This window comes from Cytobacillus oceanisediminis 2691, assembly GCF_000294775.2.
GTDB classification, from domain to species: Bacteria; Bacillota; Bacilli; order Bacillales; family Cytobacillaceae; genus Cytobacillus; species Cytobacillus pseudoceanisediminis.
The window spans coordinates 2,628,667-2,744,009 of record NZ_CP015506.1 but is presented as its reverse complement, the minus strand read 5'-3'; the positions used below and the strand labels follow the sequence as shown (position 1 = coordinate 2,744,009).

The 115,343-nt window shown below is 42.3% G+C and carries 115 protein-coding genes, 1 pseudogene and 1 riboswitch (1 of these 117 running past the window's edge); of the genes and pseudogenes, 95 read left to right on the top strand and 21 right to left on the bottom strand.

Translation table 11 applies throughout. From position 1 onward, the window contains the following. Nucleotides 1-27: 27 nt before the first annotated feature. From A361_RS13925 to A361_RS13870, 12 genes and pseudogenes are all read left to right on the top strand, one after another. Nucleotides 28-1,236 carry an acyl-CoA dehydrogenase gene (locus tag A361_RS13925; protein ID WP_019383129.1) on the top strand — a complete coding sequence of 403 codons (1,209 nt, stop codon included), beginning with the start codon at nt 28-30 and terminating at the stop codon, nt 1,234-1,236. Between the two features lie 17 nt (nt 1,237-1,253). Beyond that, nucleotides 1,254-2,027, top strand: coding sequence for an SDR family oxidoreductase (locus A361_RS13920; protein ID WP_009334362.1), 774 nt, complete (start codon nt 1,254-1,256; stop codon nt 2,025-2,027). Nucleotides 2,028-2,054: 27 nt separating this feature from the next. Next, the gene (locus A361_RS13915) at nt 2,055-3,668 is read left to right on the top strand and encodes a long-chain-fatty-acid--CoA ligase (RefSeq protein ID WP_009334363.1); all 1,614 of its coding nucleotides are present in this window, start codon (nt 2,055-2,057) and stop codon (nt 3,666-3,668) included. Between the two features lie 51 nt (nt 3,669-3,719). After that, a complete protein-coding gene (locus A361_RS13910; RefSeq protein ID WP_009334364.1) occupies nt 3,720-4,283 on the top strand; it encodes a TetR/AcrR family transcriptional regulator in 564 nt (187 codons plus the stop codon). Nucleotides 4,284-4,378: 95 nt separating this feature from the next. Beyond that, entirely contained in the window at nt 4,379-5,263 is an 885-nt protein-coding gene (locus tag A361_RS13905) for a 3-hydroxyacyl-CoA dehydrogenase family protein (RefSeq protein ID WP_009334365.1), read from the top strand. Between the two features lie 11 nt (nt 5,264-5,274). Continuing rightward, nucleotides 5,275-5,652 (top strand): annotated as a pseudogene (locus A361_RS13900) (acyl-CoA thioesterase); the annotation flags it as partial. A 61-nt stretch (nt 5,653-5,713) separates the two neighbouring features. Next, on the top strand, nt 5,714-6,787 hold the full coding sequence (locus A361_RS13895) for a phosphotransferase family protein (protein WP_009334366.1): 1,074 nt from the start codon (nt 5,714-5,716) through the stop codon (nt 6,785-6,787). A gap of 1 nt (nt 6,788) precedes the next feature. Continuing rightward, the gene (locus A361_RS13890) at nt 6,789-7,535 is read left to right on the top strand and encodes a 2-phosphosulfolactate phosphatase (RefSeq protein WP_009334367.1); all 747 of its coding nucleotides are present in this window, start codon (nt 6,789-6,791) and stop codon (nt 7,533-7,535) included. Next, a complete protein-coding gene (locus A361_RS13885) occupies nt 7,536-9,311 on the top strand; it encodes an acyl-CoA dehydrogenase family protein (protein WP_009334368.1) in 1,776 nt (591 codons plus the stop codon). A 25-nt stretch (nt 9,312-9,336) separates the two neighbouring features. Then, nucleotides 9,337-10,314: a quinone oxidoreductase family protein gene (locus A361_RS13880; RefSeq protein WP_009334369.1), complete on the top strand. Its 978-nt coding sequence runs from the start codon at nt 9,337-9,339 to the stop codon at nt 10,312-10,314. Between the two features lie 119 nt (nt 10,315-10,433). Continuing rightward, the gene (locus A361_RS13875; protein ID WP_009334370.1) at nt 10,434-11,207 is read left to right on the top strand and encodes a class I SAM-dependent methyltransferase; all 774 of its coding nucleotides are present in this window, start codon (nt 10,434-10,436) and stop codon (nt 11,205-11,207) included. Between the two features lie 12 nt (nt 11,208-11,219). Beyond that, nucleotides 11,220-12,005 (top strand): SDR family oxidoreductase, encoded by a 786-nt coding sequence (locus A361_RS13870; protein WP_019383126.1) that lies wholly within the window; start codon nt 11,220-11,222, stop codon nt 12,003-12,005. Nucleotides 12,006-12,484: 479 nt separating this feature from the next. Here A361_RS13870 and A361_RS13865 read toward each other — a convergent pair whose 3' ends face one another. Further along, nucleotides 12,485-13,660, bottom strand: a complete 1,176-nt coding sequence (locus tag A361_RS13865) for an MFS transporter (protein WP_009334372.1) — start codon at nt 13,658-13,660, stop codon at nt 12,485-12,487. Between the two features lie 109 nt (nt 13,661-13,769). Here A361_RS13865 and A361_RS13860 point away from each other — a divergent pair, with 109 nt between their 5' ends. The 48 genes from A361_RS13860 (at nt 13,770) to A361_RS13625 (ending at nt 62,709) form a co-directional block, all read left to right on the top strand. Beyond that, a complete protein-coding gene (locus A361_RS13860; protein WP_019383125.1) occupies nt 13,770-14,810 on the top strand; it encodes a P1 family peptidase in 1,041 nt (346 codons plus the stop codon). A 214-nt stretch (nt 14,811-15,024) separates the two neighbouring features. Continuing rightward, nucleotides 15,025-16,383 carry an ethanolamine ammonia-lyase subunit EutB gene (locus A361_RS13855; RefSeq protein WP_009334374.1) on the top strand — a complete coding sequence of 453 codons (1,359 nt, stop codon included), beginning with the start codon at nt 15,025-15,027 and terminating at the stop codon, nt 16,381-16,383. A 16-nt stretch (nt 16,384-16,399) separates the two neighbouring features. Beyond that, nucleotides 16,400-17,266, top strand: a complete 867-nt coding sequence (eutC, locus tag A361_RS13850) for an ethanolamine ammonia-lyase subunit EutC (RefSeq protein ID WP_009334375.1) — start codon at nt 16,400-16,402, stop codon at nt 17,264-17,266. A gap of 180 nt (nt 17,267-17,446) precedes the next feature. After that, nucleotides 17,447-18,871, top strand: a complete 1,425-nt coding sequence (locus tag A361_RS13845; RefSeq protein WP_019383124.1) for a sensor histidine kinase — start codon at nt 17,447-17,449, stop codon at nt 18,869-18,871. A gap of 2 nt (nt 18,872-18,873) precedes the next feature. After that, nucleotides 18,874-19,446 (top strand): ANTAR domain-containing response regulator, encoded by a 573-nt coding sequence (locus A361_RS13840; RefSeq protein ID WP_009334377.1) that lies wholly within the window; start codon nt 18,874-18,876, stop codon nt 19,444-19,446. Between the two features lie 178 nt (nt 19,447-19,624). After that, nucleotides 19,625-20,884 (top strand): ethanolamine utilization protein EutH, encoded by a 1,260-nt coding sequence (gene eutH, locus A361_RS13835; protein WP_019383123.1) that lies wholly within the window; start codon nt 19,625-19,627, stop codon nt 20,882-20,884. A 28-nt stretch (nt 20,885-20,912) separates the two neighbouring features. After that, nucleotides 20,913-21,254: an ethanolamine utilization microcompartment protein EutS gene (gene eutS / locus A361_RS13830; protein ID WP_009334379.1), complete on the top strand. Its 342-nt coding sequence runs from the start codon at nt 20,913-20,915 to the stop codon at nt 21,252-21,254. 15 nt (nt 21,255-21,269) lie between these two features. Further along, a complete protein-coding gene (locus A361_RS13825; RefSeq protein WP_009334380.1) occupies nt 21,270-21,770 on the top strand; it encodes a EutP/PduV family microcompartment system protein in 501 nt (166 codons plus the stop codon). A 161-nt stretch (nt 21,771-21,931) separates the two neighbouring features. After that, nucleotides 21,932-23,380, top strand: coding sequence for an ethanolamine ammonia-lyase reactivating factor EutA (locus A361_RS13820; protein ID WP_019383122.1), 1,449 nt, complete (start codon nt 21,932-21,934; stop codon nt 23,378-23,380). A gap of 17 nt (nt 23,381-23,397) precedes the next feature. Beyond that, nucleotides 23,398-24,762: an ethanolamine ammonia-lyase subunit EutB gene (locus A361_RS13815; protein ID WP_019383121.1), complete on the top strand. Its 1,365-nt coding sequence runs from the start codon at nt 23,398-23,400 to the stop codon at nt 24,760-24,762. Between the two features lie 12 nt (nt 24,763-24,774). After that, a complete protein-coding gene (gene eutC, locus A361_RS13810) occupies nt 24,775-25,791 on the top strand; it encodes an ethanolamine ammonia-lyase subunit EutC (protein ID WP_019383120.1) in 1,017 nt (338 codons plus the stop codon). A 12-nt stretch (nt 25,792-25,803) separates the two neighbouring features. Then, complete coding sequence (gene eutL / locus A361_RS13805; RefSeq protein WP_019383119.1) at nt 25,804-26,457, top strand: ethanolamine utilization microcompartment protein EutL; 654 nt, start codon at nt 25,804-25,806, stop codon at nt 26,455-26,457. Nucleotides 26,458-26,491: 34 nt separating this feature from the next. Further along, nucleotides 26,492-28,021 carry an acetaldehyde dehydrogenase (acetylating) gene (locus A361_RS13800; RefSeq protein ID WP_019383118.1) on the top strand — a complete coding sequence of 510 codons (1,530 nt, stop codon included), beginning with the start codon at nt 26,492-26,494 and terminating at the stop codon, nt 28,019-28,021. 16 nt (nt 28,022-28,037) lie between these two features. Next, nucleotides 28,038-28,331, top strand: a complete 294-nt coding sequence (locus A361_RS13795; RefSeq protein ID WP_009334386.1) for a BMC domain-containing protein — start codon at nt 28,038-28,040, stop codon at nt 28,329-28,331. A gap of 31 nt (nt 28,332-28,362) precedes the next feature. Then, nucleotides 28,363-29,016 carry a phosphate propanoyltransferase gene (locus A361_RS13790; protein ID WP_019383117.1) on the top strand — a complete coding sequence of 218 codons (654 nt, stop codon included), beginning with the start codon at nt 28,363-28,365 and terminating at the stop codon, nt 29,014-29,016. Further along, nucleotides 29,013-29,687: a hypothetical protein gene (locus A361_RS13785; RefSeq protein ID WP_019383116.1), complete on the top strand. Its 675-nt coding sequence runs from the start codon at nt 29,013-29,015 to the stop codon at nt 29,685-29,687. Before A361_RS13790 ends, A361_RS13785 begins: the two co-directional genes overlap by 4 nt. After that, a complete protein-coding gene (locus A361_RS13780) occupies nt 29,669-29,941 on the top strand; it encodes a EutN/CcmL family microcompartment protein (protein WP_019383115.1) in 273 nt (90 codons plus the stop codon). Before A361_RS13785 ends, A361_RS13780 begins: the two co-directional genes overlap by 19 nt. A gap of 1 nt (nt 29,942) precedes the next feature. Beyond that, the gene (locus A361_RS13775; protein WP_009334390.1) at nt 29,943-30,329 is read left to right on the top strand and encodes a BMC domain-containing protein; all 387 of its coding nucleotides are present in this window, start codon (nt 29,943-29,945) and stop codon (nt 30,327-30,329) included. Between the two features lie 36 nt (nt 30,330-30,365). Then, complete coding sequence (mdh, locus tag A361_RS13770; RefSeq protein WP_019383114.1) at nt 30,366-31,316, top strand: malate dehydrogenase; 951 nt, start codon at nt 30,366-30,368, stop codon at nt 31,314-31,316. A 192-nt stretch (nt 31,317-31,508) separates the two neighbouring features. Continuing rightward, on the top strand, nt 31,509-31,700 hold the full coding sequence (locus A361_RS13765; RefSeq protein WP_009334392.1) for an IDEAL domain-containing protein: 192 nt from the start codon (nt 31,509-31,511) through the stop codon (nt 31,698-31,700). A 792-nt stretch (nt 31,701-32,492) separates the two neighbouring features. Further along, nucleotides 32,493-33,659 carry a pyridoxal-phosphate-dependent aminotransferase family protein gene (locus A361_RS13760; protein ID WP_019383112.1) on the top strand — a complete coding sequence of 389 codons (1,167 nt, stop codon included), beginning with the start codon at nt 32,493-32,495 and terminating at the stop codon, nt 33,657-33,659. Nucleotides 33,660-33,688: 29 nt separating this feature from the next. Next, nucleotides 33,689-34,354 carry a hypothetical protein gene (locus A361_RS13755; RefSeq protein WP_019383111.1) on the top strand — a complete coding sequence of 222 codons (666 nt, stop codon included), beginning with the start codon at nt 33,689-33,691 and terminating at the stop codon, nt 34,352-34,354. Between the two features lie 154 nt (nt 34,355-34,508). Beyond that, nucleotides 34,509-36,404 (top strand): sigma-54-dependent Fis family transcriptional regulator, encoded by a 1,896-nt coding sequence (locus A361_RS13750; protein WP_019383110.1) that lies wholly within the window; start codon nt 34,509-34,511, stop codon nt 36,402-36,404. A gap of 12 nt (nt 36,405-36,416) precedes the next feature. After that, nucleotides 36,417-37,853 (top strand): FAD-binding oxidoreductase, encoded by a 1,437-nt coding sequence (locus A361_RS13745; RefSeq protein ID WP_019383109.1) that lies wholly within the window; start codon nt 36,417-36,419, stop codon nt 37,851-37,853. 16 nt (nt 37,854-37,869) lie between these two features. Continuing rightward, complete coding sequence (locus tag A361_RS13740) at nt 37,870-39,204, top strand: (Fe-S)-binding protein (protein WP_019383108.1); 1,335 nt, start codon at nt 37,870-37,872, stop codon at nt 39,202-39,204. A 360-nt stretch (nt 39,205-39,564) separates the two neighbouring features. After that, nucleotides 39,565-40,554 carry a tripartite tricarboxylate transporter substrate binding protein gene (locus A361_RS13735; RefSeq protein WP_019383107.1) on the top strand — a complete coding sequence of 330 codons (990 nt, stop codon included), beginning with the start codon at nt 39,565-39,567 and terminating at the stop codon, nt 40,552-40,554. A 264-nt stretch (nt 40,555-40,818) separates the two neighbouring features. Continuing rightward, nucleotides 40,819-41,472, top strand: a complete 654-nt coding sequence (locus A361_RS13730) for a GntR family transcriptional regulator (RefSeq protein ID WP_019383106.1) — start codon at nt 40,819-40,821, stop codon at nt 41,470-41,472. Between the two features lie 157 nt (nt 41,473-41,629). Further along, nucleotides 41,630-42,850, top strand: a complete 1,221-nt coding sequence (locus A361_RS13725) for a CaiB/BaiF CoA transferase family protein (protein WP_019383105.1) — start codon at nt 41,630-41,632, stop codon at nt 42,848-42,850. Between the two features lie 19 nt (nt 42,851-42,869). Further along, entirely contained in the window at nt 42,870-43,691 is an 822-nt protein-coding gene (locus tag A361_RS13720) for an enoyl-CoA hydratase-related protein (RefSeq protein WP_019383104.1), read from the top strand. An 86-nt stretch (nt 43,692-43,777) separates the two neighbouring features. Then, the gene (locus tag A361_RS13715) at nt 43,778-44,284 is read left to right on the top strand and encodes a tripartite tricarboxylate transporter TctB family protein (RefSeq protein WP_009334402.1); all 507 of its coding nucleotides are present in this window, start codon (nt 43,778-43,780) and stop codon (nt 44,282-44,284) included. Between the two features lie 30 nt (nt 44,285-44,314). Next, a complete protein-coding gene (locus A361_RS13710; protein ID WP_019383103.1) occupies nt 44,315-45,826 on the top strand; it encodes a tripartite tricarboxylate transporter permease in 1,512 nt (503 codons plus the stop codon). 18 nt (nt 45,827-45,844) lie between these two features. Continuing rightward, nucleotides 45,845-46,387, top strand: coding sequence for a gamma carbonic anhydrase family protein (locus A361_RS13705; protein ID WP_019383102.1), 543 nt, complete (start codon nt 45,845-45,847; stop codon nt 46,385-46,387). A 121-nt stretch (nt 46,388-46,508) separates the two neighbouring features. Then, nucleotides 46,509-47,342 carry an ABC transporter ATP-binding protein gene (locus A361_RS13700; RefSeq protein WP_019383101.1) on the top strand — a complete coding sequence of 278 codons (834 nt, stop codon included), beginning with the start codon at nt 46,509-46,511 and terminating at the stop codon, nt 47,340-47,342. Nucleotides 47,343-47,438: 96 nt separating this feature from the next. Next, nucleotides 47,439-48,425: a Gfo/Idh/MocA family protein gene (locus A361_RS13695; protein WP_019383100.1), complete on the top strand. Its 987-nt coding sequence runs from the start codon at nt 47,439-47,441 to the stop codon at nt 48,423-48,425. Between the two features lie 261 nt (nt 48,426-48,686). After that, nucleotides 48,687-49,751, top strand: a complete 1,065-nt coding sequence (locus A361_RS13690) for a M14 family zinc carboxypeptidase (RefSeq protein WP_009334407.1) — start codon at nt 48,687-48,689, stop codon at nt 49,749-49,751. A 107-nt stretch (nt 49,752-49,858) separates the two neighbouring features. Further along, nucleotides 49,859-51,021, top strand: a protein-coding gene (locus A361_RS13680) for an IS3 family transposase (protein ID WP_099049166.1) whose coding sequence is annotated in 2 segments (ribosomal slippage) — nt 49,859-50,117 and nt 50,117-51,021 — 1,164 coding nt in all. Because the reading frame shifts where the segments join, the coding sequence is not laid out codon by codon here. Between the two features lie 688 nt (nt 51,022-51,709). Then, the gene (locus tag A361_RS29135) at nt 51,710-51,832 is read left to right on the top strand and encodes a YezD family protein (protein WP_372675480.1); all 123 of its coding nucleotides are present in this window, start codon (nt 51,710-51,712) and stop codon (nt 51,830-51,832) included. Nucleotides 51,833-51,936: 104 nt separating this feature from the next. Beyond that, complete coding sequence (locus tag A361_RS13675; protein ID WP_019382734.1) at nt 51,937-52,653, top strand: phosphoadenylyl-sulfate reductase; 717 nt, start codon at nt 51,937-51,939, stop codon at nt 52,651-52,653. A gap of 15 nt (nt 52,654-52,668) precedes the next feature. Next, nucleotides 52,669-53,733, top strand: a complete 1,065-nt coding sequence (locus A361_RS13670) for an inorganic phosphate transporter (RefSeq protein ID WP_019382735.1) — start codon at nt 52,669-52,671, stop codon at nt 53,731-53,733. A 26-nt stretch (nt 53,734-53,759) separates the two neighbouring features. Further along, nucleotides 53,760-54,905, top strand: a complete 1,146-nt coding sequence (gene sat, locus A361_RS13665; protein ID WP_019382736.1) for a sulfate adenylyltransferase — start codon at nt 53,760-53,762, stop codon at nt 54,903-54,905. 12 nt (nt 54,906-54,917) lie between these two features. After that, nucleotides 54,918-55,517 (top strand): adenylyl-sulfate kinase, encoded by a 600-nt coding sequence (cysC, locus tag A361_RS13660; RefSeq protein WP_009334411.1) that lies wholly within the window; start codon nt 54,918-54,920, stop codon nt 55,515-55,517. 162 nt (nt 55,518-55,679) lie between these two features. After that, nucleotides 55,680-56,456, top strand: coding sequence for a uroporphyrinogen-III C-methyltransferase (cobA, locus tag A361_RS13655; protein ID WP_019382737.1), 777 nt, complete (start codon nt 55,680-55,682; stop codon nt 56,454-56,456). Nucleotides 56,457-56,485: 29 nt separating this feature from the next. Beyond that, nucleotides 56,486-57,259 (top strand): sirohydrochlorin chelatase, encoded by a 774-nt coding sequence (locus A361_RS13650; protein WP_257781400.1) that lies wholly within the window; start codon nt 56,486-56,488, stop codon nt 57,257-57,259. Then, the gene (locus A361_RS13645; RefSeq protein ID WP_019382739.1) at nt 57,240-57,848 is read left to right on the top strand and encodes a precorrin-2 dehydrogenase/sirohydrochlorin ferrochelatase family protein; all 609 of its coding nucleotides are present in this window, start codon (nt 57,240-57,242) and stop codon (nt 57,846-57,848) included. Before A361_RS13650 ends, A361_RS13645 begins: the two co-directional genes overlap by 20 nt. Nucleotides 57,849-57,953: 105 nt before the next feature. Then, nucleotides 57,954-59,054, top strand: a complete 1,101-nt coding sequence (locus A361_RS13640) for a CdaR family transcriptional regulator (protein ID WP_019382740.1) — start codon at nt 57,954-57,956, stop codon at nt 59,052-59,054. 106 nt (nt 59,055-59,160) lie between these two features. After that, complete coding sequence (locus tag A361_RS13635) at nt 59,161-60,444, top strand: GntP family permease (RefSeq protein ID WP_180321090.1); 1,284 nt, start codon at nt 59,161-59,163, stop codon at nt 60,442-60,444. Nucleotides 60,445-60,465: 21 nt separating this feature from the next. Then, nucleotides 60,466-61,605, top strand: coding sequence for a glycerate kinase (locus A361_RS13630; RefSeq protein ID WP_019382741.1), 1,140 nt, complete (start codon nt 60,466-60,468; stop codon nt 61,603-61,605). A 126-nt stretch (nt 61,606-61,731) separates the two neighbouring features. Next, complete coding sequence (locus tag A361_RS13625) at nt 61,732-62,709, top strand: quinone oxidoreductase family protein (RefSeq protein WP_019382742.1); 978 nt, start codon at nt 61,732-61,734, stop codon at nt 62,707-62,709. Nucleotides 62,710-62,764: 55 nt separating this feature from the next. Here the strand turns inward: A361_RS13625 and A361_RS13620 are convergent, their stop codons facing one another. Both A361_RS13620 and A361_RS30500 read right to left on the bottom strand, forming a co-directional pair. Continuing rightward, nucleotides 62,765-63,787, bottom strand: coding sequence for a DUF1646 family protein (locus A361_RS13620; protein WP_019382743.1), 1,023 nt, complete (start codon nt 63,785-63,787; stop codon nt 62,765-62,767). Nucleotides 63,788-64,106: 319 nt separating this feature from the next. Further along, nucleotides 64,107-64,271 carry a hypothetical protein gene (locus A361_RS30500; protein ID WP_009334420.1) on the bottom strand — a complete coding sequence of 55 codons (165 nt, stop codon included), beginning with the start codon at nt 64,269-64,271 and terminating at the stop codon, nt 64,107-64,109. A 245-nt stretch (nt 64,272-64,516) separates the two neighbouring features. On the opposite strand from A361_RS30500, the gene A361_RS13615 reads away from it, so the two are divergent. The 4 genes from A361_RS13615 (at nt 64,517) to A361_RS13600 (ending at nt 68,163) form a co-directional block, all read left to right on the top strand. After that, nucleotides 64,517-65,677 (top strand): MFS transporter, encoded by a 1,161-nt coding sequence (locus A361_RS13615; protein WP_019383165.1) that lies wholly within the window; start codon nt 64,517-64,519, stop codon nt 65,675-65,677. Nucleotides 65,678-65,898: 221 nt separating this feature from the next. Next, entirely contained in the window at nt 65,899-67,152 is a 1,254-nt protein-coding gene (locus tag A361_RS13610) for a methyl-accepting chemotaxis protein (RefSeq protein WP_009334422.1), read from the top strand. 58 nt (nt 67,153-67,210) lie between these two features. Beyond that, on the top strand, nt 67,211-67,831 hold the full coding sequence (locus A361_RS13605) for a nuclease-related domain-containing protein (RefSeq protein ID WP_019383163.1): 621 nt from the start codon (nt 67,211-67,213) through the stop codon (nt 67,829-67,831). A gap of 101 nt (nt 67,832-67,932) precedes the next feature. Next, nucleotides 67,933-68,163, top strand: a complete 231-nt coding sequence (locus A361_RS13600) for a hypothetical protein (RefSeq protein WP_033196625.1) — start codon at nt 67,933-67,935, stop codon at nt 68,161-68,163. A 196-nt stretch (nt 68,164-68,359) separates the two neighbouring features. On the opposite strand, the gene A361_RS13595 is transcribed toward A361_RS13600, so the two are convergent. Together A361_RS13595 and A361_RS13590 are read right to left on the bottom strand one after the other, a co-directional pair. Continuing rightward, nucleotides 68,360-69,244, bottom strand: a complete 885-nt coding sequence (locus A361_RS13595; RefSeq protein WP_019383161.1) for a hydroxymethylglutaryl-CoA lyase — start codon at nt 69,242-69,244, stop codon at nt 68,360-68,362. Beyond that, on the bottom strand, nt 69,241-69,912 hold the full coding sequence (locus A361_RS13590) for a GntR family transcriptional regulator (protein WP_009334426.1): 672 nt from the start codon (nt 69,910-69,912) through the stop codon (nt 69,241-69,243). The genes A361_RS13595 and A361_RS13590 overlap by 4 nt, the downstream gene beginning before the upstream one ends. A 220-nt stretch (nt 69,913-70,132) precedes the next feature. On the opposite strand from A361_RS13590, the gene A361_RS13585 reads away from it, so the two are divergent. The 8 genes from A361_RS13585 (at nt 70,133) to A361_RS13550 (ending at nt 78,552) form a co-directional block, all read left to right on the top strand. Continuing rightward, nucleotides 70,133-71,335, top strand: coding sequence for a CaiB/BaiF CoA transferase family protein (locus A361_RS13585; RefSeq protein WP_019383160.1), 1,203 nt, complete (start codon nt 70,133-70,135; stop codon nt 71,333-71,335). A gap of 12 nt (nt 71,336-71,347) precedes the next feature. Continuing rightward, nucleotides 71,348-72,775: a 3-isopropylmalate dehydratase large subunit gene (leuC, locus tag A361_RS13580; protein WP_019383159.1), complete on the top strand. Its 1,428-nt coding sequence runs from the start codon at nt 71,348-71,350 to the stop codon at nt 72,773-72,775. Then, the gene (leuD, locus tag A361_RS13575; RefSeq protein ID WP_009334429.1) at nt 72,772-73,377 is read left to right on the top strand and encodes a 3-isopropylmalate dehydratase small subunit; all 606 of its coding nucleotides are present in this window, start codon (nt 72,772-72,774) and stop codon (nt 73,375-73,377) included. Before leuC ends, leuD begins: the two co-directional genes overlap by 4 nt. A gap of 26 nt (nt 73,378-73,403) precedes the next feature. Continuing rightward, nucleotides 73,404-73,664, top strand: a complete 261-nt coding sequence (locus A361_RS13570; protein WP_019383158.1) for a hypothetical protein — start codon at nt 73,404-73,406, stop codon at nt 73,662-73,664. Next, nucleotides 73,661-75,169 (top strand): sodium:solute symporter family protein, encoded by a 1,509-nt coding sequence (locus tag A361_RS13565; protein WP_019383157.1) that lies wholly within the window; start codon nt 73,661-73,663, stop codon nt 75,167-75,169. The genes A361_RS13570 and A361_RS13565 overlap by 4 nt, the downstream gene beginning before the upstream one ends. Before the next feature lie 24 nt (nt 75,170-75,193). Beyond that, entirely contained in the window at nt 75,194-76,441 is a 1,248-nt protein-coding gene (locus tag A361_RS13560) for an MFS transporter (RefSeq protein WP_019383156.1), read from the top strand. Between the two features lie 20 nt (nt 76,442-76,461). Next, nucleotides 76,462-77,058, top strand: a complete 597-nt coding sequence (locus tag A361_RS13555; protein WP_019383155.1) for a flavin reductase family protein — start codon at nt 76,462-76,464, stop codon at nt 77,056-77,058. Between the two features lie 123 nt (nt 77,059-77,181). Further along, entirely contained in the window at nt 77,182-78,552 is a 1,371-nt protein-coding gene (locus tag A361_RS13550) for an aldehyde dehydrogenase (protein ID WP_019383154.1), read from the top strand. Between the two features lie 263 nt (nt 78,553-78,815). Here the strand turns inward: A361_RS13550 and A361_RS13545 are convergent, their stop codons facing one another. Both A361_RS13545 and A361_RS13540 read right to left on the bottom strand, forming a co-directional pair. Further along, entirely contained in the window at nt 78,816-78,995 is a 180-nt protein-coding gene (locus A361_RS13545; RefSeq protein ID WP_009334435.1) for a type II toxin-antitoxin system SpoIISB family antitoxin, read from the bottom strand. Next, complete coding sequence (locus A361_RS13540) at nt 78,976-79,740, bottom strand: type II toxin-antitoxin system SpoIISA family toxin (protein WP_009334436.1); 765 nt, start codon at nt 79,738-79,740, stop codon at nt 78,976-78,978. Before A361_RS13540 ends, A361_RS13545 begins: the two co-directional genes overlap by 20 nt. 393 nt (nt 79,741-80,133) lie before the next feature. Between A361_RS13540 and A361_RS13535 the strand changes: the two genes are divergently transcribed. After that, nucleotides 80,134-80,838, top strand: a complete 705-nt coding sequence (locus tag A361_RS13535) for a CsxC family protein (protein ID WP_009334437.1) — start codon at nt 80,134-80,136, stop codon at nt 80,836-80,838. Between the two features lie 377 nt (nt 80,839-81,215). Here the strand turns inward: A361_RS13535 and A361_RS13530 are convergent, their stop codons facing one another. Continuing rightward, on the bottom strand, nt 81,216-81,437 hold the full coding sequence (locus tag A361_RS13530; protein WP_019381059.1) for a hypothetical protein: 222 nt from the start codon (nt 81,435-81,437) through the stop codon (nt 81,216-81,218). A 114-nt stretch (nt 81,438-81,551) separates the two neighbouring features. Here A361_RS13530 and A361_RS13525 point away from each other — a divergent pair, with 114 nt between their 5' ends. Next, complete coding sequence (locus tag A361_RS13525; protein WP_009334438.1) at nt 81,552-82,274, top strand: CsxC family protein; 723 nt, start codon at nt 81,552-81,554, stop codon at nt 82,272-82,274. A 132-nt stretch (nt 82,275-82,406) separates the two neighbouring features. Here A361_RS13525 and A361_RS13520 read toward each other — a convergent pair whose 3' ends face one another. Continuing rightward, on the bottom strand, nt 82,407-84,452 hold the full coding sequence (locus A361_RS13520; RefSeq protein ID WP_236888039.1) for a hypothetical protein: 2,046 nt from the start codon (nt 84,450-84,452) through the stop codon (nt 82,407-82,409). A 213-nt stretch (nt 84,453-84,665) separates the two neighbouring features. Next, complete coding sequence (locus A361_RS13515) at nt 84,666-85,442, bottom strand: CsxC family protein (protein WP_019381057.1); 777 nt, start codon at nt 85,440-85,442, stop codon at nt 84,666-84,668. Between the two features lie 333 nt (nt 85,443-85,775). Between A361_RS13515 and A361_RS13510 the strand changes: the two genes are divergently transcribed. After that, a complete protein-coding gene (locus A361_RS13510) occupies nt 85,776-86,963 on the top strand; it encodes a ParM/StbA family protein (RefSeq protein ID WP_019381056.1) in 1,188 nt (395 codons plus the stop codon). 11 nt (nt 86,964-86,974) lie between these two features. Then, nucleotides 86,975-87,340, top strand: a complete 366-nt coding sequence (locus A361_RS13505; protein WP_019381055.1) for a hypothetical protein — start codon at nt 86,975-86,977, stop codon at nt 87,338-87,340. 125 nt (nt 87,341-87,465) lie between these two features. Here the strand turns inward: A361_RS13505 and A361_RS13500 are convergent, their stop codons facing one another. Next, nucleotides 87,466-88,071 (bottom strand): CotY/CotZ family spore coat protein, encoded by a 606-nt coding sequence (locus tag A361_RS13500; RefSeq protein ID WP_009334444.1) that lies wholly within the window; start codon nt 88,069-88,071, stop codon nt 87,466-87,468. Nucleotides 88,072-88,335: 264 nt separating this feature from the next. Here A361_RS13500 and A361_RS13495 point away from each other — a divergent pair, with 264 nt between their 5' ends. Continuing rightward, nucleotides 88,336-89,709: an N-acetylmuramoyl-L-alanine amidase gene (locus A361_RS13495; RefSeq protein WP_019381054.1), complete on the top strand. Its 1,374-nt coding sequence runs from the start codon at nt 88,336-88,338 to the stop codon at nt 89,707-89,709. A 44-nt stretch (nt 89,710-89,753) separates the two neighbouring features. On the opposite strand, the gene trhA is transcribed toward A361_RS13495, so the two are convergent. Further along, on the bottom strand, nt 89,754-90,401 hold the full coding sequence (trhA, locus tag A361_RS13490; protein WP_009334446.1) for a PAQR family membrane homeostasis protein TrhA: 648 nt from the start codon (nt 90,399-90,401) through the stop codon (nt 89,754-89,756). A 143-nt stretch (nt 90,402-90,544) separates the two neighbouring features. Here trhA and A361_RS13485 point away from each other — a divergent pair, with 143 nt between their 5' ends. Then, nucleotides 90,545-91,105, top strand: coding sequence for a DUF1836 domain-containing protein (locus A361_RS13485; protein WP_009334447.1), 561 nt, complete (start codon nt 90,545-90,547; stop codon nt 91,103-91,105). A gap of 753 nt (nt 91,106-91,858) precedes the next feature. Here A361_RS13485 and A361_RS13475 read toward each other — a convergent pair. After that, nucleotides 91,859-92,689, bottom strand: coding sequence for an undecaprenyl-diphosphate phosphatase (locus tag A361_RS13475; protein ID WP_019379772.1), 831 nt, complete (start codon nt 92,687-92,689; stop codon nt 91,859-91,861). A gap of 336 nt (nt 92,690-93,025) precedes the next feature. On the opposite strand from A361_RS13475, the gene A361_RS13470 reads away from it, so the two are divergent. From A361_RS13470 to A361_RS13450, 5 genes are all read left to right on the top strand, one after another. Then, entirely contained in the window at nt 93,026-94,087 is a 1,062-nt protein-coding gene (locus A361_RS13470) for a multicopper oxidase domain-containing protein (protein ID WP_019379773.1), read from the top strand. Between the two features lie 131 nt (nt 94,088-94,218). Then, nucleotides 94,219-95,571 carry a right-handed parallel beta-helix repeat-containing protein gene (locus A361_RS13465; RefSeq protein WP_019379774.1) on the top strand — a complete coding sequence of 451 codons (1,353 nt, stop codon included), beginning with the start codon at nt 94,219-94,221 and terminating at the stop codon, nt 95,569-95,571. After that, nucleotides 95,561-96,034: a nitrous oxide reductase accessory protein NosL gene (locus A361_RS13460; protein WP_019379775.1), complete on the top strand. Its 474-nt coding sequence runs from the start codon at nt 95,561-95,563 to the stop codon at nt 96,032-96,034. Before A361_RS13465 ends, A361_RS13460 begins: the two co-directional genes overlap by 11 nt. A gap of 35 nt (nt 96,035-96,069) precedes the next feature. Beyond that, the gene (locus A361_RS13455; RefSeq protein ID WP_019379776.1) at nt 96,070-97,023 is read left to right on the top strand and encodes an ABC transporter permease; all 954 of its coding nucleotides are present in this window, start codon (nt 96,070-96,072) and stop codon (nt 97,021-97,023) included. A 1-nt stretch (nt 97,024) separates the two neighbouring features. Then, nucleotides 97,025-97,723 (top strand): ABC transporter ATP-binding protein, encoded by a 699-nt coding sequence (locus A361_RS13450; RefSeq protein WP_019379777.1) that lies wholly within the window; start codon nt 97,025-97,027, stop codon nt 97,721-97,723. Between the two features lie 45 nt (nt 97,724-97,768). Here A361_RS13450 and A361_RS13445 read toward each other — a convergent pair whose 3' ends face one another. Continuing rightward, a complete protein-coding gene (locus A361_RS13445) occupies nt 97,769-99,013 on the bottom strand; it encodes a TolB family protein (protein WP_019379778.1) in 1,245 nt (414 codons plus the stop codon). Nucleotides 99,014-99,245: 232 nt separating this feature from the next. On the opposite strand from A361_RS13445, the gene A361_RS13440 reads away from it, so the two are divergent. From A361_RS13440 to A361_RS13430, 4 genes are all read left to right on the top strand, one after another. Further along, the gene (locus tag A361_RS13440) at nt 99,246-100,475 is read left to right on the top strand and encodes a CNNM domain-containing protein (protein WP_009334455.1); all 1,230 of its coding nucleotides are present in this window, start codon (nt 99,246-99,248) and stop codon (nt 100,473-100,475) included. 189 nt (nt 100,476-100,664) lie between these two features. Further along, the gene (locus A361_RS30495; protein WP_009334457.1) at nt 100,665-100,814 is read left to right on the top strand and encodes a hypothetical protein; all 150 of its coding nucleotides are present in this window, start codon (nt 100,665-100,667) and stop codon (nt 100,812-100,814) included. Nucleotides 100,815-101,002: 188 nt separating this feature from the next. Continuing rightward, the gene (locus A361_RS13435; protein WP_009334459.1) at nt 101,003-101,638 is read left to right on the top strand and encodes an FMN-dependent NADH-azoreductase; all 636 of its coding nucleotides are present in this window, start codon (nt 101,003-101,005) and stop codon (nt 101,636-101,638) included. Between the two features lie 121 nt (nt 101,639-101,759). Further along, nucleotides 101,760-102,359 carry a YdcF family protein gene (locus tag A361_RS13430; RefSeq protein ID WP_019379781.1) on the top strand — a complete coding sequence of 200 codons (600 nt, stop codon included), beginning with the start codon at nt 101,760-101,762 and terminating at the stop codon, nt 102,357-102,359. A 181-nt stretch (nt 102,360-102,540) separates the two neighbouring features. Here A361_RS13430 and A361_RS13425 read toward each other — a convergent pair whose 3' ends face one another. After that, nucleotides 102,541-102,969: a cell wall hydrolase gene (locus tag A361_RS13425; protein ID WP_019379782.1), complete on the bottom strand. Its 429-nt coding sequence runs from the start codon at nt 102,967-102,969 to the stop codon at nt 102,541-102,543. A gap of 166 nt (nt 102,970-103,135) precedes the next feature. Further along, entirely contained in the window at nt 103,136-104,278 is a 1,143-nt protein-coding gene (locus tag A361_RS13420; RefSeq protein WP_335582813.1) for a CAP domain-containing protein, read from the bottom strand. Between the two features lie 235 nt (nt 104,279-104,513). On the opposite strand from A361_RS13420, the gene speD reads away from it, so the two are divergent. Further along, the gene (gene speD, locus A361_RS13415) at nt 104,514-105,338 is read left to right on the top strand and encodes an adenosylmethionine decarboxylase (protein ID WP_019379784.1); all 825 of its coding nucleotides are present in this window, start codon (nt 104,514-104,516) and stop codon (nt 105,336-105,338) included. Between the two features lie 157 nt (nt 105,339-105,495). On the opposite strand, the gene A361_RS13410 is transcribed toward speD, so the two are convergent. After that, nucleotides 105,496-106,449 carry a MerR family transcriptional regulator gene (locus A361_RS13410; protein WP_082919378.1) on the bottom strand — a complete coding sequence of 318 codons (954 nt, stop codon included), beginning with the start codon at nt 106,447-106,449 and terminating at the stop codon, nt 105,496-105,498. Between the two features lie 279 nt (nt 106,450-106,728). Between A361_RS13410 and A361_RS13405 the strand changes: the two genes are divergently transcribed. Then, nucleotides 106,729-107,481, top strand: coding sequence for a C39 family peptidase (locus tag A361_RS13405; protein ID WP_019379786.1), 753 nt, complete (start codon nt 106,729-106,731; stop codon nt 107,479-107,481). Nucleotides 107,482-107,524: 43 nt separating this feature from the next. Here the strand turns inward: A361_RS13405 and A361_RS13400 are convergent, their stop codons facing one another. After that, nucleotides 107,525-108,586, bottom strand: a complete 1,062-nt coding sequence (locus A361_RS13400; RefSeq protein WP_019379787.1) for an AbrB family transcriptional regulator — start codon at nt 108,584-108,586, stop codon at nt 107,525-107,527. A gap of 141 nt (nt 108,587-108,727) precedes the next feature. Between A361_RS13400 and A361_RS13395 the strand changes: the two genes are divergently transcribed. After that, a complete protein-coding gene (locus A361_RS13395; RefSeq protein ID WP_009334472.1) occupies nt 108,728-109,018 on the top strand; it encodes a hypothetical protein in 291 nt (96 codons plus the stop codon). A 42-nt stretch (nt 109,019-109,060) separates the two neighbouring features. On the opposite strand, the gene A361_RS13390 is transcribed toward A361_RS13395, so the two are convergent. Together A361_RS13390 and A361_RS13385 are read right to left on the bottom strand one after the other, a co-directional pair. Further along, entirely contained in the window at nt 109,061-110,140 is a 1,080-nt protein-coding gene (locus tag A361_RS13390) for a hypothetical protein (protein WP_019379788.1), read from the bottom strand. Continuing rightward, the gene (locus A361_RS13385) at nt 110,133-110,699 is read right to left on the bottom strand and encodes a sigma-70 family RNA polymerase sigma factor (RefSeq protein ID WP_009334474.1); all 567 of its coding nucleotides are present in this window, start codon (nt 110,697-110,699) and stop codon (nt 110,133-110,135) included. Before A361_RS13385 ends, A361_RS13390 begins: the two co-directional genes overlap by 8 nt. A 378-nt stretch (nt 110,700-111,077) precedes the next feature. Here A361_RS13385 and A361_RS13380 point away from each other — a divergent pair, with 378 nt between their 5' ends. After that, nucleotides 111,078-111,827 (top strand): Cof-type HAD-IIB family hydrolase, encoded by a 750-nt coding sequence (locus A361_RS13380; protein WP_019379789.1) that lies wholly within the window; start codon nt 111,078-111,080, stop codon nt 111,825-111,827. Nucleotides 111,828-111,860: 33 nt separating this feature from the next. Here A361_RS13380 and A361_RS13375 read toward each other — a convergent pair whose 3' ends face one another. Beyond that, the gene (locus tag A361_RS13375) at nt 111,861-112,322 is read right to left on the bottom strand and encodes an OsmC family protein (protein WP_019379790.1); all 462 of its coding nucleotides are present in this window, start codon (nt 112,320-112,322) and stop codon (nt 111,861-111,863) included. A gap of 116 nt (nt 112,323-112,438) precedes the next feature. Further along, a riboswitch (TPP riboswitch) is annotated at nt 112,439-112,549 on the top strand. 103 nt (nt 112,550-112,652) lie between these two features. Here A361_RS13375 and A361_RS13370 point away from each other — a divergent pair. The 4 genes in view from A361_RS13370 to thiE are tightly spaced (at most 13 nt apart) and all read left to right on the top strand, a layout consistent with a single transcriptional unit that may run on beyond the window. After that, nucleotides 112,653-113,414 (top strand): 3-oxoacyl-ACP reductase, encoded by a 762-nt coding sequence (locus A361_RS13370; RefSeq protein ID WP_009334478.1) that lies wholly within the window; start codon nt 112,653-112,655, stop codon nt 113,412-113,414. A 13-nt stretch (nt 113,415-113,427) separates the two neighbouring features. Beyond that, a complete protein-coding gene (gene thiM, locus A361_RS13365) occupies nt 113,428-114,255 on the top strand; it encodes a hydroxyethylthiazole kinase (protein WP_019379792.1) in 828 nt (275 codons plus the stop codon). Next, nucleotides 114,252-115,076, top strand: a complete 825-nt coding sequence (thiD, locus tag A361_RS13360; RefSeq protein ID WP_019379793.1) for a bifunctional hydroxymethylpyrimidine kinase/phosphomethylpyrimidine kinase — start codon at nt 114,252-114,254, stop codon at nt 115,074-115,076. The genes thiM and thiD overlap by 4 nt, the downstream gene beginning before the upstream one ends. After that, a protein-coding gene (gene thiE, locus A361_RS13355; protein ID WP_019379794.1) for a thiamine phosphate synthase crosses the window boundary here: on the top strand, nt 115,066-115,343 show its beginning. The gene runs 391 nt beyond the window's last position; the window shows 278 of its 669 coding nt (coding positions 1-278); the start codon lies at nt 115,066-115,068; the stop codon falls past the right edge of the window. The genes thiD and thiE overlap by 11 nt, the downstream gene beginning before the upstream one ends.

Below are 115,343 nucleotides of genomic sequence, written 5' to 3'. Positions count from 1 at the left end.
GGTCAGTAAGTGAAGGAGGGATGGAATTTGGATTATTCTTACTCATCAAAAGTACAGGAGCTCATAAGGAAATTAAATGTGTTTATGGAAGAAAACGTTTATCCGAACGAAACTCTGTATGAACAGCAATTGAATGAACAGAAAAGCCGCTGGAATGCTATTCCGCCCATTATGGAAGAGTTGAAACGCAAGGCGAAAGATGCTGGGCTATGGAACCTATTTTTACCGGAAAGCGAGTATGGGGCTGGTCTCACGAACGTGGACTATGCTCCACTTTGCGAAATTATGGGGCGTTCCATGATTGCACCGGAGATTTTCAATTGCAATGCACCTGATACCGGAAACATGGAAGTGCTCGCAAGATATGGCACCGATCAGCAAAAGAGTGATTGGCTGCAGCCTCTTTTAGAAGGGGAAATACGATCTTGTTTTTCAATGACAGAGCCGGATGTTGCCTCTTCTGATGCTACAAATATTGAAGCACGGATTGAAAGGCAAGGTACGGAGTATGTCATTAATGGTCGGAAGTGGTGGTCCTCAGGGGCGGGAGATCCGAGATGCAGGATAGCGATCGTCATGGGAAAAACCGATCCAGCAGCCAGCCGTCATGAACAGCAATCTATGATTCTTGTTCCACTTGATACGCCAGGAGTAAAAATAGAGAGGATGCTTCCGGTGTTTGGCTATGATCACGCTCCCCATGGTCATGCTGAAATTACATACGACAATGTCAGAGTTCCCGCTGAAAATATGATTTGGGGTGAAGGGAAAGGATTTGCCATTGCGCAGGGAAGGCTTGGCCCAGGACGCATCCATCATTGCATGAGGCTAATAGGGGCAGCAGAGCGTGCTCTTGAAGAACTATGTAAGCGTGTACAAAATCGCGTCGCCTTTGGAAAACCGCTCTCTAATCAGGGAGTCATCCAGGAATGGATTGCGGATTCCCGAATTGAAATTGAGCAGGCAAGACTATTAACGCTTAAAGCGGCCCATATGATGGATACAGCCGGAAATAAAGCGGCGAAAACAGAGATTGCTATGATCAAAGTCGTGGCTCCATCCATGGCACTTAAGGTAATTGACCGGGCGATTCAGGCTTTTGGCGCAGCAGGAGTCTCTGACGATGTTCCGCTTGCGGCCTTGTGGGCAAATGCCAGGACGTTGAGGCTGGCAGACGGGCCAGATGAGGTCCATCGGGCACAGATTGCTAAGCTTGAGTTGAAAAAATACCAATAGGGAAAGCGGGGAGCCATATGAACGTAATGGATTTATTTGACCTAACCGGGAAAACGGCACTGATTACTGGAGGAGGCCGAGGGCTCGGTGCCCAGATTGCGGAAGGCTTTGCCGAGGCAGGGGCGAATATCGTTCTTTGTTCAAGAAAGGTGGAGGCATGTCAGGAAACAGCTGATCGTCTCGCCAAACTTGGCGTGAAAACTTTAGCTCTATCCTGCGACATAAGCAAACCCGAGGACGTCCATAAAGTGGTCGAAGGAACGGTTAAGGAATTTGGAAGCATTGATATTCTTGTCAATAACAGCGGTGCCACCTGGGGAGCACCTGCCGAAGAAATGCCGCTTGAAGCCTGGCATAAAGTTATCAATGTGAATGTGACAGGGACGTTTTTAATGAGCCAGGCTGCAGGTAAGATCATGATTGAGCAAAAGTCCGGAAAAATCATTAATATTGCCTCTGTTGCCGGACTTGGCGGTACTGATCCCCGGGTGATGGATACGATCGGATATAACACAAGCAAAGGCGCTGTTATTACGATGACAAAGGATCTGGCTGTAAAATGGGGCAGGTATGGCATCAATGTGAATGCCATAGCCCCAGGGTTTTTCCCTACTAAAATGTCAGCAGCGATTATTGAGCATGGGAAAAATCCAATTCTGGAGGCGACACCTCTCAGACGCTTTGGTTCTGCTGACGATTTGAAAGGCGCCGCTTTGTTCCTGGCTTCCAATGCTTCAAATTATGTGACGGGAGACGTATTAATTGTCGATGGCGGAACACATGCAATGTAAAAACGGCAAATTTTGGAGGGATTAATAATGAGCGAGAAGAAAACCTGGCATGCCCACTATCCTGAATCAATTGCAGCCGATGTTAGCATTCCCAGCAAGTCGATGCCTGAGATGCTGCAGGAAGTGACAGCGATGTATCCGCAGAATACAGCTTTATCTTTTTATGGCCGAAAAATGATTTATGCGGAACTTCAAAAAGCCGTCTATGGATTTGCTGCATCACTGCAGAAAAATGGTGTCCAAAAAGGCGGCCGTGTTGCCATCATGCTGCCCAATTGCCCGCAATATGTAATTGCGTATTATGGCACCCTTGCAGCGGGAGCGATCGTTACTCAAGTAAACCCGATGCTGGTTGAGCGCGAGATAGAGTATATTATGAATGATTCGGGTGCTGAGACACTTATCGTCTTTGATGCGTTATATCCACGCGTAAAAGGAGTACAGAGCAAAACGAAATTAAGTAATATAATTGTTGTCAGTCTCCAGCAATCAAATGCAGATTTTTCTCCTGATAAAACCTTTGATGGTTTTTTACATGAAGGCAAAGGACAATTCACCCCGGTAAACATTGAGCCTGAACAGGAAATAGCCGTCCTTCAATATACGGGCGGTACAACCGGCCGATCTAAAGGAGCCATGCTGACACATTACAATGTTCTCGCAAATGTGGTTCAGTCCTATGAATTTTTTAAAGAAAGAACCAAAATAGGCGGGGAAAAATTCTTAACCGTCATTCCGCTGTTCCACGTTTTTGGAATGACTGCCTGCATGAACTTTGCCATTTATACCGCCAATGAATCTATTTTATTGCCTCGCTTTGATTTGGAGGAAGTGCTTAATACGATTAAAAATGAGCAGCCTTCTGTATTTCCGGGTGTTCCAACCATGTATGTGGCTATCACCAATCATCCGCGTGCAGAGGAATATGGCATTGACAGCATTGAAACCTGCAATAGCGGAAGCGCGCCAATGCCTGTCGAACTGCTTCGCGATTTTGAACAAAAGACAGGAGCCAAAATACTCGAAGGCTATGGTTTATCCGAAGCTTCCCCAGTAACCCACTGCAATCCTCCTTTTTCAGAACGAAAGCCTGGAAGTGTCGGAATTGGTTTTCCTTCAACTGATTATAAAGTAGTCGATTTGGCCACAGGAACAGAAGAAGTTCCGAATGGAGAACTCGGAGAGGTCATCATCAAGGGACCGCAGATCATGAGAGGATATTGGAATATGCCTGAGGAGACGGCCGTCACATTACGGGATGGATGGCTCTACACAGGTGATATTGCAAGAATGGATGATGACGGTTTCCTTTATATTGTCGACCGTAAAAAAGACCTGATTATTGCAAGCGGATATAATATATATCCTCGCGATATCGAAGAAGTGCTCTATGAGCATCCTGCAGTTCAGGAGGCAGTAGTCATTGGTGTCCCGGATGCGTACCGGGGTGAAACAGTAAAAGCTTTCATCGTACTGAAAGCTGGCAAATCGTCAAGCGAAAAAGATATCATTTCATATTGCAAGCAGAACCTGGCTGCCTATAAAATTCCATCGGCCGTAGAATTCCGCCAGGAGCTTCCAAAGACAAATGTCGGAAAAATCCTTCGCCGGGCTTTGCGGGATGAGGTCCGGAGCCACTGATTTTTATGATATAATTCTGTCGATATTTTCTAACAGAAGCGGGGACTAACATTGAAAGAAAAAATTACTGAAAAGAGCATCCGGCTATTTGATCAGAAAGGCTTCAGCGAGACATCAATTCAGGATATTGTCGACAGTATTGGTGTGACGAAAGGGACGTTTTATTACTATTTTTCCAGCAAAGAAGAACTTTTGATGGACATCCATCTTCGCTACATTGATGACATGCTGGACAATCAGCACGAAATCCTCGGGGATGATTCAAAATCCAGCAAAGAAAAACTCTTTGCGATTGTCCAAATGCTGCTCAGCAATATCAAAACACAGGGAGCCAGCGCGAAAGTCTTTTTTAGAGAAATGCGCAACCTCAGTGACGAAAGTTTATCGGAAATCATTCCGAAAAGAGATCAGTTCAGGCTGAATATCGAAAAATTAATAGAAGAAGGCAAACAGAACGGAGAGTTCCGTGCGAATCTCAACTCTCCGATTATTGCCTTTGGCATCCTGGGCGTCACTAACTGGAGCTATCAGTGGTTCAATCCGGATGGATCTATTTCTGACCGGGAAGTGGCGGAGATATTTACGGAAATGATTTTAAAAGGAATTGAGATATAGATATCCGCGAATTCCATTTTTCATCGTAAGAGAGGCAGTCTTACAGCCTCTCTTACTGTCAACATACCTACTGGTCAGTATGAGGAGGAGAAAAGATGAATGTAAATGATATTAAGCAAATTACGGTTATCGGTGCCGGGCAGATGGGCCACCAGATCGGAATGCTTTGTGCGCTTGGAGGATTTGAAACAATTATCCAGGATTTGAACGAAAACGCATTGCAGGATGCTGAGGCAAAGCTTCAAACGATTATGTCTAAATGGGTCTCCAAGGGGAAACTTGCCGAAGATGCTAAAGCTTCTGCATTTAATAAGCTGCGCTTTTCCACCAGCCTTGAAGAAAGTGTAAGGAATTCCGGCTTGATTATTGAAGCAGTAACCGAAAAACTTGATGTAAAAAAGGAGGTCTTCAGCAAGCTGGAGCAGTATGCTGATCCACATGCCATTTTTGCGACCAATAGTTCAACAATCGTGAATAGTCTAATAGCTGGTAAAACGGAGCGGCCAGAAAAAGTTGTTAATATGCATTTCTTCTTCCCGCCTCTCGTTATGGATTGTGTGGAAGTAGTAATGAGTGAACAGACATCTGAAGAAACCGCCCAAATAGCTATGGAAGTCTGTAAAAAAATCAATAGGACAGCCGTCCTTTTGAAAAAGGAAATTTCCGGATTCGTAGCAAACCGCATTCTCGGTGCGCTCCAAAAAGAGGCAGTGGCTCTGTTTGAACAGGGAATTGCAGACTATAAAGATATTGATGTCATCTGCCGGAAAGCATTGAATCACCCAATTGGCCCTTTTGAGCTTATGGATTTATCCGGACTCGATGTCGCCTATTATGTAATGGATCAGCGTTATCGGGAGACGGGAGATCCTGCCGATAAACCGTTTGCCTGTGTTGCTGAAAAAGTGGAAAAGGGAGAATTAGGCAGAAAGACAGGCAAGGGGTGGTACGAATATCATTCGAGTAAGATTAAGAGTTAAGGGGTGGCACCATGCACGAAATGCAGGTAACAGTGAGGTTTTGCGAGACTGATGCACTTGGCCATATCAACAATACCAGTTATTTTATATATCTTGAAGAAGCGCGTGTAAAGTATTTCGAGACACTCGGCTACAGCATGGATGTGAAAAATTGGAGCTTTATCCTGGCCTCCACTAAGTGCGACTTTCTAAGCCAGGGGTATTTTAACCAAATCCTTACGGTAAAAACGTGGGTATCAAGAATCGGCAGGAAAAGCTTTCAGCTGAACCATGAAATTGTCTGTAGCCAGACGGGCGGTCTCATTGCCAAAGGGAGCGCCATCATCGTCTATTTTGATTTCAGCAAACAGGAGAGTGCTGTCATACCTGATCTTCTTCGCGAAGGTCTTAACCAAAATTCGGAACTTAAACTTAAAGAAACTGAATTTTCGTTTAAAAAGGAGGAGTTACATGCCCCAGCAAATGAGCCAGGATACCATTCCTGTGAGAAAAGGGGAACAATTAAATACAGCTGCACTGGAAAAATTCCTGCGGAGCGAGATTGGGAACCTTCCAAATGAACCACTCGAGATTCTGCAGTTTTCCACTGGCCACTCCAACCTGACATATCAGCTGAAAATGGGAGAATGGAAAGCTGTGCTCCGCAGGCCTCCGCTTGGACCTGTTGCACCGAAAGCTCACGACATGGAGAGGGAATTCAGAGTGATTTCTGAGATCAGCCCCTTTTTCAAGGAAGCTCCGAAGCCGCTTCTTTTCACAGATAATAAAGAAATTGCCGGTGCAGCTTTTTTCATTATGGAAAGAAGGCATGGAATTGTTTTAGATACCTCATTCCCTGAAGGAGTTGCACCAGACGAGGGAGTTTGCAGAGGGCTGTCTCAAATTATGGTTGATAAACTTGCCGAACTTCATTCCATTAACTATAAAAGGACAGGTTTAGCTGAAATCAGCAATCCTGATGGATTTATGGAAAGGCAGGTGCATGGCTGGATTGGCCGGTATGAACGGGCCAAGACGGAGGAAGTTTCTGAGGCGGATACATTGAAAAAGTGGCTGACCAATCATATCCCAGTAAGTCCGGAACCTTCCATCATCCATTATGATTACAAACTGAACAATGCAATGTTTAATGAAAATTTGACAGAAATGGCAGGCCTGTTTGACTGGGAGATGGCAACTGTTGGCGATCCGCTGGCAGACCTTGGTGCAGCGATGAGCTATTGGATTCAGGGGGATGATCCAGATCTGCTGAAGTTTGGCTTAGGCAAACCGCCAGTAACTGTTCTAAACGGCTTTTACTCGCGCAGAGAATTTATGGAGGCATATGCTAAAAAGACTGGCCGAGATCTCAGCAGCATGAATTTTTATTTAACATTTGCTTACTTCAAGCTCGCCGTCATTTGCCAGCAAATCTATTATCGCTACAAGAAAGGCCAAACAGGCGATGCTCGTTTTTCACAATTCCATACATTTGTTAAAGTGCTCCTGAAACATGCTGTAAAGGCTGCAAACGAGAAAAACTGAGATGAAAAAAGTTCATGTGATTTTAAAGAAAGAGGATATTTCAGAAGAGAAATTAAGAGAAAGCAGTAAAGTGGCTGTCGTTTTGGATATTCTTCTCGCGACCACGACGATTACTGCAGCTCTTTCAGAAGGAGCTGCAGAAGTCATCCCTGTATTGGATGTTACGGAAGGGATGACTGTTACAGCAGGCATGAAGCCGGAGACATTTGTCCTTGCCGGCGAGATTCATGGGAAGCCGATTGAAGGATGCGTGTATCCCATTCCGAGCCGCATCCGTGAAGTGATAGATGGCAGGAAACTGATCCTGACAACAACAAATGGAACGGTAGCTTTAAGAAAATCAGCCTGTGCCTCAAAAGTCTATATCAGCTCGCTATTAAACAATCGGGCAGTTGCAGAATCCGTAAAGGGAGAAGCTGAGACAGTCATCGTTGTATGCTCAGGAAATTCGGGGGAACTCAGTTTGGAGGACTTTTACGGTGCAGGGCACTTTATCGATTGCTTAACCGATCATGATCAATGGAATATGACTGATTCTGCAAAAGCTGCTTTGCATTTTTACCGGGGTGCATCAGGAAGCGCATTTGACATTCTGTCATCATCCAGGGTAGGCAGGCTTTTTGCCCGGCACGGGCTGGCAGAAGATTTAGAGTTCGCATCACAGATTGACATGGAAGCGATTGTTCCCATTCTGAAAAATGGCAGAGCGGTTCCATCAGACCGCTTTAGAAGGAGAGTGAATCCGTAAATGGAAGAAGTAAAAACAGCTAATCGCGGTGCGGGTTTTTTGTTCACAAAGCTTAATCCTGAAACACTTTACACACCAGAAGATTTTACAGATGAGCATATCTTGATTGGCAGAACCGCTAAACAATTTGCTGAAAAAATGGTACAGCCTGAAAAGGACCGGATTGAAAACCAGGACTTTGAGCTGGTTACGGATTTGCTGAGGAAGGCGGGGGGACTTGGCTTGCTTGCACATAGCATCCCTGAAAAATACGGCGGTCTGGGCCTGGATAAAATCAGTAAGGGGATTGTCGGTGAAAGCATTGCCTCAACAGGCGGTTATGGGGTAGCCCACTCCAACCATACCTGTATTGCGACCCTCCCTATTACTTACTTTGGGACACCGGAGCAGAAAGAAAAATATTTGCCGAAGCTTGCTTCTGGGGAGTACATTGGGGCTTACTGCCTGACAGAACCGAACGCAGGTTCAGATGCCCTTTCCTCCCAGACAACAGCTGTTCTGAATCAGGAAGGAACACATTATATCTTAAATGGCACCAAAATTTATATTACTAACGCTGTATTTTCAGATACGTTTATTGTTTACGCTAAAGTGGATGGCCAGTATTTTACCGCGTTTATCGTTGAGCGCGATACACCAGGGCTTTCCCTTGGTCCGGAAGAAAATAAGATGGGCATCAAAGGATCTTCAACAAGATCGGTCATTTTTGAAGATTGTCCTGTGCCAGCCAATCAGTTGCTTGGCGAAGTGGGCAAAGGCCATATTATTGCTCTGAACGTCCTGAATCTGGGCCGCTTCAATTTAGGTTCTGCCTGCATGGGGGCATCCAAAACCGGATTGAAGAAAGCTATACAATTCACAGGGGAAAGAAAGCAATTTGGAAAATCCATTGCTGATTTTCCAGCTACCAAGGAAAAAATCGCAAAAATGGCAGGTAGAATTTACGCTGCTGAATCACTGCAGTATCGTACTGCAAACCTGCTGGAAGAATCATTAGCAGACTTATACGATTCATCTGATTTAAAACTTATTGGAAAAAGAATGAGCGAATATGCCACAGAATGTGCGATCTGCAAGGTGTTTGGATCGGAAACGCTCGACTATGCGGCAGATGAAGTACTGCAGCTTCATGGCGGAGCAGGATTCATCAAGGAATACGGAGTGGAACAAATGTATCGTGATTCCCGCATTAACCGTATTTTTGAGGGAACAAATGAGATTAATAGACTGCTGATTCCTACACACCTTTTCCGTAAAGCATTGAAGGGTGATATCGATTTAGCCGCAAGAGTGGAGGAGGCTGTTGTTCAGTTGAGCAAACCTGAACCAATCGGCCAGGGCATTTTTGAGAAAGAAAGAGCAGCGGTTAATACGATGAGAAACCTATTCCTGTTAAACGCCGGACTCGCTTACGAAGCATTTGGCAGCTCACTTGCTCATGAACAGGAAGCACTTATGAAGCTCGCCGATCTGGCCATTGCCCTTTATGCTTCAGAATCGGCTGTCTATCGTACTTATAAAGCTATTCAGGAAAATGGTGAAGAAAAAGAAGAATTGAAGATTCTTCAGACAAGAACGTTTATCGAAGGTGCGATATGGGATGCAGAAAGACTATCCCGTCAGCTTGTGTCAGAATTGGCTTCTGAAGGGAAAAGAGATCAGTTGATCGGATTAGTCATCCGAGAATGCGGCAGGTTCAGTTCCTTTGGGAAGGAAAGTGCGAGAAACAGAAGGATCGCTGAGCTTGTATATGATAAAGGCGAGTATTGCTGCTAGATATATAGAGAAGGAGTGTTTTTAAATGAAAGCCATCCAATTCAAAGAGTATGGAGGACCTGAAGTCCTTAACTTAATCGAGGTTGACCCGCCTCAGCCGACAGGACGTGAAGTATTAATCGAGGTTCATGCCATTGGGGTGAACTATGCAGATACCGCAAGAAGAGAAGGGCAATACGTCGTGCCGACACCTCTGCCGTTCATTCCTGGTGCTGAAGTGGCAGGTGTTGTCGCTGCTGCAGGTGAAGATGCGAAAATTCCTGTTGGCACAAGAGTGGTTACGTTAATTGAATCAGGCGGCTACTCGGAGTATGTATTAGCAGATGAAAGAGGGCTGATTCCCCTGCCGGAAGGATTGGATTTCAACCTGGCTGCTGCTTTGCCTCTGCAGGGCTTGAGTGCCTATCATATACTAAAAACGATGGGCAGACTTGAAGCGGGTGAAAGCGTCCTTGTCCATGCAGCAGCAGGCGGTGTAGGAACACTTGCTGTTCAGCTCGCAAAATTATTCGGTGCAGGGACCATCATTGCCACAGCCAGCAGCGATGAAAAACTTCAGCTTGCGAAAGAAATGGGTGCGGATGTTCTCGTAAACTACACAAAAGAAGGCTGGGAAAATGAAGTGCTGGAAGCAACAGGCGGAAAAGGTGTGAATGTTGCACTCGAAATGGCAGGCGGGGAAATTTTTAATAAAACGCTGAAATGCCTTGCCACCTTTGGCCGCCTTGTCATATATGGTGTGGCAAGCGGGGAGCAAAGCCGGTTTTATCCTTCATCCCTAATGGGTCGGAACCAATCAGTCATCGGATTTTTCCTTCCGCAGATTATGAGAAAACCGGAACTGCTGCAGCCGAGCATGAAGGAATTATTGACATATGCAGCTGCAGGAAAGCTGAAGCTGACAATTGGGGAAATCCATCCTCTTGAGGATGCTGCTAAGGTACATGAGCGGATGCAGTCGAGGCAAACAAAAGGAAAGCTTATTCTTGTACCTGCAAGATAATCGGAAGCCTGCCATTTACCATGTGGCAGGCTCTTTTTCTATTAAACTGACAGGAATATAGGGATTTATATAGAACATAAATAGTAGTGCTGATCCTATTTTTGATGAGGGTGATTTATATGGAAAAAGAAGAGGTAAAGAAAAAGGTACAAAATACTTTCGGTAAAAATGCAGAAAAATATGTGACAAGCAAAATTCATGGAGATGCGGCTGAGCTTAATCAGCTCGTTCAAACTCTGAATCCGCAGAAAGATTGGGTGGTGCTGGATATCGCCACCGGAGGAGGGCATGTGGCCAAAAGTCTGGCACCTTTTGTTTCCCAGGTCTTCGCTGCTGATTTGACAAAAGAAATGCTGGCCAATACCGCACGCCATCTGGAAAGCTTTAAAAATATCTGGTATGTCCTCGCGGATGCTGAAGATTTGCCATTTCTGGATAAGTACTTTGATGCCGTAACCTGCCGGATAGCCCCCCATCATTTTCCCAATCCGGAAAAGTTCATTTTGGAAGCTGGAAGGGTATTAAAACCAGGCGGTCATTTCCTGTTGATCGATAACGTATCACCTGAAGAAAAAGAGCTGGCTGGCTTTATGAACACTGTTGAGAAATTGCGGGATGACAGTCATTGTCGGTGTTTGTCGACAGGAGAGTGGAGAAAGCTATTTGCTGCTTCAGGGCTGCATGAAACGAACTCGAAGAGCAGAAAGAAAATATTTGAATTCCCGTCCTGGGTAAGGCGGACAGCCGAAAGTGACGAACAGATTAAGTCAGTCGAAGATTATATTTTGCAGGCTGATCGAACTGCTGCAGATTACTTTCAAATCGAATTTCATGATGGCAAGGTGCAATCCTTTAAAGTGGATGAATGGATGGCACTTTGCGTGAAACAATAGGAGGAAATGGTGATGGATTTAAACCTGAAAAATAAAAAAGCGCTAGTAGTGGCTTCAAGCCAGGGACTAGGTAAAGCAATTGCGGCACAGCTTGCACAGGAAGGCGCCAATGTGATGATTACAAGCAGGGATGAAGCAAAACTGCAAGCTGTTCAAAAGGATTTCCGTGACCAATACAATGTTGATGTTGAGTATCACCGTGCAGATGTTACCAATCCGGAAGATATCAAACAGTTAGTCAAATATACAGCTGAAACACTTGGCGGAATCGATATTTTGATCAATAATGCCGGGGGACCTCCCGGGGGAACGTTTGAATCCCTGACAGATGAAGATTGGGAAAAAGCGTTTCAATTAAATCTATTAAGCCATGTAAGGCTGATCCGGGAGGCGCTTCCCGAATTAAAGAAATATGGCGGCAGGATTATTAATATTGCTTCTTCAAGCATTAAACAGCCGATACCAGGCCTTCTGCTTTCGAATACATTCCGTTTGGGCATTGTCGGAATGACCAAAACACTCTCTGAGGAATTGGCAGCTTATAATATCTTAATCAATACAGTAGCTCCGGGAAGGATTGCGACAGACAGGGTTGATTATCTGGATCAGCATAACGCGGACCGGCAAAACATCTCCAAAGAAGAAGTTACAGAAAGAGCCAAAAGCAATATCCCGCTGCGCAGATATGGAACCCCGGCAGAGTTTGCGAACGTCGTAACTTTCCTGGCTTCCGACGCAAGCAGCTATGTGACGGGAAGCTCCATTTTGGTCGATGGCGGGATGGTGAAAGCATTATAGCAGGTTTTTTTGTTCGTGCAGCTAGTGTGAGAGTCCGAACCCGGACTAACTTCGGACAGAGAAATCGAAAAACCTGTTGTGGGAGTCCAAACCTGGGCCAACTTCGGACAGAGAAGTCGAAAAACCCGGTGTGGGAGTCCAAACCTGGGCCAACTTCGGACAGAGAAGTCGAAAAACCCGGTGTGAAAGTCCGAACCTGGGCCAACTTCGGACAGAGAAATCGAAAAAGCCGGAGAGAGAGTCCGAACCTGGGCCAACTTCGGACAGAGAAATCGAAAAAGCCGGAGAGAGAGTCCGAACCCGGGCCAACTTCGGACAGAGAAATCGAAAAACCTGGTGTGAGAGTCCGAACCCGGCACACCTTCGGACAGAGAAATCGAAAAACCTGGTGTGAGAGTCCAAACCCGGTGCACCTGCTGGAAAACTCAGCATAATAAAAAGACGATTTTCCGCATCTCTTAGGAAAATCGTCTTTCTCATTAACCTCGTTTTGTAATCAGTATCCAGATATATAATAGTATGGAGATCCCTACCGAACCGGCTGCTGTCATATAAATGCTGCTGTAGCCGAACAAATGGGCGATTTGGCCAAAGACCATTGCACCTATCCCAACTCCAAGATCAAAAAAGGAGAAGAATGTTGCATTAGCCATCCCGCGCCGATTGGCAGGCGCTTCTTTTACAGACCAGGCCTGAAGGGCAGGCTGGACTGATCCGAACCCTAGACCATAAAAAATGGCCGCTATATACATGATCATGCTGTTAGGCAGCCATGCCAGCAGGAACATGGCTGCTAAAATCAGCACCGCACCAGGTAAAAACACAGCCTGATGCCCCCGTTGATCATATAATCTGCCGGCAAACGTCCGGGAAATCATTAAGGCAATCGCAAACAGCAGGAAATACCAGTGTATTCCGCCTATGCCTTTTTGGGCAGAGTATATTGGAAGAAACGAAGCGATGCCGCCGAAGGTAACGGTAATGAAAAATAAAAGAAATGATGGCCTTAAGGCACTTTTTTCATAGATATCCCATCGCTTAAGGGGAACACTTTGTTTTTCAGCCTGCTTGTAGTTGATTCTAGATGACAATACCAGTGCGGCTAAACCCAGCAGGGCACAAATTAAAAATAAGAGCTTGAAAGATATAACTCCGGCAAGCGCCAGTCCCAGGGTGGGGCCGAAAGCCAGGGCTATGTTCCCGGAAAGACCGAAGTAGCCCATCCCTTCCCCGCGCCGCTTAGCAGGTATCAAATCGGTGGCAATCGTTCCGGAGGCTGTAGTTGAAAAACCCCATCCAAATCCCTGGACAATCCTTAAGACAAATAAGAAGATTAAACTATTAACAAATCCAAATGAACCAACCGAAAGAACAAAAATCGCAAGACCCGTTAAATAGACAAAACGCCTTCCCTTTGTCTCCAGCATATGTCCTGCATAAGGACGCAATAGCAGAGCAGAGAATGTAAAGATGCCGACTACAATCCCGATCAGCTGGTCATTCCCTCCCAATTTTTCAACAAAAAGAGGGATCGTGGGCAATGTCATTTGAAATCCGAGAAAAATAAAAAAGTTGGACATCAATATGAGCACAAAATCTCTAGACCAAATCTTCTCAGAGCCTGCATTCTGTTTTTTTGCTATAGTTTGAGCCATATAAATCCTCCCAAAAACGATGTAAAATGATTAGGAAATCTAAATATTTTTCTATTATAAATGAAAACAAATGGAAATTCTAATGAATGCCACTTTAAGGAGGAGTCAAATGAAGATTAGAGAAAGAGGAGTAACGATTGGAAAACTGCAGCCTGGCAAAAAGAATTGCATTACAGATGTAGAAGGGGTCATGGTAGGCCAAATCACTCTGGACTATCCTCTCAATGATAATGACCAATATGTCTGTACTGGTGTAACCGCAGTTTTGCCTCATGGCAGAAATTTATTCCGTGAAAAGGTCCCGGCAGCGAGCTATGTCATCAATGGCTTTGGAAAAACGACTGGTCTGGTTCAGGTTGAAGAATTGGGCATGATTGAATCTCCCATTATGCTGACAAATACATTTGGAGTTCCGGCGGTTACACATGGAACCCTGGAACACATGTTACGAACCACTCCTGAAATTGGAGACACAACTGGAACGGTCAATATTGTCGTTGGTGAATGCAATGATGGGTATCTAAATTCCATTCGTGCACTTCCTGTGAAACCGGAACATGCAATAGCAGCCATTGAAAATGCCAATTCGGAAAGAGCGGAGGAAGGTGCGGTCGGAGCAGGAAAAGGCATGGTATGTTTCGGATATAAAGGCGGAGTAGGAGCGTCATCGCGGGTCATAAGCGAAGAACAAAGCTCAAAAGACTACATAATCGGGTGCCTGGTGGTCACCAATTTTGGCAATAAAGATGAATTTCCATTCAGGAAATACGGCCTGTCAGAAATTCCGCAGGAAACCAAGGAAACGCCCGATGGCTCGATTATGATCATCCTTGCCACGGACGCACCAGTCAGTGACAGGCAGCTGAAAAGGCTTGCCAAGAGATGCGGTATTGGCCTCGGCCGGACAGGAAGTCATTACAGCAACGGCAGCGGGGATATTGTCATTGCTTTTTCAACTGCCAGAACCATTTCTCACCAGAGCACTGAACACGTTGAATTTGCCCATTTGATCAGAGACGACCATCCGCTTATGAACAAGCTTTTCCAAGGTGCTGCCGAATCCGCGGAGGAAGCAATTCTCAATTCCTTATCCCAGGCAGAAACGACGAAAGGGAGGCAGGAAAGAGTGGTCGAGGGTATGTTTTCATAAGACATTTATCTACATTCTAAAAAGTCTATCTTTTCAGTTAATTACTTGATATAATGATGGATAAGTGAAAATACCAGGTGAGGGCGCCTTAATAGGTAAGCTGTTTTATGGCTTATTCTGTTAAGGCGCCTTTTTGTATGGAGTGAATGTAACCGCTTACTGTAATAAGCTGAGTTGGTGCATACCACTCCCTATAATCGAAGGGAGGCAATTTATGTTTACTTGTACACTAAAGAATGAAACCTATCAATTCCGTTCAATTTCAGATGTTTTGGCAAAAGCCGGTGAGGAGAAATCAGGGGATAAAATGGCAGGCATTGCTGCCAGATCTTCTCTTGAACGAATGGCAGCCAAAGTGGTGTTAAGTGAAATAACACTAAAGGAAATATATGAAAATCCGGTTATTGCATATGAAAAGGATGAAGTAACCCGCATCATATATGATGATCTTAATCTTTTTATTTATAAGGATATCGCAAACTGGTCTGTTGGAGAATTAAGGAATTATATTTTATCCCACCATACCAGTACGTCGGATTTGTTCAGAATCAGCAGGGGTCTGACGAGCGAAATGATTTCTGCTGCAGCAAAGCTGATGTCGAGCATTGACCTTGTAATGGCATCGCAGAAAATCAGGCCAACTGCGCATTGCAACACAACAATTGGCGAGTCTGGACGCCTGGCATTCCGCTGCCAGCCTAATCATCCCATTGATAATCCCGAGGGTATTCTTGCATCAATGAAAGAAGGTCTGTCCTATGGTTCGGGTGATGCTGTCATAGGTGTGAACCCCAACAATGACTCTATCGAATCAGTCTCGAGAATTTTACATATGACTCATGATTTTATTCAAAAGTGGGATATCCCGACGCAGAACTGTGTTCTTGCCCATATTACAACCCAAATGCATGCCCTCAAAAAAGGTGCCCCTATAGCTCTTATGTTCCAAAGCCTTGCTGGTACACAGGCGGCAAATGATGATTTTGGAGTTTCAAAGGAAATTCTTGATGAAGCCTTTCAGCTGATGGCCACACAAGGGACATCAACTGGTCCGAATCAGCTATACTTCGAAACTGGCCAGGGATCGGAGGTATCGCTTGATGCCCATCTTGGCATAGATATGCAGACACTCGAAGCCCGTACCTATGGATACGCCCGGCATTGGAAACCGTTCATGGTTAATAATGTATCCGGTTTTATCGGGCCTGAGACGATTTATGACGGCAAACAAGTGATTCGTGCAGATCTCGAGGACCTTTTTATGGGGAAAATGCATGGACTTCCAATGGGGATAGCCCCTACATATACAAACCATATGCAGGCAGATCAAAATGATCAGGAAATCGCTGGTATGCTGACTGCTCTTGCCGGTGCGAATTTTTATATGGGCGTGCCTGGCGGAGACGACGTTATGCTAAGCTATCAGGATACCAGCTATCATGATGATGCAAGCTTAAGAGAAATGCTTGGGCTCCGCCCTCTTCGCGAATTTGAGATATGGCTTGAGAAAATGGGAATTATGGAAAATGGCAAACTAACCGAACGAGCGGGAGATTTATCAATTTTTAAGTAGGAAGGGGGAATCAGTAATGGATATTCAGACAATCGTGAAGCAGGTAATGGAAGAACTCCAAAAAGGAGGGCAAATAAAAAACAGTCCTATTGTAAAAGAACCTGCAGAAACAAAGGAATCAAAGGGCCGCAATATAAATTATGAAAAGAGTAGCCAAGTAGGTGTAGAACAGCCAGCCAATCGGGAAGAGATCGAGAGGGTGCAATCCATTACGCCTGCCAGGATTGGGATTGGACATACTGGAACACGAATGAAAACAAAGAATTACCTGGAATTCAGGATAGATCACGCAGCAGCCCAGGACGCAGTGTTTAAAGACGTTTCTGAGGATTTGCTGAAGGAGTTAAAGCTGCCTGTGCTCTTTTCAAAATCTGAAACGATGGACCAATACTTAATGGACCTGGACAGCGGGAGGCAACTCAATGAAACATCCAGAAAATGGGCTGCAGAAAATCTTCCGAAAAATAAACAGGTGCAAATCATTGTATCCGATGGACTGAGTTCAACAGGTGTTGAGGCAAATATAAGAGATCTGCTGCCAGCGCTTGTCCAGGGGTTAACATCGAAAAAGATTACCATTGGAGATCCTGTTTTTATAAAGCGGAGCAGAGTTTGGATTCAGGATGATTTAGCTTCTATTGTCAATTGTGATTGCATTATTTCACTCATAGGAGAAAGGCCAGGATTGGCAACTGCTAAAAGCATTAGTGCCTACCTGATATACCAGCCCAATGAGGATACTGTCGAAGCAGATCGCACTGTTATCAGCAATATTCATGAGGGAGGGGTCCCCCCTGTTGAGGCGGGTGCCCATCTGGCTGATTTAATAGAGGTTATATTAAAGCATAAAGCGAGCGGTGTAAAATTAGCACAGCTTAAGTAGTATAGGAAGGCAGCAGGATTACATTTTTTCCAGCTGCCTTTTCCATTATCCAGGATAATTCCATAACTGTACCAAATTTCCTATTAAACAATTGAAAACGATGTTGACATTCTTCGGCATTCCCTTTAATATTTTTATATATTCTGACATTTTTAAATACTTATTGGGAGATCTCCGTCTATGCCAAACTTCTCAGTCGAAGAGCTATGCACTCTTCATACAAGTCTTTCAAAAATGGATGTCGAAAGAATTAAAGAGGTCTCTGCCAATCTCTCATTAATCGCCGATCTGAACCAGGCAAACGTTTTTGTTGATTGTCCTACTAAAGAAGGTAAACATGCGATAGTAGTAGCTGAAGCCGCCCCAAATACTGCTAAATCCGTTTATCAGAAGCCTGTCGCAGGAAAGTTCGCCTATGAAGCTTTTGAACCCGCCGTTTTATATACCCTGAGGACAGGGAAAAATATGTTTCTCAATCGCGCCTTGACACAGGAGGGCAAGACGGTGGAACAAAGCGTGGTGCCGATTAAAGGCTCAGAGGACCGTGTCATCGGGGCACTGATTATGGAGAAGGACATCAGTGAGAAGCTGCAGCGGCAGCTCAAATTGGAAGCGTTATCAGAAGCGACTGAAACCTTGAGCGGTATACTCATTGGAATGGCAGAAGACCGGCCGATCATCCCAGAGGTAATTGAGGAATCACTATTCTTTATTGACCATGAAAATAAGGTTGTTTATAACAATCCTTCAGCAACTAATCTCATACACGAAATTGGCAAGGAAAATTGCAGGCCCGGCGTCCCGCTGATTGATTGTTTTCCCTGTATTCAAGAAATTCTTAACGAGCCGGAAGAGCTCCTTGTAAAAGAAATGAAAATGATGAATAAGGTATTCCGTGTTAAGAAAATAAGTCTTGATCTTGCCGGTAAGTCGGATGGAACCTTCATCATACTTAAAGACCTGACAGAGCTCAGGGAAAAGGAACGGGAGATTGCTGTTAAATCTGTGGCCATACGGGAAATCCATCACCGTGTTAAAAATAACCTGCAGACTGTTGCCAGCCTTTTGAGGCTCCAGATGAGAAGGGGTGTGCCGGAAGAAAGCAAGGTGCATTTCGTGGAAAGTCTGAACCGCATCTCGAGTATTGCTTCGGTGTATGAAATTATTCTCTCGAGCTCAAGTGTAGATGAAGTAGATATATACAGCCTAATAGAGAAAGTTGGCAATATGCTGGTCCATGAAGCAAAACACGAGCAGAAAAAGATACATATTCAGTATAGGGGACCAAAGCTTTTAATCGACTCTGAAAAAGCTGTATCCCTGTCTCTGGTCATCAATGAACTTATACAGAATTGTGTAAAGCACGCATTTAAACATATGCATGAAGGAATAGTCGAGGTCTGTTTCGAGTATTCGAATGATGAAATTAAGGTTGAAGTCATCGATAACGGTGAAGGGTATTCCCCGGAAGCAAAACCCTCTCTAGGCTTAGATATTGTGAAAATGATGATCGAGCACGACTTATCCGGTCATTTTTTAATCGAACGGGCTGAAACAGGGACTATTGCAGCTGTGCAATTTCCCTTTGAAAGGAAGGCGGAATAGCTGTGAAAAAAAGAATAATGGTTGTGGAGGATGAATCGATTGTCCGCATGGACTTAAGCTTGATGCTACAGGACGCTGGATATGAAGTAGTTGCTGAGGCAGGCGATGGTGAAAGAGCGGTCGAGCTTGCTCTTTCATTAAAGCCTGATTTAATCCTGATGGATATCAAGATGCCTAATCTGAATGGACTAAAAGCAAGTGAAATCATTTCCAATAAAATCAATACACCCATCCTGATCCTAACAGCATACAGTCAGCGGGAATATATTGATAAAGCCAAACAGGCAAATATACTCGGCTACCTTGTTAAGCCTGTTAATGAAGCCAGTCTGATTCCAGCTGTTGAAATTGCGCTCAGGCAGGCTGAGAATGCAAATGCATTCCGGGAACAGGTGGAATCCATGAATCAAAAGTTAAATGAAAGAAAAATAGTTGAAAAAGCAAAAGGCATTTTAATGCAAAAGTTTAACATGCATGAAGAAGATGCTTTTAAGAAAATGCGAAAGATCAGCATGAACAAACAGGTTACACTGGAAAATGTGGCAAAGCGTATCATAGTAAAATATAACGCTTAATATCTTTTACAAGTGGATAGAACAGGCAAAGGTGCCATGCGTCTGCAAAAGCTGACGTGCGGCACCTTTTTGTCTTTTTACCTATTTTTTTACTATCAAACTGCTGTTTATCCTATGTTCTTGTAAAGAAGCTGCAGGATTCCGTTAACATATAAAACTTTTTAGGGAGGGATTTATGATGGAAATGGTAGGTAAAATCGTTATTTACATTATCATGGCCTGTGCTGTGGCTGGAGCTTTTGCAGCCATCCGCAACAGTGATGAGGGGTTAGGCAAGCAATTTATGGAGGGGCTTCATGCTGTTGGCCACATTTTTGTACCGGCTGCCGGGATAATGGCTTCCATTCCATATTTATCGTGGTTTATCGATAAGGTCTGCGGTCCATTTTTTGCTGCGATCGGGGCAGATCCTGCAATAGCTGCAACTGCCATATTGGCAACCGATATGGGCGGCTACCAGTTAGCTGAAGTGTTAAAGCAAACACAGGAAGGCTGGATCATGGCGATGATTGTCGGTTTTATGGCGGGGGCAACCATTGTTTTCTCCATACCGATGGGCCTGGCTATGCTTGATAAGAGAGACCATAAATATATGGCTCTCGGGGTGATGTCAGGCGTTTTGACCATTCCAATCGGTGCTTTCATTTCAAGTGTGATTATTGCGGTTTCCAGCTCAAGTTTCAGGGATTTCATTTCCACCTCCGGCGAGGCGAAATATCAGTTCGCGCTTGGTTTGGGACAAATCTTATTGAATTTAAGTCCGCTTTTAATCTTTGTTGTCCTGATTGCACTGGGGTTATATTTCCTGCCGGATTTAATGATCAACGGGTTCATGTGGTTTGGACGTATTTTAGATGCGGGAATTAAGCTGGTTTTGGTATTTTCCATCGTGGAAATTTTTACTGGATTATTCACAACAGTATTTGGAGGATGGGGCTTCCACCCAATCATGGCGGATTCGGAGGATCAGTTCCGGGCGCTTGAGACTGCCGGCTATATTGGAATCATGCTTGCCGGTGCATTTCCGATGGTTTATCTTCTTCAAAAGTATGCCGGCGGCCCGCTGGAGGCACTTGGCAGTAAAGTGGGATTAAGCAAGGAAGGCAGTGCAGGGATAGTTGCCACAATCGCGAACATCCTTGCGATGTTTAAATTGGTCAGAACAATGCCGCCTAAAGATAAAGTCATTAATATTTCCTTTGCAGTCTGTGCCGCCTTTTTACTTGGTGACCATTTATCCTTTACAGCAAATTTCCAGCCAACATTAATCCTTCCGATTATAGCCGGTAAAATTTCTGCTGGAATCATCGGAATTGGTTTAGCATACTGGCTGTCTGTACCTAAGGCTTTGGAATTGGAGAAAAAAGACCGTGAATCTGGCATTATCGGAAAAGATGAATATTTAACGAAAGAAGAAAAGGTTAAAAAAGCAATATAAGCAGGAGTCACCTGGGAGGGCCTAAGCAATGAATGAAGAAAAAAAACGATTTATTCAAGAATTTGTGCCGGGAAAACAAGTAACACTCAGCCACTTAATCGCAAATCCCGATCCGGATATGTTTGAAAAACTGGGGATCCAGCAGGCAGGAGCGTTAGGTATTTTAACACTGACACCAAGTGAAACGGTTATTATTGCAGGAGATCTGGCGACCAAAGCGGCAGACGTGCAGATCGGGTTCCTGGACCGATTCACAGGCAGCCTTGTAATTGTAGGAACCGTATCAGCTGTGCAAATGGCCATGGAGGAAATCAACCGCTTTTTATCTGAAACACTGAGGTACACTCCTTCGGAAATAACTAAATCATAAGGAGCTGTATATAGAATGTCCAAAATGAACAGAGCGATGCTGATCGGTTCCATCGGGGCTGGAAAGTCGACTTTAACAAATGCTCTTCTTGGCCGCAAAGCGGTAGCTGTTAAAACACAGGCCCTGAACTATTATGACTGGATTGTGGATACGCCGGGCGAATATACAGAGAATCCATTTTTCTATAAAAATATCATGGCTACGGCACTCGAAGTGACCCATGTACTATATTTGCAGGATTCTACAAAGCGGAAAACCATTTTTCCGCCAGGTTTTAGCAATGGGTTTAATAAGCTGCCAATTGGAGTCGTGACAAAATGCGATTCTGATCAAGCGGATGTAAACTCAGCAATCAGCCAGCTTAGAAATGCAGTTCCCAAAGGGCCTATTGTCATTACCTCCTCTATTTCCGGAAAAGGAATAGATGAAATACGGTGCCTCGTGAAATGCCATTCTCTTCAGGAAATGCAGGATTATGCAGATTCATTGCCGGATGATGTCGTAATTTTCAGATGAAACCCTTTACAAAACGAAGATAATAGAATATATTTTAAATATACAAAAAAATAGATCAGGCAAAGGCGCCTTGTATGAACAACCAATTAATGGTTGCTCATATGCGGTGCCTTTTTTTATTTCCTGCATAATTGTTAAATTGCTACAGTAAGGCGGGGATCATGTTGAAGCGTTACGATGCACAAAAAGAGAATATAATCAGCGCAGGAATCGACATCGGAACGAGTACAACCAAACTCGTCATCAGCAGATTTTCTCTCATGAATATGGCTGGCGGAACCCATATGCCGCGAATCGAAATTATCGAAAAGGAAGTGCTTTACCGGAGCCCGATTTACCGGACTCCTCTTCTAACCGCTTCATCAATAGATATTGAAGCTGTAGAGAGGCTTGTCAGAGAGGAGTATACTACTGCGGGAATCCGGCCGGCTGATATTAAAACAGGGGCTGTCATTATTACAGGAGAAACGGCAACAAAACAGAATGCCGAAGAAATGGTCCATTACCTATCTGACCATGCAGGAGATTTCCTTGTCGCCACTGCCGGTCCTGATTTAGAAGGAATCATTGCTGCAAAAGGTTCAGGAGCTTATGAATTATCCAAAAGGACTGGAAAAACTGTGGCTAATATTGATATTGGCGGAGGCACTGCCAATGCTGCAGTTTATCGTTCAGGAAGGCTGTGCGGAACATGCACCCTGCATATCGGCGGCCGGCTGATTGAATTTACAGACGGCAAAATAAATAGTATTTCTCCTCCTGTTCAACAAATCCTTCGGCAATGGGGAGCTGATTTAAAAAGAGGGGACAGCAGAAGTCACCCTATCATCGGAAAACTGACAGACTACATGGCAGAAGCAATTGCCCGAATGCTAAGGAAGGACCTTCTAAAGGCTGATTTGCCTTTGCTTCTGGGACATGATCCAAATTGGACAGAGGAGATAGATTACATCATGTTTTCAGGCGGGATCGGTGAATGCTTGTACCACTTTGAGAATGCTGATTCCTCTCCTGCTCAGTATAACGATATTGGAAAACAGCTGGCACAGTCATTGCAAAATTGCCGTGAGCTGGCCTCCTTTAAATGGGTGGAACCGGATGAAACGGTCAGGGCAACAGTTCTCGGGGCAGGTACACAAACGACAGAAATCAGCGGGGCAACCATCCATGCTGAAGGCCATGAACTGCCAATTCGCAATTTGCCCGTCTATCAGATCCGGTTTGATTACAATTTGGAAAAAGGTCTCCATAAGATTCAAGAGGCAGTAAAAAAGGCTGTGGAAATTTATGACCCTCAGAAGGAGGGACAAAATTTCGCCCTGTATTTAACGGCTCTGCCATATTTGGGCTTTCGTGATATTCAGGAGTTATCTTCAGTCTTGCTGAAATCCTTAGAAGCAAAGCCGATTCCGGAACAGCCGCTTGTTGTCGTATTAGAAAGCGACCATGCTAAAGTCCTTGGCCAGACGATTAAAGTTCAGGAAACAAAGCAAAGTATCGTATGCATCGACCAGATTAAGGTAGAGCATGGAGATTACATAGATATCGGCCACCTGCTTCAAACCAATGTAGTACCTGTTGTCATTAAAACATTGACATTCCATCGGTAAGAAAGGGGGGATTATTTATGAAGCTGCAAACCAGTCATTTAGGAAATGTGTATCAATTCGAAAATCTAAAAGATCTATTTGCAAAAGCAAATGAAGAAAAATCAGGGGACCGCCTCGCGGGAATCGCAGCGGAAACCGTCCAGGAAAGAATCGCCGCCAAATTGGTTCTAAGTCATTTAACCCTATCTGATATCCGAGAAAATCCTATGCTTTCGCCTGAAGAGGATGAGGTTTCGAGAATTATAGAAAGCGGGATGAATGAACCCGTCTATCAGAGCATAAAAAATTGGTCAGTTGCTGAACTTCGTGAATATATCCTGGACGATGACACTACAGGAGAAGATTTAAAAAGAATCAGCAGGGGATTGAACAGTGAGATGATCGCCGCCGCCGCAAAAATCATGTCTAATCTTGATCTTGTTCACGCGGCAAACAAAATCGAAATACTATCCAAATGCAATATAACGATTGGATATAAAGGAACATTGGCTTCCCGTCTGCAGCCTAATCATCCAACCGATAATGTGGATGGCATGATCGCATCCCTCAAAGAAGGTTTATCCTACGGCATAGGGGATGCAGTGATTGGAATTAATCCTGTGGATGATTCGGTTGAGAGTGTAAAAAGATTGCTCCATGCCACACATGCTTTTATCAAGGACTGGGGAATACCAACACAAAACTGTGTGCTTGCACATGTAACAGCACAAATGAAGGCTATAGAACAGGGAGCACCTGCCGATATGATCTTCCAAAGCATAGCTGGAACAGAGGCTGCCAACCGATCATTCGGAATTACTGCCTCACTTCTTGAGGAAGCAAATGACATGGCAAGAACTCTCGGCACCGGCACCGGGCCTCAGCGTTTATATTTTGAAACGGGCCAAGGTTCAGAGCTTTCCGCTGAAGCACATTTTGGAATGGATCAGATGACACTGGAATCGAGAAATTACGGCTTTGCCCGGCATTATGACCCTTACATCGTAAATACAGTGGTAGGTTTCATTGGGCCGGAGTATTTGTACAACAATAAGCAAGTCATCAGGGCCGGGCTCGAAGATCATTTTATGGGAAAAATGCATGGCATCCCTATGGGTGTTGATATCTGCTACACGAATCATATTAAGGCCGACCAAAACGATATCGAAGACCTTGGCGTTCTGCTGACAGCAGCTGGAGTGAATTTTATTATTGCTGCCCCAATGGGGGATGATTGCATGCTCAATTATCAATCCATGAGCTATCATGACGTTGCCACGCTTAGGCAGACGATGAATAAGCAGCCATCTCCAATATTCAGGGATTGGCTTGAGAAAATGGGAATCTTCGAAAATGGAAAGCTGAGCAAAATCGCAGGCGATCCAACCATTTTTTCACGATAGGAGTTGAAATGAATGAATCCTGAACTGATTGAAAAAGTAACACGCCTTGTAGTGGAAAAACTTCAATCGCAGCAAACCTCTGATGTGAAAGGGCAAGAAAGCAGCGCAGGAGTAAAATTTTGGCAACATACATCAAACCCCAGCACACAACCATCCAAGATGGCAGTGGAGGTGATCAAGGCTGGAAAAGAGGATACAGACAGTCTAATAAAAATTAAAAGCTATCAGAATACAAATGCTCTTAAAATGACCTCAACAGTTAAAGCAAGTCATGATAAGAACGAAAATTATTCAAAAAAGGCAGGCATTGATCATCCGGCAGATCCAGTAGAGCTGGAGGCACTCAAGAGCAAAACACCTGCAAGAATCGGGGTGGGAAGAGCAGGAACAAGACCGAAGACAGACACATGGCTGAAATTCCGCTTTGACCATGCAGCAGCAGTCGATGCTGTCTATGGAGATGTAAATGATGAGCTTATAAACCATCTTGGACTCTTTAAAGTCAATACGATGGTAAATGAAAAAGAAGTGTACATCCGAAGACCCGATTATGGCAGAAAGCTATCAGAAGAAGCCAAAAAAATCATTCTTGCTAAATGCCAAAAGGGACCGGCTGTTCAAATCATTCTGTCTGACGGGCTTAGCTCAAGTGCGATTGAAGAAAATGCAGAGGATGTATATCTATCCCTTCAGCAATCATTAAAAAGTTTAGGCCTCGATATGGGGACCCCTTTTTATATCGAAAAAGGCCGAGTGGCTGTTATGGATGAAGTAGGCGAGCTCCTGAAGCCCAAAGTAGTTGTTTTATTGATTGGCGAGCGTCCTGGTCTGGTCAGTGCAGAATCACTGAGTGCCTACCTTTGCTATGAACCCCGAAAAGGAACGATCGAAGCTGACCGGATGGTAATTTCCAATATACATAAAGGCGGAATTCCTCCCGCAGAGGCTGGCGCCTATCTCGGGACGGTCATCCAAAAAGTTTTAAAGTATGAAGCAAGTGGTGTATCGCTCGTGAAAAAGGAAGGGTAGGAGGCAGAAAAAATGGGATTAGAACGCATTCACGCTGATATATTGGCTGTTCGGGTGATTCCTAGCGTGGACCAAGAGCTTGCAAAGCAGTTTCAGCTTAAGCCCCATCACCGAAGCCTGGCGATTTTCACCTCAACAGTCGATGACGTAGGCTATACCGCACTCGATGAAGCTACTAAAAGAGCTGATGTCGAAGTGGTTTATGCCAGGTCCTTTTATGCGGGTGCTGCTCATGCTTCTGGGCCATTATCAGGTGAAATGATTGGAATTTTGGCAGGGCCGTCTCCTGATGAAGTCAAAAGCGGTATGGAGGCTGTCCTCCAGACAGCTGAATCCGATGCTTATTTTGAAGCGCTTGATGAGGAAAAAGCGCATGCCATTTATGCACATGTTGTTTCCAGAACAGGGTCCTATCTGTCAAAGGAAGCAGGCATCAAAATCGGAGAGCCTATTGCGTATTTAATAGCCCCTCCTTTGGAAGCCGTTTATGGACTTGACGCTGCTCTAAAGGCAGCGGATGTTGAAATGGTTAAATTTTTCGGGCCGCCTTCGGAAACCAACTTTGGCGGGGGACTGCTGACCGGCTCTCAATCAGCATGCCAGGCAGCAGCTGATGCTTTCCGGGATGCCATTATGGAAATTTCTCAGAACCCTATAAAATACTAATTCTTTCAAAATATCCTGAAAGGAGCGTGGAATCTTGCAATTTGATCATGATCTTCAATCCATGCAGGAAATGCGGGATGCGGTAAAGCGGGCCAAGGAAGCGCAGTTTAAGTATATGGCCTTTACGCAGGAGCAGGTTGACAAAATCGTCAAAAAAGCCGCTGATGCTGCTTATGCCAAGTCACTTTACCTTGCCCGGATGGCGGTAGAGGAAACAGGGATGGGCATTGCCGAGCACAAAAAAATTAAAAACGAAGTCGGTTCCAAGGCTGTCTATGAGTCTATCAAAGATGAAAAGACAGTAGGCATCATACATGAGGACCGGGTAAATAAAGTATCGGAAATAGCTTATCCTTACGGTGTCATTGCAGGCATCATTCCAACGACTAACCCTACTTCAACAGCCATTTTTAAAGCACTGATTGCTCTAAAAACAAGAAATGCCATTGTCGTGAGCCCACATCCAAGGGCAGTGAAATGTACAGTTGAAGCTTTAAAAATTGTGAATGAAGCAGCCATACAGGCAGGTGCACCCGAAGGATTGATTGGATGGATCTCAAAGTCTTCAATGAGTGCAACAAACGAATTAATGAAGCATCGCGACATCAATCTCATTTTAGCAACAGGAGGCGGCGGACTGGTCAGGGCTGCATATAGCTCAGGTAAGCCTGCCTATGGAGTAGGGCCTGGAAATGTGCCTTGCTATATTGAAAAAACCGCTAAGGTGGACCAGTCGGTGAGAATGATCATTGACAGTAAATCTTTTGATAATGGAACGATTTGCGCTACTGAACAATCGATTGTCGTCGATCGCAATATCAAAGAAATGACCATGAGAGAACTGAGAAATAATGGGGCTTATCTCTTAAATAACCATGAAAAAGCGGCGTTGGAAAAAGTCATTTCGCCTTCACCGGGAAAGCTGAATCCGGATATCGTCGGTCAAAGTGCTGTTAAAATCGCAGCCATGGCCAGTATCCAAGTCCCTGAAGAAACAAGAGTTTTAATTGCTGAAGAAACTGGAGTAGGCAAAGACATACCATTTTCAATTGAAAAACTATCTCCGGTTTTTGCCCTTTATACAGCGGAAAGCTGCCAGGAGGCAAAAGATATCTGCCTGCAGCTGCTCAATTTGGGCGGAAGAGGGCATAGCCTCTCAATTCATACGAATGACGATGCAGTGGCTAAGGATTTTGCCCTTGAAATGCCTGTTTCAAGAATGATGGTCAACACGCTCTCGTCTATTGGGGCTGTTGGGGCGACAACCGGATTGATGCCTTCTCTGACTCTGGGATGCGGTTCATTCGGCGGCAACATTACCTCTGATAATGTAACAGCACGCCACCTGATCAATATTAAAAGAATGGCTTATGGTACGAAAGAAATCACCATCCCAAAACCGGCATCATCATCTTCTAAAGCTGAAAAAGAACTAGCCGGCAGCCCGGATGTTGATCATATTGTTAATCAAGTTCTCAAGCAAGTATCGCCAGATGGCGAAGTGGATGCAAAGATGATTGCCGACATGGTCAATCAAGTGATGAAAAAATATCAAACTAACTAATTAGGAGGAAATAAAAATGGCTAGAGAATTAACTGCATTAGGCATGATTGAAACTAAAGGGCTGGTTGCTTCAGTGGAAGCTGCAGATGCTATGGTGAAGGCTGCGAATGTTCATTTAGTTGGAAAGGTACATGTAGGGGGCGGTATTGTAACGGTGCTTGTGCGCGGTGATGTAGGTGCTGTCAAAGCGGCAACGGATGCGGGAGCTGCAGCAGCACAGCGTGTTGGAGAATTGAAATCTGTTCATGTCATTCCTCGTCCTCATAATGAATTGGAGAGCATTCTTCCAAAAATTGATGCTGAGCTTTAATACAAGATTACTATGTTAGGAGCTTAAATCCATGAACGAGCAAGCCATTCAATCGATTGTAGAGGAAATCGTCTCAAGGCTAAAAGATTCCTCAGGAAAAGATCATTCAATTCCAATGGCTGTCTCTGCCCGGCACTGTCATTTAAGTCAAAGAGATTTGGAGATTCTTTTTGGAACAGGCTATCAGCTTACCGAAAAAGCTGATTTATCTCAGCCTGGCCAATTTGCTGCTTACGAAACTATAACCATCGCAGGACCAAGAGGAAGCCTTGAAAAGGTGCGCATTCTTGGTCCTGCCCGCAATATGACCCAGGTAGAGGTCAGCCGTACTGATTCGATCAAACTGGGGCTGAAACCCCCGCTCCGCGAATCCGGGAATATAGAAGGATCTTCACCTGTAACTCTGATAGGACCCAAGGGCAGCATTTATAAAAAAGAAGGTCTTATTATCGCGCAGGCACACATTCATATGGCTCCGGAAGATGCTGAAACTTTCGGCGTGAAAAATGGGGAATACGTTAAAGTTGAGGCAGAGGGAGAACGTCCAATATCCTTTGGAAATGTGTTAATTAGAATCTCACCCCGGTATAGACTTGAAATGCATATTGATACTGATGAAGCCAATGCAGGACTGATTACCGGTAAAACAGCTGGCAGGTTAGTAAGGCAAGAGGAAAGATTATGATTGACCGGCATTTAATTGAACAAATAGTTGAAGAAGTGGTAAAAAATTTATTTGGTGCCAAATCTGCTCCAAATTCTAAATCTAAACATAATATCCTCGCAGTTGGAGATTTAGGGAAAGTCGATCCAAATATATTAGAAGTGTTAGAGGAAAACTGGAATGTCCTTCCTTATGACTTTAGCGAAGAAGCTGAGCTGCATAATGTTATGAGGGTTATTTTTCTTGATGCTTCCCAGGACTTGTTTGTGAAAGGGGCACTGGGCATTTGCGATACACCGGAAAGCGAGCTTCTCTCAGCCTGTATTATGGACTATGTCCCTGTTACCTTAATTCCGAAAACAAAACTTTATAAAATCCTGAATGGAGAGAAAAAAACAAACGGGGAGTATTCTTTAAGCTTAATGGAGTATAAGGAAAAGCTGTTAAAGTTCGGGGTTGAAATCAATAGCCTGGAAGATTTTTCAGCGCCAAAGCCTATCAGCGCAGATCAGCCTCTCTCAAAGAAGCTGATCACACAAAGAGATGTTCAAGAATGCAAAATGAATGAAATCCTCGCAGATAAACAGACCATTATAACACCTTTAGCACGCGATACAGCACGGGAATTGGGAAAAAGCATCATTGTAATGGATACAAAAGGGGCTGAAAACACATGGAAATGGGAACGGTAATCGGCAATGTATGGGCCACAAGAAAAGAAGATAATTTAACGGGCCTGAAATTTTTGGTTGTCGAGCCTCATGGTCTTTCAGCAGCAAAATCATTCGTTGCGGTTGACCGTATTGGGGCAGGAGTCGGTGATCAAGTTCTCGTTACGCGTGGAAGTTCGGCTTCAAATATGTCCGGAGATATAAGATTGCCAATTGATGCATTGATTATTGGAATTATCGATTCTGTAGACGTTGAAAAGAAAGAGGTGAAATAGGATGGCAAGAGCACTAGGCATGATTGAAACAAGAGGGCTTATTGGGTCCATTGAAGCAGCAGATGCCATGCTGAAAGCTGCTGATGTTACTTTGGTGAAGCAGGAAAAAGTGGACGCCGCTTTAGTAACGGTTTTGGTTCAGGGGGATGTAAGTGCTGTTCAGGCTGCTGTGGATGCAGGTAAGGAAGCAGCAGCCAGAGTGGGTGAACTCGTGTCAGCGCATGTTATACCTCATCCTGATGAAGATATCAAAAAAGCTTTATTAGATGACAGGAAACCAAAGGAAATGAAACAAGAGCCAGCTCCTGAAGCACCCCCCGTAAAAAAGGGAGCCAGCAAAAAGAAACAGATATCTGCGGCGGAACTGGATAGCGTTGAAGATAATTAAAGTACTCCACTAGTACGATGAAATGGAGGAACAGCCATGACTTTTAAGAGAAGAAAGATTGCCGTAATCGGGTCAGGCTTTACGGGTGCGACAGCAGCATTGATGCTGGCCCAAAAAGAATTGGGAGACATAATCTTAGTTGACATGCCTTCACAGACGAACCCAACAAAAGGCAAGGCCCTGGATATGCTTGAAGCTGGACCGATTCAGCGCTTCAATGCCAGCATAACCGGCACTTCAAGCTATGAAGACATTCAAGATGCCGATTTAGTATTGATTACTGCCGGAATGCCAAGAAAACCAGGAATGAGCCGGGACGATCTTGTCGCTGTAAATGAAAAGATTATGATCGAAGTTTCTCAAAATATAAAAACATACGCCCCGGAAAGCTATATTATTGTGTTAAGCAATCCTGTCGATGCAATGACCTTTGTCTGCTATAAAACTACTGGTTTTCCGAAAAATAGGGTAATCGGCCAATCGGGAGTATTAGATACAGCCCGATTTAATACGTTTGTGGCTCAAGAGCTGGGAGTTTCCATTGAAGATATTTCAGGTTTTGTCCTGGGCGGTCATGGAGATGATATGGTTCCGCTGGTCAGATATTCGTATGCTGGCGGCATTCCACTGGAGAAAATACTCCCTGCCGACCGAATCAAAGCGATTGTGGAAAGAACCAGAAAAGGCGGAGGAGAAATTGTAAATCTGCTTGGCCAGGGAAGTGCCTATTATGCTCCTGCAGCTTCAATGGTTGAAATGGCAGAATCGATTCTGAAAGATAAAAAACGAATCCTTCCTTCAATTGCCTATTTGGAAGGTGAGTATGGATACAGTAACATCTATCTGGGAGTGCCTACAATCCTGGGCGGAAATGGAATAGAAAGTGTCATTGAAATTCCATTGACTGCCGATGAGAAAAAAGCTCTTGATCAATCTGTTAAGTCAGTACAAAATGTAATGAGCATACTTGAAACAGCCAAAGCGTAAGAGGGCTGACTTGTGAGGAAATTATTTTTTCTCACGAGTCAGCTTTTTTTTATTTTGTTTAAACTGTTCACTAACCGGGTACATTGTATTTAACAAGCTTAGCAGCTGCTGACAAAATTTCCAGTAAATAATGATTTGAATAATCTGAAAACTTCTGTTACAATAGAAAAAAGGTCAAGGGGTTGATTTTAAATGGAAAAACGTCTACTTAACTCGCCGCAACAGTCTGAGGAAAACGTGTCAGTGTTAGCAGAACAAGTCCTAAATCAAGCTCTTAAGGAATACCGAAAAGAAAAGCTTCGCGAAAAAATTGATGAAGCATTGACTAGCCGAAACAAGGAAGAATTCATCCGCTTAACAGATGAATTAAAGAAGATTTCTTAGAAAGCCCACAATTAATAATGTTAAAAAGGCAGCCTGTTCGAAAGAATGGGGCTGCCTTTTGTTGTTTAATATATTTTTATAAATGATTGTGAAAGCTAATTTTAAACTATGAAAAGCTTCAGCATAATTGCTTACAAAATCCAGAACAGGAAGGAACAATAGCAGTCAAAAACACTAACCAAGGCTTAAAAAAAGAGCAGTAAAGAAAAATGGTAGTTAATCTGATGGATTAAAGACGAAATTGAGTGGAGTAAGGCAAAATGGTAGTTAATCACATGGAATAACGACGAAATTGAGTGCAGTAAAGCGAAAATGGTAGTTAATCGCGTGGATTTACGACGAAATTGAGTGGAGTAAGGCGGAAATGGTAGTTAATCACATGGATTTACGACGAAATTGAGTGGAGAAAGGCGAAAATGCTAGTTAATCCAATGGATTTACGCCGAAAAAGAGAGTAGTAAAGCAAAAATGGTAGTTAATAGGTAATTCAACACCTAAATAGAATACAGATAAAAATCCAGTCGTTATAACCGCTGTCAATAATCCGAAAATCAGGAACCCTCAAAAAATCATCGTCATAACGGTACCACCATCCCAAAAGAAGAACCCAATTCGAAAATTTCTAACACCACCAGCTGTTTCACCAAACTGTTCCACATCGTTCCAAAATGAAACGCTGAAACACTCCTCTAACAAACAAACCTTTGTAAGAAAGACATTCAACCTTGGCACGGAAATTGCAACAATACTCATTAGCAAGATATAAATCAGAAACGATAAGGGGAGGAAGCTATGTTTGAAGAGAAATTGGATTTAAGATTGCCGGGGCCGGTTCAGGTTCCGAAAGAAATACAGCGTGCCATGCTAAGAAGTTTCGATCACCCCATGATGGATTACCGGAATCCAGCCTTCCAGGATGTACTTCAGGAAACGACTGAAAAGTCCAAAACGATATTCCAGACTGAAAACCTGGTGATTCCGCTTACCTCAAGCGGAGCTTCCGCCCTTGAAACAGCAATTATTAATACGGTTGGCCCCAATGATACGATCATCCTTTGCGTTGTCGGCTATTTTGGTGAGTACCTTCAGGGAATTACAGACCACATTGGCTGCAAAACCGTCCGGGTCGATGCGGAATGGGGAAAAATTGTCGATCCTGAGGATGTGAGAAAAGCATTAAAGGAAAATCCTGAGGCAAGAGCTGTTTTTGCGACACATTGTGAAACATCCACCTCTGCAATCAACAACATAAAAGAGATTGCAGCAGTTGTAAAAGAAACAGATGCCATATTCCTCGTTGATGCGGTCAGCTCGATAGTCGGCACCCCCCTATATATGGACGAATGGGGCATTGATATAGTGGCAACTGGAGGACAGAAAGCTTTAATGCTGCCTCCAGGACTTGCATTGATTACTTTGAGTGAAAAAGCATGGAATACTGTAAATGATCATCAGTGCCCATCCTTCTATTTTGACCTTAAACTTTATAAAAAAGGCCTGGAATCAGGAACTGGAACACCTTATACCCCAAATATATCACTTGTATGCGGGCTGCTTGAGGCCTGCAATATGATAGAAAGAAACGGAGGAATAGAAGCTGAGTATAAAAGGCATGCAGCACTTCGGGATATGACAAGGGCAGGGGTAAGGGCTTTAGGTCTTGAATTGCTGGTGGATGACTCGGCTGCCAGTCCAACCCTGACAGCCGTAAAATTAAATAATGCCGATGAATTCAGAAAGATGATGCGGGAAGATTTCCATATCGCATTGGGAGGCGGTCTTGGAAAGGTGAAGAATCAGATTTTGCGTCTCGGCCATATGGGATATACGGATGCGGCAGATATGCTGAAGATGTTTGCCGCAATGGAGCTTGCTTTATTGAAGACCGGATATGAAGTGGAGTTAGGTGCAGGAGTTTCCGCCGCACAGCGGCATTGGCTCGAAAATCCATACTGTTAAATTTCTGGTCCTAAGGAGACGTGAGCCGGGTGAATATATTTGAAAAACGACTCGCTGAACTGGCAAATCTCCCATCAGTTACTCCAGGGGATCAGATCAATGTGATCCCAGATTTCCTATTCGTCAGCGGCAAAAATCCCCTTAATGTTATCAAAGGATTTATCAGACAAGGGTACAAAAACGTTAAAAATCCGGCCAAGATTCTTTTTTCTTATGGAGATGCGAAAGATGAAGCCATCCGTAAGTTCTGTTTAGGAAAAGGAATAAGACTAATAGATTGCGATTTGGCCCAATATTTCCGTTCAGAAAATATTCCGCTGAATGGAATGCTTATTGCAGGAATAGATGAGGATATTAAGTGTCTTGGAGGAAGGGGGGCCATTCCCATTGTTATCTCGCCGGATTCAATGGCGGCTTGCCTGGCATCCGGATCATTTAGTATGTTCATACCTGAAACGACTTATATTGAAATCAACGGAGCCTTAACTGGAAAAGGAAACGGAAAAATGCTCTGCACCCATCTGCTGGACATTTTTGAGGACAGTTTAATAGGAAATGCAGTGATTATAGGAGGTACGGTTTTTGAACAGCTGAATGATAAGGACCTTAAGGATCTCTCTTATTTTTTTAGCTTTCCGGCACAGCAGCGGGGATGTGTTCACCAGATGGCCCGTTTGGCCAGGTTGAAGGCGTGATTAAAATAAAATCAGAAACTATTCTGATCTAATTTATCAAACAAATAGACTGATTATTGTGAAAACTTACCGAAATTTTCCTTGGCATCTGATAAGATTAACTTAATATAATTATAAAACTTGTCCAAGAGAAAAAGGAAAATGAGGTGAAGCAATGTCCGAAATTGCCATTTTAACCCCAATTGACGCGCTTATACAGGTTTCAAAGGAAGCAGCGAAAAAAACAGGAGAAGATGTCGCGATAAGAAAGGTAAGCTTCCGGAATGCTATTGCAGCTGCTAAAGAATTTGAAAAAGCCGGCACAGAAGTAATCATTAGCAGAGGAACCCTGGGATTAAAGCTCATTGAGTCCGATCTTGGCATACCCGTCGTGCAGATTCCCATAACCGGATATGATCTGCTTCGAACCATCAAAGAAGCGCAAAAGCTCGGACAGAAGATTGGAATAGCCGACACCCGGGATGTTTTGCAGGGGATCCAAACAATTGAATCCGTGCTGGGGTTATCGATTGAAAAGCATTGCGTAATTGTACCTGAGGAAGCTGAAGCAGCTGTCGAGGCTCTCAGCAAAAAAGAGATAGATGTCCTGATTGGGAAAAGTATTTTTACGAACAAAGTCAAAAATAATTCGATAAAAACAGTGATATTAACGTCTGGAGTGGAATCGGTCATCCAGGCCATTCATGAAGCAAGAAGCCTGATTGAAGTAAGGCGCACAGAATTGAAACGAACCAAGGAACTCCAGGCAATTCTTGATTTTATTGCTGATGGTGTAATTGCTGTGGATGAAAAAGGGGTTATTACAGTATGCAATCCTTCCGTTTACAGTATCTTGAACCTGCCATATGATTCTGTAATCGGTAAGCAGATTGATGATATCCTCGTTAATTCACAAATGAAAAAAGTTCTTTCGACTGGTAAGGAAGAACTGAACCGCATTCAGGATGCCAATGGTGTAAAAGTGGTTGCAAATCGAATACCCATCAGGCACGAGCAAAAGGTGTTTGGAGCTGTCTGTACGTTTCAGGAGGTTCATAGACTTCAGCAGCAGGAGCAGGAAATCCGTAAAAAGCTCCTTCACCGCGGCCATGTCACAAAATACAGTCTAAATAATATTGTCGGGGAAAGTGAGATGTATCAGAAAGCGATCGAAAAGGTGAAGAAATATTCTCAGGTGGATTCTACTATTCTCCTGACGGGTGAAACAGGTGTGGGAAAAGAGGTATTCGCCCATTTAATCCATAGCTTCAGCAAGCGAACGGAAGGGCCATTCGTTGCAGTGAATTGTGCGGCTATCCCTGAAAACCTGCTGGAAAGCGAATTATTCGGCTACGTCGAAGGAGCCTTTACGGGAGCGAAAAAGGGAGGAAAAACCGGGTTATTTGAATTGGCTCATCAGGGAACCATCTTCCTTGATGAAATTGGCGAACTCGCTGAATCCCTCCAGGCCCAGCTCCTCAGGGTTTTGCAGGAAGGGGAAGTGATGCGGCTAGGGGATGAAAGAGTGATCCCCATTAATATTCGGGTAATCGCTGCCTCGAACCGTGATTTTGAGAAGATGGTCGAAGATGGGAGCTTCCGGGCTGATTTGTATTATCGCCTCAATATTCTTGATATCCCAATTCCGTCCTTGCGTGAAAGGATCCTTGATATTCCATTGTTATGCGATTTTTTCATAAAAGAATTGGAACCGGGCATTCGGAGAAATATTAAGGGCTTCACTGCTGAAGCTATGAAGATTATGCAAAGCTATCATTGGCCGGGTAATATACGCCAGCTCAGGAACATTGTTGAAAGAGCGATGATTCTTTCCCCTGAGAAATTGATTGATTCAGAAACTGTTTTAGCTGCAGGCGGGAAAGACTTTTCCAAATTGCATGTGCTGAAACAACACAGCATTAATGAAGTAGATGAAGAAACGAAGCTTCAAAACTATGAGAAAGAGTATATACTGAACGTGCTGAAGCAGGTAAACGGCAATAAAACAGAAGCCGCAAAGATTCTGGGGATCGGCAGGACGACCCTCTGGCGAAAAATAAATAGTTTATAAGGAGGAGAAAGAATGAATGAAACAATGACACCGCCTCCGCTGGATGAAAACGTGATATCCCGATTAAGAAATATCTTCGGAGACGACCGGCTATTAACCAATTGCACTGATATGATGACCTACTCCTATGATGCATCCTTTGAAACACAGCTCCGTCCGAAACTGCCTCAAGTGGCCGTTATTGCTCTGTCAACTGAAGAGGTCAGTGAATGTGTCCGGCTGGCCAACGAATTTAAAATACCGTTATACCCGAGAGGGGCAGCCACCGGGCAAACAGGCGGAGCCGTCCCGGTTAAAGGCGGCATTATGCTGGATTTATCGAAAATGAACCGAATCCTGGAGATTGATCACAGGAATATGCAGGCAGTGATTGAGCCGGGAGTCATCCAAAATGATTTAAATGAGGCTTTGAAGTCTTATGGACTAAGATTCCCTCCTGACCCGGGAAGCGCAAATATGTGCACAGTGGGAGGAATGGTTTCCAACAATTCAAGCGGGCTGAGGGCAGTCAAATACGGTGTTACCCGCCATTATGTCCTGGGAATGGAAGTCGTACTGCCCACCGGTGACATCATTGTGACTGGCGGAGCAAAATCGAAGGCGCTTAAATCGGTCTCCGGCTACGACCTTGCCCATTTAATGATTGGTTCAGAAGGCACTCTTGGAATTGTAACGCGCCTTCGTCTGAAATTATTGCCGCTCCCTGTCACACGAGGTATTGTTTTATGCTCATTTGAAAGATTGGAAGATGCGGGAGAGGCGGTTAACGCTGTTTTTTCTTCAGGCCTGCAGCCATCAGCCATCGAAATCATGGACTTCAATTGTACGAAGGCTGTCAACATGATGAAGCCTGAGCTGAATCTTCCCCTGGATAATGAAGCTATTCTTGTTTTTGAAGTGGATGGTGCCAAAGAGGAGGTAACCTCCCAGGTGAACCGGCTCAGGAAGGTAGTCGAAAAATTTACGAATTATATAAAGTTCAGCGATGAGCCGGATGAGTGTGAAAAGCTCTGGCAGGCAAGGAAGCTTGTTGGTGCTGCGGTTGGACTTTTAAAGCCGGGCGGTTTCCGGGTGTATGGCGGCGAAGACATCTGTGTGCCAATTTCGAGACTCCCTGAAACACTCCGGGAGATTCATAATATCGCAGAACGATATGGCATCATCTGCGGAATATACGGTCATGTTGGTGATGGAAATATGCATACCGGACCGGTAGTGAACATGAATAATGAAATTGAAATGGAAAATGTGCAGAAACTGATCGACGATATTCATGAACTGGCAATCAAAATGGAAGGAACGACGACAGCCGAGCATGGAGTTGGAATTGTCCGTGCCAAATATATGGATGTAGAGCATGGTCCTGCCATGGAAGTGATGCGGGCCATTAAAAGGACGCTTGATCCAAATAATATTTTAAATCCAGGCAAGATGGCATTGCCTAACTAGGTTGGAGGTGAATGTAATGAAATTGCTGACGGCGAAGGAATCCATGCAAACATGCGTGCGCTGCGGTGCCTGCCGCAATGTTTGTCCTACCTTAGATATCACAGGCAGGGAAGCTGATGGTCCCAGGGGCAGAGTATTGATGGCAAGAAGTCTGATTGAGGGCAATATCCCCGTAAATCAGGAAATCAAAGATCAGCTTGATCGCTGCCTGCTTTGCTCAGCCTGTGTGGATGCATGCCCTATTGATGTTCAGGTCCCTGATATCGTCATGCTCGCCAAGGAGCGAATAGCAGCAGCCGCTGAAGCACCTGTACAAACAGATATTAAAAAACCTGCATATCCGGTAAGGACTTTTAAAGATTACTTCTTTGACCATGTTCTTGCCAACCAAAAAAGGCTTAATACTGTTGGCAATCTTCTGTGGTTTTATCAAAAAAGCGGGCTTCAGTATATAACTAGAGGACTGGGCATTTTGAAATTCTTCCCAGAGCAGATGAGGCAAATGGAAAGAATCACGCCTTCCATTTTACCGCCTTCAGGGAGGAAACATCATGCTGAGTTTACTCCGAGGGCTGATGAAGAAAAGGCAGCAAGGGGCCGGGTAGCCTTTTTCCATGGCTGCATCATGGATGTCATGTTCAGAGAAACAAACGATAATTCCATTAAACTGCTGTCGAAGACTGGATTTGATGTGGTAACCCCTAAAGCGCAGATGTGCTGTGGAGCACTCCACCATCATAGCGGAAAAAAAGACAGGGCCATTGAAATGGCCAAAGCGAATATTCAGGCTTTTGAAAAAGCAAATGTGGATTATATTATTACCAATGCCGGAGGATGCGGTGCTGCACTTGCGGAATATGCAGATTTATTCAGGGGGGATCAACATTGGCTGGAGAGGGCTAAAGTATTTTCTGCCAAAATAAGGGATATCAGTGAGATCATATATGAAAAAGGAGAAATGCCTGAAACTGCCGGCAGAGGTGAAAGAGTAACCTATCAGCCTTCCTGCCATCTGCAATATGTAATGAAGGTGAAGGATGCTCCAGCTAAATTGGTGAAGGAAATTCCAAACTCGGAATATGTGGATCTCCCTGAAAAGAAATATTGCTGCGGGTCTGCCGGAATTTATAATTTATTGCAGCCAAAACTTGCGAATGAAATACTGGATAAGAAAATGTCCAGAGTCAAAGAAACTGAATCAGCTGTTCTAATAACAGCCAATCCAGGCTGTTTCCTCCAAATGAAACTGGGGGTTCATCGTGAAGGAATGGAGGATCAGATTGAAACAAAGCATGTTGCCGACTATCTGATGGAGTCAATTGAAAGGGCAGAATCTGCAGGAAAACAATAAAAGTTTCAAATTGAAACAGAAGAGTGGACAATTTGTTTCAAAAGAGAACAAAAATGATTGATAAGTGTATTGGAAGGAATTCAGAATTTAAATTCATTAAAAGTGTGAATGTCCCATTTAATTTGAAACCGCTTACGATTTTGGTTCCCGGTAAAAAAGTTAATCGAGTTATTTGCTTTTCGGCACAAAAATTGCATTGAAGTTTAATGAAACATGACATAAACAGGGAGGTGACGATCCAGATCGAGGAATAGGTCCATGTCTGATTAAGTAATCTTCATTCTAAGTTGTTTTATAGGAAATAATACGCTTTTAATTTACAGAAATTTAAAACTTTTCTTAATATGGGGGAAAATTAACATGAAATTAAAGAGGATTTCGTTTTTGTCTCTGGCAATTGCATTGGTATTCTTTTTGCAGGCATGTAATTCTTCACCTCAGGGAGCAAGCTCGGAGGAAAAGAAAAGCAGCGGCAACTTTCCCGAGCGGCAGATTGAAATTATTGTTGGCTTTGGCGCGGGCGGCGGGAGTGACAATTTTGCCAGGGCCATTGCAAAAGAACTTAAAGATATTCTTGGTGTAAACATAAATGTTGTGAATATGCCTGGTGCGGCGGGGATTAATTCGGCTGACCATGTGGCAAGGCAGCCGGCTGATGGTTATACCATCTGGTCTGCAACATCCAATCATCCCGTAAATATTGCAGCAGGAGTGGAAAAAAATGATTTGAGCAAATTAACTTCTGTCGGAAGGGTCCAAAATGATACCATGACCCTCCAAGTAAAAAGCGATGGCAAGTTCAAGGATATTGATGATCTTATCGCAAAGGCAAAGGAAAAACCTGGTGAGATCACAATTGGCGGTACAGGTTCAGCCGGCTTTGATGAACTGGTAGTCAAACAGTTTGAAAAAGCCACTGGAACAAAGTTTAATTATATCTCATTTGAAGGTTCTGGAGAGATGACAGCAGCACTGCTCGGGGGACATATCGATGTCATTGCAGAGGAGCCTGGACCATCGATTGCGCAGCTGGAAAGCGGAGATATTAAGATGCTGATTGCCTTTACTGAAGAGAAAATGGAAGGTTTTGAGGACGTTCCGATATCAACTGAAATGGGGATAGATGTAACAGACGGCCAGGGCAGAGGCTTCATGGTCCATAAGGATACGCCGCCTGAAATCATTTCAGCGCTTGAAAAAGCCCTTGAGGAAGCGAAAAATCGCCCGGACTATAAAGAGTATGAAAAAGCCAATTACTTGCACCTTCGGGATGGCTGGCTAAATTCAGAAGAGTATAATGCCGAATTTGAAAAGCTAATCGACACTTACGGTTCTCTATTAAAAGAATGATTGAATAAAATTGCCGAAAGGCAGAATATCTGCCTTTTTGCCTCCTGCAAGCTTCATGATAGATTTTCATAGATTTGCTCGATAGGCTGCTGAAGATTTTTGTCGAAGTAAAACTAGTTTTATATAATCTTGAGAGATTTTGTTCAGGTTATTGACTGCCATTCCGACTGGCAGATATGATCGCCCTTGAAGCTGTATCCAGGATACAGCACACAGTATACAGCAACAGGCAGAGATAATTCATTTAAAGGAGGATAGGCAAAGATGGTGCAGGGCCTGAAATTTACGCAGCCGCTTTATCAGCAAATCTATGACATTATAAAAAAATCCATTTTGTCAGGACAATTAAAGCCTGGTGAGAAGGTCAATGTTTCCCATCTGGCGGAAAAATATAATATAAGCCGGACCCCGTTAAGAGAAGCACTGCGCCAGCTGCAAATAGAAGGACTGCTGGTTCAGGATCAGCTGGGGCTATCTATTGTAATACTGGATGAAACTGATTTTAAGGATTTATATGAAACTCGCATTATGCTGGAACCTCAAATAATGGGACTTGTTTTGAAAGCGATTACAGAAGAGCAGCTGAATTGCATTGAAGAAATTCTTGAAAGAGCTGAAGATGCCTTTTTGGAAGGAAACCATCTACTTTTACTTGAATGGAATGCTAAGTTTCATGATCGGCTCTTGGATGCAAGCCCAAACAGGCGGGCAGTGCACTTGCTTAAGCAAGTACGTTCATTTCTTTTGCTATACCGGGCCAATATCCTAAAAAACAACGAGCATAATAGAGAAATTCTTAAGGAACATAGCCAAATCCTTCATGCTCTTAAAGCCCGGGACGAGATAGCTGTCTACCAATCTGCAGCGAATCATCTGCGCAACGATCTGGAACGCGGAATGAATATGATCTGCGAATAAAAAAAGAGCATCTCCACTCGCCAAAATAGAAATGCTCCATTCTCATGAAAATCGATTTTATTATAACATGCACAGATTATGAATGTATAGAAATGAACAGCTGCCGGTCACATCGGGCTCACTTCTGAGACAATATTTTCAAAATGGGGTGTTCTGAGTGGGACCATTACAAGGAATGAAAGTCCTTGATGCATCGCAAATCATGGCTGGTCCGTATTGCACTATGGTCCTTGCGGATCTCGGTGCGGAAGTCATGAAAGTGGAGAAAGTGAATGGCGGAGACGATTCCCGCCAAATGGGCCCTTATGTAAACGGGGAATCTACCTGCTTTTTTCAGATAAACCGAAATAAAAAAAGCATAGCATTAAACCTTAAAACAAATGAAGGAAAAGAAATTTTCTATCAATTGGCTAAAGAAGCAGATGTTGTTGTTGAAAATTACCGCCCGGGAGTAACAAAATCACTTGGCATTGACTTTGAAAGCCTAAAGAAGATTAATCCTGGGCTAGTCTACTGTTCTATTTCAGGTTATGGCCAGACTGGCCCTTATTCCCATAAGGGCGGGTTCGATCTGGTAGCCCAGGGGATGACAGGGCTTATGAGCATGACCGGAGAAAAAGGAATGCGGCCAATGAAATCAGGCATCGCCGTTTATGATATCGGGGCAGGCATAACTGCAGCCTATTCGATATTGGCAGCTTTTATCCATAAGATGAAGACAGGGGAAGGACAGCATGTGGATATTGCCCTGGCTGAGATCGGGCTTCCATGGTTTACGTGGGAGGCAGGGGCCTATTTTGCAGAAGGAACGATACCGGAAGCAACCGGCTGGAGGCACCGTGTGTCTGCTCCATACCAGGCGGTTAAAACAAAATCGGGTTATATGATGCTTGGATGTGCCAATCAAAGGACATGGGAAAGATTTTGCGAAGATGTTGCCGAAAAGCCTGAATGGCTGACAGATCCGCGCTATAAAACCAATTTATTGAGAAACAAACATGTGAGTGAACTGGAAGAAGATATTGAGGCTGTATTAATGCATCAAGATACCAGACATTGGATTGATCTCTGTGAAAAAGCAGGGGTGCCTGCGGGACCAATCAACAACTTTGCAGAGGCGGTTCAGGATCCGCATTATGAAGCAAGAGGCATGATTCAGGAAGTGGAGCATCCATTAATCGGAAAAATGAAGATGATTGGCATTCCCGCAAAATTTTCAAAAACTCCAGGTGAGGTGAAAACCCCCTCTCCTCTCTTCGGACAGGACACGATTGAAGTGTTGAATGGTTTGGGCTATGACGAAGATTCCATAAGAAATTTAACAAAATCAGGAGCTGTGAAGACCTTGGAAGAAAAGCCCATCCTGAATAAAAAATAACAGAAAGGTCGTTAGTGATATGTCTAAGAATCTGGAAGCATTCAGCAGGGAGAAGACGTACAGTGAACCGGTTTATCTTCAGGTTGAAGGAGAAATTGCATTCATATGCTTCAACCGGCCGGATAAAAGGAATGCCCTCAGTTATGAAATCTGGTTAAGGATTCCGCAGCTTATTGAGGAATGCGAAAATGATGCCAATGTAAAAGTAATCATTTTTAAAGGGACTGGATCTGCTGCTTTTTCGGCAGGCGCAGATATCAGCGAATTTAAGACATTAAGGTATACAGCAGAAGGCGCTGAAAAGTATAACAAGGCTACGATGATAGCAGAAAAGTCAATCATGAATGCATCTAAGCCAACGATTGCCATGATACAGGGCTTTTGTGTTGGCGGCGGATGTGAAATTGCGGTTGCCTGTGATTTTAGATTCTCTGATGAACAGGGCAATTTCGGCATTACTCCAGCAAAGCTTGGCCTAGTATACAATACACCGGGAACCAAAAATGTTGTAGATCTTGTCGGCCCGGCGAAAGCCAAGGACATTCTTTACACAGGAAGGCTCCTGGATGCCCGGGAAGCGTATCAGATTGGTCTCATCGATCGGATATATCCTGCAGAAGCCATTAAAGAGGAAACGGTCAGATATGCAGAGTTAATTTGCAGAAATGCTCAGCTGTCAGTCAGGGGTTCAAAAAAAATCATTAATGAAGTGCTTGCCGGGGCCATTGAAGATTCACCTGAAACAGCCGAGCTTGTGATTGAATCGTTTCTTTCAGAGGATTATCGGGAAGGCGTGCGTTCATTTTTGGAAAAACGGAAGCCTGACTTTAAATATTCTTAAGTGGATAGGAAATAAAGTGTGATTAAAATGGCAGGGAGGCTCACAGCCTCCTCCAATTAACTTACTGAATTTTGGGGGGCTAAGAGATGCAGCTGGAACGAAATCTTTCGATTATCATGATAGTCTTTTCGTCTTTTTTTCTGGTTATGTCACTCCAGGTGGAAAATAGGACAGGGAATTTCATTTCTGCAGGAACATGGCCGGCAGCTTTAATGATCCTGATGCTAATTCTATCAGTTATCCTGCTGATGAGGGCTCTAAAGGTGAAAAATGTTGAGAATATAAAGGGAGATGACATTGATTCAGCAGATGCAGATAATGAGGAGCAGCTCGTTCATCCGAAAAAGTTCTTCCTCTTGTTTGCAGTTCTTGCCACCTATATTTTTATTCTTGGCTATGTTGGTTTTATTGCTGCAACGATTCTGGGGATTTTTGTGATGGCGCTTTTGTTCGGTATGAAAAGCTATATTCGGGCTCTGCTGACAGGTATTCTGGCAACTGCCGGTTCTATCGTGCTGTTTCCCATTTTATTGAATCTGCCTTTCCCGCGGGGAACAGGGATTTTTTATTCACTTAGCTTGCTGTTTTATTAATAGCCAACTTTAATAAAAGAGGTGAACTTAATGATAGAAGGACTTTTAGGCGGTTTTGGGAATCTTTTTCAGCCTTTTAATTTTTTCATTCTTATGGTCGGTGTCCTGCTTGGTTTCATTGGAGGAGGGATACCGGGTATAAGCGGAACCATGCTGGTCATTATTCTTCTTCCTGTCAGTTATGCAATGGATCCGGCTGCAGCATTTTTGCTGCTGACCTCCATTTATGCCACATCTGTTTTTTCAGGGTCTATAAGCGCTATTCTGTTTAGAACCCCAGGCACACCTGAAGCGGTAGCAACCGTTTTCGACGGGTATCCCATGGCGAAGAAGGGTGAAGGGGGGAAAGCCCTCGGCATTTCCATCTTCAGTTCCGCCACAGGGGGTGTTTTTGGAACGCTGGTATTAATCTTTTTGACGCCGCTTCTCGCCTCTTTTGCGCTTAGATTTTCGTCCCCGGAGTATTTTGCGCTTGCTCTAATGGGTCTGACGGTAGTAGCTTCCTTGAGTGCAGGCAACCTGGTTAAAGGATTCATTGGTGTTTCCTTCGGTTTGTTTATTGCCACTATTGGCATCGATACAATGACTGGTGTGCCAAGATTTACATTCGGTTCAGGCCAGTTAATGTCGGGTATTGACTTCATTCCTGTTCTGATTGGATTATTCGCTATATCAGAGGTGCTGAGAAGAGTTCAGCAGGTCCACAAGGTGAATGCAAAGCAAAAAGTGAGTTCCGAACTTCCAAACTGGAATGTCATGAAACGAATTTCTGGGGTCATTGGACGTTCCTCCTTATTAGGTGTATTTATTGGAATCCTTCCGGGAATAGGTGCAACTACTGCAGCCATGCTCAGCTACAGTGAAGCTGCCAGGTGGTCAAAAAGATCAAAGGAATTTGGAACTGGAATTCCAGAAGGGGTAGCTGCACCAGAGTCTGCCAATAATGCAGCAGCAATGGGTGCCATGGTTCCTTTGCTTTCCCTGGGAATTCCGGGAAGCGCCACAACCGCCATACTGCTTGGCGCCTTTATTCTGCATGGAATCCAGCCGGGGCCTTTGATGTTTACCACACAGGGTTCGCTCATTTATACCATCCTGATGGGTCTTCTTGTTGCCAACTTGCTGATTTTAGTCATTGCCAAGCCGTTTATTTCGGTATTCTCTAAAATTTTGCAAGTGCCCTACACAATCATTGGACCACTTATCGTTCTCTTTTGTATTGTTGGCACTTTCGCAGTCAGGAATTCGATTTTTGATGTGGCTATGATGCTGGTATTCGGAATTATCGGCTACTATCTGGAAAATGCCAAATTTCCGCTGGCACCTATCGTGCTTGGCGTTGTGCTCGGTCCCATTGCTGAAGAACAGTTCAGAAGGGCCATGCAGATGTCGAACAATGATATTTCCATCTTCTTCACAAGGCCGATTGCCTTAACCTTCATTGTATTATCCATCATCAGTATATTGTATCCATTCATTAATAAGTGGATTAAGAAGCGCAAAAACAATGCGAGCGATTCAGCTCAAACTGTAGCTTCATAAGAAGGAGGCGTTCCGGAATTGATCTTAGATTTTGAAGGACTGAAGCCAGACGTTCATGAAACCGTCTATTTGGCACCTAACACCTATATTATCGGCAATGTAAAACTGGAGGCTGATGTGTCCGTTTGGTTCAATTCTGTCCTGCGCGGGGACAATGATTCCATCAGAATCGGAAGGGGCACCAATATTCAGGAGGGAACGATGATTCATGTCGATGAAGGTTACCCTGTGAGCATTGGACAGAATGTCACAATCGGCCATAATTGTGTGATTCATGGATGTACCATTGAAGATGGTGCCCTGATCGGCATGGGAGCGATTATACTTAACGGTGCCATCATTAAGAATGGTGCAGTCATTGCGGCAGGAGCAGTAGTAGGGGAAAATAAAGTGATTGAGAAAAACATCCTTGCAGCAGGTGTTCCTGCGAAAGCCTTAAAGCCGGTGAAGGAGGAACTGCAGGAGCGTATCATAGCAGGGGCAGAATTTTATCAAAAAAACGCTGTAAAGTTTCGCCGGGCTGGTATTGCTTCCGGGATGATTGATGCAGAAAATAAGTAATTTTTAAAAGGATGAGCTGAGACACAGGATTTCCAGCAGGTGCTATGGAAGTCTTTACTGTCTTCAGCTCTATTTAGTTTTAAGGTTTTTGGGCCGTTATAAAAGGATAAGGAGGATATGAATGAGTTATGTGAAGAGCAGCAATATTATTTCACTGGATGAGATAAGCTGGAAAAGAAACGGAAAGCAGATACTGAACAAAGTTTCATGGCATGTCAGAAAAGGAGAACATTGGGCCTTATTAGGCTTGAATGGATCAGGGAAAACAACGATTCTGAAGATGATTACCGGCTATCTGTGGCCAAATGGCGGGCAAGTTTCAGTATTAGGAAATCTTTATGGCAAGACAAATATACCGGAGCTTAGAAAATCCATCGGCTGGGTTAGCACATCCCTGGACGATAAATTTCAATTCCGTCCATCAGAAACTGCCCTGGAAATTGTCTTGAGCGGGAGATTTGCCTCTATAGGCCTTTATCAAGAAATAACACTGCAGGACCTGGAAAAAGCAAAGGACTTAATGCATCAGTTCAATATTAGCCATGTCCAGGATCAAAACCTCACATCCCTCTCACAGGGTGAAAAACGAAAAGCCATGATTGCAAGAGCCTTAATGGCTTCACCAAGGCTGCTTATTCTCGATGAACCATGCAATGGGCTTGATATCTATTCGCAGGAAGAATTGCTTCGCTCGATTGAGAAAATGGCTGCTCATCAAGATGGTCCCACAATAATTTATGTTACCCATCATATCGAGGAAATTGTTCCTTCGATAACCCATGCCATGCTGCTGAAGAAAGGAAACGTCATTTCACAAGGCAAAAAAAGAGACACGCTGACAGATTCGCTCCTTGAAGAAACATTCCGTGTACCAATAACAGTAGATTGGGAAAATGGGCGTCCTTGGGTACGGGTAAAAGCCGCATCCCAGTTTACCGAGGCTGGACACCGATGAAAACTATTTGCCTGGAAGAATGGCAAACGGTTGATTTTTAGCAAATTGTCCTTCATTATATGAAGATATCTTATACAAAAAAATGGAGGAATAGAATTGGTTCGTTTCGGTATAGTAGGCACTAATTGGATTACAGAAAGATTTTTAAAAGCGGCACTGCAGGTTGAAGATTTTCAGCTGACAGCTGTTTATTCACGAACAGAAGAGAAAGCAAAAGAATTTGCAGCCAAGTACGGTGTGGAGAGGACTTTTACTGATTTAAAGACGATGGCCGCAAGCGGCGAAATCGACGCGGTCTATATTGCGAGCCCGAATTCCCTGCATGCTGAGCAGTCCATCCTATTTATGAAAAATAATGTTCATGTCTTATGCGAAAAGCCGGTTGCTTCAAATACAAAGGAACTTAAATATATGATAGCTGCTGCCAGGGAAAACAATGTTCTTCTCATGGAAGCCCTAAAGTCTGCCTTTATGCCTAATTTTTTGGCTGTAAAAGAAAATCTTCATAAAATCGGACAGGTGCGCAGGTATTTTGCAAGCTATTGCCAATACTCTTCACGTTATGATGCATACAGGCAGGGAACTGTGCTGAATGCATTCAATCCGGATTTTTCTAATGGTTCACTAATGGACATCGGGATTTACTGTGTGTATCCGCTTGTAGCTTTATTCGGTAAACCTGTGGAGATTAAAGCAGCAGGCTATGTGCTGGAATCTGGAGTCGACGGGGAAGGAAGCATGGTCCTTAAATACCCTGACATGGATGCGGTCATCATGTACAGTAAAATAACCGATTCCAGTCTGCCTGCAGAAATTCAAGGGGAAGAGGGAAATATCGTTATAGATAGAATAAGTTCACCTGAAAAGGTTGAATTGCATTATCGGAATGGAGAGAGGGAGGACCTCACTCAGGACCAATTAAGTGATTCTATGTATTACGAAACTAAGGAATTCATCCGTTTGGTTCAGGCTGGAAAGACTGAATCTGATATCAACTCCTACGCTAACTCGATGATAACAATGGAGATTATTGAAGAAGCTCGGAGGCAAATTGGTGTAGTCTACCCGGCAGACCTGAATTAGAACGAAGGATCGGACATTTTATGTTCGGTCCTTTTTAGTTCTTTTTACACCTGAAAAAAAGGGATTTTTTGTAATCTAGTCTCTCAAATGGTAATTTTGGATTAATTTTACACGATAATTTGTTAGTAAACTCCTCATTTTATACTTATTTCGGAATGCGAAATTTGTCAAAAGAATAGGCATCATACTCTATTATCACTCTTAAATTAGTTCACTAGAATTAATAGTGAAAGATAACTATTAATTTGGGGGTATGTATTTATGACTTTGAAGAAAAAAGTTCTTTCTGTATCACTATCCGGTTTAATGGCTTTAGGTGCAGTTACAGCAGTGGGGATGCCTGCAGGTGCCGTTGGAAATGGTCCAGGCGCAGGCAATGGATCCATTCAGACTTCCATTCTGCATACATATGATAGTTTAACAGAATATTTGAAGACGCAGGATGCCAAGCAGGAGGCCATGCAGCTTGAAGTAATCGGCCAGACAGTAAAGGGCCGTGATATTTACATGGCAAAATACATATCCAATCCTGAAAATCCGACCATTCTTTTTCTGACTCAGCAGCACGGGAATGAGCAGCTGACAACTGAAGGAGCGTTGGAGTTTATTAAGCACCTTGGCACCGGCAAGTCAGGCGGAGTCCTTAAAGATGTCAATATTCTTGTGATACCTATGCTGAACGCGGATGGAGCAATGGGAGATGTGAACTTCTCACTTGACGATTATCTTGCCGATGGCGATCGCCATTTAACCCGCTATAATGCAAATCGTGTGGACTTGAACCGGGAACATGATAAAGAGACAAGCGAAATGGAGCCTGAGGCACGTGTACTCCATGAAAACGTGTTCCAAAAATACAAAATTGATTACATGATCGATCTTCATCATCAGGGTACCTTAAGTGAAACAGAAGGAAAGCTGGTATCGGGATCCATTCTTTATCCAACTAACAGCAACGTAAAACCTGAGGTTCTTGAAAAATCCAAAAAGCTGGGTTCAGTAGTGTTTAATGCACTTCACCATACAGGCTGGGGCCATATTGGAAAATATGTCGGCGGAACAGGTGAAAACATTGGCCGAAACGGGGCTGCTGTCCGTTACGACATTTCTACCCTGCTTTTTGAAATGCGCGGAATGTCCGACCACAACTATGAGCCTTATGCCCTTGGACAAAAGAGCAACGGTTATCTCATCAAGCAAACAATCACGACACTCGATGCGGCAGTAAAAGCCATAGCAGATGGTTCAATCAATTCTGCTGACACAAGCTTCTGGGATACTTTGCCTGAACAGACAACAAGACAAAGTGAAGAAGCTGATGAGTAAAAGTGATTCACCTCCGGCCATTGCTGTTATTATCCCCTTCAGGTAGACAGTAAAAAAAGAGAACATGATATGATGTTCTTACTAGTCTACTTGGAGGGGTTTTTTCTATGGCCAAAAAAGGACAAACCTTTAAAACCTATACAGAGGGGTTTAAGCGAGAAGTTGTTCGTTTGAAGTTGGAGGAGAAATGGTCTTATAAACAGCTTCGAGAACATTTTGGTATTAAAAGTGATGCCCAAATTGCAAATTGGGTTAAAAAAGTACGAAACGGAGAATCATTTGATGACCAGCGTGGGCATTGGAATAAGAAAAACTTTAATAATTTGGAAGAAGAGAATGCCTATCTGAAAGCGCAGGTGGAATACTTAAAAAAGCGCAATCCAAATCTACATGGGAAGGAATGGTCCTAAAAGCAGATCGATTTCAAATTATTGATAATTTAAGGGAAAAGTATCCCCTTGCGTGGCTACTGAAAATTGGGGAAGTTTCAAAAGCAGGATATTACAAGTGGCGCAATACAAATCCTATACGAAGAATCCGTCTTGAGGAGAATATTTTAGTAAAAGAGCATATCTTAGCCATCCACAAAATGCATCCTTACTACGGATATAAACGAATGACAAGGGCTCTTTCCCGGGAGGGAATTGTAGCTAATCATAAACGGGTCAGAAGATTAATGAGGGAATTAGGTATTCGTTCTGTCATTCGCAAGAAACGTCCATTCTATGGACGAAAAGGATCCGTTTTATTTCCCAATGTCTTAAATCGGGAGTTCTTTGCTGAAAAACCGTATGAAAAACTCGTCACAGATATTACTTACATCCGAGTTGGGGATGAGTTTGTCTATCTGTCAGCTGTTTTAGACTTATATAACAATGAAATTGTTTCATGGCAGTTATCTGAAAGGAACGATCTTAAGTTAGTCATAGATACTATAAAACAGCTAGAAGGCAAGCAGTTCGCAAAAAATGCTTTAATCCACTCAGATCAGGGGTTTCAATATACAACCAAAGCATACGAAAAACAAGTGAAGGAGGACCTCCAAGTTATAGGCAGCCATTCAAGAAGAGGAAACTGTCATGATAATGCTTGTATAGAGTGTTTCTTTTCTCATTTAAAGACGGAGAAAGTTTATTTAGTACGTCCCAAAACAATGGAAGAAGCTTACGTAGCAATTCAGGATTATATACATTTTTACAATCAAGACCGTTTTCAAAGTAAATTAAACGACCTTTCCCCGATAGAATATCGAGAAAAGGCCGCAGCTTAGTATACTCTTTTTTCAATGTCTACTTGACAGGGTTATGTGCATGCCGGGGGTGTTTTTTATGCAAAAACCAGCCTAAGGGAAGCCTTAATGAGCTGAATGGCGTATCTCTGGTTAAAGCAATAGCAACCAGCGTCAACCCTCAGGATATACAAAACATTTTGGACAAAGTCCAAAAGAAACTGGGTCAATCTTCAAGTTATAGCCGCTTCTCCAGTAAAAGTTATAAAATGATGCACCATCCCCATAATAGATATCACATCTCAAACAAGAACCAAAATAACTAGCGTCAATCGCTAAGTTCGATGCAGCTTCTCCAGCAAAAGTTCAAAGAAACTGCATCAATCCCCATAATAGATACTACATCTCAAACAAGAACCAAAAGATCCTGCATAATAGCCATTTCAAAACGAATATCTCAAATAACCAAGGGTGATTCAGCGTGGATAGTTCCATAAAGACCTGGTACTTTACCAAAAAATCAAGTAAGTTTAACAGTTTTCAGTGAAGAAAAGCCCATTTATCAGATTTTTATAATTTTATTTAAATAAGTTGTTGACAATTCCTATGGGTATGGTAGGATTAATCTCAACATCACCAAAAATAAACTAATAAACTTATAATTTCCTAGACTAAATAAAGGAGGCGAGCCTCACTGAAACAGGCTGACTGGGAAGAGTTATCTGCTCACTTGAAGCAGATGCTAGGGAGCATTAAATTCGGATCGATCACATTGGTCGTCCAGGATGGCAAAGTCATACAACTTGAGAAGAACGAAAAGGTTCGTCTTCAACCAAATAAGCGCGCTGACTAGACAAACTAGAGGCTGTTTTTCCTCCTGAAGGATTTTTTCAGGCGGGAAGACTGCCTTTTTTGGTTGAGAAAAAATTTTCAAGAAAGTGAAAGGAGTACTGCAAGATGAGCACTGCAGTGACATATGAAAATTGGAATCAGATCTCTGATGCATTCCGAATTGATGATAAATCAAAAGGCGCCCGAGATGTATTGGAATGGGCCTATAAAAATTATCCTGACGACAAGATTGTCTATGCATCGAGTTTCGGGGCAGAAGCCATTGTGCTGATTGACTTAATACACGAAATCAAACCTGATGCACATATTGTCTTTTTGGATACAGGGCTCCACTTCCTTGAAACCTATGAAGTCATTGATAAAATCGAGGCCCGTTTCCCAACGCTTTGGATTGAGCGGAAAGAGCCCAAGCTGACACTGGACCAGCAGGCTGCAGAATATGGTTCAGCCCTTTGGAAAAGGGAGCCCAATTCATGCTGCCAGATCCGCAAAGTGATTCCATTAAGAGAAGCATTAACACCAAAGCAGGCCTGGATTTCTGGCCTTCGGAGGGAGCAGTCGCCGACAAGAGCGAATACTCAATTCCTTAACAGGGATGAAAAGTTCAAGAATATCAAAATCTGCCCGCTGATTCACTGGACATGGGATGAAGTTTGGGGCTATATCAGGGAAAAAAACCTGCCATACAACACCCTGCATGACAATGGATATCCAAGCATCGGTTGTTTTCCCTGTACACAGGCAGTCGATGAAAATGGCGATTCCCGTGCCGGACGATGGTCCGGGACTGGCAAAACGGAATGTGGCCTTCACACGAGCTAGAGGGAGGATGATACCATGCTTACGATTATAGCGGTCACAGTCGGTTTATTTTTCGCCATGAATATCGGGGCAAGCGGAGCAGCAGCATCCATGGGGATCGCGTATGGTTCAGGTGTCCTAAAAAACCGCATTTTAGCTCTTGTTCTTTGCGGATTGGCCGTTTTCTTCGGAGCATGGCTTGGCGGAGGAGAAGTGGTAAAAACAATGGGAAGCGGTATTGTCCCTAAAGAGACCTTCACAGTTGCCATCGCGCTGATTGTGATTGCATCTGCCGCATTATCGCTGTTTCTTGCAAATGTTTTCGGCATCCCGCTGTCTACCAGTGAGGTGACAGTCGGTTCTGTTGTTGGTGCTGGAATCGTCTACCAATCCGTATTTGCCGGAAAGCTTGCCTGGATCGTCATGTTCTGGCTGATTACTCCATTTGCTGCTTTTTTAATTGCCATAGCGGCAGCCGCATTTTTAAAGAGAAACTTTGTACAGAACCTGATTAAAAAGCCTAAGGCTGCTCCGATTTTAGCCATGCTCGTCATTTTTATGGGCGTGTTTGAAGCATTCTCGGCAGGCATGAATAATGTTGCCAATGCAGTCGGCCCGCTTGTTGGTGCAGGCATTATGAGCACTGGCAGCGGAATCTTCTGGGGAGGGCTGTTTGTTGCTTTAGGAGCCATTTTACTGGGGAAAAATGTCCTCGAAACAAATGGCAAAAAAATTACAAAAATCCGTCTTGAAGAAGGCTGCGTCATTTCAGGAACAGGAGCAGGAATTGTTACGATCGCTTCCGTTTTTGGAATCCCTGTCCCTTTAACGCAAATCACCACTTCCTCCATCATCGGAATTGGATTTGTAAAGCAGGGAAGATCAGTCTTCAAGAAGGACATCGTCATTCAGCTATTAGTTGTATGGGTTGTTTCACCGGTATTATCGATGGTCCTATCCTATACGCTCATCCAGCTGCTCATTGAACAAAATGTATATACGGTGATTGCTATGGCCGGTGTTCTAATCTCCGTATTCGGAGTGAAATTCTTAATGAATCAGGCACCAGCTGCTGCAAGTCCGATTACTGAAAAAAAGTAAATCCGAAAAAGAAAGGTTGATGAAGAATGGCTCTGCCGAAACCTCATGGAGGAAAATTAATTCAAAACTATAATCCAAATTATGACCTGACAGGAATTGAAAAAGAAATTTTAATAGACGCCATAGCACTGAGTGATCTGGAACTTATAGGTGTTGGCTTATTCAGTCCTCTGACAGGTTTCCTTGGAAAAGCAGACTATGAATCTGTTGTTGAAAAAATGAGATTAGCAGACGGAACCATTTGGTCCATTCCGGTTACACTGCCGGTTTCAGCGGAAAAAGCCAAAGAGCTCACAGCCGGTGAAAAGTTTAAGCTGGTAAACGAAGGTGAAGTGTACGGAGTCATCACTGTATCAGAATGGTATGAGCCTGACTTAACCAAGGAAGCGAGCGAAGTCTACAAGACGGAAGAGCTGGCACACCCAGGAGTGAAAAGGCTTTTTGAACGCGGTCCGGTTTATGCTGCAGGCGAGGTAACGCTGATTAAAAAACCTGGTAAAGGCGTAGCGGAGGATGTATGGTTTGAGCCTAAAGAAACAAGGGCACTATTTGAAGAAAAAGGCTGGAAAACAGTGGTTGGCTTCCAGACAAGGAACCCTGTACACCGGGCACACGAATACATCCAAAAAGCTGCTTTGGAAACGGTGGATGGACTGTTTTTGAACCCGCTTGTAGGGGAAACAAAATCAGATGATATCCCTGCTGATGTCCGTCTTAAGAGCTACCGGGTCCTATTGGAAAATTACTATCCAAAAGAGCGCACCCAGCTGGCTGTCTATCCCGCAGCAATGAGATATGCGGGGCCGCGTGAAGCAATCTTCCATGCCATTGCAAGGAAAAACTTCGGCTGCACACACTTCATCGTCGGCAGAGACCATGCCGGTGTCGGCAATTATTATGGCACATATGAAGCGCAGCATATTTTCAGCCATTTTACAGAAGAGGAGCTTGGCATCAAACCGCTGTTCTTTGAGCACAGCTTTTACTGCAATAAGTGCGAAGGCATGGCATCTGATAAAACCTGCCCTCACAGCAAAGAAGACCGTGTCATTCTATCCGGCACAAAGGTAAGGGAAATGCTCCGGAACGGGGAGCTGCCGCCTTCCACTTTCAGCCGCAAAGAGGTAGTCGAAGTATTAATTGAAGGCATGAGAGAAAAAGAAACGGTATAAGGGGCGGATATAATGACAAAGGCAACAAACATCACCTGGCATGACTCTGCGATTACGAAGGAAGACAGGCGGGCTCAGAACGGCCATGGAAGTGTGGTCCTGTGGTTTACCGGGCTATCAGGCTCAGGCAAATCAACAATTGCAAATGCTGTATCCCACGAACTGTTTCGCCAGGGAATCAATGAATATGTACTGGATGGCGACAATGTCAGACACGGCTTAAATAAAGATCTTGGCTTTTCAGAAGCCGACAGAAATGAAAATATCAGGCGTATTGGGGAAGTCGCGAAGCTGTTTGTGGACAGCGGCAAGATCGTCACAACTGCCTTTATCTCTCCATTCCGTTCGGACAGAGAAACGGTTAGGGCGCTGTTTGAAGAAGGAGAATTTATTGAAGTCTTCATCGACTGTCCGCTCGAAGAATGTGAACGGCGGGACCCAAAGAAATTATATGCCAAAGCACGGCGCGGGGAAATAAAGAATTTTACAGGAATCGATTCCCCGTATGAAGCACCTGAAAACCCTGAAATCACGGTCCGATCTGACCAGTACACAGTAGAAGAAGCAGTCGGGCAGATATTAACACATTTGCGTGAGAAGAATATCCTATAAAAACCGGGAGTCTCTTTTTAATAGGAGACTCCTTTTCTGAAAAAATAATTCCTACTATTTCACCCCGAAAAATGGTATTATAGAAAACAACTAGATTATTAGCTTAGGAAAAGCATTAAAAGGCATATATTATAAGATATTACAGAAAGGGCGGTCATGAGAATGACGGGAAAAGTTTTTTTAGTAGGTGCCGGCCCGGGAGATCCGGAACTTATGACTGTTAAGGGAATGCGCTGCCTGCAGGAGGCAGATGTCATTCTATATGATCGTCTAGTGAACCGGGAGCTGTTAAATCATGCAAAAAAAGAAGCGCAGCTCGTTTATTGCGGCAAGCTTCCCAATCATCACGTCATGAAGCAGGAAACCATCAATCACTTGCTTGTTAAATATGCAAAAAAAGGTTTGCTGGTTTGCCGGCTAAAAGGCGGTGATCCATTTGTTTTCGGCAGGGGCGGGGAAGAGGCAGAAGAGTGTGCCAATAATGATGTGCCATTTGAAATTGTACCTGGAGTGACTGCAGGAATCGCGGCATCTGCTTATGCGGGAATTCCTGTAACACACCGTACCTTAAGCAAAAGTTTCGCTTTTGTCACCGGACATCAGGCCGGAAACGAAGAAGCTGAACACCAGTGGGCCCACCTGGCACATGCAGTTGACACGATTTGTGTGTATATGGGTGTTTCCCACTTGCCTAATATTGTTAAAAATCTCATTCAAAACGGAAAATCCACTCAAACACCAATTGCACTCGTACACTGGGGAACTCTTTCAAATCAGCGGACAGTTACGGGCACGCTTGCCAATATCGAGAGCAAAATAAAAGAAGCAAAAATTTCGAATCCAAGCATGATTGTCATTGGGGAAGTTGTAAAAATGCATCATAAAATTAATTGGTTCGAAGAGGAAATTGCGCCTCATCTGCCTGTGGTGCATGGATAGGTTACGATTAAGCAGTATGAAGAAAGTCCATCAAGGAAAGGAGGCGCCAAATGAAAGCTGTCCTATACATCGGCCATGGCACACGTTCTAAAAAAGGCGCTGCCGAAGCATCTCTTTTTATCAGGAGTGTCATGAAAAAGGTAGACGCTCCTATACAAAAGCTTTGTTTCCTTGAATTAACAGAGCCAGACATTGAGGCTGGATTTGAATACTGTGTCCATGAGGGCGCGGAAGAAATTGTGATTGTGCCTCTATTTTTGCTGGCTGCGGGTCATATTAAGCAGGATATCCCTGAAGCGCTTGCCCCTTTAATAAAAAAGCATCCGGCCATAACTGTAAGGATGGCGGATCCGTTTGGAGTCCAGGACAGCATTCTTGACGCAATTGCAGAACTTGCGGCAGATGAAGCACAGCCAATCCGTTCTAATGATTCGCTTTTAATTGTAGGGAGAGGAAGCAGTGACCCTTCAATTCTTCAATCCTTTAACTCAATCAAAAGGGGAATCAGCCGGCGGCTTGGTATAAGGAATGTGCAAGTCTGCTATTTGGCAGCTGCTGCGCCGTCCTTCAAGGATGGACTTGATTCCATTTGCAATGAGGCCAGAGGGAGGATTATCGTCATTCCTTATCTATTATTCTCGGGGCTTTTATTAAGTGAGGTAGTAAGAGAGGTCAATAAGAAAATAAAAGCAGGATCCTCTGTGAACCTTACTGATACTTTAGGAAAACATGTGGCAATCCAGAATCTAGTCGCTGAAAAAGCGAATGGAGAGGTGAATGTGAATGCAGCCGTTATTCATTAATTTAACCAACAAGAAGATCGTTATTGCAGGCGGCGGCAGAATTGCCTTTCGAAAAGCGAAAACACTTGATGGAGAACGGGCCAATATCACTTTTGTTGCTCCTGATTTTACCGACGATATCATTTGTCTTGCCCATCAAAGAGGGTATGAGCTCATTCAGCGGGAGGCGCATCCTGAAGATTTTAAAGATGCTTTTTTATCGATTCTGGCCACAAATATTCGTGAAACCAACCAGCAGCTGGCGAGGTCGCTTGATTTATATCAGCTTGTCTGTGTTGTCGATGATGCAGGAGAAGGAAATGCAATCTTTCCGGCAGCTGTAAGACGCGGTCCTCTGCAAATCGCAGTCACCTCGAATGGCGCAAGCCCCAAGCTGACCCGGATGCTAAAAAAACAGCTGGATGAACAATTTGATGAAAGCTGGACGGGATATTCAGAATTTCTGGCAAAATGCCGTGAACATATTAAAAAACTTTCTATTCATTCAGCTGAGAAAAATGAGCTTCTCGCCGAATTGCTGGATGACCGCTATCGCCTGTCGGAGGATGAGCGGGAAAGTAAATGGGCATATCTGTCCTCATTAAAATAATCAACTCCTCAACCGTGTCCTGACACACGGTTTTTTTATTTTGTTTTATTGTGCAAATCTACTATGGTACATTGATAGTAACGAAGCAGGAAGGCGGCGGGGAATGTGCATTTTTTATCTTATGAACTCGCTCAGGGAATAGTGGAGCGGACTATGAAAATTCTGAAAAAAAATATAAATGTTATGAATGAAGAAGGGGTTATTATCGGTTCTGGTGAAAAGGAAAGGATCAATCAGGTTCATGATGGAGCTCTGCTGGTCCTAAAAAAAGGGGAAAGTGTGGAGATTGATGAAAGAAGTGCCGCAGAGCTTAAAGGGGCCAAGCCTGGAATCAATCTGCCTATCCGTTTTCATAATCAAATTATTGGTGTTATCGGTATAACGGGGGAACCTGAGCAAATCAGGAATTTCGCAGAGCTTGTTAAAATGGCAGCAGAACTGGTTTTGGAGCAATCGTTTCTTTTGGAGAGAGTACAATGGAAGCAGCGGCTCCAAAGTGAGATAGTGAACCTTCTTATTTCTGAAGAACCATTGAATGAAGCGTGGTTAGAAGAGAGGGCCGGCTTCCTGGGATATGACCTGAAAATCCCGAGAACCGTGATTGTGCTCAAGCTGCACGAAGACCTTGGAACCATGAATCAAAAGCTGATCAATGACATCCATTTTGAATTGGGAAAACAGGATTTAACAGGGGTTACGTTCAATAATGAAATTGTCATATTGAAAGCAGGGGAGCCCACAGAACAAATCGCTGCTTTAAAGAGGATCGCCGGCCTTTCAAAGAGGAAGGCGGCAGTTGCTATTGGAAACACATCGGAGAACATAAGCGGATTGAAGTCCTCCTATCGGCATGCGCAGCAGCTGACTGTGCTTGATCCAAAGATTCATCGTGACGCCGATTATTACAGTTATGAAACGTACTGGCTGGAAATTAAGCTATCCATGCTCGCCCAAAAGGAAGAACATACATTTTCTTTCTATGATCGGCTCCTTGCTCAGGATAAAAAAGGGGAACTGGCACATACGCTTGATGTTTTCATAAAAGAAGGAGGAGATCTTGGCAAAATAGCGGATCACCTATTTATCCACCGCAATACCCTGAGATACCGTCTGGATAAGATAACAGAACTTACGGGAAAGGACCCTCGCAATGTGAAGATGCTATTTGAACTTTATGTGGCAAAATTAGTAAACGACTTAAATTAATTGTGCAATTGCACAATTAATAGAGAGATCTATCCGTTTTTTTCATCATCATTCACGATGTAATAGAAAAGGCAAACGCTTACAATAGATTTATAAGCTAATCATCATGGGAGGGCTAAATGTGGATGTAACTGTAAGCGCTTTAGGAGCAATAACTGCCTTAGTCATTGCCATACTATTAATCTTTAAAAAAGTTCCGCCTGCTTATGGAATGGTTGCAGGTGCTTTAATAGGCGGTTTAGTCGGCGGAGCAGATATTGCAAGCACTGTTAATTTAATGATGGAAGGAGCAAAAGGCATCATACCGGCGGTGCTCAGAATCCTGGCTGCGGGTATATTGGCAGGAGTACTGATAGAATCTGGCGCAGCTTCATCGATTGCCGAAACAATAGTTAAAAAATTGGGAGAAACCCGAGCGCTGCTAGCCTTAGCAGTGGCAACAATGATCCTGACAACGGTCGGTGTATTTGTTGATGTGGCAGTCATTACCGTATCACCTATTGCCTTAGCTATCGCGAAACGGGCAAAACTTTCCAAAACAGCCATTTTGCTGGCGATGATTGGTGGAGGGAAAGCAGGGAACATCATGTCACCCAATCCAAATGCCATTGCAGCTTCAGACGCATTCGGTGTTCCGCTTACTTCGGTTATGGCTGCTGGAATCATCCCGGCCATATTCGGACTTGCTGTTACGTATTTCATTGCAAAGAAACTTGTAAATAAGGGTTCAGCTATCTCAGATGGGGAAGTGGAAGTGAACAGCAATACAAAGCTTCCATTATTTATCACTGCCATGATTGCGCCACTGGTTACGATTGTTTTGTTGGCGCTTCGCCCATTATTTGATATCAATATTGATCCGATGGTGGCACTTCCAGCCGGGGGAATTATCGGAGCCATTGCGATGAAGAAGACAAGAAAAATCAATGAGTATGCTATTTCAGGTTTAAACAAGATGTCAGGCGTTGCCATTATGCTTCTTGGAACAGGAACCCTGGCTGGAATCATAGCAAACTCAAGCTTAAAAGATGTGATCATTAATGGATTAACCTCTTCAGGTCTTCCAGCCTATCTGCTGGCGCCTGTCTCTGGTATTTTCATGTCAGCTGCTACAGCATCCACAACTGCAGGTACAGCAGTGGCAAGCGGTGTGTTTGGCAGTACCATTTTAGGATTGGGAGTATCAGCGCTTGCAGGCGCTGCCATGATCCATGCAGGTGCAACCGTACTGGATCATTTGCCGCACGGAAGCTTTTTCCACGCAACGGCAGGAAGTGTCAATATGGATATTAAAGAACGCCTGAAGCTGATGCCATATGAATCGCTTATCGGTTTAACTCTTGCAGTCATTTCTACACTTATATTTGGAGTCTTTAAGCTTTTTGGCTAATAGAAAGGGAGAGGATCAAATATGAAAATCGTGATTGCCCCGGATTCATTTAAGGAAAGTTTATCGGCACTTGAGGCTGCGAATGCCATTGAAAGAGGTTTTAAATTCATATTTCCCGAAGCTGATTATAAAAAAATGCCGATGGCTGACGGCGGAGAAGGAACAGTCCAATCGCTTGTTGATGCAACGGAAGGTTCGATCATAGAGCGAACTGTTACAGGACCTCTCGGGGAACCTGTTAAAGCATTCTTTGGATTAATGGGGGATGGAAAGACAGCAGTCATTGAAATGGCAGCTGCGTCAGGCTTGCATTTGGTTCCTTCAGAAAAACGGAACCCCTTAATTACTTCAACCAGGGGAACAGGAGAGTTAATCACAGCTGCATTGGACTTAGGAGTTCAGCACATTATTATTGGAATTGGCGGTAGTGCTACCAATGATGCAGGAGCTGGAATGATTCAAGCCTTAGGCGGTAAACTCCTTGACAAAACCGGCAGTGAAATCGGACAAGGCGGAGGGTCGCTTGTGCAGCTGGAAGCAATAGACATGTCAGGCCTGGATTCAAGGATCCGAGATGTCCATTTCAAAGTGGCCTGTGACGTTGATAACCCTTTAACCGGTCCAAGAGGTGCCTCGGCTATCTTTGGACCTCAAAAAGGAGCGACACCTGAGATGGTCGAGCTGCTGGATCAGAATTTAGGGCATTTCGCAGATGTGGTCGAAAACACCCTCGGCAAATCATTTCGCCATATTGAGGGAGCAGGCGCTGCCGGAGGAATAGGCGGAAGTTTGCTTGCCCTTTTAAATGCAGACTTAAAAAAAGGGATTGAAATCGTCCTTCATGCCGTAGACTTTGAAAATGAGGTAAAGGATGCGGATCTTGTCATTACTGGAGAAGGAAAAATTGACAGCCAAACCATATATGGAAAAACGCCAATCGGTGTGGCTAGAGCGGCAAAGAAACATGGGATACCGGTAATCGGTCTTGCAGGTTCTTTATCTGACGACAGCGATATTGTTCATGAACACGGAATCGATGCTCTATTCAGCATTGTTCCAGGTGTTGTAACCCTTCCTGAAGCTTTGGAAAAGGCAGCAGTATATATGGAAAGAACAGCGAGAAACATAGCTGCCAGTATGAAAATGAATGGGTCATTATAATGAGAGGCTGCGAAATGCAGCTTCTTTTTTATAGCCTTAATTCGAGTAGTCAGATTTAGCAAAAAGAGGCTTATTCTTCGCAAATATCGAATATGTTAAAGGATTACATAAATGGAGGCCAATCATATGAAAGCAATTGCAGTCACACAATACGGTAGTCCGGACGTACTAATTTACACAGAAATGGAAATTCCAAAAATAAAGCGGGATCAAGTATTGATTAAAGTGGAAAATGCAAGCGTCAATTTTGCGGATGTGAAAGCGAGAATTGGGCAGGGAGGAACTGGCCGATTTCCGTTTATTCCCGGCCTTGATGCAGCAGGGGTAGTAGTGGAAATAGGGAGTGAAATTACAAAATTCAAAATTGGAGATCGCGTCGCAGCGTTCCCTTCTGAAGGATCTTATGGTGAGTACGCTGCAGCTGAAGAAAACCTGACGTTTGCAGTGCCGGATGAAGTAGCGTTGGATAAGGCTGCAGCATCCCTGACTGTTTCTTTCTTATCTTATAAATTGCTTGCAGATATTGCAAGAATCCAAAATGGGGAAACCGTTCTGGTTCATTCAGCAGCAGGTGGGGTAGGCACTACTGCAATCCAAATGGCAAAGATATTAGGAGCAGATCTGGTTATCGGAACTGTTGGCAATGAAACGAAAGTGCCTGCTGCTGTGGAAGCAGGTTCTGATCATGTCATTGTATACGAAGAGATTGATTTTGCAGAAAGGGTAATTGAAATAACCGGTGGAAAAGGTGCGGATATTATCCTGGATTCCCTTGCCGGCAGCATAACGCAGAAAAGTTTCAGTTGTCTGGCTGAATATGGCCGACTTATCCAATTCGGCAATTCGAGCGGCAAACCAGGGATCATAAACACGAATGACCTGCATAAGAGCTGCCGTTCTGCCTTGGGCTACAGCCTCGGGACAACAAGAAAGAAGCGTCCGGAATCACTCAGGGAAACAGCACAAAAAGTCATGCAGTTTTTAAAAGAAGAGAGACTGCATATTAGAATTGGGAACAGGTTTCCTTTGGAAGAAGCAGCTGAAGCCCATAAACTGATCGAAAGCCGAATGAGTACCGGAAAAATATTGTTGGATATACAATAATAATATTATGCGAACAAGATTGAAAGGGAAATTGAAACGGGCCGCCAATCCCCTTTCAATTTCCCGTGACCAATATAAGCACAAAATAACCAATCATCGTGACCAACCCAAAAGGAACACCAAATACTGCCCACTCTTTACTCGTAATCTGCAGTTTACCCGCAGCAATAATATTGGGAATATTGCCTGGAATAAGCATTCCTCCGCTGATCAGCAGTCCAAGGAGGATGGATTGAACCGTAAAATGGTCCATTGATGGGCTAATTTCAGCAGCTGCAAGTGTTGCATTATCCAATACGGCAGAGATCATATTGATCCAATATAATAAAAGCGGATTTAAACCTATTAAAAAGTGATTGATTAACGGTTCAAACCCGGCCCCAAGCATTGTCAGGCCCATGACAAAGAAATATATTTTCAAAGCCCTGACAAAGATTTCTTCATAGTTTTCACTAGCAGGCTTTTTAGTAAAGGACGCTTTCCCTGAAACAGGAGGCTTAACAGCAAGTGCGGCCATAATTCCGAAAAATAGGAGGGCAATGGTAATTTGCGGTCCAACCAATTCCATCAAAAAGAAGAAGTCTTCTTTCATTTTACTGATTGCAATGGTGGAAAGCGGCTCGCCAATCGGCGTCAAGGCTGCACCCAGGCCAATCGAAAAACAGGCGAGTACGGTCAGCCTGATTTCAGAGCTTCTTTCCAGCCGAAGCGCACTGACGATTAATACAAGAACTAACGCAGCGATAATAGCTGTAATAACACTTGAAATTAACCCAAGAAAAATCACAGTCAAAGCTGCAAATAATCGAAAAGGCATAATCCGGCTTACGGATAGGATGCTTCTTTCCAAATTTGCCTGAAACCATTTAAACAGCAGACCTGCAATAAAGACAGCAAGCGTAATTTTTACTGGTTCCTGTGCTGCTTTTACAAAAAGTCCGCTATTTAGAACCCCGCTAGCCAGTGCAGCTGAAAGCCCCATCACAAACAAAAACATCTCCAGATTTTTTTCCACGAACTCAGAAAGAAATGGCATGACAAGAACAATAATGAAAATAACCACTAACAAATAAATCATAAATCCTGCTCCATTTGGTTATTTTCCAAGTTAAACACAAGGAATACTACATGCATATGCTGCGAATCGGACAAACTTGCCAAAAGAAAAGCGGAAGCGCCTTGCCCACGAATGAACGCAGTCTAAGAACGCCGCGTCCTGTGGCAACGTCTGCATGACCCCCATCCTCCCAAAAGCTGCCGCTTTTGGTCGTGCGATGATTATGCTGACGAAGCCTTCCTTGTCCTGGGGGCATCACCTCGAGGGGGGTAGGCTGCTTGCGCTAGACAGTTATCAAAGTGAAAATAAATCCCTGCAGGAGACCCGCAGGGATTTTCACTTAGTTATAGTCATTTAATACTGTTCCGGAAAGATCAAATTCAGGTTCGATGCTTTTTATGGTATTTGTGTCAGCAGGAGTTGTACCGGCAGGCTGTCTTTCGTCAACAGCAGATGATACTAGAGGGGATAAACTGCGCTCTTTCTTTGCTTGATTGTCCAACAAATGAATCAACTCCTTTACAGTATTTGTTATTTACATTCCTATTTAATTGTTATATTCAAACATGTAATTTATGGAAGTTGTTTTAGTAAGGTATTTATATTTTATCCCAATAAAGAAAATATATTTACAAAGCAGCATTTATTATTTTTAGATTATTCTATCCTTTGAGCTTAATCTATTTGGTATGTTAAGATGTTATTTTATTAAAATTTTTGAACAGCTTGTTACTAGAGAGGAAGTTCAGCTTGGATAAACGCATCTATTTATTAGCAATCATATCGTTTGTTGTTGGAATGGTGGAATTGATTATAGGCGGGCTGCTGGATCTTGTAGCATCAGATCTGGGTGTCAGTTTGGGGCAGGCAGGTCTGTTAATTACTGTATTCTCGCTCGCCTTTGCCATCGCTGCGCCCGTCCTGCTTACGATTACGGTTAAAATGGAACGCAGCCGTTTAATGATGATATCATTGGCTGTATTTTTGGCCGGTAATATTGTTGCCGTACTTAGCCCCCTTTACAGTGTATTATTAATTGGCCGGGTTTTAGCGGCAGCAAGCGGCTCACTGCTTATCGCATTATGTATGACAATGGCTTCCTACATCGTCACAGAAGAATATCGTGCACGTGCCATCGGCATCGTCTTTATGGGAATCAGTGCATCCCTTGTGCTGGGTGTGCCCATTGGCTTGATGCTTGGAAATGTTTTTGGCTGGCGCGCTCCGTTTGTTCTCATATCTGCACTGACAGTCATATCAATGGCAGGCGTTCATTTCTTTATGGGCAAAGTTGCTCCAAAGCCCGCTGTTCCAATAGGCATCCAGCTTAAAACCCTGAAAAGCCGCAAAATCGCTCTAACACAGATAACATCGTTCCTGTTAATGACTGGCCATTTAACTTTTTACGGTTACCTTACTCCATTCCTGAAGATGAAAATGGGGCTTGACGGCAATTGGGTCAGCATTGTTTACCTGATTTTCGGAATTGCGGCTGTCATCGGAGGAGGAATCGGCGGCCTCCTGGCAGACCGTTTTGGTGCAAAATCTGTCATTTTGACGCTTCTTGCCATGTTTGGGATTACCCTTTTCTCATTGCCGTTTGCCGCTTTTTCTCTGCCCGTTTTCCTGATTACGGTAGTCATTTGGAGTATGCTCAGCTGGGCGGTCACACCGGCCATACACAGCTATTTAATTGAAGTGACACCCGAAACTTCTGATATCCAGCAAACATTGAACAACTCCGCAGTTCATATGGGAATGGCATTCGGAAGCATGATCGGCGGAATCATGATCGAGACAACCTCAGTAGAATATAATGCGGCTGCAGGCAGTATTTTTATTATTATTGCTCTTGGCACTGCAGTTCTTTCCATGGCTAAAAAAGAGAGAAGGACTGCTGCAGCTGAATAGATATGAGTAAAATGCCAGCTTCTTGGAAGGCTGGCATTTCTATTCGCGGAAAACTGACGAACTATTTCAATTATTTGAAAAATAATCTTTCGAAATATATTGATATATTTTCCTTTCATCCACTATAATCAAATTGTCAGATGGTAAAAAGAAGATAGTTGAGGAGGAATTTGTAAATCATTTTTTTATAATAATAAATGATAGAAAAAGGGGTCCGTTTCATGAGTCAACTTAGCTATATGCTCCGTACTTTAATCGTTATTATCCCGACTGTATTGATCATAAGCGTTGCAGTATGCGTTGGTAATGGATTGAAAGGCAATGCGTTTTGGATTACCATTGCTTTTATTATGATTCTCGGTTCGCTTGCTGGAATATTATCCGCATTTATGAACTACCGAAAGTTTATTGCACCCATCAGCAAAATTAATGCCTTTATCGATGAACTTGCAGATGGAAATATGTCCACAAGACTTGACGAAAAATCAGTGGGACAGCTTGGATCGATTGCTTCAGCTTTGAATCATACTGCAGCTGCCTGGCAGGAAGTGCTGAATAAAGTGGTTATAGCTTCTAACGAAGTCACACAATATGCACAGCAGCTATCATCAGGTGCCCAGCAGACAAATATGGCAACAAGCCACATAGCTGAGGTCATTGAAGAAGTAGCAGCAGGTGCCGATAATCAGGTCAAGGGGGTCGGAACTGCATCCCATGTCATCATGCAGATGTCCGAAAGCCTGACACAGGTTGCGGCAAATTCAGAACAGGTTACAGAGCAAATCAACGATTCACTGGAAAAGGCAAATCATGGTTCTGCATCCATTTCAACAGCAGCATGCCAAATGAACTCCATACATGTAAATGTACAGGATTTATCCAAAGTAGTAAAAGGCCTTGGCCAGCGGTCACAGGAGATCGGAAAGATTATCGAAGTGATTACAGGCATTGCCGCTCAAACAAATCTTCTGGCTTTAAATGCTGCTATTGAAGCGGCCCGCGCAGGAGAGCAGGGAAAAGGCTTTGCCGTTGTAGCAAACGAGGTTAGAAATCTCGCTGAAAAGTCTGCAGAATCCACCCTGCAAATCAGTCAGCTGATATCAAAAATCCAGGAAGAAACCAATCAGGTTGTCCAGACAATGGACTTGGTTAATCATGAAGTAACCGAAGGAATGGAAGTCATGAAGGATGCAGGCGATTCTTTTGCACAAATCCAGCAGTCAGTCAGCACGGTGACGAATCAAATGGAGGAAGTCGCTTCAGCCATTCAGCATATGTCTGTCGGTTCGCAGAAAATGGTTCAGTCCATGGACGAAATATCACATGTGGCAAATGAATCAGCCATGGCCACACAAAGTGTACTTGCTTCAACGGAAGAACAGGCTGCATCAATGGAGGAAATTTCACTCTCTGCTGACCAGCTTACGAGCATGGCGGAGGATTTGAAAGGGTTGATCAGCAGATTTAAGTTATAGAGTTTAGGTCAAAAACCTAAACTCTTTTTATTATTATTGTTTAAAGGAGAAGTTTTATTTGATCGAAAAAGAAAGGAGGGTACCAGAAATCATTATGCAGCTTCATGCACTTTTAAGGCGTATTCCAGAAATGGTACATGGGAGGGAGAAAGCTGCATCTGAATTAAACAAGCCCAAAGCAGGATTTATAGGTGAACAAAAGCTGGATTATTATTTAGATTTTCTGGATGAAAAGAAATATAGAATCTTTCATGGGCTGCGTCTTTCAAATAGAAAACAATTTTTTCATACGGATACTTTACTGCTTACAAAAAGATTCGCCATGATCCTTAAGGTGAAAAACTGGAACGGAACCTTCATCCTTGAACCCAATTTCCACCAGCTCATCCGAATCCATAACGAAAAGGAGGAAGCTTTCCACGACCCGATTTCCCAAGCTGAACACCAAAGCCGGCAATTAAAAAAGAGGCTGGCTGCAAATGGTTTCCCGGATATCCCGATAGAATTTGACGTCTTTATCAGCAGTCCTTCCACCATCAAAAAATCACCTTCTAAACAAACCTCCAGTAAAATTCTTCATGCACACCGACTATTAAGTAAACTTACCTCTATTGAAAAATCATATTCTATTGAGAGATTAAATGAAAAACAAATAAAAAAATTAGCTATACACTATTGAAAAAACATGTCGAGCATGAGATGGATGTAATGAAATTTATAAAAATAAATCCAGATACAATTCTTACTGGAGTGCACTGTCCTCAATGTGGCTCACTGCCAATGATTTATCATTGGGGATTGTGGAGATGTCCAGTATGTAAAACCACTTCCGATACGGCACATCATCAAGCTGTAGAGGATTATAATTATCTGATTAAACCGTCAATTACAAATGCTGAATTTCGCAAGTTTCCCCATTTAACATCTGTTTTTTCTGCCTCAAGATTACTTGGCCAGATGAATCTTCAGCATGGCGGTGAAAAGAAGAATAGGTATTATATAAAACCTTGATTGGAGACCTCTAATTGTGAACTCTGCAAATAAAAGCTTTAAACTTGCAAATAAACTTAAAAATTTGCAAATAAAAACACCAAACTAACAAACAAACCTAAAATTCAGCAAACAAATCAGTAAAACTTGCAAACAAAACTTTCAGCCGCCATCTTAGACCCAAAAAAACCACCCGCAAAGATGGCTTTTCCCGCAATTAAGCTATTCCCGCCTTCATCAACATCCCATCAAGCGGCCGTTCCATCACTGTTTCCATCCACTTTGCTGTTTCCAGTACTGAAGGAAGGTCTGTCCCTGTATTAACACCCATTCCGTGGAACATATTGATCATATCTTCTGTACAAACATTTCCGACTGCTTTTGGGGCAAATGGACATCCGCCAAGCCCGGCAATGGAGGAATCAAAGCGGCGGACACCTGCCTGATATCCCGCCAAAACATTTGCCAGTCCCAAACCGCGTGTATTATGGAAATGGAGGCCAAGCGAAAGGTCCTTTCCAAAGGCATCAAAAAATGACTCTGCTATTTTTTGGACCTGGATGGGATTAGCCATACCCGTTGTATCAGCGAGGGTGATTTCCGTACAGCCGGCTTCTATAAATCTCTCTGCCACTTTCAGCACGTTTTCCAAAGGTACATCACCTTCAAAAGGGCATCCGAATGCCGTTCCCAACACCCCTGCCACACCCTTTCCTGATGCAGTTCCTTCCTTAATCACTAAAGAGAGCTCCCCAACAGCCTGCTCTACAGTCCTTTTCACATTCCGTAAATTGAATGAATCACTTGTTGTTGTAACAACATGAAGAAAATCCACATCGGTCTTGAGTGCCCGTTCAAGCCCTGAGCGGCTTAACACCAGACCGCCGAACCGGACGCCATTTCTTTTAGGAAGCGATTTCAAAACTTCCTCTGCATCAGCCATGGGAGGAACAACCTTCGGATTGACAAAAGAAACAGCTTCTATATTGCGGATGCCGGAATCAATTAATCTTGTAATCAAATCAACTTTTGTTTCCGTTGGAACAATTTTGCACTCATTTTGCAATCCATCGCGCGGACCAACTTCACAAATTTCAATCATTTTACTTCCTCCTTTAGCAGATGAATGTTTTTAATTTGTTCCAGGTGCTTCAAAACATGATCACGGCCTTGATAAATATGCTCATGCATGGCAATGCGGGCACGCTCGGGTTCCCGATTTTTGATTGCTTCCAAAATGGTTTTATGTACCTCTAGGGATTGTTTAAGCTGAAAGCTGTTATACCAATAGAAGGATCTGAACACGATTGGAACCACGACAACCTTTGAAATATGGAAATGTATATGCTCATTTTTTGAAGCAGCCACTATCGTTTCATGAAACTTCTGGTTTACCTGAACAATATCTTTCAGGCTGTCCATATCAGATTCCACATATCGGCTAATGGCTTCTTCATATAAAATATTAGCTCTTTCCATTTCCAGCAGATCATTTTCTGTCCGGTGTATCGCCGCCTGACTGGCAGCGTACCCTTCCAGAAGAGTGCGCAGGTCATAGATTTGCCGGATATCATCTTTTGTAAAATGCCTTACGCTGACACCGCGCTTTAATGGAATGACGAGGCCTTCTGCTTCAAGCTGCTTAATAGCCTCTCTAATAGGAGTGCGGCTAAGATTCATTTCTTTAGCCAATGATTCCTCAGCAAGCCGCATGCCAGGGACAAATTTCCCTTCAATAATGGCATCTCTAATAAATTCGTATGCATCCATATCAACACCTCAATTGTATTGTATACAAACAGAAGTATTATTACAACAAATATTCTGAATATTTATTATAAAACATGATTATATAAGGCTTTTTAATGAAATTTCAGAAAAATAATAAAATTTACATTGACTTATTGTATACAAACAATTAAATTTGTATACAAGATTAAGAAAATTGAAATTTAACAGTGCATTCAAGAAATATCAGGGAGGGAAATCCATGTCAGAAAAACAGCTTCCACTGGAAGATATCAGAGTCATCGAGCTGGGCACGCTTTTAGCAGGACCATTCTCCGGACGGCTTCTAGGTGACTTCGGTGCTGAAATTATTAAAGTCGAGCCTCCGGGTAAATCAGATCCCATGAGAAATTGGGGAAAATCAAAAGACGGAATAGGGCTTTGGTGGCCTATTCAATCGCGGAATAAAAAATCGATTTCGTTAAATCTCAGGGAAGAAGAAGGACAGCAGGTTTTAAGGGAGCTTATTAAAGAAGCTGATGTTGTCATTGAGAATTTCCGCCCGGGGACAATGGAAAAATGGAATCTATCCTATGAAGCACTTTCCGAAATCAACCCTAAATTAATCATGGTACGGACTTCGGGCTATGGACAGACAGGACCCTATAAGCATCGGGCAGGATTTGGCAGCGTCGGTGAAGCAATGGGCGGGCTCAGAAATGTAACCGGTTTCCCTGACAGGCCGCCATCAAGAATTGGTGTATCAATGGGTGATACGCTGGCCGCACTTTTTGCTACAATTGGCTGTCTTGTTGCATTACACGAGAGGGAGCGCTCCGGAAAGGGACAGGTTGTCGATACGGCCCTCTATGAATCTGTATTCTCCGTAATGGAAAGCATTATTCCGGATTATCTTTTAGCAGGATACATAAGGGAAAGGATGGGCAATATCCTGCCAGGAGTAGCTCCATCCAACATTTACTTCACGCAGGATAAAACTTACATCGTTATAGGAGCCAATGCAGATGGAGTGTTCCGCAGGTTATGCGAGGCCATGGAGCAGCCGGAATTGGCAGATGACTCAAGATTCGCGACTCACCATGCAAGAGGAGAAAACATGAAGCTTCTTGATTCCATGATCGAGGAATGGACAAAGACTCTCCCTGCTAAAGAAGCGCTTAAAATTCTTGAAGATAAGGGCGTTCCATCAGGGCTCATTTATACAGCTAAAGATATTCTGGAAGATCCGCATTATAAGGAACGCGACATGATTATTAAAGTAGATCATCCGCAGCTGGGAGAATTCCCGATGCCTGGCATTGTGCCAAAATTAAGTAGGACACCAGGGGAAGTGAAGCATGCCGGCCCGGAAGAAATGGGCAAGCATAATCATGAAATATACACTGGCCTTCTTGGGTTCGATGAAGAGAGATTAGAAGAATTGAAGAAAAATAATATCATTTAGGAGGGCTTCAAAATGGGGCGGACCTTATATGAGAAAATCTGGGAAAAACATGTAGTCGTGGATGAACAGGATCAGCCTTCCCTTTTGTACATTGATCTTCATTTAGTGCATGAGGTCACATCACCACAGGCATTTGAAGGCTTAAGAATTAAGAATCGCAAAGTGAGAAGGCCGGATCTGACTGTGGCTACCATGGATCACAGCATCCCAACAACCGACCGTTCTCTTCCTTTTAAAGACCAAATCGCCAAAAAGCAAGTTGACGCTCTGGCAAACAACTGCAGGGAGTTTGGCATACAGCTTTTTGACCTGGATAGCCGAAATCAGGGTATTGTACACGTCATTGCCCCGGAGCTTGGCTTAACACAGCCCGGGATGACCATTGTCTGCGGTGACAGCCATACCTCTACACATGGAGCTTTCGGGGCACTTGCCTTTGGCATTGGCACAAGTGAAGTAGAACATGTCCTTGCCACTCAGACATTAAAGCAATTTAAATCCAAAACATTAGCAATTTATATACATGGCACTTTGCCGCAAGGAACTACTGCCAAAGATCTTATACTTTCAATCATTGGAAAGTATGGCCACGATTTTGCTACTGGCTATGTTGTGGAGTATCGCGGTGAAGCGATTCGTAATTTAACAATGGAAGAGCGAATGACCATTTGCAATATGAGCATTGAAATGGGAGCAAGGGCAGGACTGATTCAGCCTGACGAAAAAACCTTCAATTATTTGAAAGGGAAACAAGCAGTTCCTGATGGAATGGAGTGGGAAGAGGCTCTTGCAGAATGGAAGAAATATTATACTGACGAAGATGCCGAATTTGATCTGACTGCTGACTTTAATGCAGCTGAAATAATCCCGCAGGTTACCTGGGGGACAAATCCAGGCCAGGTGGCAGGTATTACAGAAGTTATACCGCTAATGGAAGATCTGCCTGCAGATCAAATAGGACCAGCTAAAAAAGCATTAAAGTACATGGGCCTTCAGCCAGGAACACCCATTACAGAAATAGGAATCAATAAAGTCTTTATCGGCTCCTGTACAAACAGCCGAATAGAAGATCTTCGAAAAGCGGCAAAAATCGTAAACGGTTACAAAGTTGCTGAACATGTGGAAGCTCTCGTAGTTCCTGGTTCACAGTTTGTAAAAATGCAGGCAGAAGCTGAAGGTCTAGATCAAATTTTTATCAGCGCCGGTTTTCAATGGAGAGAAGCAGGATGCAGCATGTGCCTCGGTATGAATGAGGATTTGGTTCTTCCGGAAGAACGCTGTGCATCGACCTCCAACCGGAATTTTGAAGGCAGGCAGGGAAGAAATGCGAGGACCCATTTGGTCAGTCCTGAAATGGCTGCTGCAGCAGCGATTGCCGGCAGGTTTATAGATGTGAGGGAGTGGCCTGTTAAATATAGCAAGGAGGTCAGTGTACAATGAAGTCTTTTACCAGATTTACAGGCATAGTTGCTCCGCTTGATGCTGCAAATGTTGATACAGATGCCATCATTCCAAAACAGTTTTTAAAAAGAATTGAAAGAACTGGGTTTGGCGAATTCCTCTTCTACGAATGGCGATACGAAGATGGCAGGGAAAAACCGGATTTCATTCTAAATCGGGAACCTTATCGGAATGCACCGATTCTGCTGGCAAGGAAAAACTTTGGCTGCGGCTCATCCAGAGAGCACGCACCCTGGGCGATTGCAGAATATGGGATTAGAGTGATCCTGGCATCATCATTCGCAGATATTTTCTATAATAATTGTTTTAAAAATGGCATCCTGCCAATAGTCTTGCCTGAAAAGGATATTGAAGTTTTGTTTCAAAAAAGCAATGAATCACCTGGTTATCAGCTGAGCGTAGATTTAGAGAATCAAAGAATTGAGGACTCCTTCGGGTACATGGTCGAATTCGATATCGTTTCTTATCGAAAAGATCAGCTGTTAAAGGGGCTGGACGAAATCGGGGCAACGCTTCAATCAGCTGAATTAATAGACTCCTATGAATCGGCACATAAGATTTTCTATAAGCTGGAGGTTTAAAATTTCAGCAAAAGGGAGGAAGCCATATGGAAAACAGAACGATAAAAGAACCTATTCGAAAAAAATGGATTTGGATAGTCCTCGCCATCATTACACTTGGCGTAGTACCCTGGTATTTTCCGGATGCAGCAGCTGAGCCCTATATTCTAGGGTTTCCGTTATGGGCATTTATTTCGACAGCTTTTTCCATTATCATGTGCGGATATTTAAGCTGGCTTTGTGTGAATGAGTGGAATATCGTAGAGGAACAGGAAGAAGCCGAAAAAGCAAAGGGGGATAAATCATGAATGATTTAGCTTTTGCAGGCACAGATGGGATCATTATTTTATCAGCCTTTGCCATAATCATGCTGTTAATCGGATACTTATCGGGCAGAGGTGAGAAGAACCTTCATCACAGTCTTTCAGGGTACTATCTTGCCGGAAGGAATCTCGGTTTTATCGCACTCTTTTTCACCTTATATGCGACGCAATATAGCGGGAATACCATTGTCGGATATGCCCCAACAGCATATAGGACAGGTTTCTCGTGGATTCAGTCCATTTCATTTATGACAATCATTATCGGAATCTATTTACTGTTTGCACCAAGATTATATGTCATTGCAAAGAAAAGAAACTTTGTTACACCTACTGACTGGATCGATCACCGCTTCAAATCGAAAGCAGTCACATTGCTTAGTATTTTTCTTATGCTTTGGGGGCTTGGAAACTATCTTTTAGAACAGCTTGTAGCAATCGGCCAGGCTGTATCAGGGATGACAGGCGGAACAATCCCATACCAAATAGCTGTTATCGTCTTTGTAGCTGTTATGCTTGCCTATGAGTGGATGGGCGGAATGAAGGCAGTTGCTTTTACGGATGTTATGCAAGGTATTGTTCTTATGATCGGAATCATTGTCTTCCTCATCGGCGGCTTGTATCTCGTCGGAGGAAATTTCTCTGATGTTACAAGGTATGTAGCAGATCTGGAGCCTGCAAAAACGGCAGTCCCTCCAATGGAAGTGAATATCAACTGGCTGAGTATGCTCCTGCTTGTTGGACTGGGAGCAAGTATTTATCCGCATGCTGTTCAAAGAATATATTCTGCGCAAAGCGAGAAAACCCTGAAGAAATCATTTGCCCGCATGGCATGGATGCCGCCAATTACAACTGGGCTTGTATTTATGGTAGGCATTATTGGAATTATGCTTTTTCCTGGACTGGATAAGACTGGGTCTGAACAGCTCGTAGGACTGATGGCCAATGAGATCGCTGCCATTAATCCATTTTATTACTGGATTATGATCATCTTCTTTGGCGGGATTGTTGCTGCCATTATTTCTACAGCCGACTCAGTTTTGCTCAGCTTTTCATCCATGCTCTCAAATGACGTATATGGAAAATTCATCAATCCTAAAGCAACTGAACATAAGAAGGTCATGGTCGGAAAAGTGTGCGGAATCATTGCCATCATCTTTCTTCTGTGGATTGCCTGGAATCCACCGGGAACGCTATATGAAATTTTCGTCCTAAAATTCGAATTGCTTGTTCAGGTTTTCCCGGCTTTTGTACTGGGCTTATATTGGCAGCGTTTATCAGGAAAGGCTGTCTTCTGGGGGATGCTTGCAGGCGCTATATTAGCAGGATTGCTTACTTTTACAGGCTATAAAACCATCTATGGAATTCACGGCGGCGTCATTGGATTAGGATTGAACTTCTTTATCTGTATTGCAGGTTCTCTATTAGGTCCTGCTGTTTCAAAGAGCAAAGTTCTGGAGGAAGATTTGTCTGCACTCAATTTAAAGGCATAAAAGCCAAAAAAGAGATGATAAATTATGAGTAATTCACTGGCAGAAAAGCAATTTGCCATCAATGAAAATCCATGGAAAATGCTATTATTTCTTCTGCTGGCACAGCTGATGGTAGCATTTGTTGGCAGAAGCATTGGACCCTTGGGAGTTTTAATCGGGGAGGATCTTTCCCTGACCAAGTCGCAAATCGGCATGCTCCCGGCGGCTCTCTTTTTGGGCCAGGCGATCATTTCAGTTCCAGCCGGCTTTCTGACTGACCTTGCAGGATCCCGTAAATTATTGGTCCTGGCGTCGGCCTTAATGGGGTTAGGCTTTCTGTTCATGACATTGCTTCATGATTTCTGGCTTGTCCTGTTATTAATTGTTATCGGCGGAATTGGGTATGGATCCATGCACCCGATCACAAATAGAGGCATCATTTATTGGTTCCCGCTCAAACAGCGGGGCACAGCAATGGGAATAAAACAAACTGGCATCACAGCAGGATCAGCTCTGGCCAGTTTGATACTGCTTCCGCTTAGTGTAACTTTTGGATGGAGATTTGTACTTCTTACGGCTTGCCTTCTATTATTGGCGGGCGGCTTCGTCTCCTATCATTTTTACCGGGATCCGCCTGAATTGGAGCAAGCGAAAGGCAGCAGCATGAGTTTGCTCCAATTTTACAAATCAATGTTTAAAATGTTTAAAAATAAAGCTTTGATGCTGATAAGCTTTAGTGCTCTCGGTTTGAATGGCACACAAATGTGCTTAAATACGTATATTGTTTTATTTGCCTATGAACAGCTGAATATTTCCATCTTTTTATCAGGTATTCTCCTGGTTATATCTGAAATATCCGGAACTATTGGCAGGGTTGCCTGGGGAATCATTAGCGACAGGCTATTTGAAGGAAAGCGTGTTGTGATCCTAATGATCATTACCATAATGACCGCTTTGGCCAGTACGTCAGCCGCTGTCATTACTTCAGCCCCATTTTGGGTAATGGCTCCCATTACAGCTCTCTTTGGATTTGCAGCTTCAGGCTTCAATGGAATCTGGATGAATCTTGCAAGTGAATTGGTGCCGAAAGAACAAGCTGGCATCTCAAGCGGGATCAGTATCACTCTGGGGTCAGCCGGGGCCATTATCATTCCGCCATTATTTGGTTTAATCGTGGATCAGACGGGGCAATTTTCTTCCGGGTGGTTTTTAATCACAGGTATGATGTTTATAGTTTTTACTTTACTGACAACATTAACGATTATGAATAAAAAGAATAACTTTGTTATTTAAAAATGGAAGGAGTGATCCGAATGGAATTTAATCCCTCGGAACTTGGAGAAAAAGAAGTGTACAAATTATTAACCGGATCTGTCGTCCCAAGGCCGATTGCCTGGGTTTCCACAGTATCTGAGGATGGCAGCCAGAATCTCGCACCTTTCAGTTTTTTCAGTGTTGCTTCAAGAAATCCTCCTATGCTCTGTTTTTCTATTGGTCCCGGGGTTGGCGAGAGGGAAGGTACAGAAAAAGATACATTGGTCAATATCCGGGCGACAAAAGAGTTTGTCATCAATGTAGTTCCCGCGCCATTAGGAAACCAAATGCAAAAAAGTGCAGAGAATCTCCCGAGTAATGCTGATGAGTTTGAAACAGCAGGGCTTTCCGCTGCTGAAAGTCATTTAGTCGCCCCTAAGAGGGTAAGAGAAGCACCAATCCATATGGAATGCAAACTCGAACAAATTATTAAGCTGGGAAGCGATCACCTTATTATTGGGAGAATGGTACATTATCATATTGACGATGATTACTACCTCGGTAATTATAAAGTGAATTTAGAAAAACTGCAGCCTCTTGGAAGGCTGGCAGGAAACTATAGTGAAAGCAGTGAATTCTTCAAGCTGCCGAGATAAATTTTCAAAAGCCGGACCTTATGGCCGGCATTTTTTTTGCAATGGGAGTATACCTATTTATGTATTTCCTCCAGCCAAGATGATAATATAACCTTAAAACATAGCCCCATCTGGAGGTATTCCATGGAAAACTACGCGGATCTCATTCAAAAACAAAGAAATTTCTTCAACCAGGGTAAAACAAAGGATGTCACATTCCGAATGGAAGCGCTCGGCAAGCTTCGTTCGGTCATTAAGCTGCATGAGCAGGAATTGATGGATGCGTTAAAGGCGGATCTCAATAAAAGTGAGTTCGATGCGTACTTGACTGAGATTGGAATCCTCCTGGAGGAAATCCGTTTTACCTTGAAACATTTAAAAAAATGGGCCAAACCCAGAAAAGTGAAGTCATCGATTGCACAATTCGGTTCGAAAAGCTGCATATATCCTGAACCATATGGAGTTGCGCTAATCATAGCTCCTTGGAATTATCCTTTCCAGCTGGCGATTGCACCCCTGATCGGAGCGATAGCCGCAGGGAATTGCGCCATCCTAAAGCCATCGGAATTGACCCCGCAGACTTCGGCATTGCTTTCAAAAATGATCAGCAATCATTTCCCTCAAGAATTTATTTCAGTTGTTGAAGGCGGTGCAGCAACAAGCACAGCCCTATTAAATGAAAAGGTCGATTATATTTTCTTCACAGGCAGTGTCCCTGTCGGAAAAATCATCATGGAAGCAGCATCCAGGCACCTTACTCCTGTTACCCTTGAATTGGGAGGGAAGAGCCCGTGCATCGTGCATGAAGATGCCAACTTGAAACTTGCTGCGAAGAGAATTGCCTGGGGAAAATATATTAATGCCGGCCAAACTTGTGTGGCTCCGGATTATATTTATGTTCACAGCAGAATTAAAGATGAATTCCTGAAAGAATTAAAACAATCTATTCAGGAGCTTTATGGAAAGAACCCGATTGCATCCGGCCAATTCACGAGAATCGTCAGTGAGAAGCACTTCAGCCGTCTCACCAAATTTTTAACCGATGGCACCACTGTTCACGGGGGAAGGCATGATTGCAGCTCTCTCACCATAGAACCAACTGTACTTGGGGATATTACATGGGCTGATGAGGTCATGCAGGATGAAATATTTGGACCAATTCTGCCGGTGCTGGAATATGATGACTTGTCCGGAATGATTTCAGAGGTTACAGCACGCCCGAAACCTTTAGCGCTATATATCTTCACTGAAAGTGAGGATGTCCAAAACCAGATTCTAAGCAGCATTTCCTTTGGAGGGGGATGCATTAATGATACCGTTTATCATCTTAGTTCACCGTATCTGCCTTTCGGGGGAGTAGGGGAGAGCGGGATTGGAGCTTATCATGGCAAGGGAAGCTTTGATGTGTTCTCACATGAAAAAAGCATACTGAAGCAAACCACCAAATTCGATTTGCCATTCCGATATCCGACTACAAAAGATGCATTGAAAAAAGTGAAGCTTTTTATAAAATAACCGTCTTATTTTGCAAGGCGGTTTTTTTATGCATTATTTTTCGGAGGTTTGAGCCCCTTGTTTAAATCCTGTATGGCGGCCTCTGTTTTTTTTGAGAGGTTTTTGGTATATGGTGAAACCGAGAATGTAGGGAAGTTAATATTTTTCACTTTCTTGGTCAGTTTTTTCATTGGAATCAGCCCTTTTTATCTTTATTATATGTCCCCTTCAATTGAACATGAATAGGGCGCGGAAGAAATTTCCTTCCACGCCATATAGTATGCTCAAGCCTTTGTTTTGGTATAAACGCTTATTAATCTTTTGTTCTTTTTTAATATCCGTTCGGTGTGGGGACTTACTTCAAATCCCGGAAGGCTGATCCGGGATTTTTTTTTGAGCGTTTTCATAGTGTTTTTAGAATGTATCTCATGATTCTCCGTTTTTTTATCCGCTGGATCCTTCATGGTCTTCGTCCTCCTGTTCGGCAGGGAGCATTAGATCGTATATTGAAATGAGTGAAGTGAAAAGCAAGTAGTCGAATTCTGTAACAAATTGATCGGAGGTAAGTTTAATTACATAGTCATCTTCAAGAATGGAAAAAGGAATCAGCGCCAGCTTTTCTTCAGCATCATAATACACTTCTCTGCGGTCCAGACGGCTATGAATCAAAGCTTTATCAGTGTAGTGCTCAAGCAGATAGTCCTTTTCTTCCTCTGTTGTGTATTTGCATAAGGATATCTTCATATCCACTTTTTCCGCAAAGTCCGCCAGAAGTTTTTCAATGCCGGCGAGATATGCTTCCTTGTTTCCATAATAAATCTCAATGGGCTCATTTTTCAATAAATACTGAAACGATTTTAGCTTATTCATGTGTGAATTCAGCAAATCACTGTTTTCTTCGAGCAATTCCCTTGTGTCAGTAGCCAACTCGTTATTTCCAACTCTTTTCAGATAGGAACCCAGAAAAACAAAGGCATCAACCAGAGCAAATATAACCGCGACAATGAGGTAGTTCTGCCAATCAGTAAAAATGGAATCTGGTTTGTTCGTCCAATAAACTACTGCACCAAGTACATAAATGATATACCAGGTTTTCCGAATGACGGGCATTCTTTCTTTTACTTTCTTTTCCCACAACCAGACAGAAATAACATAAAAACCGAGACAAGCGACAATAATCCAAACTGCAACCTTGAAGAATATCAGCAAAAAAATCGCCTCGTCCACTCAATATTTAGTTAGAATATTCGCATATTTATTCTTGAATCCATTATACCAGAAAATATGCCAATAATTTGAATTTAAAAAAAGGAATAAGAAAAAACATGATAAAATACCTAACTGGCGTCAGGCGAGATTGCATTAGTGCAGGTATAACTTCTTTTATTTGGAGAATATGATCTTTAATTACGAAAAGTAATCTTCTCCGCATTTGCTTATTTTTTTATAGAACGACAAATTGATTAATTATCCTACTATACTTGTCCATTCCAAGTCATCACTCATACATATATATATAGTAAGTCAAATGAAAGCAGACTTATGGAATCATTTAAAGCTTGTTTGTATTTGGCTGAATAATCTTTATAAGGAGTGTAAAATATGAGAAAAAACCATGGTTGTAGCAGTGGCAAAGGCCATTCTTCAAGAAAATGTCCACCAATGCCAGCATGCGATACAGCTAAATCACATGATCATTTTTGCGAAGTTTCAGGTGACGTAGTAGCAGGTACAGAAGTGGATGTTGTTATCGGACAAGTCCCTATTCAAGCTCTTACTGAATCCGAAATTCATCTTCCTGATTATGCCTCAGATATTAAAGTAATCAGAAAAAACATCTTTCTTACTCAATGCGAAGCGATTCCTTTTCGCCCTGCAGAGGGTACAACAACAACTGACGTAAAATTGTTTGTAGAAGGATATATTCATAAAAATATCCAATATGTTGAAGACTGTGACGGATATGTTAAAGACTATATGGTAAATGTTCCATTCAAGTGTTTCACTCGTGTAACTTTGCCTGTTGCTATTCCGATTCCTGCTTTAAGTTCAAAGAATAGTGATGCCAGAGAAATTAGAGAATTGGCCAAAGACGGTATGGGCGCTAACCGCTGTACTTTTGGTTCCAATACTTTTGAATTCTTGAATGAGCCTATTCGCTGTAAATTGGTAAGCTGGAATTTAACTGAAGCTAACTTTTTAAGTAACTTTGATAAATGGGGAAGATTCAACAAAATTACTGAAAAAGATGATATTAATCTTGTACTCAGATTATCGCAGACTCAATTTACTGCAAATGGGGCTTAATTGCAGAGGTTGGTCATAAACTTATAAAGAAAAAGGCACCGATTTCCGGTGTCTTTTTTCTTTGAAGGACTGCGGGATATATCTGGTAATTGCTAACTAATGATTAGCTAAAAAAAGGGAAACGGTCTTTTTTGGAGTTACCCCCATTTTAAATAGCTTCCGGTGATAATCAACTGTTAAGTCAGCTTTCCACAATTATTCTCAAGCCCTCATCTTTCGATAAATCTCCATACCTGAGTAACCAGGATCGTTTTCAATTTACAAGTAATATCATACAAAGGTTGCTGATAGTATTCTATACTTAATCGAGTTATTTTCACATAATGGAAGCGGCAATTCAGGGTCACAAATCGCATCCAGCTTGATGGACTCTCTATTTAAGATTGCTCTTCTAATGCTTTACGCCGTTTATCCTCATGGAACATAATATTAATAGAGAAGGGAAGGAGAAAGATATGGCGGCGTGTGTGGAAATGGACATATGTTTGACGCTCGATTGTTAGGAGTGAAATAAGATGTGAAAAATCAGCCTTCTCCGCATATGCTGTTTTTATTGCAAAAATGATAAATTGATTATTTGACCTAATGAACTTGTCCATTCAAATCCATTACTCCTTACATATATAAGTAGTAAGTCAGAAGATATTAAGCTTTCTGAAACAGAACAGAGCTTAATTGAATTTGACTAAATAAAATGATAAGGAGTTTATAATATGAAAAAAAATAATAGTTGCGGCTGTGGCAAAGGGCATTCTCATGGTAAATGTCCAGATATGCCAGTTTGCGATACAGCTAAATCACATGATCACTTTTGCGAAGTTTCAGGTGCGGTAGTAGCAGGTACAGAAGTAGATGTTGTAATCGGACAAGTCCCTATTCAAGCTCTTACTGAATCCGATATTCATCTTCCGGATTATGCATCAGAGATTAAAGTGATCAGAAAAAATATTTTCCTTACTCAATGTGAAGCCATTCCTCTTCGCCCTGCAGAGGGTACAACAACAACTGACGTAAAATTGTTTATAGAAGGATATATTCATAAAAATATCCAATATGTTGAAGACTGTGACGGATATGTTAAAGACTATATGGTAAATGTTCCATTCAAGTGTTTCACTCGTGTAACTTTGCCTGTTGCTATTCCGATTCCTGCTTTAAGTTCAAAGAATAGTGATGCCAGAGAAATCAGGGAACTTGCAAAAGATGGTATGGGAGCTGACAGATGCACCTTTGGTTCCAATACGTTTGAGTTCCTGAATGAACCAATTCGCTGCAAATTAGTCAGCTGGAATTTAACAGAAGGCAACTTCTTAGCGAACTTTGATAAATGGGGTAAATTTAACAAATTTACTGAAAAAGATGACATTAACCTTGTAATCAGATTATCGCAGACTCAATTCACTGCAGCTCCCGCCCCAGTTACAGAGGAAGAGTAATAACTTAAAAGGAGAAAAGGTACCGATTACAGGTGCCTTTTTTCTATGAAAAGCAGACAGGGTAATCAGTTAACATGAATTGCTAAGAATGAGGCTGAAAAAAGGAAAGGGTCTCTTTTGAGATACCCTCTTTTAAATTTGTATAAATTGCTTCTGAAAAAAATCGACTGATAAAATAGCTTTACCCAGTATTTCTATACCCGCATCTCCCGATATATCTCCGTGCCAGAGAATATGGATTTTATTCAGGTTACATGTGATTTCCTCGGAAAATTGCTGAAAGTACTCTATATGGTAATCGTGTGCATTTCCATGTTGAAATATGAACTCATTTATACGCGAAGGAAGCGGTAATTCTGGAGTGCAAATCCAATCCAGCTTGATGGATTCATCTATTGAGAGTGGTATCCTGATGCTTTTCAACTGTTTATCAGCAGCGAACATAATATCAGCTATGAGTATCCCTTTAACAAAAACCGTTTGTGAGGGAAGAAGAACCTTACAGCTCAATGATTCTACTGACCATTCCATTTTAGTTATATGCTTTGCATGTATGTTCATTGGAAAGCAATCAAAGATTTGAACCTCCATATCTGTTTTGCCAATTAAAACAGGAAGTTTAACAATAACCCCTTTCCGGAAAGATTCTTTAGTAGATCGCGTGTTTTCTTCTATAATGCTGCTGGAAGAGGACTCCTCCAAATGATCATAGAGCGCATCACTGAGTCGATTTGTACTTTCGCATTCGGCTGAAAATTCATTTTTGCTTACTTCTTCACTCCCAGATTCTGATGGGAGTGAAGTGGGTTCGGCCTTTTCAGAATTGGGAATTTCATTTGAAATAACATCTTGAAGCATAGCCGAAAAGTGTTCAAGCAAAGATGATACTTTATTATATTTCACTTCCTCTCTGTCATAAGGTGATTCGGATTCTCCGCATTCACTGGATGAGAAAAACTCCTCATTTAATAATTCAAGAAACTTATGATTACTATCAGATGACTCCTCCAATAAAGCCAAAAACCTCTCCTGTAGTGGTATTGTGTCTGCGCACTTCTCATCAAGTAAGCTACAGGCTTTTTTCAGAAGGAGGGAGAATTCTCCTTCATAACTGGATGACTCTTCACTGAAATTTCCTTGCCATTTAGGGTTAAGTGAATCTTCTAAAGTTGGATGTGAATCATCTGGTTCAAGTGAATCAACTTCAATTTTATGGCGGTCATAGTCCATGTTTTTATGATTATAGGAGGAAGATTCGCTATGGTTATAAGAGGCATCTAAAAGCAGCGCAAATGCTTCATCTTGACGGTAAGGAATGTTAACTGACTCATTATCCGAAGAAGAAGACTCTTCCAGCATCGCTGCAAAGTCCTCCTCAAAGAAATTCGCGGGTTCTGATAAAATATTGCCGTTTTTAGCAAGAGTACTTACTTCAAGTTTCCCATCTTCTGATTTAAATTTTTCCATTTCAAAGCCGAATGAGAGATCATCCGTGGATTCAGCTTTCTGGAGAGTCTCTGAGGATTCTAGCATACTGATAAATTCCTGAGTCAGGTCCGTGTCTTCTATTAGAGCATTCTCATTTGTTAAATTTTCATGGTTTAATGATGATTTGCTTTCGTTTTCAGATTGTATCAATTCCTGATGAAAACGCATGATTGTTTCTTCAGCTTGAACTGCCTCAGCAGATGATATATTACCTTTTCTTTGAGTCGATTTTATATCGGTAAGAAAAATATTATGGTTAGTATACGTACTTGGTAAAGAAGGGGTCCAGCTCAGCATAGGTGAAAAGGGCGTCAGCATTTCATTTAGGTATTTAGGCAGTTTTAATTTTTTTTTCTTGGCCATCCTTGCTTCTTCTTTAGCAGGTACAATATTCTTCCCTACATTACCCTTATCGGATGTTTTTTCAGGCAGTATATTAGTTTGGCTTATTTGGCGGGCTTCCACTGCAGGAGGCGGTAAAATTAATGGAAATGATTTTGGTTTTTTTTCGGAAATAGACGTACCATATCCTTTTTGGTTTTCTTCAAAGTCCATTTCTTTTATAGGTTTTTCTAAATTTGGGCTTTTTGATTTATTTCTTGAAAGAAAGATTAACTGCTGATCCGACAAATTTTCTGATTCTGTATCAATACGAAAAATTCGGTTATATGCACTTCTCATATCACTCATCTTCTTAGGAAGGTGCTGCAAATTAAGAGCATCCTCACCAGTCCCCTCCTTACCATGAATCTAGAAAGCTTTATCAATTTTAATTAGGTTTATCAGTATACACTTATGGGCAGATGTCCGGGAGTCTTGTTAACACTGAGAGATTGTGGCAACTCCCGCGACGTTTTTAGAAATTAATGGCTGCTTCATGGGATTAACCGTACTAATATATTTTTAATCGCAGTCGTAACAGTCATCGTGATCATTCGTAGTTGAAGAAACTCGTATTTGCTGTTTTTGAAGGACTTTTATGACTAATTCTAAAACCATTTTTTCTTCCAATTTTGTGAAGACACCTTCACCAATCGGTGAGCAGTTAGGCAGAGGACGGCGATCTATCGCCTCATCCCATTCAATTATTCTGCTTGAAATCAGTTCACAGAAGGGCAATTTGTTGTAGTGCTGCATGCTCTCCTGATGAAATTTGGAAAGGTCATTCGATTGAAGCTCATCTTTTTCAGGAAACCCGCAGTGCATTGGCTTTGATACATGAAAATCGAAATTGTATCGCTTGTTTATTTCCGGCATGATTGGGCAGGTAAGGAATTTCTTTATTTCAGTAACGCATTGAAAAGGCACATCGACTGTATAAGAATGTATATCAGATGCTACACTTTTATCAGAATGCATTTCAATTTCTGGACAAGGGGCAGCATATTGAATATTTTTTCGAACGAATCCTTTGACAAATAACTGGTTTGCAGGGAGTAATAGCCTGCATTGTGTCAACTTTACTGATTTTTTTATATCTTTAATTTCTAATACAGGTTCCGGAAACTTTATAATGGCATTTACGTTTAGGTGGAGTGAAAGTTCAGCTAGCACTACAGGAACCTCAGCTGTGATTTTTCCAATACTTACATGAGGATGATGGAAGGTACTCTCACACTCACAGTTTTGAGCAGAAATCTGGCATTCCGCTATATCTCGATCTTTTTGTTCTTCTGACATTTGGGCTCCTCCTGAAATCATGATAATCCCATCCTATGCATGATAATCGTCTATGTTTGGGCGTTTACCTATAAAAATCGGAAGAACTGAAAATACGAAAAATGGGTATTTAGATTTTGTTATATATGGATGAGGCAAATGAGGATAAAGTGAAATCTTTTTCAGCGTTTTTTTTACACTGCTATTTAGTTCAGCTCAGCCATTTGAGTCCTTCAAATCCTCTGTTCCCTGCAATAAAGCTCTTACTGACTGTAAAACGAGATAAAAACTAAATAGTACGGGCACAATTGGACTTCTATCACGCATAAGATTCAAAAGGAGGAGTGAGGAGAAATGGATAGACACAATTTTCTTGCTGTAGATATCGGAAACAGCTGGTATAAGGCATTAGCTTCTGAAAATGGTATTCTGTCAGAATATCAAGTTCCAAATGCTATTGCTCTTTTTGATGAAGAATTTTACGAAAAGCCATACGATGATGATGATATAGTGTTTGAAGATAATTTAATTGTGGAGGTAAAGAGCCAGGCCGTTGTGGATAGAAGGGAAATTTTCTATATCGGAAAAGCAGCGGCTAAACAGCGGGACGTGAGCCTGACTGCATTCAATAACCAGAAAGTTGATGAAGACAGAACCTATTTGCTGCTGTTCGGCCTGGCAGGCTATCATGCAGTTCTTCAGCATCCGGAAGAAACAGAAATCACTTATTCTATTGATCAATTAGCTGTTTCTCTTCCGACAACACAGTATAAAGAAAGAAAAACCCGCCTAAAAGACAAACTGGCTGGAACACATACGATCATCTTTCATAAAGTTCCCGGGCTTTCTGAGCCTAAGGAGTTAACCGTTAAAGTTATAATCAATGATGTCATTGTCGGTGCAGAAGGTGCTTGTGCCTATTTGGGATTAACAAGAGATCAGGAAACTTTGGGAATCAAGGATGAAGAACTTGTTAAAGAATCACAAAAAGGGATTATCATCGGCGACCTTGGGGGAGATTCAGTCGACTTTGTCGGAATAAAAAATAATAAGCCTGTCGCATCTGTTGAGGGCGAGCCTTTCGGGATCAATCAGTTTCTTGATCACATCATTCAAAGGGTGAGTAAAAAGGAAATGTACCGATTTGACTCCCGTGCCGAACTGGAGGAAAAGTTGGCAGAAGGACCCGCAGGGTGGTATGTCGAGCCTTTTGCAGGGGTCAGAAAGGATATCAGCAAATACATTTTGCCGCAGCTGAAGTCAATGGCAATTAAATACCTGGAGCATTTTGATCGGGTGAGGAGCAGTTCATCAGAGATTAAAGGAGCTGTCCGTTATATTGCTGTTGGAGGAGCAGCCAAACTCGCCCAAAAGCAAATTCAGGAAGCTGCAGCAAAATGGTCGGATAGAGGAAGGCCAATTGAATTAACGTTTCCTGAAAATATGGAGAAATTAAATGTCCTTGGTCTTATGATTCTGGCAAAAATGAATCAGCTAAAAAGAGATAAAGGAAGTAATCATATTATGACAACCAAAGGTTAAGGATGATGGAAATGTTCAGAACCTATACCGACTATGTTAATAAGACCGCATTAACAATCCCAGATCAGTTCATTGATGTCAAAACTGGGGCATCTGTAAAAGTCTCAAAGAAGATACAGGATCAAGTCGACTATCATTCCAATAATAATACGCTGATCCATTTAGTTTTATCAGCTTTAAACAGCTATCTCCATCCCAAAAATATGAACAGCGACATCATACTCGCAGAAATTAATGAAATTAAGAAAATGATGCAATCAGGCTATGTTCCAGTCCAGACGCCAGCATATAAAGAGAAGAAGGCTCTTCATGAGTCAATTTCAGATGAGGTTGATATAAAAGAAGTAGAGGATGTGCTGGAGGCTTTTGGAGGCTAATCTGCTTAATGCAAAAAAGGTGCGCCATGCCAGAATGGTGCACCTTTTTTACTGGGCTATTCATAGTGTTAGGAATCGGCGAATCATTTAGCAAAGCCCATAATACAAGCAGGAATAGTAAAGTTCTATAAGCGGATGGCAGGCAGACAGGTTACAGCACAAAAACAGGAAAGATCCACATTTATGCATATACCTGTAGGAATGAGATCTTCTACGTTTTCACAATCGATTTGGCTGCAAGGTGAACAAAAATCTTTTGTATGTGATTTAAACGGGTCTTTAGAAGATTTACATTGCTTGAAAGTCAACAATTCCAATACAGCACATTTGCCATCAAATTCTTTAATTCTAAAAATGAATGATGTTATACAAGCAAATTTCTTTTCCTTGGAATGATGAGTGAATGTGGTCACACCTGTAGCTTTAAATGGTTCACAGCTCCCGCAATATAAAAGGAATGGAATTGTATTCTTTTTTGGTTTCTTTTGTCCTCCCATGAGGTCATCAATGGATTCCCGGCAGGAACTTCTGCATTCATCATCTAACCCTGCTTTTTTCTGGGCTTTAAAAATGGCCTCCAAAACCTCTTCAACACAATTTTCATAGAAATTTTTCCGGTGTTTACCTTCGTCCCAGTCTGGTTTTATATGACATTCACAGTCGCAATCATGCTCATGGCAAAAATCATGCCTCTCAAACTCTTTATTGTTTTTCTTCCCGCACAAACCCATGATTTTTCACTCCCCGAAAAATTAGTTCCACCATTAGCATACGGCTGCACCTAAGTTTTTGAATGAGAATGTCGCCTATTAAAAGACAATTTTTTATGATTCCTGCTATGGAAATCAATATTGCCTGGTCATGCGTACAAGCCATTTCTGCTTTTAAACATACACTATTACATGCAAGTACTTGCTGTGTTAAATTGATTTATAATGAACTGGGAAGCTCCAAACTTTGAAATATAAGAATTCAATAATAAAGGAGTGAGGACCATGAAGCTTTATTTAGACCCTGGACACGGAGGTACTGATCCAGGAGCACAGGGAAACGGAATAAGAGAGAAAGATATTGCGCTTGATATCGCAAAAAATATAAAAAATATCTTATTGGCCGGCTATCAGAATATAGAAGTTAGAATGAGCCGTGAAAATGATACAACTAAGAGTTTGAGCCAAAGGACATCTGAAGCTAATAGCTGGGGGGCTGATTTTTACCTCTCCATACACTGTAATGCCGCGAATGGTGCAGCGAGGGGCTATGAAGATTTTATTCATAACAGCCTTGGCAGCACTTCCCAGACAGCCAGCTATCAGAATATTATCCATGCTGAAGTCACTAAACTGAATAAGCTCATCGATAGAGGTAAGAAGAAAGCTGACTTTCATGTACTGCGTGAATCAGCCATGCCAGCCCTTTTAACAGAAAATGGGTTTATTGATAATTCTGCAGATGCCGCATTAATGAAAGATCCGCTGTGGAGACAAAGGGTGGCACAGGGACATGTTAATGGAATTGCAAAAGCCTTTAGCCTTAAAGCGAAACCGGCAGTCCCGCCGCAGCCGCCAAAGCCAGTCGATCCCAGTAATCTATACAGAGTGATTGCCGGTTCATTTACAAATAGAAAAAATGCTGAGGAAAGGTCTGCCGCTCTAAAAAATAAAAGCATTGAAACGGTTATAGCCACTGCTGAAATTTCAGGCACGGTCTGGTACAGGGTACAGGCCGGTGCTTTCAGTACGAAGGAAAATGCAGAAAAACAACTGGAAACAGTAAAAAAAGCGGGAATAACAGATGCCTATATACTGTCAGACGCTCCGCCGGCAGTGCCTTCTGAACCCAAAGGCTATTCCATTCTGGGAGTAACGCATTTGTCACCAGAGCATATGAATCAATATGCAAAACAGGTAAACCCGAATGCTGCCAATTTAGGTTCATTCTATTCGGCTATTGGAGAATATTATGGTATCAGAGGGGATATAGCTTTTGCACAGGCCATGCATGAAACCAACTTTCTCCGATTCACTGGTGATGTTAAACCTGGCCAGAATAATTTTGCAGGAATCGGCGCAACAGGGAATGGTGCGGCAGGAGCAAGCTTTTCCACACAGGAAGAAGGCGTTTTGGCACATATTCAGCATTTATATGCCTATGCTTCTACACAGCCGCTGCCTCCTAAATATCCACTGGCGGATCCGCGTTTCAGCCTTGTGAAAAGAGGTTCGGCAAAGCTATGGCAGGAACTGAATGGCAAATGGGCTGTGCCTGGAACCAATTATGCTGAATCTATCCTGAACATCTACAAAAACATGGTCAGATTTTCTGATCAGAAATTAGAAGCCGTTTTGAAGGATGTAGAAGGCAGCTAATCAAAAAAAGCGGACAAGAGGGTGTCCGCTTTTTTAACTATCTGTCAGATCACATACATGAACACACAAAGAAAGTGTGCCATGCTTCCCATCATAATGAAAATATGAAAAATCTCATGAAAACCCAAATGTTTGAACTCCAGGAACTTTGGTTTAATCGCATAAATCACTCCGCCGACCGTGTATAGGATGCCTCCCAGCAAAAGAAGCATTACACCATTACTGCTTAAAGACTCAGAAAGCGGCGAAAAGGCAAAAACAATAATCCATCCCATTGCAATGTATAAGGCTGTTGATAGCCAGCGGGGAGATCTGAACCAGATCATTTTAAACAGAATCCCCGATAAAGCAACAGCAGAAACAATGGAAAATAGAACCCAGCCGGTCACACCATTTAAAGTAATAAGGCAAAAAGGTGTATAGGAACCTGCAATCAATACATAAATCATGGAATGATCCAGCTTTCTTAAAAAGGCAATGACTTTATCTTTAGCTATCACCATATGATAGGTAGCTGAAGCTGAATAGAGCAGCATCAAACTGATTCCAAAAATAGCAACAGCAGTAATGGCAAGCGGTGAAGATGTCGTCAGTGAGGCTTTGATAACCATGGCAAGCAATCCGGCAAAGGATAAAATGGCTCCTGCTAAATGGGTCAGTCCATTTATGGGCTCCCGGATGTATGAATTCATAATATCTCCTCCTAATGTTCCTGTATGTAGTTTTAATAACTACTTAATATAATATATACAAAACGTCATCTAGTCAATATTTACAACTTATGCTTTTTTAAGTAGAATTTATATAATAACAGGTGAGGATTTGAGGGATAAATATGGAAATGGGAAAACTCATTGCGGATAATCAAATTCAATTGGAAGATATCCCGCAGATAGATTTATATATGGATCAGGTAATCCAGCTATTTGAAAATACTTTTGGCAGCACGACGAGAAACGAAGAGGAAAAAGTGCTAACTAAGACAATGATAAATAACTATGCAAAAGGGAAATTGTTTTTTCCTGTCAAAAATAAAAAATATTCAAAGGAGCATCTTATTTTAATTGCTTTCATTTATCAGCTTAAAGGGGCTCTATCCATAAACGATATTAAAAGCCTATTAAATGGTATCAACACCCGAACAGCAGAAGGAAAGATGGATCTGGACCATTTTTATCAGCTATACCTCGATTTAACTAAACTTAATGTTGATGCATTTGTGAATGATCTGGAAAATCAGGCATCCAGGGCAGCAGAGGAAGCAAAAGAGCTTAATGAAGATCAGCCAGCTGAGCTTGAAAAAGTCCTGCTGGCAACATCACTGGTTCACATGAGCAACTTGTACCGAAAAGCAGCTGAACGCATTGTAGACGATGTAAAAAATGAAGCGGATTAAGAATAGGAAGGCGGGAAACACCATCAAGAAAAGAGAAAAAAGAAAACCAGGGCTGCTGCGTGAGATTTTGAATGAATTCCTGGATTCCATTGTGATCTCATTACTTATTCGGATCGTACTGTGGATTCCGAGGGTAATTTTCAGCTTCTTTAAAAATTTGTTTTAATAACAAGCAATTGGTTTGGACAGGAGAAAACGACATGACGCTCATAGAGTCCGTACCTGCCACAACTTCGGATAGAAAAAGGTGTAACTCCCGTGCCAGAGTCCGAACCCGCTACGACTTCGGACAGAAAAAGGAAAAATCCCCGTACCAGAGTCCGAACCTGCCACGACTTCGGACAGAAAAAGGGAAAATCCATGTGCCAGAGTCCGAACCTGCCACGACTTCGGACAGTAAAAGGGAAAATCCATGTGCCAGAGTCCGAACCTGCCACGACTTCGGACAGTAATAGGAGAAACTCCCGTGCCAGAGTCCGAACCTGCCACGACTTCGGACAGTAAACGGAGAAAATCCATGTGCCAGAGTCCGAACCTGCCACGACTTCGGACAGTAAAAGGAGAAATCCCGTACCAGAGTCCGAACCTGCCACGACTTCGGACAGTAAAAGGAGAAATCCCCGGGCCAGAGTCCGAACCTGCCACGACTTCGGACAGTAAAAGGAGAAATCCCCGGGCCAGAGTCCAAACCACTCCCGTCTTCGGACAATAAACCAAAACAAAACCCGGGCTGTAAAGGCCCGGGTTCATTTTTTAAAGGAATATGAAATATATAACCCCTGCAAGTACAATTCTGTAAATGGCAAAAGGAATAAGTTTAACTTTATTGATCATTTTCAAAAAGAAGCGGATTGAAATCAAGGCAAAAACAAATGCACTGATGAAGCCTGCAATAAAGAAAGGAAGCGCATCGACTGAAAAGTACTCAAGATTTTTTATTAAGGATAGAAAGCTCGCGCCAGCCATGATGGGCACAGCCATGATAAAAGTAAAATCAGCTGCAGCACGGTGTGACAGGCCGAGCAGCACGCCGCCTGAAATGGTTGAACCTGAACGTGAGAACCCGGGCCAAAGTGAGAAGCACTGAATCAATCCAATAGATAGAGCCTGTTTATAGGTGATTTGATCAACTGAAACTGTTTTCGGGTCTTTGCCTCCAAAAATATCAGCAAAAATCATCAGAAATGCACCAATTACCAAGCCAATCAGTACTGTCTCAGTTGAAAACAGGTGTTCATCAATATAATCCTCAAATAAAACGCCAAGAATCCCGGCAGGAATTAATCCGACAATCACTTGAGACAATTTCAGACGGCTCTGTTTTTCTTCAGAGTTTTTGCTCTTTCCCCCAAGACCGAGCATTTCCATGAACCGTTCCTTAAAAATAATTACAACCGCTAAAATGGAACCGAGCTGAATGACAACTTTAAAAGTATTAGCTTCATATTTTGACAAAAACTCTTTTGTATTGAGCCACATATCATCCACAATAATCATATGTCCAGTAGATGACACTGGAGCAAACTCCGTCATTCCTTCAACAAATCCCAAAATAATCGCTTTTAAAATCATAATAAAATCCATCTTTTAATTAATTCTCCTTTTATTCTATCTGATTCAACTAAACTCCATTTAATGATTATAAACCATTTAAGATAGATAGGAACAATTTTTTACAAATTAATATAGATGTAAAGTGTCCATTAATTAGCTGAGACGCACTTATGGAGCCGGCATGATTGAAACACCTGGCGATTAAAGTAATAACTCTTCTATCCTTTTAAACAATAGAAAAGTGATCACTAATTCACAAACTCTTCACAGAATTTCAAAGTCTTGTGAGAAAAATCACCAAAATCGGTCCATATTTACCATATGATAAAAGCAGATAAACCAATCAATTATAAGGAGGAAATCAAGATGAAAAAAGGAGTAAAATATCTGCTTACTTCGGCTATAGGCATAGGGTTAATATCGGGATGCAGCCAGGGGGCATCACAGGAAAGTTCCCTTCAGCCTGAAGAAAAGGTTCTGGCAGCAGAAACAGCTCAGCCCGAGGCAATCGCACCGCATAAAGACTTAAATCAGGAGCCCATTCCATTGAAAATTGATAGAGTCGGGCCAAAAGAAGTAAATGTAGAAATGACTTCCCAAATCACGGATATTGAAATCGACAAAGGAAAATTCTATAAAGCATGGACGTTTAATGGTGAAGCGCCAGGTCCTGTAGTTGTCGTTAATGAAGGGGACACAATCAATTTCACCTTAAAAAACATGGATCCGGCAATACCGCACAGCATGGACTTTCACGCTGTACACGCAGCTCCTTCAAAAGACTTCTCCAACGTTCAGCCAGATGAAACGGGAACATTCAGTTATCCTGCAAATAAACCAGGAGTGTTTATGTATCATTGCGGAACTTCACCGGTATTATCACATATAGCAAATGGAATGCACGGAACTATAATTGTAAAGCCTAAAGACGGCTATCCGACTGATAAAGAGATTGATAGAGAATATACAATTATTCAAAACGAGTGGTATAAGTACAACGATCTGGAGGATTTTACAAACGGCGTTCCCAGTCATGTGGTTTTCTCCACAAAAGCTTTAAAAAAAGGAGACCCTAATACTAATGGGGATACGTTCACACTTAAGGATAATCCGCTTCTGGCTAAAGTAGGGGATAAGGTGAGGATATATATAAATAATGTAGGGCCAAATGAAGTTAGCTCTTTCCATGTGGTGGGTACTGTGTTCGATGATGTTTACATTGATGGCAACCCTTATAACCGCTATAAAGGTCTCCAAACGGTCATGCTCCCGGCAAGCGGCGGTGCAGTAGTGGAGTTTACAGTTACCAAGGCAGGCAGCTATCCAATTGTTACTCATCAGTTTAACCATGCACAAAAAGGAGCCGTCGCCATCCTGAAGGTAACTGAGACCGGAGAAGACGACGGTAAGGCTACAATGAGCCATTAAATATAAATAAAAACTCAACTTAAAATAAATTATACAAGATACAAATTAAAAATGGAATCCTTTTTCCGGCGGTCTATTTAGAATTAATAGGCGGCGGCCAGAAATCATATTTCCGGGCAGGTGAGCGCTGAGTGTATAAAAAAATCGGATGGTTCCTATTATTTTTAAGTTTGATCCTTGCCGGAAAAGCTTCCGCTCAGGAAATGACAGCAGCTTCATCAAAAGAGCTGAAAGCGGCCTTGTCAGACCCACAGGTATCAGTCATAAAATTACAATCCGGAATATATGAAGGAAACATACTTATAGAGAGAAAGGTTCACATAATTGGGGATAAAGGAACAAGAATATTGGGAACAGAAAAAGGCCATGTGCTGACGATTGCAGCAGATGATGTCATTGTGGAAAATCTGGAAGTGGAGGGAAGCGGATCACAGAATGCTGGAATATATGTGAAAGGAGACCGTGCCTATCTCCATCATATTGCCCTAAGAAATGTATTTCACGGCATCTATGCAAGGAATTCCTATGGACACAGGTTTGAAAATAACCTCATTACCAGCTTCAATGGCAGGAATCGGCACAGCGGCTTTGGCATTTATTTAGTTGAAGCACCCAATACTGCAGTAAAGGAGAATTACTTCTATCACACACAGGATGGTGTTTATGTGTCCTATTCAGATTTTTGTGAAGTCACAGGGAACATCATGTTTAAAGCACGGTATGGTGTTCACACGATGGATTCGCGAAATATATTAATAGCTGACAATCAGGTAACCGAAAGTATCAACGGCCTTATGATCATGCAAAGCTATGAAGTTTTTATACTTGAAAACTACTTCTTTAAAAATACAGAGATTGACGGAGCAGGAATTTTTATTTATGACACATTCGATTCCAAAATATCCTCCAATATTGTAAAAGGCAATTTCAGAGGGATTATTCTTGAACATGCAAAAAGAAACAGACTTGAATTTAACAATGTTCTGAGAAATGATACCGGACTTGAAATTGGGAAGAATTCAAATGATAATACCATTTATTTAAATAATTTTTCAGGGAATACAAGACAAGTCATCTCGGAAAAAGATAACAGGAATCTATTCAGTAAAGACAATTATGGAAACTATTTTGATGATCATCATTTATTAAATTTGGATAATGACCATAAAGTGGACTTTGCCTATAAAAGCGGAGATGTATTTTATCAGATGGCAGATGATGAGCCTTTATTGCAGGTCTTTTATCAAAGTCCATCCGTAGAGCTATGGAATATGATTGAACAATACACCCCAATTCCATCACAAGCATTTATCATAGATGAATCGCCGCTTGCTGAACCTGTGCCTGTGAAACAGAAAAAATTCATTTCAGAAAAAAATCATATCAATCATAGCCGTGAATTTCCTATAATCCTATTCTTTTTCCTGATCACTTTGGCAAGTTTGCTTATATTTAATTTTGGGAGGAAGCACAATGAAATATAGAACTATTCTCCTAATGGCGATTCTGGTGATATTGTTAAGTGCCTGCTCATCATCAGCGACGGAACCGACAGAAATTAAACACAATCGTGATAGCTGCGATAACTGCAATATGGGTATTGCAGAGCTGGAGTCAGCAGCACAGCTCATTTTGAAAAGCGGGGAGCCTGTTTTGTTCGATGACATTGGCTGCATGACTCAATATATACAGACTGAGAATCCTGAATATGATGCTGCCTTTGTGCATGATTATCTCAGCAGGGAATGGATATCGTTTGAAACAAGCTCTTTTATACAGAACGGCCATATAGAAAGTCCCATGAGCTATGGAATTGCAGCCTTTGAATCATTAGAAAAAGCCGAGGAATTTCAGAAAAAAAACGGAGGTACAGCGTATTCGAAAGATGAGCTTCTAAAAGCAGATATTAAGAGCTTTAAAGGAGAAGGAATGAAACACAGCCATTAAAGCTTAATTTTCCCTCAGCATGAGGAGGAAACGATATGAATCCCAAACTATTGTATTCTATGACTAAATATGAGCTTCGGCTGCTGTTAAGAAGCAGGTGGCTTTTAAATTTTATGATTCTTTTTTTCTTTCTGGCAGGCCTTCTTTACTTGTATGGTCTTCAATCTGTCAAATCAGAACCAGCTGAAGTTTCCTATGGACTGGAAGGTGTGAATGCCAATATCGAAACCATGGGTGTTAACCCGGAATATTACGGCCTCAAAGAAATAAAGCCGGAAGAGGGGGATACGGCCGATTTTAGCCAGTCTGCCTACAATCGTTCAATTGCCATGCTGATGAATCTTTCTCTTTGGATGCTGCCCATCATATGTATGATCCTTGGCGGCAGTTCCATTATTGCCGATAAAGAAAATGGAAGATTATCCTTATACAGAACCTATCATGAATCTTCAGGATATTACCTGATCAGCAAATTCCTTTCTTTGGTTCTCTCATTATTCTTTGTGATAGGCCTATCATATGGTCTCTTCGGCTTCATTTTCTCTTTGGCGGGCAGTTCCATTGTAGCACATATTTTTCAAGTATTTTTATTGGTTAATATGTTTTTAATCCTTGTATTCTCAGCAGTATCTTTACTGATAGGAGCAATTTCCAAATCAAGGATGCAAGGACTGTCAGCAGCAATCATTTTATGGATCCTTATGGTGTTTGTATATGAATTCATCATCTTTTCAGTCACCGGGTGGATTCCTTATTCATTGAAGCAAATCAGTCTATTCTTTTTAATCCTTCTAAACCCTGTGGAATCCGTTCGCGTCTGGTCGATTTCAAAACTGAATTCCGAATATGTATTTGGTCCGGAATACTTAATGATCGAGAAGTGGGGGGCAAATGGATCTCTCACACTTGCCCTGACATTATCCATTATCCTCATTATTTTTATAACTTTCATAACATCAGCCCGGCTTTTAACGAAGAGAGGTGTGTAAAATGATTTTGGAATTGAAGGATTTATCCAAATCATATAAAAAAAAGACAGCATTGGCACCGTTGAATCTCCACATTGAAAAGGGGGAATGTATTGTTTTGTGCGGAGGGAATGGAGCCGGAAAAAGTACGATGATTAAAATGCTTACAGGCGTTGATAGTCCTTCCAAAGGAAGTGTCGTATTCCATTCGAAACAGCAAAAAACATTTGCTTACATGCCTGACCAATTGATTTTCCCATCTGAACTTACACCTTACGAAATCCTTGATTATTACAGGCGATTTCTAAATAAAAACAAGGAATCCATCAAATGGGTATTACAAAAAACAGGCCTTTGGAGCGAACGGAACCAAAAAGCTGGAGGATTCTCAAAAGGGATGTCCCAGCGGCTTAATCTTGCTCAGTGTCTGCTTGCGGAAACGGACATTTATATTCTCGATGAACCGACAGACGGATTGGACCCCTATTGGGTAATTCAGCTAAAAAAAATAATAAAGGAACTGAAAGAGCAGAATAAAACAATCATTGTCAGCAGTCATATTATGAGAGACGCCATTGAGATCGCAGACAAGGTAATCATTTTATTTAATGGGAAGTTAAAATTCTATGGAGCACTTAAACAGGTGTATAAGGAATACGGATGCACATCATTGGAGGAAATATTCCTTTTCATTCACAAGAATGAACAGCTATCAGGATAAGTCCAAAAGGCGATTCCAATTAGGAACCGCTTTTTGGCCAGCTTTTTATTTTACATAAAACGAATATTGTTCAACATCCTTTGCCCACACCTTCGCATTTTTACCGTTGAGATCTGCAATCCATAAATCTCCTTTATGCTGGGCAAGCTTTTTTCGGACCCATATTAATTTACGGGCATCCTTAATATAAAGAGGTTCATAATCCCCAATTGTTTTTTTGGGATAGGTGATTCTGGTTTGCTGGGTCTTGTTTAGCTGAATCAAACAAAGTGTTGGTTCGGGCCGCCTCTGAGGATCATTGGACCATTCACTTTCATCCACCCGTGATGCAACCAGCCTCTCATTATCCACCCAGGTAAAGCCCATTTCCGCAGATTTTGCTGGTGTAAGGTTCATAGTTTTAAAAGCAGGCAATTCAGTCACCTTCAATTTTTTGTTTTTAAAGCCCATCACAATTCTGCCCCCGCCAGCAATATAGCCCAATAAATTTCTGCCGGGTGCCCATTTAGGGACGTCCAAATGAAGGATCATCTCATCAAGAACTTCAAAATTTTTTCCATTTGCAGAGATGACACAGACCATATCACTGTCCATGGACCATGATGCAGTTGGATTAACAATGAATGAGATCCATTTTCCATCTGGTGAAAATTTAAATGTGGTTGCATTAATGGACATAATGGAAGCTTTGCCGTTGCCAATTTCCTTAGGAATCGTGAAAAGAGGTTCAACGTAATCGGTCAAATTTAGCTTTTCAAGATCGTTCGGCAGCTGAACCTTATATAGGATGGGACTTGTCCAGCCATCAGGCCTTAAGACAGCGCTTGAAGACACAATAAAGCCTTTTCCGTCAGGATACCAATTAAAATCATCTACTCCTAAAGCTACGTTATGGAATTCTTTCAAATCTGAAATATTTAAAACACTGTTGCTGGTAAAAGCAATCTTATTATCGGACGGTGCCCATTTAGCATTCCCGCCACCTTGAAAGATCTTTATATGCTTTTTTGCCTTTACATTGTATACCCATATCTCTGTGCTTTTTTCAATCGAAGGCAGTTCTTTCGCTTCCTTTTCATATAAAAGCCATTGGCCGTCATAGGACCACTTTGGCGTATGATTGAACTTAGCAGGGTCAGCTGTAATCTGTTCTTCGATATTTCCTGTTTTTAACCACAAATAGCCATTGCGTATAAAAGCTGCCTGCACATTATTTTCTCCCGTATCTCCCCATGCAGCTGACGGAATAATAAACAGGAAGCACCAAAGAATCAAAAAAACCTTGCGCATATCTTATCCTTCTTCCTTTAGGTAATTTGCTCAAAGTATATTATGGGCAAAGAGACTTATTTTATTGAAATAGGTTCAGCCTATTCGAAAATGCTTATTATTTTCGATAAGCTTTCATTTACCTTATAATGAATGGATAATTATTCAATTTTGCAAGGCACAGTTTTTGCGTGTGCAAATTGGGTAAAAACAATTACAAATGAATGTATATAAAAAATGGAGGAAACCAAATTTGTTTATTGCTATTATGTTTTTTATGTTTATGTCTTTTTTCCTGTCGGGAAGTGAAACGGCACTGACTGCCGTTAACAAAATGAAATTAAAATCCAGAGCTGATAACAACGATAAGAAATCGCAAAGAATATTAGAGGTTGTCTCGAAACCTGATGAGATGATTACTTCAATTTTAATCGGCAATAATATTGCAAATATCATGTTGCCTACACTGGTTACCATCATTGCGCTTGATTACGGATTTAACGTGGGTGTGGCAACAGGTATTTTGACTGTAGCACTTATCTTATTTGCAGAAGTTCTGCCAAAATCAGTTGCTGCAAGCTTTGCCGATAAAATTGCCTATCTAGTGTTTCCTGTAATTCGAGTCCTCATGATTATCTTAAAGCCGGTCACTTTTTTAATATCCAAATTCACTAGAGGCATCATTAAATTCCTTTCTAAAAATCAGGCAGATTCTGTTTCTGTATCAAAAGAAGAGCTCATTACCATGGTTGATATCGCTACAAGCGAAGGGACCTTCCATGAAGAAGAAACACAACGAATTAAAGGGATCATTGATTTTTATAACTTAGATGTCAGCGACGCACTGAAAACCCCTCGAATGGAAATTGAAGGAATTCCTTATGACGCGACAATAGAAGAGGCAAAGGATATTGTAATGAATAACCGTTTTACAAGGTATCCAGTATATAAAGACAATATGGATAATATTGTCGGAGTATTTCATTCAAAAATATTGCTCGCCTGGTCCAGTCAGCCTGAAAAAACATTGAAAGATTTTACTGACCTGGAGCCCTTGTTTGTATATGAATTTCATAGCATAGACAAGGTCTTCAAAATGATGATGAAAGAAAGGAAGCACCTCGCAATCGTTCTTGATGAATATGGCGGAACAAAAGGGATCATCTCACATGAAGATATTCTTGAAGCCATGCTGGGGCAGGAAATAGAGGATGAAACGGATGAAGGCAGCGAAATCCTTATTGATGAATTAACTGAAAACCATATTATTGTACACGCAAAACTCTCAATCCGCAGAATTAATGAAGCTTTTAAAACAAAAATCCCTGAAGATGAGGATATCCTTGCCGGATTCTTATTGAAAGAAATAGGTCATTTTCCTGCAGAAGGGGAAACGCTGGATTATCATCACCTGCATTTTGAAATAAAATCAATTGAAGACAACAGGCTTAAACTGGTGGAAATCAAGAAAAAGACGCCCTGATGAAATTTGAGCATTATTTCCTATTGGAAATAATGCTTTTTTATTTTTTAAGAAATCAGAATAAAAATGGATGTTCAATGGGGACAATAGAAGCAGGAAAATAAAGATATAATTTTTATATTTTTCTGACAAAATAGGTCCTTTTCAGTATATAATAAATTAAAACAAACTATTAGGAGTGATCTTCGCATGGAAAATAAGCCATTCCATTATGATGGAAGTGTGCAAATCAATTATGAAAAAGATGATAAAGCAAGTTTAAGCATTCCTTTTGAACTGACAGACGAAATGAGAAAAAATATCGGAACCAATCCATACTCAACTGAAGAACAAGAATAATGGGAGGACCCGTAGTGGGTCTTTTTTATTTTTGATGGATAAGCATGAGCAGATAATTTGAATTTCTTTTTTATTTTGAATATGATTATCTCGGATTAAGAATAAAAATGTTCATACTGCAGATGAATACATACTTTATTTCTGATTCAAACTAAAATGTCAACTCAAAATGGAAAGGTGATTGAATTATGGCTCAAGTTTTGTATATTACAGCACACCCTCATGACGATAAGGTGTCATATAGTATGGCAGCAGGAAAGGCTTTTATTGATTCCTACAAGGAAGCCAATCCAAATGATGAAGTAGTTCATATTGATTTATACAAGGAAAATATCCCGCAAATTGATGTGGATGTATTCAGCGGATGGGGTAAACTTCAGTCCGGCAAAGGTTTTGAGGAACTATCAGAAGATGAAAAGGCGAAAGTAGGCCGCTTATCCGAATTAAGCGAACAATTCGTTGCAGCCGATAAATATGTTTTCGTTACACCGCTTTGGAACTTCTCGTTCCCTCCAGTAATGAAAGCGTATCTTGATTCTGTGGCAGTAGCCGGCAAAGCTTTTAAGTATACGGCAGAAGGTCCAATTGGATTATTGTCTGATAAAAAAGCGATTCACATCCAGGCTCGCGGAGGCATTTATTCCGAAGGACCTGCAGCAGAGATGGAAATGGGTCACCGCTATTTGACAGTATTAATGCAATTCTTCGGTGTCCCTTCATTTGAAGGACTTTTTGTGGAAGGGCACAACGCAATGCCTGATAAAGCCGAAGAAATCAAAGCAGATGCTATTGCACGTGCAAAAGACAAAGCGAAAACATTCTAAACTAAAAGCAGCGGATTCCGCTGCTTTTTATTTTTTTCTAGGCATGTGTATGAAGAGCTCTTGTCCGTGATGAATAGTATAATAAAGGTAAATATAGCTAGGGTGAAAGGGAGGGAGATGTGTGAAAATCTCAGAATTCAGCCCCAGTCATTTAAGTGAAAATGATATATCCATGCTTCTGTACTATGGCATTGAGGATAATCTTCAAAAAGGGGATTTGATCTTTGTGCCAGGAAGCAGCAAGGCAGCAGAATATCGTCTTCCTGAAGCCATCAGACTTTATCAAAAAGGCAGGGCAAATAAATTACTTTTCTCCGGCGGTGTAAGTTGGTCTGGACATGAATTGACTGAAGCAGAAATGCTTATGAAAAAAGCAATAGGGTTCGGAATTCCTCCAAAAGACCTTTTCATTGAAAATATCTCTCTTCATACGAAAGAAAATGTACTTGCCTCGATGCTGGTTATGGATCGGATGTGCGGGCTGGAGAATATCTCCAATATTATCATTGTGACTGCTCCTTTTCATATGAGAAGGCTGCACATGACATTGTTGACGTATATGCCGAAGTGGATTCACTATTCTCTTGTATGTTCTGATGATGGTGCAACAGGGAAGGAACAATGGATGCAGGATCCTTATGGGAGAAAAAGAGCATTTGATGAAGCCCGGAAAATAATTGACTACGTGAAAAAGGGCATTCTAATGGATTTGGAAATCTAATCTCCCGGACTAACCCCCGCCAAAATTAAGTAGCAGTGATAATTTTTAAACGTCGATAACTTACTAGCACCTTGCCCACCCCCTCGAGGAGGCCCCCAGGATGGGGGTCATGCAGATGTTGCCACAGGACGTGGCGTTCTTAGTCTGCGATCCTTTAGTGGGCAAGGCGCTTCCGCTTTTCTTAAAAAGTATTGTAAATGTTCTCGCATTCTTCCGCTGTTGGCTCATAAAAGCAATGAAGCTTGAATCTTCCTACTAAAGGCTGATTATACCATGTAGCTGGACAATCCCCAGGAGGCCTGAAATACCATAGAGCAAATTTGGCCGGCCAAATCCGTTCCCCTCTTACAGCCCTCCGTGCGAGTCTTCTTTCCACTTCTCTTGGCCTCTGATAAAAATAGCCTTTCTGGACAGCTTCAAAAGCATGCGGCTGATAAATCATTTCAGGTATAGTACGAATTCCAATGAAATCCGAACAATTGCCCCTGACTCTGTTAATTCCCACATTACCCACCATTAACATGCCCTGCTGGCCTTCCCCTTCTGCTTCAGCCCGAAGGAGGCGGGCCAGCAAATCTATATCTTGTTCACGTGCCTTCACAACTGCCATCTGTATCACCCTCGTCTCCCTAATTTTATATAGGCTGATATATGGTATGCACTGAAGGGGGGAAAGGTTAAATGCGGGATTTTGCCATAAGGCTGAGGAACATAATAATTTAGAGGGGAACAACTATAACAGCCACGAAAAAAAGCTCCTGCAGAAGCGGGAGCTTTTATTTGGCATAAAAGTTTTCTGTATAATAAGGCTGTGACTTTGAATTAAAAGCAACGCCAACACCTAAAAATTCATAATCGGCACGCAGAATATTTTTGCGGTGGCCAAGTGAGTTCATTAATCCTTCATGAGCAAAGATACTGCTGAATTGACCGGAAGCAAGGTTTTCCCCGGCGACCATAAATGAAACTTCATCCGCCTGCATTCTGTCAAAAGGGGATAGGCCCTGCAGGTTGGTATGATCAAAATAATTGTTCTGCGCCATGTCGCTGCTGTGCTTTCGCGCCGTTTCCTTAACAGTATCATCCCATTCCATAACTGGAACTCCGTGATTTACTCTCTCGGCATTTGTAATATCGAAAAGCTGATATTCAAATCCTTCCTTTAGAGAGCTGCTGGCATTGGCATAAAAGGAATCTTTTTGCTCTTCAAGTGATTGACTGATTATTTGTATTGAAGTTACCGTATTGTCACGATGCTTATCATAGAATATGGTTACATAATTCCCATCCAATTCGTATAGATCATAATCCCGATTCTCTTCGAGCTGATAGATAACAAATCCCTTTCTCATTTTGTCCAGCGGTTCTCCAAGCTGCTCCCTAACTGAAGACTTTGGCGTTCCATAGGCAATCTCTTTTGATGAAGAAATCAAATCCTGATTTGTATAGATGCCGGCAGCTTTTTCTTGCTTGTCATAAGCGACCATTACAAAATTTTGATATTGATCATGATAAGCATGCCAGTCTGTTCCAAATTCATTTGCGGAGGAACGTTTCGAGGAGCCATGCTTGCTCTCGATTTCAGACTTGTCATCGCCTATTTCTATATTATGAATAGAAAAGGTTTGCTCTTCTGGGGCTTCTAAAACCGGCTTTTCGGCTTTATCCTCTGGTGTTTGATTTTTTTCGCCGGTATATTGCCTGATTGTAAGAAGGAATTCATCTGCCCAGTTTTGTGCCTCATCCATCACACCGTTTATTATAGCCAGCACTTCTTCATTGTCTTTAAAAAGCTGAATATCAGATTTTATGTTATCAATTACAGTTCCTGAACTAGATTCATCTGCCAATTTCCCTTCAGGCTGTGAAAAGGCGAAACCGATAAATAACAGGATAAAAATAAATAAAAACTTCCTCAATAAATCTCCTCCCATATACCTTTCAACCCCTATCAAAGGTATGCCCATTCATTATAAGATTTAAAAATGCGGAATTGCAAAATATTGAAGCCTTCCTTATTTTTCTACCCTGTTTACCATATTCTCTAACTCTTTTGGCTGCGTGATTAGATATTTTCCGTTTTTAAAAGGATAGTTTGGGTAACATAATTATAAAAATGAACAGATGCATAGCTGCTGCAAAGGGGGAAGCATGTTGAAATTAACACCGGAACAAAGAATTGAACTCCATGGTTTTAATAATTTGACGAAATCACTAAGCTTTAATATGTATGATGTCTGTTATACAAAGACGAGGGAAGAGCGTGAAGCCTATATAGATTATATTGATGAGCAATACAGTGCGGAGCGGCTTACAAAAATATTAAAGAATGTATCCGACATCATTGGTGCCCATGTCTTAAATGTGGCACAGCAGGATTATGTCCCACAAGGTGCAAGTGTGACCGTCCTGGTATCTGAAGGACCGGTAGTGGAAGTCCCGGATGAATCCTATGATGAATCACCTGGCCCGCTGCCTGATAATGTAGTCATGCAGCTGGATAAAAGCCATATTACCGTCCATACCTATCCTGAATATCATCCGGACGAAGGAATCAGCACATTCAGGGCCGATATTGATGTATCCACATGCGGAGAAATCTCCCCGCTAAAAGCCCTTAATTACCTCATCCATTCCTTTGATACGGACATCATGACAATCGACTACAGAGTCAGGGGATTTACACGGGACACGGACGGAAGAAAACTTTATATCGACCATGACATCAGTTCAATCCAAAATTATATTCCTGAAGAAGTAAAAGAAGATTTTGATATGATCGATGTGAATATTTATCAGGCACATACCTTTCACACCAAATGTAAAATAAGGGATTTTGACTTAGATAATTATTTATTCGGATACACGAAGGAAAAGCTTGATCCTAAGGAAGCTGAAGAGATCACTGAGCGGCTTACAACGGAGATGGACGAAATTTTTTACGGGAAAAATATTAACCCCGGTTCTTTATCAGAGTGATCCTGAAGGCTCTCAGTTAATCGGCCTCTATTAAACCAAAAACAAATAGTACCAGATGGAGGGGAACATTAAAAGAACCAGGAGAAGTTTATATTCTCCTGGTTCTTTTAATAAATGTACATAAATTAACGGCACAACCTAAAAATAATTACATAATCTATTTCCAGAACTCCCACCATTTTTTCTCAGGTTCCTGTGCTGCAGCCGCGCTTCGGAAGGAGACGATCATATCCTGAAAAATCTCTTCCCGCTGCTTTACTTCATGCCAGTATTGTTCCCGTTCTTTATTAATGGTATCGATATAAATTTCTCTGTCTGTGTTTAACGTTTCTATCAGCGAGCTGATTTCGGTGCTGGTCACCTCAGCTGAAGATGAAATGTAATGAATCATGGTTTTGAACTCTTCAGAAGACGCTTCCGAGGATTCTGCCAGCTTGTTTGTCAAATGGTGAATTTGATCAGAAGTACGCTTCGTACTTTTCGCCACCCTTTTTGAAAGGGTTCCGAACGCTTCGGAAGTATTCTCAGAAGACTGCTCAATCCTTGCGCCAAGTGATTCAATTTCCGCTTTGGTTTTTTCTCCTGATTTATAGATCGAATCCGACAGGCTTTTAACAGTATGCAATGATCCTTTGCTAATTTCTTTCTTCACTTCGTCTAAAACTTCCTTTCGAACACCGCTGCGAATTTCATTTCTGACATCTGCAATTAAACTGTCCCTGAAACCATCCATCAATGCCATGAACTGTTCGGCGTCCATGACAGCCTGTTGCTCTGTATGTAATGCTGTTTCCTGATTGACTGCCGCCAAGGATGTTTCATTTGCTTCAATACCAGTTTCAGAAGCAAAGTCCATATGTTTTTGCATTAATTCGCGGATCATATCCTTGCTTAAATTTTTATCGCGCATCTGCTTTATCTTTTCAAGCAATGCGATTTCATGGTCTGTATAAAAGCGGGCTCCCTGTTTTGAACGGGGAATTAGCAGAAGTCCGTTTAAATCCTTTTCCCATTGCCTTAATGTTCCAGGAGGCACATTCAGCATTTTCGAAACCTCTTTGATTGTATAAGCTTTCATATATTGCGTATCCATATTACTCAGCCCTTTCATAAAAAATAGATTCTGAAACTTTCGGATGCCAGTTCCGAAACAACTTCTAACTAACTATTCAGCATGATATCCCGTGTTTTCCTGCCGCTTGACAAAAGCTATCAAAAGAAGACGATATTCATCAGAAAAAAGCAAAAAGGAGCCATTCTGACAAAAAACATGAAGAATTTGACAGCCAGCAAGTTATTTGTCATATACGGACGTGTATGTCACAATGAAAGCTGTGTTTAGGAAACTAGAATATTGAAAAACTGCAAGTATTTAAAGGGAGTAGGTAAAGTGGCTAATAGAATTATTGCTTTGTCTGTTGCTGCAGGGGTGGGATTGACGCTGACCTTTGGAAGCATAAAGATGGGGAGCAGTGAACCTTCAAAAAAAAATAAAATACACTATAGTGCAATTCCGCATGCGGAGGCAAACCATGTACCGATTGTGAAGCAGGAAATTCAAAAGAAATCCGTTCTCCTGGATGTGCCATTGTACAATCAAATGGATAGTCCACGTCTGTATAATGGATGTGAGATTACTAGTTTAGCAATGATTATAAATTATGAAGGCATTCAAGTATCTAAAAATAAATTAGCACAGGAAATTAACCGGGTGCCGCTTAGATATAGCGGAGGTGAATACGGGAATCCAAATGAAGGCTTTGTCGGCAACATGGAGGATGGACCAGGATTAGGCGTTTATCAGGGGCCAATTTTCGAACTCGCGAAAAAGTATTTTCCTGAACGTGCAGAGAATCTGACTGGCAAGCCCTTTAAAGTGCTCCTTGAAAAAATTGCAGAAGGTTCGCCGGTCTGGATTATAACAACTGCAAGCCTATCACCCGCAGCATCCTTCGAAACCTGGAATACACCGGGCGGACCAGTTGATGTGACATTCCAGATGCATAGTGTTGCAATTACCGGATATGACGAGGAATATATCTATATTAACGACCCGTATGGCACAAAAAATAAAAAGGTGCCCAAACCGCAGTTTATTGAAGCCTGGGAGCTGATGGGTTCACAGGCCATTGTCATTAACTAGAATAATAGCAAAAGAAGGGGCTGCCGCTTGCAGTCCCTTCTTTTTAGCTTGAGGATGCTAATTTCTTAAACTTTACAAAGATCCATTTTAAAAATGGAGGTACTACAAAGAAGATAAAAAACAGCCGAAATAGCTGATAGCCTGTTACTATGGCTAAGTCTGCGCCGGTTTCATGGGCGATTATGGCCATTTGGTCCATGCCTCCGGGTGCAAGACTCAAAAAGCTGGTGGCAGGGGAAAGGTGAAAAAAGTGCATAATCATAAAACTAAGCAGCACCGAACCCGTAATGAGAAGCAGGCCGCTTAAGGCAGCCAGTGAAATGGTTTTAAATTTATTGGCCAGCTTTTCAGGCTTCATCATCATGCCGATGTGAGCCCCGATTAATAGCTGTGATAAATCCAAAACAGGTGGCGGGAGTTCGGGTCCGTTTATACCGGAAATGACAAGGGCCGCTGTTCCCATAATCGGACCGAGAAGGTACGGGGTAGGGAGCTTCAGGCGTTTGCTTAGGATAATGCCGGCAAAAGAAACGAAGACAAAGAGTAAAATACCAGGGAATAAATCACCCCATAAAGGTTCTGCAGCTTCAAAACCGGGACCGCCAGAGACATTCAGCCAAGGTCCGAATACTAGGATAGGGACGATGAAGATAATCATGGTCAGCCGTGCGACCTGCATAAAGGTAACAACCGTGATATCGATTCCTTTGACTTCCTCTGCCAGAAGAATCATTTGGGACAGACCTCCGGGAATACTGCCGATCAAAACTGTGGGATAGTCGATGCCCATTAATTTCGCAATAAGAAGTGCAGATATGGCGCTAAAGAGAACCATGCAAACGGTAATGAGCAAAATAAAAGGGAGCTTCTGCAGGATAAGCAGGACCGCCTCCTGTGTAAAAGAAAGGCCGATGCTGTATCCGACGATGATAATCCCGGCATCGCGAAATCCTGCTGGCCAATAAAACGGAATCCTGCTGAGCCGGCTCCCAATCATAACGGCAGTCAATGCACCAAGCAAAAAGGCGACCGGAATATGCAATAAAGAAAATAATACTGCACCAAATACAGCAGTTAGAAAGGTGATCAATAAATTCTTATTCACAAAACAACCTTCTTTTTATTTAGTATACCTAAAGATATTTATACCATATAAAAACAATGAATGAATTACAAGTTTTATATAATCAAATGTTTTCATACAATTTATTAAAGAGAAGATCATTTTAGAGAAGGGGGACTAACCATGCCGGAAAAATTAAGCCATTTTGTTTTCATCTTATCGTTTATATGTCTCGGGTTATTTTTGATGCTGGGTTTTTCGCCTCTGTATGATATTTATCTGAATAAAATAGGCCATCGTCCATTTACGCTCCTCCTGCTCCTGACAGTCCTTGTCTTCTTCGTGAGTGTTTTTGTCTTAAAGAAAGTCCAAAACTGGCAGGCGGGCTTTCATGTATTATTTTCCATTATCCTCACCTTGTTTCTTTCATCCGTATTAGCCATCATCGTATTCTTTGGAGGCCTATTTAGGTAAATGTAAAGAGCCTGCACCATCAGAGGTACAAGCTCAGCCAATTTATTGGATTGGCATCCAGTTTACTTTCCATATTCCTTCACTGTTTTTGCTTAGGCCGAAGCCAAACCCATCCTCTTCAGATATGGAAATATAAGCTGAAGAGTCATCGATAATGACTTCTTCTAAACGGGCGTTCTTCACTCGATGCAATAATGTCTGTTCTTCTGGCATAGATGAAGACTCGTTTATAGCATCAAGGTAATGATTCAGGGTAGGAAACGGTTTTCCGATATCCTGATCATGGTTAAACAATGCATATTGAGTATAATAATCCTCAATTTCCTCTGCAAACAAATAGAGCTGGAATACTTCTGCCGGGCTTAAACCTCTTAAGATTTCATCCGTTCCTCTTAAAGAAAATTCTTTAAACACATGGTTTAATGGCTCCCGAAGGACCAGTTCCGTATTATTATTTAGGGACAGCTGAAATGGAACAGCTTCCACTTGAGGATCTTTTGGAGTTGCCACCTCTAAGACTTCAGCCTGATGTACAGAGCCTTCCCCAGCGCGATATCCACCTATAATTAAAGAAGCATTCTCTTCTGTAATTGGTTCGGTTACACCGAACACCTTTTTTAGCTTCTCCTGATCCGTCTCATTAAAAGTTATTTTTATGTTCTTGCCATCCATGAGCGGCAGTACTTTTAAGGAATCATGATCAGGCAGAAAGTATACAATTTCTTCCTGGAAATCCAGAGTGCCTGTGACCTCTGCCTTCCCAGTAAAAGCTGCAGAAAGGTGCCCGTATGAGTCCTTCTCGAAACTATTCAATTTCCAGTTGTTTAGCATAGCGCCATCTGCAAGGCCGGGATAAAAACCTTTATCTGCAATGGCGGTCTCCTGTCCATTTTGCTTGTTCAATACATCTGTCTGAATCCCGGCAATCCCGCCTATCAGTATGACAAACCCGGCAGCTGCAGCTGCAGAAAGAAGTTTTGGAACATAGTCTTTTTTTCTGTTTTTAACAGCAGAAGTGCCGATCCGGTTTCTAACTCTCTGTTTTTCCTCTTCTGTGAAAACAGATTCTTTCGTCCATGCAGCCTTCAATACTTTCTTCACTTCCTGATTCAGATCAGCCATGCTGTTCACCTCTTTCTGAAGCAGATAGTATCTTCTTCACTTTTTCCTGTCCTCTGTACAGCCTTGTTTTAACAGTAGAAATAGGGATATTAAGGGTCTCACTTATTTCTGCCAGACTGAGATCCTGGTAATAATGGAGAAGGAAGACTTCCCGGTATTTTACTGTGAGGGATTCTATCGTTTTCAGCAATTCTTGATGTTCATCCCGTTCAAGAAATGATGCTTCCGGATCTTTTTCTCTAGCCTTTTTCAGGAAAAAAACCTTTTCATTCATGACCATATTGCGGTAATGCCAGCTTTTAAGATAGTCTTTGCTTTTATTAATAGCAATTGTGAAAATCCATGTTTTAAAGGAAGATCTTTGCTGGAAACTTTCCAGCTTTTCATAAACAGTAATAAAGGTATCCTGTGTTAAATCACTGGCCGCATTCCAATCATTCACATAGCTATATATCAATCTTTTCAAAACGGTACCATACTCATCCATGATCATTTCAAGAACGAGAGCACGGTCTACTTGATCAGCAATTGACCGCTTTACATACTCATCAGAGCTCACATGACTGCCTCCTTGCTAAAATGCCAGCTGCCTATTCCGGCTGCCTTTTGTTTGACTGACAGTTAGACGACAGATGCAAGAAAATCGCTTCAACTTTTTGGCATTTATTAAGCTTATACAAAAAAAGCGGAAACCATTAAGTAGGCTCCTATATAAATAAATCTACATCAATGCATAGGTTAAGAACAGTAGGAGCAAAAATAATATGGGAGGCATTCATCATCACCTCACTTATTGAGTAATTCCAGCCTTTACATTTAGATTGGGAATAATAACCCCTATATTGAAAAAATGATTTTGCCCAAGTGCTTTGTTTTTGATGGGAGGATTGTTTATTTATATAATGGCTATATTGTGCAAGAAAGAAGGGAGATTATTATGTCACAATCAAATATTGCTCCACAGATCAAATTAATCGCTCTTGATATGGATGGAACCTTGTTGAATTCCAGAGGGGAAATTCCTGATGAAAACCGTAAGGCCATACGAGAGGCAAAGGAAAAAGGAATTGAAGTTATTTTGAGCACTGGAAGATCCAGGCTTACGGCAGGCGACCATTCCGATTCTTTGGAATTAAACTCCTACTTGATCACAGTCAACGGCAGTGAAATATTTGGCCCTCATGGTGAATCAATCTCAAGGACTCCAGTTGATTCAAAAATAATGGAGTGGATGTGGAACCTATCCCAGTCACATAAGACTAATTTCTGGGCAACAAGCTGTGAACGGGTTTGGAGGAATGAAATGCCTGAAAATATTCATGACCATGAATGGCTTAAATTTGGATTTGATATATCAGATGATGAAATCAGGGAACTCATTCATAAAGAGCTTCAAACAAAAGGGGATCTGGAGATTACAAATTCCAGCTTAACTAATATTGAGGTAAATGCTCTTGGAATCAATAAAGCCAAAGGTATCCAGAAGGTAACAGAGCTTCTTGGCATTTCGATGGAAAATGTAATGGCGATGGGTGACAGCTTAAATGATATTGCCATGATCGAGGAATCAGGCTGGGGTGTAGCAATGGGAAATGCGCAGGATATTGTGAAAGAAACAGCGAATGCTATTACTGGAACTAATGATGAAGCTGGTGTTGCACAGGCAATCCGAAAGTGGGCTCTTTAAAGAATAAAAACCGGCAATCATGCCGGTTTTTGGTTATTTCGAAGTGTTTTTGGCAGTTAGAATCGTTTCTTCCAATTCTACCTCTACATTACCTTTAATCGCCCTGGAAATCATACAGGATGCTTCAGCTTTTTGCGCCAGCTTGCGCGCAAGTGAATGATCCTTTTCAGTCGCATCCGCCTGTAACAAGATAACAGGGCGATGAATAATTTTCTTGTATGTAATCACACCTTTAGTTACATCTACAATACCGGTTGATTCCATCGTAAGGTTTTCTTTCTCGAGTTTACTTCGTTCCATCATAGCTGCCAGGGTAATAATATAACAAGTTGCCGCTGCCCCCAGCAGCATTTCATCCGGATTTGTTCCGATTCCGGGTCCTTCCATTTCTGGCGGAATGGAAACCTTTGTTTTAAGCCCGCCTGTTTCAATTTCTCCAACATCATTCCGAAGTCCTGGCCAATATGCTTTTAATTGGAATTGGTGTTCAGCCATTCTTTAATTCCTCCAAGTTATGTATTCCTATTTACACCATAAAGAGGAACAGGCAGAATTGCAAGACTTTACAGATTTAACGTTTCAGGCTAAGATGAAAACAGCCAACTTAATAGTTTTACTGCTAGGGGTGCCCGATGCGCGGGCTGAGAAAGAAACCGGACTGTTTTTTACCCTTCGGACCTGATCTGGATCATACCAGCGTAGGAAAGTAGTAATTGCGGGGAACGACTAATTCTCTTAGATTATTCAGCCAGGTCCAATTGCGGATCTGGTTTTTATTTTGTTCTCTAAAACAGATGAATTGGCTATCAATAAGGAGGATTTTCTATGAATCTTAACGATCAGATTGTCATCATTACAGGCAGCAGCAGAGGGCTGGGCAAAGAAACCGCAAAAGCATTCGCGAGAGAAGGAGCGAAAGTTGTCATTAACTATTTCCATAGCGAGGAAAAAGCCCATGCTCTGCAGAAGGAAATTGGCGAAAAAGCCATTGCCATTCGTGCTGATATTAGGGACAGTGTTCAAGTGAACTCCATGTTTCAAGAGACGAAGGAACACTTTGGAGCTCCTATTACAACCATAGTCAATAATGCACTGGTAAACTTTCAATTTGACCCTATTTCGAAAAAAGATGCAGAAACAATTAAATGGGATGATTACAAAAGCCAGCTGGAAGGTGCAATTCTGGGAGCATTGAACACAGTTCAGGCAGGTCTTGAAGATATGAAAAAACTGGAGTTTGGCAGGGTAATCTCGGTCGGCACCAATCTATTCCAGCATCCAGTTGTACCCTATCATGACTATACGACCAGCAAAGCTGCTTTATTAGGCTTCACCAGAAATATGGCGAATGAGCTGGGCCAATATGGAATTACTGCAAATATGGTATCGGGAGGTTTGTTAAAAACGACAGATGCCAGTGCTTCGACCTCTAAGGAAGTCTTTAAAATTATCGAAAACTCGACTCCATTAAGAAAAGTCACAGATCCTCAAGAAGTGGCTGATGCGATAGTCTTCTTCGCTTCTCCATGGGCAAGGGCAGTTACTGGACAAAATCTGGTTGTAGATGGCGGATTAGTTATGAATTAAAGGAGGATTTTAGATGAACATTCAGGAGTTTAGCAGTCTATTGGAAAAAGTAAGAGTGTCAAACCCACTTGTACATAACATTACAAATGTGGTGGTAACAAACTTTACTGCAAATGGCCTGCTGGCAATTGGGGCATCACCAGTAATGGCATATGCACATGAAGAGGCAGCTGAAATGGCTAAAATAGCTGGTGCATTGGTTCTCAATATGGGAACACTGACAGAAAAAGAAGTAAAAAGTATGCTCATAGCGGGTAAATCAGCAAATCAGCATGGGGTTCCAGTCATTTTCGACCCGGTTGGTGTCGGCGCCACGGCTTATCGCACAGATACAGCTAAAAGAATATTAGAAGAGTTAGATATTACCATCATAAGAGGGAATGCTGCAGAAATTGCCAACGCGGCAGGACAGAAATGGAGTATAAAGGGCGTAGATGCAATTGAAGCAGCAGGTAACACTTCAGAGCTTGCTAAGTCGGCAGCAAAAGAACTTGGTGCAGTAACCGTTATTACAGGAAAACAGGATATCGTTTCAGATGGAAAATCCACTTTTGCCATTAACAATGGCCATCCTCTTCTAACGAAAGTAACGGGTGCCGGATGTCTTCTTACTTCAATAATAGGAGCTTTCGCTGCTATTGAAAAGGATCCTGTAAAAGCGGCAGTAACTTCATTGGTCGTTTATGGCTCTGCAGCCGAAATCGCAGCAGAAAAATCGGATGGCAAAGGACCAGGCACTTTCCAAATAGAGTTTTTGAATAGCTTATATAACATTTCAGCTGCAGATGTTGAATCATATGGCTCTTTTGAAAAACGACCAGTTAGGAGGCAATATAAATGAAAGTGAACAAAGCTTTAACCATAGCGGGTTCTGATAGCGGCGGCGGCGCGGGCATTCAAGCTGACTTAAAAACATTTCAGGAACTCGGTGTTTTCGGCATGTCTGCTTTAACTGCGGTAACGGCTCAAAACACCAAGGGTGTTCAAGGAGTTTATCCAATGACAGCAGAGGCAGTTTCTGCTCAAATTCAGTCGATAGGAGAAGACCTCAGACCTGACGCTGTGAAGACAGGAATGCTTTTTAGTGCAGATATAATCGAGAGTGTTTCCAATGAAATTGTGAGATACGGCTGGAAAAATGTCGTCATAGATCCAGTAATGATAGCAAAGGGAGGAGCAAGTCTTCTTCAGAATGAAGCGATATTAGCGATGAAAAAGCATCTTATCCCTCTCTCTCTGGTGATTACCCCGAATATTCCAGAAGCAGAGGTTTTAACGGACATAAGAATTCGTTCACTAGAGGATAAAAGAGAAGCAGCAAAAAAACTGCATCACCTTGGAGCGAAAAATGTCATCATAAAAGGCGGCCATGATGAAGCAAAAGACATAGCAGCAGACCTTCTTTTTGACGGAGAAAGTTTTTCGGAATTTAAAAGCAGCAGAATACAAACAGCCAACACACATGGAACAGGCTGCACTTACTCGGCTGCCATCACCGCTGGCCTCGCTGACGGTCTTACCGTGCCAGAGGCTGTTGATCGGGCAAAAAAATTCATCCAGGCAGCAATTGAAAATGATTTAGGAATTGGCAGCGGTCATGGACCTACCAATCACTGGGCGTTCAATAAAAGGAAGAAGGAGGCTGAAGTATATGGCTGTTAATCCGCAGGCAATGAGAAGCTTATTAAAAGTATACTTCATAATGGGCAGCACAAATTGCTGCCAGAATCCTGAAAATGTCCTTCAAGCAGCCATCAAGGGAGGCATTACGTTATTTCAATTCCGTGAAAAAGGAGCAGGATGCCTTCATGGTAAAGAAAAGGAATCGCTCGCAAAAAAGCTTCAAGCAATCTGCAAACAGAGCAATATCCCTTTTATTGTCAATGATGATATTGAATTGGAAGTTAAAATAAATGCAGATGGTGTCCA

What these genes read in the sequence shown, in the direction of transcription:
- A361_RS13670 (WP_019382735.1), top strand. Translation starts at nt 52,669, where the DNA reads ATGCTTACGATTATAGCGGTCACAGTCGGTTTATTTTTCGCCATGAAT.
- A361_RS13625 (WP_019382742.1), top strand. Translation starts at nt 61,732, where the DNA reads ATGAAAGCAATTGCAGTCACACAATACGGTAGTCCGGACGTACTAATT.
- A361_RS13885 (WP_009334368.1), top strand. Translation starts at nt 7,536, where the DNA reads ATGGAAGAAGTAAAAACAGCTAATCGCGGTGCGGGTTTTTTGTTCACA.
- A361_RS13635 (WP_180321090.1), top strand. Translation starts at nt 59,161, where the DNA reads ATGGGAGGGCTAAATGTGGATGTAACTGTAAGCGCTTTAGGAGCAATA.
- A361_RS13530 (WP_019381059.1), bottom strand. Translation starts at nt 81,437, where the DNA reads ATGGACAAGTTCATTAGGTCAAATAATCAATTTATCATTTTTGCAATA.
- A361_RS13395 (WP_009334472.1), top strand. Translation starts at nt 108,728, where the DNA reads ATGCCGGAAAAATTAAGCCATTTTGTTTTCATCTTATCGTTTATATGT.
- A361_RS13495 (WP_019381054.1), top strand. Translation starts at nt 88,336, where the DNA reads ATGAAGCTTTATTTAGACCCTGGACACGGAGGTACTGATCCAGGAGCA.
- A361_RS13760 (WP_019383112.1), top strand. Translation starts at nt 32,493, where the DNA reads ATGTTTGAAGAGAAATTGGATTTAAGATTGCCGGGGCCGGTTCAGGTT.
- A361_RS13730 (WP_019383106.1), top strand. Translation starts at nt 40,819, where the DNA reads ATGGTGCAGGGCCTGAAATTTACGCAGCCGCTTTATCAGCAAATCTAT.
- trhA (WP_009334446.1), bottom strand. Translation starts at nt 90,401, where the DNA reads ATGAATTCATACATCCGGGAGCCCATAAATGGACTGACCCATTTAGCA.
- A361_RS13785 (WP_019383116.1), top strand. Translation starts at nt 29,013, where the DNA reads ATGATTGACCGGCATTTAATTGAACAAATAGTTGAAGAAGTGGTAAAA.
- A361_RS13795 (WP_009334386.1), top strand. Translation starts at nt 28,038, where the DNA reads ATGGCTAGAGAATTAACTGCATTAGGCATGATTGAAACTAAAGGGCTG.
- A361_RS13820 (WP_019383122.1), top strand. Translation starts at nt 21,932, where the DNA reads ATGTTGAAGCGTTACGATGCACAAAAAGAGAATATAATCAGCGCAGGA.
- A361_RS13515 (WP_019381057.1), bottom strand. Translation starts at nt 85,442, where the DNA reads ATGTCAGAAGAACAAAAAGATCGAGATATAGCGGAATGCCAGATTTCT.
- A361_RS13425 (WP_019379782.1), bottom strand. Translation starts at nt 102,969, where the DNA reads ATGGCAGTTGTGAAGGCACGTGAACAAGATATAGATTTGCTGGCCCGC.
- sat (WP_019382736.1), top strand. Translation starts at nt 53,760, where the DNA reads ATGGCTCTGCCGAAACCTCATGGAGGAAAATTAATTCAAAACTATAAT.
- A361_RS13610 (WP_009334422.1), top strand. Translation starts at nt 65,899, where the DNA reads ATGAGTCAACTTAGCTATATGCTCCGTACTTTAATCGTTATTATCCCG.
- A361_RS13380 (WP_019379789.1), top strand. Translation starts at nt 111,078, where the DNA reads ATGTCACAATCAAATATTGCTCCACAGATCAAATTAATCGCTCTTGAT.
- A361_RS13875 (WP_009334370.1), top strand. Translation starts at nt 10,434, where the DNA reads ATGGAAAAAGAAGAGGTAAAGAAAAAGGTACAAAATACTTTCGGTAAA.
- A361_RS13600 (WP_033196625.1), top strand. Translation starts at nt 67,933, where the DNA reads ATGATTTATCATTGGGGATTGTGGAGATGTCCAGTATGTAAAACCACT.
- A361_RS13555 (WP_019383155.1), top strand. Translation starts at nt 76,462, where the DNA reads ATGGAATTTAATCCCTCGGAACTTGGAGAAAAAGAAGTGTACAAATTA.
- eutC (WP_009334375.1), top strand. Translation starts at nt 16,400, where the DNA reads ATGGATATTCAGACAATCGTGAAGCAGGTAATGGAAGAACTCCAAAAA.
- thiM (WP_019379792.1), top strand. Translation starts at nt 113,428, where the DNA reads ATGAACATTCAGGAGTTTAGCAGTCTATTGGAAAAAGTAAGAGTGTCA.
- A361_RS13570 (WP_019383158.1), top strand. Translation starts at nt 73,404, where the DNA reads ATGGAAAACAGAACGATAAAAGAACCTATTCGAAAAAAATGGATTTGG.
- A361_RS13890 (WP_009334367.1), top strand. Translation starts at nt 6,789, where the DNA reads ATGAAAAAAGTTCATGTGATTTTAAAGAAAGAGGATATTTCAGAAGAG.
- A361_RS13710 (WP_019383103.1), top strand. Translation starts at nt 44,315, where the DNA reads ATGATAGAAGGACTTTTAGGCGGTTTTGGGAATCTTTTTCAGCCTTTT.
- A361_RS13845 (WP_019383124.1), top strand. Translation starts at nt 17,447, where the DNA reads ATGCCAAACTTCTCAGTCGAAGAGCTATGCACTCTTCATACAAGTCTT.
- A361_RS13920 (WP_009334362.1), top strand. Translation starts at nt 1,254, where the DNA reads ATGAACGTAATGGATTTATTTGACCTAACCGGGAAAACGGCACTGATT.
- A361_RS13675 (WP_019382734.1), top strand. Translation starts at nt 51,937, where the DNA reads ATGAGCACTGCAGTGACATATGAAAATTGGAATCAGATCTCTGATGCA.
- A361_RS13560 (WP_019383156.1), top strand. Translation starts at nt 75,194, where the DNA reads ATGAGTAATTCACTGGCAGAAAAGCAATTTGCCATCAATGAAAATCCA.
- cysC (WP_009334411.1), top strand. Translation starts at nt 54,918, where the DNA reads ATGACAAAGGCAACAAACATCACCTGGCATGACTCTGCGATTACGAAG.
- A361_RS13535 (WP_009334437.1), top strand. Translation starts at nt 80,134, where the DNA reads ATGAGAAAAAACCATGGTTGTAGCAGTGGCAAAGGCCATTCTTCAAGA.
- A361_RS13715 (WP_009334402.1), top strand. Translation starts at nt 43,778, where the DNA reads ATGCAGCTGGAACGAAATCTTTCGATTATCATGATAGTCTTTTCGTCT.
- A361_RS13390 (WP_019379788.1), bottom strand. Translation starts at nt 110,140, where the DNA reads ATGGCTGATCTGAATCAGGAAGTGAAGAAAGTATTGAAGGCTGCATGG.
- A361_RS30495 (WP_009334457.1), top strand. Translation starts at nt 100,665, where the DNA reads ATGGAAAATAAGCCATTCCATTATGATGGAAGTGTGCAAATCAATTAT.
- A361_RS13860 (WP_019383125.1), top strand. Translation starts at nt 13,770, where the DNA reads ATGAAGATTAGAGAAAGAGGAGTAACGATTGGAAAACTGCAGCCTGGC.
- A361_RS13370 (WP_009334478.1), top strand. Translation starts at nt 112,653, where the DNA reads ATGAATCTTAACGATCAGATTGTCATCATTACAGGCAGCAGCAGAGGG.
- leuD (WP_009334429.1), top strand. Translation starts at nt 72,772, where the DNA reads ATGAAGTCTTTTACCAGATTTACAGGCATAGTTGCTCCGCTTGATGCT.
- A361_RS13735 (WP_019383107.1), top strand. Translation starts at nt 39,565, where the DNA reads ATGAAATTAAAGAGGATTTCGTTTTTGTCTCTGGCAATTGCATTGGTA.
- A361_RS13585 (WP_019383160.1), top strand. Translation starts at nt 70,133, where the DNA reads ATGTCAGAAAAACAGCTTCCACTGGAAGATATCAGAGTCATCGAGCTG.
- A361_RS13455 (WP_019379776.1), top strand. Translation starts at nt 96,070, where the DNA reads ATGAATCCCAAACTATTGTATTCTATGACTAAATATGAGCTTCGGCTG.
- A361_RS13410 (WP_082919378.1), bottom strand. Translation starts at nt 106,449, where the DNA reads ATGAAAGGGCTGAGTAATATGGATACGCAATATATGAAAGCTTATACA.
- A361_RS13450 (WP_019379777.1), top strand. Translation starts at nt 97,025, where the DNA reads ATGATTTTGGAATTGAAGGATTTATCCAAATCATATAAAAAAAAGACA.
- A361_RS13690 (WP_009334407.1), top strand. Translation starts at nt 48,687, where the DNA reads ATGACTTTGAAGAAAAAAGTTCTTTCTGTATCACTATCCGGTTTAATG.
- A361_RS13740 (WP_019383108.1), top strand. Translation starts at nt 37,870, where the DNA reads ATGAAATTGCTGACGGCGAAGGAATCCATGCAAACATGCGTGCGCTGC.
- mdh (WP_019383114.1), top strand. Translation starts at nt 30,366, where the DNA reads ATGACTTTTAAGAGAAGAAAGATTGCCGTAATCGGGTCAGGCTTTACG.
- A361_RS13880 (WP_009334369.1), top strand. Translation starts at nt 9,337, where the DNA reads ATGAAAGCCATCCAATTCAAAGAGTATGGAGGACCTGAAGTCCTTAAC.
- A361_RS13775 (WP_009334390.1), top strand. Translation starts at nt 29,943, where the DNA reads ATGGCAAGAGCACTAGGCATGATTGAAACAAGAGGGCTTATTGGGTCC.
- A361_RS13895 (WP_009334366.1), top strand. Translation starts at nt 5,714, where the DNA reads ATGCCCCAGCAAATGAGCCAGGATACCATTCCTGTGAGAAAAGGGGAA.
- A361_RS13470 (WP_019379773.1), top strand. Translation starts at nt 93,026, where the DNA reads ATGAAAAAAGGAGTAAAATATCTGCTTACTTCGGCTATAGGCATAGGG.
- A361_RS13520 (WP_236888039.1), bottom strand. Translation starts at nt 84,452, where the DNA reads ATGAGTGATATGAGAAGTGCATATAACCGAATTTTTCGTATTGATACA.
- leuC (WP_019383159.1), top strand. Translation starts at nt 71,348, where the DNA reads ATGGGGCGGACCTTATATGAGAAAATCTGGGAAAAACATGTAGTCGTG.
- A361_RS13870 (WP_019383126.1), top strand. Translation starts at nt 11,220, where the DNA reads ATGGATTTAAACCTGAAAAATAAAAAAGCGCTAGTAGTGGCTTCAAGC.
- A361_RS13435 (WP_009334459.1), top strand. Translation starts at nt 101,003, where the DNA reads ATGGCTCAAGTTTTGTATATTACAGCACACCCTCATGACGATAAGGTG.
- eutS (WP_009334379.1), top strand. Translation starts at nt 20,913, where the DNA reads ATGAATGAAGAAAAAAAACGATTTATTCAAGAATTTGTGCCGGGAAAA.
- A361_RS13915 (WP_009334363.1), top strand. Translation starts at nt 2,055, where the DNA reads ATGAGCGAGAAGAAAACCTGGCATGCCCACTATCCTGAATCAATTGCA.
- A361_RS13475 (WP_019379772.1), bottom strand. Translation starts at nt 92,689, where the DNA reads ATGGATTTTATTATGATTTTAAAAGCGATTATTTTGGGATTTGTTGAA.
- A361_RS13505 (WP_019381055.1), top strand. Translation starts at nt 86,975, where the DNA reads ATGTTCAGAACCTATACCGACTATGTTAATAAGACCGCATTAACAATC.
- A361_RS13825 (WP_009334380.1), top strand. Translation starts at nt 21,270, where the DNA reads ATGTCCAAAATGAACAGAGCGATGCTGATCGGTTCCATCGGGGCTGGA.
- A361_RS13745 (WP_019383109.1), top strand. Translation starts at nt 36,417, where the DNA reads ATGAATGAAACAATGACACCGCCTCCGCTGGATGAAAACGTGATATCC.
- eutL (WP_019383119.1), top strand. Translation starts at nt 25,804, where the DNA reads ATGGGATTAGAACGCATTCACGCTGATATATTGGCTGTTCGGGTGATT.
- A361_RS13590 (WP_009334426.1), bottom strand. Translation starts at nt 69,912, where the DNA reads ATGGATGCATACGAATTTATTAGAGATGCCATTATTGAAGGGAAATTT.
- A361_RS13780 (WP_019383115.1), top strand. Translation starts at nt 29,669, where the DNA reads ATGGAAATGGGAACGGTAATCGGCAATGTATGGGCCACAAGAAAAGAA.
- thiD (WP_019379793.1), top strand. Translation starts at nt 114,252, where the DNA reads ATGAAAGTGAACAAAGCTTTAACCATAGCGGGTTCTGATAGCGGCGGC.
- A361_RS13460 (WP_019379775.1), top strand. Translation starts at nt 95,561, where the DNA reads ATGAAATATAGAACTATTCTCCTAATGGCGATTCTGGTGATATTGTTA.
- A361_RS13550 (WP_019383154.1), top strand. Translation starts at nt 77,182, where the DNA reads ATGGAAAACTACGCGGATCTCATTCAAAAACAAAGAAATTTCTTCAAC.
- A361_RS13595 (WP_019383161.1), bottom strand. Translation starts at nt 69,244, where the DNA reads ATGATTGAAATTTGTGAAGTTGGTCCGCGCGATGGATTGCAAAATGAG.
- A361_RS13855 (WP_009334374.1), top strand. Translation starts at nt 15,025, where the DNA reads ATGTTTACTTGTACACTAAAGAATGAAACCTATCAATTCCGTTCAATT.
- A361_RS13500 (WP_009334444.1), bottom strand. Translation starts at nt 88,071, where the DNA reads ATGGGTTTGTGCGGGAAGAAAAACAATAAAGAGTTTGAGAGGCATGAT.
- A361_RS13510 (WP_019381056.1), top strand. Translation starts at nt 85,776, where the DNA reads ATGGATAGACACAATTTTCTTGCTGTAGATATCGGAAACAGCTGGTAT.
- A361_RS13765 (WP_009334392.1), top strand. Translation starts at nt 31,509, where the DNA reads ATGGAAAAACGTCTACTTAACTCGCCGCAACAGTCTGAGGAAAACGTG.
- A361_RS13630 (WP_019382741.1), top strand. Translation starts at nt 60,466, where the DNA reads ATGAAAATCGTGATTGCCCCGGATTCATTTAAGGAAAGTTTATCGGCA.
- A361_RS13525 (WP_009334438.1), top strand. Translation starts at nt 81,552, where the DNA reads ATGAAAAAAAATAATAGTTGCGGCTGTGGCAAAGGGCATTCTCATGGT.
- A361_RS13545 (WP_009334435.1), bottom strand. Translation starts at nt 78,995, where the DNA reads ATGAAGGATCCAGCGGATAAAAAAACGGAGAATCATGAGATACATTCT.
- A361_RS13565 (WP_019383157.1), top strand. Translation starts at nt 73,661, where the DNA reads ATGAATGATTTAGCTTTTGCAGGCACAGATGGGATCATTATTTTATCA.
- A361_RS13375 (WP_019379790.1), bottom strand. Translation starts at nt 112,322, where the DNA reads ATGGCTGAACACCAATTCCAATTAAAAGCATATTGGCCAGGACTTCGG.
- eutH (WP_019383123.1), top strand. Translation starts at nt 19,625, where the DNA reads ATGGAAATGGTAGGTAAAATCGTTATTTACATTATCATGGCCTGTGCT.
- A361_RS13720 (WP_019383104.1), top strand. Translation starts at nt 42,870, where the DNA reads ATGTCTAAGAATCTGGAAGCATTCAGCAGGGAGAAGACGTACAGTGAA.
- A361_RS13445 (WP_019379778.1), bottom strand. Translation starts at nt 99,013, where the DNA reads ATGCGCAAGGTTTTTTTGATTCTTTGGTGCTTCCTGTTTATTATTCCG.
- A361_RS13905 (WP_009334365.1), top strand. Translation starts at nt 4,379, where the DNA reads ATGAATGTAAATGATATTAAGCAAATTACGGTTATCGGTGCCGGGCAG.
- eutC (WP_019383120.1), top strand. Translation starts at nt 24,775, where the DNA reads ATGAATCCTGAACTGATTGAAAAAGTAACACGCCTTGTAGTGGAAAAA.
- A361_RS13700 (WP_019383101.1), top strand. Translation starts at nt 46,509, where the DNA reads ATGAGTTATGTGAAGAGCAGCAATATTATTTCACTGGATGAGATAAGC.
- A361_RS13620 (WP_019382743.1), bottom strand. Translation starts at nt 63,787, where the DNA reads ATGATTTATTTGTTAGTGGTTATTTTCATTATTGTTCTTGTCATGCCA.
- A361_RS13485 (WP_009334447.1), top strand. Translation starts at nt 90,545, where the DNA reads ATGGAAATGGGAAAACTCATTGCGGATAATCAAATTCAATTGGAAGAT.
- A361_RS13750 (WP_019383110.1), top strand. Translation starts at nt 34,509, where the DNA reads ATGTCCGAAATTGCCATTTTAACCCCAATTGACGCGCTTATACAGGTT.
- A361_RS13645 (WP_019382739.1), top strand. Translation starts at nt 57,240, where the DNA reads ATGCAGCCGTTATTCATTAATTTAACCAACAAGAAGATCGTTATTGCA.
- cobA (WP_019382737.1), top strand. Translation starts at nt 55,680, where the DNA reads ATGACGGGAAAAGTTTTTTTAGTAGGTGCCGGCCCGGGAGATCCGGAA.
- A361_RS13865 (WP_009334372.1), bottom strand. Translation starts at nt 13,660, where the DNA reads ATGGCTCAAACTATAGCAAAAAAACAGAATGCAGGCTCTGAGAAGATT.
- A361_RS13790 (WP_019383117.1), top strand. Translation starts at nt 28,363, where the DNA reads ATGAACGAGCAAGCCATTCAATCGATTGTAGAGGAAATCGTCTCAAGG.
- A361_RS13815 (WP_019383121.1), top strand. Translation starts at nt 23,398, where the DNA reads ATGAAGCTGCAAACCAGTCATTTAGGAAATGTGTATCAATTCGAAAAT.